The following is a 115,343-nucleotide window of genomic DNA, read 5'->3' as shown; positions in this document are numbered from 1 at the left end:
CGGGGAAATACCATATTGACTCGCCAGAGCGTGCATCCAGCTAAGTGCCTGTGCTGTTTGCGGTGTATTGAAGGTCACCGCTGTCCCTTTGTTATTATCGAGCGTAGCGCCATTGGTCGCCGCTATCGCCTGCAAAACCCAATAACCAATTGGCGTAGAGGGAAGTTCGATTCCCCACTGGCTAACCGTATCGCCCTGCTTTACTACCAGCTTGCGGCCAAATTCTTCGACCTGCTGCCAGGTTTGCGGGGGTGTATCCGGGTTCAGACCGGCTCGTTTAAAGGCGTCTTTGTTCCAGTACAACACCACCGTGGAACGCTGGAAAGGGATACTCCAGACCTTGCCGTCGATATGACGGATAAATGCCGGATAGAACCCGTTAATCCATTTTTTGCCTTCGGCATCATTCGCCAGATCAGACACCGGGATTATCGCACCGGCATCTTTCAACGAATAGACCTCAATATCGCCTATCACTGCCAACTGTGGCGGATTGCCTCCACGAAAAGCCGTCAGGGCTTTAGTGACAGTGGTCGCATAATCTCCGGTGTAGACCGGTTTAATCACGATATCCGGATGAGTCTTTTCGAAATCTGACACCAGCCCGTCAACCGTGGCGGTGATTTTTCCACCGACAGCTATCGGATAATACATTTGCAGGGTGACCGGTTCAGCCGCGCAGGCACAACTTGCAGCCAGCAGTGCCGCCATCAGCGACAGACGTAATGGAGCCATAGTTTCCTCAGAATGTCAGAGAATGAACAAAGTTTAATTAAGTTAAGAAAACGCATGCAGAGCCACGCCCTGATCGGTGGTCGTCACAGGTCCTGCAATCCTCAGGCCGGTAAGACGATCGAACCGATATTCTGCCTGCGCCTGCCAGTCCAGCCCTGCCAGCGTGCCTGGCGTGAAATGACGAAGTCCGTTCATTTTCACGGTCAGAATCGCCTGACTGCCCTCTGGCCGACACTGGATTCGCGTATCAGCGCCCATGAACTCATGGCTGATAATGGTCACCTTCAACCGACCCTCGGCGGGTGCCGTCAGTGTCAGTGCCTCGGCCCGAAGACCCAGGGTGACAGATTCAGCCTCTGCTGACCCGGGTGGAAAACAGCGCTGCGGGTGTACCAGCGACAAAGGAAACAGATTCATCGGCGGAGCTCCGATAAATCCGGCAACAAACTCAGACGCCGGTTGCAGGTAAAGATCTGCGGGTGTTCCCAGTTGTTCGATACACCCCTGATTCATCAGCAGGATACGGTCAGCCATACTCATGGCTTCGGTCTGGTCATGGGTGACGTACAACATGGTCAGACCGAGTTTTTGTTGTAACTGACGGATTTCACGGCGCATCGTCTGGCGTAAACGAGCGTCCAGGTTCGACAATGGCTCATCCATCAGGCAAAGTTTTGGGCGGGCAATAATGGCCCTGCCAAGGGCTACCCGCTGTTGCTGGCCCCCGGAGAGCTCACCGGGCTGGCGGTCCAGATAATTCCCTAATTCCAGTAATTCAACCACTTCGTTCAGCCGTTGCTGAAAGCTCTGTCTATCTTCACGGCGCGCCCGCAGCCCGAAAAGCAGGTTCTCGCGTATGCTCAGATGCGGGAACAGTGCGTACGACTGAAATACCATGGCGAGTTTGCGCTGTGAGGGAGGTAAGTGACCGACTTCCTGCTGTTGCAGATAAATCTGTCCGTGGTCAGACGTTTCCAGTCCCGCGAGAGTGCGGAGCAAAGTCGTTTTGCCACAGCCCGACGGGCCGAGGATTGCCAGAAATTCGCCTTCTGCCACCTGGAAGCTCATATCATTGAGGATGACTCTGTCTCCCCGGGTGGTCTGTAGCTGATGTAATACCAGATAAGTCATAAAAATATCCGACGAAAAAGATACGCAGCCAGGCTACGCGCATCTGATGTCAGACAGGTGAACATAAGATGTCAGTTTTATGACGGATAAAACGGGGATAGTTTACAGGATGATACCTGCTCCGCCGGTGACCGGCGGTTGCAGAATTTCAGAGGAATAACATACATCAGGGGGTAACATGTCACCGGTGGATCACCGGTGTGACTCAGTACTCAGATTAATGACCTGCCCAACATTGCTTCCAGGGTGCGTAAGGGAGAATACTGTGGGCTGACCATATCTTTCGCGGGTAACAAAAAGGTTTGTTCCAGCATAAACTGTCCTGACATTGCCGCATGAGGTGTCTGGTCAGAAAAGCAGATCCAACTGCTGCCGGGCGGAAACTGCACTTCAATCTGAGCGCCTGACTTCTGGTAGTCCTGATCTGCCTTCATCGCATCATGCAGGCCCAGCATAATATGATCATACCGGGTCCGGTAACTCTTAGTAATGCCCAGTTTTTGCTGAACCCAACAGCTTAGTGCGTGATAGCGTCCAACCTGTGGCAGGAATTGTTTAGCCAGCGACGGGAACGGCTCACCGACACGCCAGACACGGGATTCACCGTGAGGGTTAATGTTGGTAAAGATTCGTAATATCCGCTCCCCCTGAATAGGGCGTGAAGGGAAAGCATCGACATGCAGACGGCTGTCATCTTTTCGCCATGAACTGCCTTTTTTCCAGACCGCGACAGGATGAACCCGCAGGGTGTTTATCGGGGTATGCAGAACCGGAACATAGGCGGGCAGCAAACCGGAGATCAGTCGGTTGCAGGCCTGATAATGGCGTTGCAATAACGTACGGACCACTTTCTCATCGGCTTTATTCGCCACACCGAACAGCTGCTCACTTTGGGCACGGTAGCTGATATTTTTACGACCAGGTTCAACCGTTTCTTCCTTTAATAGCAACCGTTCTTCGTCAGTCAGCGGAAAACCTAGCTGAGGCAGGCTAAGTACCGCCCCTTGTTCCAGCGCTGTCAGCGCCTGGCGGCTAAAGTTTTCGCCCCCTGCCCAGTCATTCAGAGGCAACGTAAGGATAACATCGTCATAACGCAGCTGATTTTTCAGCATTGTTGACTCCTTGTTTAATAATCTTATGAAGCAAAGAGTAATAGAGTTTAATTGATAATGGAAAGCCAAAAATGCGAGTTAATCGCATTTGGGTAAAATACAGACAACCGGGCTATCGCGAGTGGCCGCAGTCAGAGGTGGGCAATACCGCACAGGAAGATTCGATAAAGGGCCGCCTGAATGACGGCCGGGTGAGGATCAGGCGCGTAATTCTTCGTAGCTGACCATCACATGCTCACGGTAGGCCGGCCGTTCGGTGAGTCGCTGATAGTAGCCGGCCAGTGCCGGAAGTTCCGGACGCTGAAAATCCAGGTCAAAATAACGATACAGTGTATGGCCGAACTGAATATCCGCCAGAGTCAGATGTTGCCCCGCCAGATAGGGCTGGTGACTCAACTGTTGCTCTGCAATCTTCAGAAAATGCACCAGTTTCTGCACACCGGCAGTCAATGCCTGGATATTGCGTTGTTCTGCCGGGGTACGCACCAGGACCCAAAAAACAGGGGCGGTAAAATTCAGGGCAATATTAATCTTTGACCACTCCGCCCACTGGTCGACAACGCAACGCTGACGAGCCTGAGTCGGCCAGAAGTTTTCATCGCCATAGAGAGCGGCCAGATAACGCAGAATTGCCCCGCTTTCCCACAGTGGCTCTCCGCCATTCACCTTAATCACTGGCACTGTGCCGTTAGGGTTCATGGCAAGAAATTCCGGAGTATCATTACCCCCAAAACGGTGTCCGATATCGTAACGTTTGTAGTGCTGACCCAATTCTGCCACAGCCCACATTACGGCCTGTACATTGGACGAGGTTTTACGTCCCCAGATTTCTATCATTACAGCCTCCGGTTAACCAGAAATTCGGATAGTTACTGCGGTTGTCTGGCCGCGGCTGATCGTTTCTTGCCTGCGGTTCGGGTCGCCAACCAGCACACCAGTGACCCCAGGCAAACCATCGCCGTCCCCTGCCAGAAAGAGAGTGTCAACGCAGAATGCAACATTACTGAGGCCAGTAGTGAGGAAAGTACCGGGATAAAATAAGACACGGTGGCCAGCAGACTGGCATTGCCGTGCAAAATTCCAATATTCCATGCTCCGTAACCCAACCCCATGGCTAACGCTGCCAGCACCAGACTGACGGTGGATGGCACAGAAAAACTCATCCCGACATCCGCAGTGAACAGGTATTTCACCCACAGAGTCAGGGCCGTCAGAATAAAGAAAAAGGTAATTCCGTTGTTACCGCCAGCCAGCTTTTGCGTCACCACACAATATACCGCCCAGATGATCGCCCCGGCGAACGCGAGTCCATAACTTAACGGGTTAACACTGATATTCTCTGTGATTTGTTGCCAGGACGGCGGCTTATCCCCCGACAGCACCAGCAAAATACCCGCCAGTGAGACCACTATACCCGGGACCATCATCCAGTGAACCCGCTGCCGGTTGACAATGATACCTAACACCACGGTCATGGCCGGCCACAGATAGTTCACCATCCCCACTTCAATAGCCTGTTGCGCATTCTGAGAATACCCCAGAGATAACGATAAACAGACCTCATAGCTGACAAACAATGCCGGGCCAATCATCAGATAAGCACGAGAAAATGATTTCAGCTTCGGAAAACCCGCCGTGAACAGCAGTACCAGAGCACTACAGGTATAAATCAGGGCAGCTCCTGCCACGGCACCAAAACCTTCACTGACATGTTTGATTAAACCAACGTTGGCACTCCATAACAGGATAGCAACTAAGCCAGTCAGCGTCGCTTTAGCGGAATTCATTAAATATTCTCATCATTCAAACGCTACCACTACCAGCAAAGACCAGCGGTCGCCGACCTGCAGGACTAAGAGGTCGCGGAGGCTCTGTTAATTTCTCAGATGCACAAGAGTATCCGCCCCCTGCATCACTGTCACGCTTTTCATAATAGTTTTATTAGCGCTGCATCGACGGTGGTGGGGCCGCCAGGATGGTTGCCGGGAGGTGCAGATTCGAACAACGATCTCACAGAAACTGAAAGCATTGCGCTCCCTGGCCGAAACCTTTATTGTGCCTGCGCCGGTGGGCAGAACGGTGCTGCCGGTAAGTCCGGCCTAATCAACCGTAGCCCTGTTTACTGAGAACTTATGAGCTTACTTTTACATTTCATCGACCTGTTTGGCACCTTCGTGTTTGCACTAAGTGGCGCGACGGTCGGCGTCAGAAACCGCTTTGATCTGTTCGGTGTTTTCGCTCTGTCATTTGTCACCGCCATCGGCGGTGGATGTATTCGCGATCTCTGCCTGGGGGCAACCCCACCTGCCGGACTGGTTAACATTGAGTATTTTGGCTGTGTGATCCTGGCCATCACCCTGCTCTCTTATTTTCAGAAGCTGGTGTTTTCCTTTGAAAAACCGGCCATGTTTTTTGATGCTCTCGGGCTAGGTTTCTTTGCCGCCTTTGGGGCCAATAAAGCCTGGTTATACACCCAAAATGTTGAATTCTCCATACTGATGGGCTGCATCAGCGCCGTGGGCGGCGGTTGTCTGCGTGATGTACTGGTCGGTAAAACTCCGGTAATTTTTACCAAAGAAATTTATGCCAGTGCTGCCCTGATTGGCGCCGGTATTGAACTGCTGGGTTCCGCCGGCATTATCCCTGAGCAATACAGTATCTGGCTGTCTATTGTGGTCTGTACCCTGATCAGGCTGCTGTCACTGAAGTACAACATCACACTGAAGACTATCGCGAATAAATATTTTTAAGCGTGGCGTCGGGCTTTAACCATTAGTGCCGGAGCCGGTGAATCAGACTGGTCGTCTGAAGTTGAAATTGTTAGTTTACCGCCACAATTTTATCCCGTTGGGATGTTTGATATTTCAGAGGTGGTTTACATGAATATTGTTGAGATTGCCAAACAACGCTTCACTAGCAAGGCCTATGACTCAGAGAAAAAACTGACGCCAGAACAGCACCAGCAATTGCTGGATTTATTACGTTACAGCCCGTCATCACTGAATCTGCAACCCTGGCATTTTTTTTGCTGTCACCAGCGATGAAGGTAAAGCTCAGATTTTACCCGGCATCCGAGAGTTCAATGCAGCTAAGGTGCAGAACGCCGCAATGGTGGTCGTGTTTGCGACGATTAACCAGTTAGATGATCAGCACCTTGCTGCCGTACACGCACAGGAAACCAAAGATGGCCGGTTTAAAGACCAGGCCAGTGCTGACGCTCAGGATAAGGGGCGTCGTCAGTATATTGAGGCCTTTACCGGTGATGATGAGAGTAAGCGTCACTGGCTGGAGCATCAGGCTTATATTTCGCTGGGTTTTCTGCTGCTGGGGGCTGCCGCTATGGGCCTGCATGCGACCCCGATCGAAGGTTTTGATCCTGAAAAAATGGATGAAGTGCTGGGCCTGAAAGAGAAAGGCTTGCATAGTCTGGTGGTCGCTTCAGTCGGTTTTAACAGCGAAGAAAAAGACTTCAATGCACAACTGCCGAAATCCCGTTTCAGCGAACAGGATGTGATTACAAATCTGTAATCAGGTATCCCCTGCCGGACGGCAGGGGAAGCCGGCACTCTGGTACCGTTGCCCTCCCTTCATGTTAACAGATTGTATTTTTCTCTCCCAATCACGACATAATCCACCTCCTTCCCCCTTGTGACGGAGATATTCTGTCAGCCTGATAAGTTTTTTTTATCCCGCCCCTTTCTTCCCGGTGAAAAAAGCGCTTTCATATGTTGGTGATCCGTAACGCTATCGCACTGCCTCCGCAGAAACGCTACGGGACGCTGCTTCCGGCAGTATCACCTCAATCCGTCCACAGGCATCAAAGCAAAATGAAGAATAAAAGGCAGAAAGGATAGATGAACAACCGTCAGGAGCTGATCCGCAAGCTGCATGAAATCGCGGGAGACAAGCAGGTTTTAGTGAGCGAAGATGACAAAGCATTTTACACCAAAGGATTCCGTATCGGTCAGGGGGAAGCCCTGGCTGTCGCACTCCCCCAGACCCTGTTACAGCTCTGGCAGCTTCTGGAAGCCTGCGTCGCAGAAGATGTGATTATTCTGATGCAGGCCTCGAATACCGGGGTTACCGGGGGCTCAACCCCGGACGGTAATGACTATGATCGCGATATTGTGATCATTAGTACCCGGTTACTAAAAGGGGTTCAGATTATTGACAACCATCAGCAGGTGATCGCCTTCCCTGGCACCACTCTGACTGAACTGGAAGATGCTCTGAAACCACTGCACCGTGAACCCCACTCCGTGATTGGTTCCTCCTGTATCGGCGCATCAGTGATTGGCGGCTTGTGCAATAACTCCGGCGGGTCACTGATACGTCGTGGCCCTGCCTTTACCGAAAAGTCACTGTTTGCCCGCATTACTGAAGACGGCAAACTGGAACTGGTCAATCATCTGGGGATTCACCTCGGGGATACTCCCGAAAGAATGATTAATGCCCTGGAAACCCGCGATTATACAACCGGTGATGCCGATGACTGGCAGGGTAAAATCTGGGCGGATGACTACGCCGAACAGTTGCGCGATACCGAATCAGCCTCTCCTGCACGGTTTAATGGCGACGTCCGCTATTTACACGACAGTGCCGGGTGTGCCGGTAAACTGGTGGTATTTGCGGCACGGTTACCGACCTTTGAAGCCAGTGAAGCTACCAAAACCTTCTACATCGGCAGTAATGACGAAACCGAACTGGTAGAACTGCGTAAATTTCTGCTGGAAAAGATGGAAGAGCTCCCCCTGCAGGCCGAATATATCCATGCAGGAGCTTTTGACCTGACGTTGCGTTATGCCAAACATATGTTCCTGGCGATACGTAAACTTGGCCCGCAGGCTATTCCCGGCCTGATGGCCAATAAAGCTCGCTGGGATGTGCGGGTTAAACACGCCCGGGTGCTGCCGCATAATTTCGTCGATAAGCTGATTCAGGGCTTCAATCAGATTACCCCGTCGTTTGTTGCCCCACGGATTATGGCCTATCGCCAGCGCTTCGTTCATCATCTGATGATCAAAGTGGAAGAGCGCCAGTCTGCACAACTGACTGCCCTGTTGGAAGAGTTTTTCAGCCATCGCCCCGGTGAATATTTTCTGTGTGATGAGCGGGAAGCCACAGATGCGTTTCTGGTACGTTTTGCCGTCGGTGGCTGCACTATCTCTTATTGTGACTATCTTGGGTACAACACCAATGAGCGGCTGATCGCTTTTGATGTTGCCTTACGCCGAAATGACACGCGCTGGCGTATTGACCTGCCTCCGCACCTGGCAGCCCAGGTGCAGGCCGATTCCTGCTGTGGTCACTTCTTCTGCTTTGTCAATCATCAGGACTATGTCCTGAAAGCAGGTGTTGACGCGAAGAAATTTAAACAGGATGTGATGGATTATCTTGAACAACGGGGTGCCCGCTATCCGGCTGAACACAATGTCGGGCACCTTTACCACGCATCCTGTGAGCATGCTCAGCACTGGCGTGAACTTGATCCTACCAATACCTGCAACCCTGGCATTGGAAAGACCAGCCGCAAAAAATTCTGGGCGGAATAAGGGCTGTCAGGGCGTACCCGTGGATTTTTACTGCACAGGACGCCCGCAACTGAGTTGTATCGCCTCTTCGGTATGCGCAGCCCAGTAGTTGTGCAGTTGTTGCAACCGGACAACCGACGGGGTTTGTTCCTGTTCAGGGCAGGCCGCAGCGCGGATTAGCGGATCAAGCTGTTCCATCGCCCGCAGAATTGACCGGTGATGATGTAATGGCTGAGGTGCATTGACTTGCGGTGCCTCTGCCAGTTGTTCTACCTGTGGGGTCATCCGGCTGAAAAATTGCTGACACCAGAGGGACAGCTGTTGGCAATCGTACCCCGGAGACTGCAGCACACACAGTATACCCGGAGTATTGATAAACTGCTGATAGTGGCAGGAAACCACGTAACCCACCGAAAGCTCTTCGCGCAGCCAGTGATAGAACGCAGGCTGGTAGAGGGCAGCTAACGCTTTGGCAGCCACAATATCACCTTCTGTCCCGCCGGGTAATGGCATAAAGAACAGCAGGCCATTATCGCCGTGGCTCTCTGGCTGGTGCAGGCTGCGACCGGCGCAGACTGTGCCGGGCGGTGTCTGCATCGGTGCCGGTACAGGGAGACGTTGCTGTAAAATTTCACTGAGCCTCGAAAACAGCGCCAAATCGCTGCACCGGATAGCACCTGACCAGTCAGGGCATTCTGCTGTAGAGGCCAGCATTGACGGAAATTCCGCCAGCAAGCGGCGAATCAGGATTTGCTGTGGGTCACTGGATTCTATAACAAGGTCTGTCGGCCAAAGCTTCGCCAGCCAGAGACATACTATTTCCGCATCTTTCGCTTTCGCCACCGACACCGTCAACCAGTTCACACCATGCAGGGATATAATTGCGGCCTCTCCTCCGCAATGGCGTGCGAGGCTGAACACTGGCTGTAAAATTTGTGCTAAGCGCGCGGCCTGTGCCGCGCTCAGGACCGTGCCCTGCACCGGACGCATCACTATCTCTACCTGAGCCCCCGTAGCCCTGAAATGTCGCCATCCCTGTGGTATCGCGGCGGAATGGCCTGTCGCTGTTTCAGGTGGCGCAAGCATCTGCGGATAAAAGACAAAACCGTTGTCCGGTAAAACGCCGCAATCACCGGACAGGGTCTGGGTTTCTGTCACACAAGGAAAACCACAGGCACTGTGCACAGCACTGTTCAATCGATCGCAGGTCTGTAATTCATTCGGTGGCTGCGCTAATAATGCCAGTGCCAGCGGGTAGACAGGCTTATCTGACACAGCCTGTCCGCTGACTATTCTGCGGATTTGCTCCATCGGGCTCAGTAAGCAGAACTGACGTTTAGCCAGTTGCTGATAGTGAGCAACCCGTTCAGGGGATAATTCCGTCACTTGCTGCAGCCAGAGCTGCCATGCCGCCGTCAGCCATCCCGCCGGCAGAGGCGTCGATGCCGGACGTATCAGATGCACCATCAGCCAAAGAGTTCCTGTGGCGCTACTGATAACTTCCAGGGTCATTTCCCGACAAACCCCCTGCTCAGTCCAGTGGTGACGAAGTGAGCCGGGGGCTGCATCTTCAAATAGTGCCTGTAGCAGCGGAACCGCTGCCAGCAGTTCTCCCCCGGGGTCGGCAACCACCATCTCCAGACAATGATGGACATCCCCGGGCAGTTGCAGCAACTGCCCGGGATATAGGGCCCGCGAAGCCACAGGGAAATCTGCAGCAGCGACATCCCCGGGCAGAGATGGCTGAGAGGGCATCGTCAGTTCGGGCAGAGATTGCAGGATCTGTTGCAGTTCTGGCAGCGTGAGAGGGGCTCGTATCGTCAGCGTCAGCTTATCTGCCCGATAATGCTGTCGGAAAAAATCATCCAATGCCTGCAACAACGCCGGTAAATCACCGGACAGTGTACGGTGATTTCCGACCACAAAACGGTGGTAAACCGTCGGTGAGCTGACACGTGAGTGGAAAAAAGCCCCCATCAGGGTACGGGCTTGCTGGCTCAGTAACTGGTACTCAGCCTCGATAACGCGGGTCTCACGTTCGGCCGTATCCGCAGCGAATACCGGTGCATTAACCATATCCAGTAACCGGGCCAGCCCCCCCTGTAAATCCTCGACCCGACAATCGAAATAGAAGAGAGTCTGACTCAGACCAGTGGTGGCATTGACTCTGCCCTGACGGGCAGAAATCCATGGCATCAGCCGCCCATCTCCCTGAAATCCCTGACCACTTTGAAATAGCAGGTGTTCCAGTAAATGAGCGAGCCCGGGCCAGCGTTCCGGTTCATGAAAGCTGCCCGCCGGGGTACTGAGGCACGCCGAAGCCGCCGACAGGTCCGGCGCGGCAATCAGACGGACCGTCAGTCCCTGACTGAGAACCCGGGTAATGCCATGCTCCGTCATCGGTTAACCCTGCGAAGTAAAAATTACTTTGGAGTTTTTCTGATTACGGAAACGCAACTGCGAGACCTTAACTTCACTGCAATCCGCTTCGCGGCGCGCCTGCAGGATTTTGTCATGATGGGCAGATTTGCTGCATACCGGGTCGGCGTTATCGGCGTTACCGGTCAGCATAAATGCCTGGCAACGACATCCGCCAAAATCCTTCTCTTTCTCATCACAGGAGCGGCAGGGTTCCGGCATCCAGTCATAACCACGATAGCGGTTAAAACCAAAGGAGTGATACCAGATATGCTGCAGGCTATTTTCCAGTACCGAAGGAAACTCAATCGGCAACTGCCGGGCGCTGTGGCAAGGTAACGCCATACCGTCCGGGGTCACGTTCATAAAGATAGCCCCCCAACCGCCCATACAACCTTTGGGTCGTTCTTCGTAGTAGTCAGGCGTCACGAAAAGCAGATTGGTCAGATTACCCTCTGCCTGCATTTTTTCACGGTAACGCTGAACCACGGCTTCGGCTCTGGCTATCTGTTCACGGGTGGGCAACAGCCCTTCACGGTTAAGTTGCGCCCAGCCATAGAACTGACAGGTCGCCAGCTCAACATCATCGGCTTCCAGCTGGATACACAGCTCGATAATCCGGTCCATTTGATCAATATTGTGACGGTGTAACACAAAATTGAGCACCATCGGATAGCCATGCGCCTTGATTGCCTTTGCCATTTCCAGCTTCTGATGGAAGGCCTTCTCTGAACCGGCCAGCGCGGCATTCAGGGTCTCATCACTGGCCTGGAAGCTTATCTGAATATGGTCCAGTCCGGCCTCGGCAAAGGTATCCAGTTTTTCGCGGGTCAGACCGATACCCGAGGTGATCAGGTTGGTATAGAAGCCCAGCTCCCGGGCGCCGGCAATCAGTTCCGCCAGATCTTTACGCACCAGAGGTTCGCCGCCGGAGAAGCCCAACTGAACACTGCCCATCTCCCGGGCCTGGCGGAACACTGTCAGCCACTGTTCGGTGGTCAGTTCTTCTTTCTGTCTGGCGAAATCCAGCGGGTTAGAACAATACGGACATTGTAACGGACAACGATAAGTCAGTTCTGCCAGCAGCCACAGAGGGGCCTTGATGTCAGATTTACTCAGACTCATACATCATTATCCATTTCTGTTTTACTGCCGCCTGCAGGAAATCAGTGACATCGTCGTCCACCCCGCCGGCTTCGGGAAAACGCTGATTTAGTTCAGTAATTATCTGAGAAACCGTTCGCTGACCGTCCACCAGTTCAAGGATCATTGCCGCAGTTTCGTTCAGTTTCGCCATGCCTTCCGGATAGAGAATGACATGACAGTCCTGCGCGGCTTCCCACTGTAGCCGGTATCCGCGCCGAAATTTTACCACCGGAGAAGATTGAGTACTCATCATTACACCAGACGGGTTGTGTGCCAGACCTGCTGATCTGTCACAGTGTGATACGGAGGTCTGTCCAGAGTATAGGCCATAGTCATGGCATCCAGCATGGTCCAGAGAATATCCAGTTTGAACTGCAATATTTCCAGCATCCGGTTTTGCTTCGCCGCAGTATCAAAATAATCCAGTGCCAGTTCCAGCCCATGTTCTACATCGCGGCGCGCCTGACTCAGACGACTACGGAAGTAGAAATATCCCTGTTCCTGGATCCACGGATAGTGTTGTGGCCAGCTGTCGAGCCTCGACTGGTGAATTTGTGGGGCAAATAACTCGGTCAAAGAGCTACAGGCGGCCTCTTCCCAGCAGGCGCGACGCGCAAAATTGACATAGGCATCCACCGCGAACCGGACGCCCGGTAATACGTGCTTATCAGACAACAGGTCTTCGCGGGATAATCCCACGGCTTCTCCCAGTTGCAGCCAGGCTTCGATGCCGCCTTCATGTTCACCATCTCCGTCATGGTCAAGAATACGTTGCACCCATTTACGCCGGGTCGCCGGATCCGGGCAGTTAGCCATGATAGCTGCGTCTTTTAACGGGATATTGGTCTGATAGTAAAAACGGTTTGCGACCCAGCCACGGATCTGTTGCGGCGTGGCTTCGCCGTTATGCATCGCGATATGATAAGGATGATGAATGTGATAATACGCTCCTTTGTCGCGCAACGCTTGTTCAAACTGCTCACGACTCAGGGTTGATGTAATGATCATCGGTTAATCCTGCAGCTGGATAGCCATTCCGTCAAAGCTCACCTCAATTCCCTGTTGTTGCAGGAACTGACGCTGAACTGAGTCCTCGTCGAGGATCGGATTGGTGTTGTTGATATGAATAAGAATTTTTCGACTGGCCGGTAACGTAGCCAGCAGGCTCATTAGCCCCTGCTCTTCAGACAATGCCAGATGTCCCATGGCACGGCCGGTATTTTTACCCACGCCGGTGCTGAGCAGCTCATCATCCTGCCACACCGTTCCGTCAATCAGCAGACAATCTGCCTTTTTCAGCCAGGGTAAGATCACTTCATCTGGCTCACCCAGCCCCGGGGCATAAAACAAGGTTTTGCCATTGGCACTGTTTTCGACGAACAAAGCCACATTGTGGCCGGGCAGTGGTTTATCACGATACGGGGAATACGGCGGCGCATTGCTGAGAATAGGCACGGCAGTAAACTGCAGGTTTTGGCATACCGTCGTACGAAAGGGTTGCAGCGGACTGACCGGATGGTGCTGTAAACCACCATTCCAGTGCTTCAGCATCGGGAACACCGGAAAACCCGTGGTTAAATCCTGATGAACTTCGTCCGTACACCATACCCGGTGTGGGCACCCCTCACGCAGGCTGAGTAAACCGGTGGTATGGTCTATCTGACTGTCGGTCAGAATAATATCGCCAATTGCGGTACCGCGCAGAACATCATGTTTAATCAGTTCCGGGGTAAGAAAGATCTGTCGTGAAATATCAGGGGACGCGTTACATAACACCCAGTCTTCACCATTATCACTGATAATTATTGAAGACTGGGTGCGGGCATGGGCGTTCAGGGAACCGTCACGCAGCCCTTTGCAATTGGTGCAATTACAGTTCCACTGCGGGAAACCACCGCCGGCAGCAGAGCCAAGCACTTTGATAAACATAGATTACTCTTTGACTTAACGATAACGGCCGCCAGTTGGCGGCCATCGGGGAACCGAAAAAAATTAACGGTTAGAAATGTACAGAGTCACTTCCATGCCCAGACGCATATCGATAAATTCAGGTTTTTTCCACATAATGTTGACCTCAATGTTGCAAATGAAAAGATGTAAAAACCGCTGAAATGGCTATCTTCGGCAGCATAAGCCGCCAGTGATTTGCTCTTCAGGCAGACAAATGTTGCGCCAATGTCAAACCAAGGTCAATGAAAAGATGGGCGGTTTTACAGATTACTGCATAAAATGATTAAGAATTCGTAACCAGTTGCCGTGACACACTTTTCGGATCACCCTTTCGCTAACCCCTTCATCATAAAGACTTTGTTCTATCAGGGGAATTCCGGTGACATCTTTCAGCGTTGCCGGCACCGCCGTACCATCGAAGTCGGAACCCAGCCCGACATGGTCTTCTCCGGCAGTGTCAATCAGATAGCACAGATGCCGTGTAATCTCGGTCAAAGGCGTGTTTTCATCTCTTCTGCCATCGGATCGCAGAAAAGCATTACCGAAATTTACCCCAACCAACCCTCCACTTCCTGCGATAACCTTCAGCTGTTCATCGGTCAGATTTCGGGGCTGTGGACAAAGGGCATGGGCATTTGAATGGGTGGCGACCAGCGGCTGCTGACTGTAACGGGCTGTATCATAAAATGCCCGCTGATTCATATGTGAGACATCAGTTAACATTTTCAGGGATTGCAACTGGCGAATGAAACGGATGCCCTCGGGGCTCAGCCCCGGCCCACTGTCCGGAGATCCAGGAAAACTGCCGGTAATCCCCTCACCAAACGCATTGGGAGTATTCCAGAACGGGCCGCAACTCCTTACCCCCGCCTGATGAAAAGCCTGCAATAACTCACCGTCAGTATCCAGAGCATCGGCTCCTTCGATATGAGCAACCATCCCCAGCACATCCTGATGCAGACACTGTTGTAGTTCGACCGCAGTGCGGCAAATCTTCGCCCTGCCCGCGGAAAATCTTTCCAGTCTTTCAAGGATAGCCAGTTGTTGCCACATCACCTGCACTTTATCCTGTAATGCGGGTAACCGGTGAGGGAAGTGTTGAGCCACATAGCTTTCGGGGGGAACAAAGATGGCAAATAAGGCAACTCCTAACCGGCCGCGTTTTATGCGCGGAAAATCCAGATGCCCTTCCTCATTGTGACCAAAAAAAAACGCTTCCGGCTGGTCAGGATGTTTCAGCCATAACTGCATCAGCAGATCATTGTGACCATCGATATACATAGATATTCGCTATTATTTTGCTGCTGACCATGACGAAGCCGACATCGGCCTCGTCAGACGGTGGTTATTTACTGCGGTTAGCCAGAAACTGACTTATCACGGCCAGGTCCTGTTCTCCGAAACCATCATCCACTGCCTGTTGCCACAGCTCAGTGATGTTTTTCAGAGCCGGTAATTGCTGAGCATTACCCGCTTCAACCGCCAGTCTGGCATCTTTAAGTGCCCAGATCAGCTGCATCTGTGGGGTAAAATCACCGCTGCTTATCATCTGTAGTTTCACTTTGGCATAGCCAGGGGCCAGCGGCCCGCCTTCCAGGGCCTGCCAGAGATCATCCGGCGTAAAACCGAATGACTCAGCCAGTAATTCACTCTCGGCCAGACTTTGCATTAAACCAATCAGCCAGCTGTTAACCACCAGTTTCATTTTAGCCCCGGCCCCGGTGTCACCTAACCACAGCGTACCTTTACTGATAGCCGCAAATACCGTTTCTGCGGCCGCGGCACGGCTGCGATCGCCACTGGCAAAGATAGTAATCTGGGCATTTTCCGCCGGCGCCTTAGTACCGGAGACCGGCGCGTCGAGCAGTAACACATCCGGACGGTGCTCAGCCAGGTACTCCTGAATTTGCCGGGTCGCTTCTACCCCAAGGGTCCCCATCTGGCAGAGGATGGCCTCAGCAGGCAGTGCAGCAGCAGCCTGCTTAACCACAGCTAATGTGGTTTCACCATCAGAAAGCATCGTGATCACTACTTCACTGTCACTGACGGCTTCGCTGACTGTTTCCGCCTGAATTAATCCACTGGCGAGCAAATCGTCCCCTTTGCCCGGGCTACGGTTCCATCCGTGAACAGTGAAACCTTTTTTAAGCAGGTTTGCGGCAAATGCGTGCCCCATGGCGCCCAGTCCAAGTACGGATACTTTCGGTTGTTGACTCATTTGACCTCCGTTAATGGATAATATTTCCCGATACTGTCCGGAAATGTTTATTACATGTTACCTACGGGTAATTTGTCCGGCAAATGCATATAATTAGTGTGTCTTAATATAACCATTTTTTTATTATTAATAAGGATCTTCCGCCCGACAGGATAATTATTAACCTTCGTTAATTCAGTATGATACAAAAATACGCTCGCTCAGCCGGGGTCTTTTTATCAGGTAAAAACAATTACACTTTAACAAGCGTAAAAAAAAGAGGTAGCATTCCCCCTCTTCAGGGGGAGTTTTTTTCCTGCTACGCAACACCTTTTTGCGAGCCTTTCATTAATGAAAATTATTAAATTACCACAGCTTAAAGCCACGCTGATGCTACCGGTCTTATTACCGGCCGGGGTTTTTGCGGCGACCACGACATCCACCACTATCACTCAGCCGAAACAGGCACAATCGCCAACCATGATTGTTACGGCCGCACCTTCCACCAGCGGGCTGTCTGAACTGGATACTCCGGCGGCGGTCAGTGTCGCCTATGGTGACGAAATGCGTCAGGCCGCACCGCAGGTCAATTTATCAGAAGGACTGGCCGGTATTCCGGGACTGCAAATTCTTAACCGGCAAAATTACGCCCAGGACCTGCAACTGTCGGTGCGTGGCTTCGGCGCCCGTTCGACCTTCGGTGTCCGTGGACTGCGGATTTATGTTGACGGTATTCCTGCGACTATGCCGGACGGTCAGGGACAGACGTCTAATATCGACATCTCTACCATTGACCACGTCGATGTACTGCGCGGGCCATTCTCTGCTCTGTATGGCAACAGCTCCGGAGGGGTGATCAATGTCGTCACTCAGCAAGGGAAAAAGCCAGACACGGTCTCCGTTGGTAGCTGGTATGGCAGTTATGGCAGCTGGCGCAACAGCATGAAAGCCAGCGGTTCGGTCGGCGATGGCACTCATGCGGGAGATGTCGATTATACAGCCTCGGTATCGCGTTTTACCACCCACGGCTACCGCAACCACAGCAGTGCAGAGAAAAACCTGGCCAATGCCCGGCTGGGAGTGCGGATTGACGATGACAGCACCCTGACCCTGCTATTTAACACCGTGCATATCGATGCTTATGACCCTGGTGGTCTGACTTCTGATATGTGGAAGGCTAATCCGAAACAGGTTGCCCCTTATGTGAATCTGTACAATGCGCGAAAATCGGTCGATCAGACCCAGGCAGGACTGCATTATGTACGTTCGTTTGGCGATAATGATGACCTGAGTGTCATGACTTATGCCGGTATTCGTAGCACCGTACAGTATCAGTCTATTCCCGCAGCAAAACAGGCTACGTCTACCGACCATTCTGGCGGAGTGATTGACCTGACCCGCCATTATCAGGGCATTGATGTCCGCTGGACGCACCGCGATAGCTTGTTCAGCATCCCGCTAAGTATTACCGGCGGGCTGGATTATGAAACCATGACGGAGCTGCGCAAAGGTTATAACAACTACACCGGGACCTCGACCGACATCCAGGATTACGGCGAAAAAGGCTCTCTGCGGCGTAACGAAAATAACAAGATGTGGAATCTGGACCCGTATCTGCAAACGGCGTGGCAGCTTTCGGATCAGTGGTCGCTGGATGCCGGATTGCGTTACAGCAGCGTCAGTTTCTCCTCCCATGATCACTATCTGTCGAACGGTGATGACAGCGGCGGTACCCGATATCACCAATGGCTGCCGGCAGCGTCACTAAAATATGCCATTGATGATAGCTGGAATACCTATCTGTCTGCCGGTAAAGGTTTCGAGACGCCGACTATCACTGAGTTATCCTACCGTCCGAATGGTCAAAAAGGGCTGAATCTGGGGCTGAAACCCTCCACCAACAAAACTATCGAATGGGGTACCAAAAAACGCATTGGCTACGGTTTACTGACCGCTGCGGTATTCCAGACCGACACCAAAAATGAAATTGTTTCTGCCGGAACAACCGATGGTCGCGCTACCTATACCAATGCAGGGAAAACCCGACGCCGTGGTCTGGAACTGGGCTTCGAGCAACAGTTTGCCGAAAACTGGCAGTTAAAAATGGCCTGGACACTGCTGGATGCCCGTTATCTTAGCAACAGTTGTACCAAAGCTGACTGTACCGGTATGCGGATTCCGGGAATTGCCAAAAATATGGCCTATGCGGGGCTGGAATATGCGCCGGAAGCGGGCTGGTATGCTGGCGCAGATATCCGCTATATGAGCCATATTGAAGCCAATGACCAGAACACGGTCAATGCTCCGGCATATACCATCACCTCACTGAATACCGGCTATAAATGGCTGGTACAGAACTGGACGGTGGATGTTTCCGGGACTGTCGATAATCTGTTTAACAAGAAATATGTCGGTTCAGTGATCGTCGATGAGAGTAACGGTCGGTATTACGAACCAGCCCCCGGCCGTAACTATGGGGTCGGGCTGAACGTAAGTTACGCCTTCCGTTAATTCCCTATCCCCCGGACAGGCTGAACTGTCCGGGGGTTGCCCTAAAGCCAGCGCACCACCAGTCGTGACATCGCAGGACCCATAATCAGTACCACAATAAAACGACCGGTTTGCATCGACATGACAAAAGGCTGATCGACATGGGTTGAGGAAGCGATTATCGCCACCGAATCGGCACCGCCGGGACTGGTCGCCAGGTACGCAGTCAGCGGGTCAATCCCGGCATAATGCACCAGCAGCCACGCAAAACCACAACATATTGCCAGCAATGTACTGACTGACAATAAAATCCCAGGTAACGCATGTAGTGCATAACGCAGGATATCCGCGGTAAAACGCAGGCCAATGCTCCAGCCAATAACGGCATAGGCCAGTGCCAGAAACCATAATGGCAGCTCTATCTTCAAACCCCAGAAATTCTGTAGCAGGCAGCCAGCAATCAGGCTAATCAACATGGGTCCCGCAGGAATACGAACCACTCTGGCCAGCAGAGTACAGGCCAGGATCACCGCTATCGTCATCAGAAATGCCGGATAATTAATGGCCGGAAACAGCACCAGTGGCGGAATTTTCTGCCCCGCCCCGATGCTGAAATAGTGACTGACCAGAGTTGCCAGCAGTGCCACCATCAACACCCGCAGGTATTGCATAAACGCGACCAGCCGGGTATCCGCACCAAAATCCCCCGCCATTAACGTCATCACTGTTGCCGCCCCGGGTGACGACCCCCACAAAGCAGTACTCCCCGGCAACACATTCAGCTTTGCCAGTAGCCAGCCCAATAGTGTACTGGCGGCAATAACACTCACCACACTCAGGATAAACAATGGCCAGTTATGTTGCATTTCAGTAAACACACTGGCCGGCATGGCCCGGGCAATCATGGTTCCCACCACAGCCTGAGCGAGTTGCTGCGCAGTTTTTGGCAGCCGAACCGGATGGCGGGTTGCCGAGAAAACAATCGCTGCAAACATCGGTCCCAGTAGCAGTGCGGCGGGTAAATGGAAATACTCAAGAAAGGCGAAGGCCACTCCCGAACAAACCATTAAAAACAGCCAACGAACTCCCCCCGGCGGCCCGGGTTGTGTTTGCTGCATGCCGGTCACGCCAGCAACTGCAGCAGTTGAGCTGTGGTTGCCGATTCCCCGAGTCGTGGGAAAATCCGGGTCAGGCTGTTGTGATGCGCTTCAGCATTCAGATCCAGCATGGCGTCTGTCACCAGGCAGACATTATAACCCAGCTCATAAGCCTGACGGGCGGTAGACTCCACCCCAATACTGGTGGCAATGCCACAGATAACGACCTGTGTCACCCCGGCAGCACGAAGTTGTTCATCCAGAGTTGTATGGGCAAAAGCCCCCCAACTGCGTTTAGTCACCCGCCAGTCGTCAGGCTGTGGCACCACTTCAGCAATCAGATCACTCCAGTCAGAAGGCAGTTCGGCGTTGTGTTTTGGCAACTCATTCCGTCCAGGTGCGCCTCCCTGTACATTCACCAGGACCACCGGTTTCTGACGTTTACGGAAAGCACTGATCAGTTCTCCCGCCCGGTGTATCACCTGCTGTGGGGAGTCCATTAGGGGTAATGCAACAATGCCTTTCTGTAAATCGATCACAATCAGCGCTACATTTTCATCCAGCAGAGTGACGGACATTGATATCTCCTTAGTTAACCAACGGATTCTTAGTCACCGCAAACAGGCGGTAATATTATCATTCACTGTTTTTGATGCGCCACACCCTGTCGGCCATGCGGCGGTGGGCTCAGTTTACTCAACCTCAGGTTCGGACGGACGTGGATAATGTATCAGGCTGTGAAAGCAGCAGAGTTCCGTGCCGGGGTTGATATAGCTGTGGGGCTGGTCACCGGCAAACTGGTAAGCCTGACCGGGCGACAACCGTTGCTGAGTATTTTCACAGATCAACAATAATGTACCAGAAATTATTATCACCTGTTCAGTCACTCCAGCGACATGGGGCGAAGAGTGACTGGATGCTCCTCCCGGCAGTGTCACCGCCAGCAGATCAAACGCCAGTTTCGGATCATAGGGCAACAATGGCCGGGCCTGCATCTGTTGAGTCTCCGGGGTCGTCCGGGACGTGGCAGGCACTGCCGTCCCCGGAATAAACCACGAGAAGGGTAATTTCAACCCGCTGGCAATTTTCCACAGCGTCGCCACCGTCGGGCTGGACTCGCAGCGCTCTATCTGACCGAGCATGGCTTTACTCACTCCGGTTTGCACGGCACACTGCGCCAGACTCAGTTGCCGCTGTTGACGAATCTCTTTCAATGCTGTCGCCAGAAATGCTTCGACAGTTTTCATACACGCTCCCTGATAAGATGCTGCCGGTGTCACTTGTGCGTTATAACGCACGATGCTATGTTGTGCGCCATTTGTTACATTGGAGTTTAGCGGATGTCATTTCGTTCCGACATACGGCAGATCACACTGCCCATGGTCATTTCCGGCATGGTAGCCGTTCTGGTCGGATATACCAGTTCTGCCGCCATTATCTTCCAGGCGGCCAGTGCGGCAGGAGCAGACACGCAACTTACCGGTAGCTGGCTGGGAATGTTGGGATTTGGTATGGGTATTACCTCATTCTGGCTTTCCGTGCGTTACCGCATGCCGGTACTGACCGCCTGGTCTACGCCGGGTGCCGCGATGCTGGCCACCAGTCTGTCCGGAGCCACTATTTCCGAAACCATAGGCATTTTTGTTTTCACTAACCTGCTGATTGTCATCTGTGGTATCACCGGGTTGTTTGCCCGACTGATGCGTTACATTCCGGTTTCCATCGCCTCCGCTATGCTGGCCGGAATTCTGTTGCATTTCGGTTTGCAGGCCTTCAGCGGCCTGAGCCAGGATCTGCCACTCTGCCTGACGATGTGCGTCTGTTATCTGCTGGCCAGACGTCTGCAGCCACGTTATGCAGTATTTTACACTCTGCTGGCGGGTTTACTGATAGTGGCCTGGCAGGGAAACAGCCAACTGTCTGAAGTTCACTGGGCCTGGTCACCTCCGGTGTTTATCACGCCGTCATTCAACCTTTCGCTGTTACTCGGTGTCGGGATCCCCTATTTTCTGGTCAGTATGGCCTCGCAAAATGCCCCGGGGATTGCCACCCTCAAAGCTCACGGCTACGACGTCCCGGTGTCAAAGGTGACCACCGCAACCGGCGGTGTTGCCCTGTTATTGTCACCGTTCGGTGGGTTTTCGGTGTGTATCGCAGCCATTACTGCCGCGATTTGTATGGGGGAAGATGTTCACCCACAACCGGAAAAACGTTGGATGGCCGCGGCAATTGCCGGTATTTTTTATCTGATTACCGGCGTGTTCGGTGCAGCCATTGCCCTGTTATTCAGTGCCCTGCCGCCGGTATTTATTCATACTATTGCCGGTCTGGCATTGCTGACCACTCTTTCGGTCAGCCTGCAACGCAGCCTTGAGCACCCTGGCGAACGTGATACCGCTATCGTCACTTTCCTGATCACCGCGTCCGGACTGACTCTGTTTGGAATTGGTTCAGCATTCTGGGGGATGGTTGGCGGTATTTTTTGCCATTTGCTGCTCAGCCAACGCAAAACCTAACCTCTTTTATCCCCTGCCGACAGGCCACGGCAGGCAGGGTTGCTGAACGTCAGACTATGATTTTCGTTGACCCGAAAAGGAATATTTACCCGGGTAACCTGAGTAAATCAGTATTCCTGCCTGCGACAACCTGGTATTATCGCTGACCAGTTTCAGTCCGGCAGTCGTGGCACAGTGCCCAAAAGTCGTACCCTACAGGTTTCTGTTTAAACATGAACAATTCAGAGCACCGTTCACACGGCATACTTAACATCTCCCGCCAGGAAATCGCCCTGATTATCGTCACGATGGTCTGGGGCGGGACTTTTCTTACCGTACATCTTGCGGTGGAATATGCACCACCGTTCTTTTTTGTCGGATTTCGCTTTGTCATCGCAGGTCTGTTTAGTGCGCTGGCTTTTCGCCGTTATCTGCCAGGACTAACTTTGCGGGAGTTTGTTGCTGGTGTCGCGATAGGTACCGCCATATGCCTGGGGTATGGTTTACAGACCTGGGGTTTACAGACTATCCCGGGAAGTTTGTCCGGGTTTATCACCGCACTCTATGTACCTATGGTTCCGCTGCTGCAATGGCTGATACTTAAACGTGCCCCGCATCTGATGAGCTGGCTCGGGGTATTACTGGCCTTTAGCGGCCTGGTATTGTTATCCGGTGCCGGAACTGGTACAGCCAGCCTGAGCCGGGGGGAAATTGCGACCTTATTTAGTGCACTGGCCATCGCCAGCGAGATTATTCTGATCAGTAAATTTGCCGGTCAGGTAGATATTCGACGCGTGACAGTCGTACAGTTGTTTGCTGCGGGGCTTCTCTCGTTCGCTTCGATGCCACTGACCGGCGAACAGTTACCCGCCTTCTCCTGGTACTGGTTTATCTGTGGTGTCTCGCTTGCTGCGGCCAGTGCTGTTATTCAGCTCACCATGAACTGGGCTCAAAAGTCAGTATCCCCCACCAAAGCCACAATTATTTATGCCGGTGAGCCGGTCTGGGCGGGTGTATTTGGCCGGATAGCCGGCGATGTACTGCCGGGACTGGCAATCACCGGAGCCGCACTGATAGTCACCGGGGTTATTGTCAGTGAAATTCGCCCAAGGCTACCCCGTCGTAAGCGTCCTGCTGATTCGCCGATGTAACCCGGCCGGACGGATCGCAGAGAAACTCTTTCCGTCTCTACGGCAGTTTTTCCACCGCGGTCTGTAGCAGTAAAACGCTGACTGTCCCTCTGTAACAGCTCGCTACCGGCCACTATCCACGGGTTAGCCACCGGTTTTGCCGGTTAATTTGTCGTTATCTGAGGCCTGCTTGTGAGTAGTATCTCTTCCCGGTCGCCGGTCTTTCTGCCGGCTTTCGGTTTGAGGCTTTCAGATGATACAAACATTTCTCACCGGGCATACTGTGGCAGGGTTACGGGCTCTGGGAGTGCGTGGGCTGCCGGTGACTGATTACAGTGAGCAGATCCATGCCCTGCTGTGCCTGCGCGGTATGAGCGACATTGCCGATTGTTTTGCTGTTCCTCTGCGTATTCATCCTCAGCATGATCTTCAGTGGTATAGCCCACTCCGGGGCGAGATAACCGTCTGGACTGAGGCAGACGTGCAGCAGAAACAACAGGCCTTACTGGTGCTGGAACAGGCATTTACTGCGATTGAACAGTTGTCCGAACATTGCCAGGCGAGTCATACTCCCGCCGGCGCCTTTTTTTCCCGGCTACTGGACAAGATGACCAGTTTTCCCGGGGAGGAGGCAATTTACCTGATCAACAATGTACCGGTGATTACTTTCTGGAGCTACCGACTTACCGATTGCCATCTTTCCGGTCGTCAGCTTACTGAAAGGTCGTTGGCTGCATTATCGTCACAGCTGCCTCCCGCGGATAATCCTGAGTCTGCTCAGCAGCCATCATCTCTGTTTATGCCGGTACCCGATAACCAGCTGCGATTACCCTCTGATGCACAGACGATAAAATCGCCACAGACATTACTCTGGCTGGCGACGGCCCTGATTGTCGGAGCCTTACTGGTCATTACCGCCGGCTATTTTTTCGGGGATTATCTTTATACATCGCAGCAGCTCCCCACCAAGGTCAGCGCCACACCTGTAGAGAAAATAAAGGTGACAACGTCACGTAAAATACTGCCTGATATCCGGTTACCTCTACAGCTATCGACCCTGCAACCGCCAGCGTCCCCCCCACCGTCGGCAGTGAAGTCGCCCCCGGCGGAACATCGTCTGCAACTGTCTGCCAGCTCGGTAAAAATGGGGGATGTCAGAGTGATGGATGGTGACTGGCGAGCGATTATCCCGGGCCCGGAGGGAAATTCGCAGCTACTGCTGTTCCGCTTTAAGCAAGGACGAGGCGAAGTACGGTTTGATCTTCCAAAGCAAGGACATTGCAAAGCCGACAGCCGCAGCGGATTTTTACCTTCAGGAACACTGGCCCTCCGCAGCCGCTACACAGCGTCCTGTCAGGATGGCAGCCGCATCCGTGTGCCACCCGTTAACTGCACCCTGAGCGCCACAGGTACTCAATGTTCAACGACTGCCGATGCCGTTCCTCCCGGGCAGACAGTCATACTCTCAGCCGCAGGAGGCCGGTGATGCATCCCACCCTGAAAAACCAACGCTATTCACTGCTGGCTAACAGCGGCATCCAGTTTCTCGACTGGACTATTGCAAAGACAACAGACAACCCGCTGCGTTACTTTGTGCGCAGTAAAGCCAGCGGGCCACTGGTACACGCCGTGCCTGATAAGTTGCCGGGATCGTTTCGACTGCCTTCTGCCGGTGAAGGTGATGATGAAATTGTCAGGCCTGAATATCAGTATCCGCTGTATGACAGTCTTGAAGTTTATGCCGGCCACTGGTTACCCGTGCCCTTCCTGCGGCTTTCACCGGAAGAACTGTGCGACAGCGGTCCTGATAACTGGGCGAGGGTCTTCATCTCTCCATGCACTTCTGACGATAGCCCCCGGACACTGACACTGGCTTTCGATACCACCACCGGTGGCACTCAGACCCGGCATTTACAGCCAGATCACAGTGATTGTGATGATGGTCAACGCTTTATACCGGGTTGGCAGACAATACAAATTGCCTCTTTTCTGGAGCATCGCTGGCTCAATGACTGGATTTCTTTGGCCTTCAGTCGTCAGGCGACAGACGACAGAGCCACTTCTGCTCGTTTCACTTATCAGGCTCACTACCTGAATTTGTTGGAAGTGATTGCCAGTACGTTACCCTGTCACGAAATTACCCTGTTACCAGCTGATGAAACTATTCAACCTGTCAGCGTCAGTCTGTTTCTCGATCTGGGTAATAGCCACAGTTGTGGCATTATCAGTGAACAACATCAAACGGATGATAACCCCCTGCTGCACAGTCGCGAGTTAATGCTCCGTGATTTATCGATGCCAGGCAAAGAAGGCAGTTTACTGTTCAGCAGCAATGTCGCCTTTGCCCCTTGTCCTCTGGATATACGTGACTGTTCGGTGGCCAGTGGCCGTTCCTCTGCGTTTCTCTGGCCATCGCTGGTCAGAACCGGTGATGAGGCTGAGCGGCTGACACGGGAACTTAACCGCAGTGAAGGAATGCAGGGTGTCAGCAGCCCACGTCGTTACCTGTGGGATGACACTACACCAGCAAGGCGCTGGTATTATCCCGCCAGCGGTGATGACGAACCTGCTCCGGCGGTCGTCTCTGCTTTTACCCTACTGATTAATGACCAGGCCGAAACCCTGTGCGAACTGGCCCGGGAACAGCAATTTCCGGTTTTACATGCCAGTTATCCGCGCAGCAGTCTCCTGATGTTTATGATTTGCGAGCTGATATGCCAGGCCTTTTGCCAGATGAACAGCCATCACCATCGCCAGTTGATGCCTGAATATTCGGCTCCGCGGCAACTTCATTCTGTGGTGATGACTCTTCCGGCGGCCATGAGTGCCGCGGAAAAACAGAAAGTACTAACGCTGACTCGCCAGGCACTGGCATTAATCAGGCAGTCGATGACCTACAGTACCGATGCCTCAGGCCGGCGTACCGTTACTGATTACTGGCGGCAACTGCCCCGGGTTCGTGCCGATGTTGATGAAGCCAGCTGCGGTCAGCTGACCTGGCTTTATCAGCAGCTATACGGGACGCCAGTCACCGGCGACCCTTGCACCCACCTACTGAACCGCTGGCAACGGCCAGAAGGCAGACTTCCACCCAACGGGCTACGGATTGCACTGATTGATATCGGCGGTGGCACGACGGATGTGTCGGTCACCGATTATCTGCCGGTGGCCACGGCAACACCGGTTCCTGTGGCATTGCGACCCGGGCTGCTGTACCGGGCCGGTTATCCGCTGGCAGGAGAGGATTTACTGTATGACATGATTAAAAGTTTCCTGCTGCCGGCCTTAGAGCACCATCTGACACGCCAGGGATTTGAGCGGAGTTGGGCCATTATCCGCCAGTTATTCACTCCGGGTGCCAGTTGTGAGGGAGACACTCCATGGCGACAGCAGTTTGCCCGGCAGTTTTTCCGGCCGTTAGCCATCAGCATTCTGGCATTTTCACAGCAGTCAGCTTCCGACAGTGATGATCAGGACGTCCCGCAGAGAACCGCCCTCGACTGGTTACCCGCAATTCCTGAATATCAGGTCATTGACTACTTTTCGGTAAGGGTAGCGGAAATTTCAGGCTCTGACGCTGAATGTCAGCTACTGGCGATGCCTTTGTCTGTCACTCATCAGGATATCGATGCCTTTTTCAGCTCAAATAACTTCAGAGCGGGGAAATTACTGCAGAAGATTTGTGACAACGTCACTGACCTGCACCCGGATGTGCTGCTAATCAGTGGTAAAAGTGCAGCGCTTCCTGCCATCCACCGTTTATTGACCCGTCATTCGCCCTTGCCGGACAGCCATATCATTACCCTGGGAGGCATGACGGCCAGCGAAAGTATGCCATTTTGTCGTGATGGCGAACTGGCCGACGGAAAATGCAGCGCAGTCACAGGTGCATTGATTCACCAGCTAACCCGCAGCCAGCGGTTTTATCCGCGCTACCTTGTGGCCGGACAGTTACGACCGGCAAACATTATCTGTGAGCTGGGGCTGATAAACGCTGATTTATCGTTACCTGCCTCGCAGGTTGTGTTGCAGCTCCCCCCCATCATTACTGCGGGGGCCAGCTTCATTTTCAGCGTATTTTTACAACTCAGGCTGTCACTGGGCTATCGCACCAGCCAGGATGACCAGTTACCTGCCAGTCCATTGTTTACCCTGCTTATTGAACCGCAACAACAGGTTGAGCATGGATGCGATGACGGAGTGACCGTGAATTTGTGCTGGCAGGCCGATAACGACGGCCAGTTCAGCAGGCTGCCGGTCGTGACGCAAGTCACCGACAGCCAACAGAACAAATTACCCATTAGTCTTGTCGGGATCAGACTGAACACTCTGGCTACTCACGGTCAGCAATTTCCGGCGTACTGGACTGATGACGGGCGTATTACCGTGACTGAGTCCCTGGATCAGAACCGGTCTCCCTCACCGCCAGCCATTGCTGCCATTCCGCCGAAGGTTGAGGTTCTCCGTCAAAACTGAGGTAGAGTTGTCCCGGCAGCTCCTCTGCCGCCTGAACTAATACCGGCAAAATTCGCCTGATCATAGCCTGAGGAAAGGCCGGCAGATGATTCAGCTCCAGTACCGCTGGCAGCGTCATCCCGCCGGTCAGCCAGTCCCACAGGGCATCGAGATTATACCCAAAGCTGTCAGGTCCACTGGTTTGTTCCAGCAGTTGCTGGTAGAACCGGGACTCCTGATGAATTTTCCGGAAATCAAAAACCACAGTCAGCATCTCAGGGGATCCTTTTGAAAGTCCGGTAATGATCGGTGGTCAGAAACACCAGCCCGTCTGAAGAGTAAAGCAAACGATCTGCATTACGGTGTCCGCACTGATAGTTTACATCAGCCTCAAACCAGCGTCGTCCGCTGGCATCAGGCAGTCGGCCTTCACGGTTAGAGAAGTGATCGCCACCAATCGCCTTGCCCGGCAGCACGTCGCACAAATTGGCACGGGACGGATTCCACCCCTCTCTGCGAGCCTCTCCTTTGGTCAGATAAAAGTCCGGAAGACGGTGATGCTGGTGTATCCATGCGGCAACCTGATCTGCAGAGGTCAGCTCAGTAATATCTGCAGTGGATTGATTCGTTCCGGAAGAACGTGGGGGGGCAGAGGAAGAATATCCGGTAGAATGTCCGTTGGAGTAGTGAGAACCAGTGAGTGAAGGTTTAATTCCAAGCCAGCTGGCAATCAGGGCGATGATTAACGCGCCCCAAAGTTTTTTCGACATAATAAATTCCTTAGATAAGCGAATTTACTATACCTGTTTTTTGGCTTTCTGACAGTGTGGATCAGAGACCGTCATACTATTCCCTGCGGGCCAACAAAGAAATACCCGTTTACGGCGCGGTGGTGATGGCGAAAAGCATCACAACAAGCTGTCTGTCCGGTGGCCATAAGATAAGTTATGGCCATCAGACAATTCGGTTATCAGTGCAGGGTCGGCTGTACCGGATCACCGGATGAACGACGCCAAGTCCCCGGAGCCATACCAAATTCACGCTTAAAACTGCGGTTAAACGACTGCTGTGAGTCAAAACCCATCGCGATAGCCACACTCAGGATAGGTTCATCCGTGGTTGTCAGTCGGGCCGCAGATTTTTCCAGTTTTTTCTTGCGGATGTACTCACCCAGCGCATATCCGGTATGTTCTTTGAACATACGTTGTAAATGCCATTTAGAATACCCTGCCCGCTCAGCCACCAGATCAAGGTTCAGGCGACTCTCAATATGATTATCAATCCAGCTGATTAAATCATGGAAAAAGGCATTGTTCATTGGTCTCTCCATCCGGACTAAAAGAAATAGTATCTGTTGCAGTTGCATTAAATGTTGCGCCAATTTCCGATTAAATGCAAACATTATTGATACATTAAATGCCTTACCCGTTGTAGGGAATTACACTGACGACAAAATGAACCAGAGAATCCAGGGGAAAAAGAAGAATTCAGAATGGGTTTGCGCTGGTGCCGAAGCACCAGCATCGGGCTTTTATACTATGCGTGCCCTGTCTGTTCGGAAGAAATCTCTCCACAGGTCGTATCGGTATCATCGGTGGATGAGGTTTGCTGAGCGGCTCTGTCGGTAATATCGGCCAGCGCATCAGCCACTGAACGGGTCGCAAGCACGTTCAGGGAAGCCTGTTCGGCCTCTTCGGCCAGTGATTTGAAGTACCAGCACACATTCGCGCTGACAATACAGCAAGGTTTTTTTACGTCCGGACGAGAGTTAAGTAATTTTTTCTCTTCGGTGACGGCCAGGTAAATATCACGTAATGAGATACCCGCCGCCGGGCGACCAAGGTGAATCGATCCGGTACGACCGAGAGTCGTTGCAATAATACCGTCACGGGTCAGTGGTACCATCAGTTTACGGATTAAACTGGGATTAGATTCCAGGCCCTGAGCAAGAATTGCACTGGTAGAGCGTTTACCCAGTTGCTCTGCCATAGCAACACTGAGAACCATCTGTAGTGCTGTAGGAAAGCGATAATCTAACATTTACGTTCCTCTGAGAGGTAAAATCCGGTAACAAACAACATCTGACCCCGATATCCTAACAAAAAATCCCCGGAGTGAGAAGCCAGCCGCACCCCCGACCGCAAGTAAGGTTAACTCCTCTCATCTTTCTTACTACCCACCTCCGCCACTCAGTGAATCAATAGTGTTGCCGGATAAATTTTACCCTGATGAGTCCGGGTTCCGTCCCAGCATGGCGGCCCCCATCAATCCGCCCTGCTGATGCCAGGTGGCTGGCACAATCAACGGCGCATTGCAGTGACGGAGTATTTTTGCCCTGACCTCACCGTCCAGCAACGCTATCAGCTTCGCATCCGAAGCCAACCCACCACCGGCCACAACTTTACCTGGCCCCAGGGTATTCACCACCACAGAAAGCACATCACTGACCAGTTGGCTCCATAACCAGATGACCTGCTGTGCCGCGGGATCTCCACTGTGCCACGCATCGATTATCGAACGGCTGTCTTTGGTTTCTGAAAAACAGTGTTGCCAGATTCGCTCCAGGCCGCGGGCTGCCCCAAGTGTGTCCAGACAACCTTGCTGTCCGCAGCCACAATTTAATCTTGGCAGATGGATCTGCCGGCCCTGCCAGATGAATTCAGTCCGTGTAACAGGTCCGTGTCCCCATTCTCCGGTCAGGCCTCCGGTGCCGCGGATAATTTGTTGCTTAAATATCAGTCCGCCACCGACGCCGCTTCCCAGAATAATCCCCAAAACTAAAGAAGTTCCCTGCCCGCTGCCGAGGCAGGCTTCTGCCAACGTGAAACAGTCGGCATCATTGGCAATCACTACCCGCCGCTTAAGCAGCGCGGATAATTCCGCCGTGACCCGATGGCCATTAAATGCAGGAATATTTCCGGCAAGAATCCGGTCGGTATCATTATCGACCACTCCGGCGGCGGAGATAGCAACCGGTGAATCCTCCTCCAGTAAGGGAGCCGCCACGCTCAATAGTTGTTGTAACGCCCGGCCAAAGGCATCCCAGTCGCTGACCGGCATGGGCAGACTGCCGGTGTGATGCAGGTGATCATCAGCCGTCATCACCGCACTTTTAATAAAAGAACCGCCAATATCAAAGCACATTACTGCTGTATTCATTGTCCAACCCCACTGACTGCCCTGTTTCATTACCGTAACAGTATAAAATCTTTTTAATCGCGGGAACATGCTGATTTGACAAAGGATTGACCCGCCAGACAGGCAATTCACGGCATTAGCCACAGCCGCTGCCAGAAATTATATTGCACCGTTGCCAGGACTGGCTTTTTGTCACCGGAATATAGTATGTTGTAACTAGTTTGTCTGCCAGGAGCATTGTATGCGCTATACTCTGGTCTCTGAAATGCGTGAATGCATTGACCGAATGGAATGGCTTCTCGGCCAGTTATCACAACAATTGCAGCAATTGCCGTTACTGTCGGCCAGAGTCTTCGCCCTGCCTCCGGTGATGAAGGGGGATGAGCAACAGGCTGTGGAACGGATATCTGTCCGGCAGATTACGGGAGAAGCCGCCCTGAAACTCTCCCTCGAACATTTCAGCCGGCTGTTTATGCAGCAGCAGTCAGAAACTGTCAGTACCCGTTCGGCGGTACGGCTACCAGGAATGCTATGTCTGAAAGCGGATGCCGGCAGTTTCCAGAAGGCTGAAGAGTGGGTTCAGGAAATTAACCAGCTTAAAAAATTGCTGGAAAAACTGATTACCCGGGACTCCGGACTTTCTTCTGAAGCACGGTTTCCGTTTGTTCATCAGCATTTCCCCGGTCTGATTACCCTTAATGCCTACCGTTCAGTGACCCTGTTACCGGCACCCGCGTCGGTCCATTTTGGCTGGGCCAACAAACACATTATTAAGAATGTGAGTCGTGACGACATCTGTCGCCAGCTTGAGAAAAGCCTGAGTGCCGGGCGGGCCCGTGCCCCCTGGACCCGCGAGCAATGGGCTGAGAAAGTCACCGAGGAACTGGAGATGATTACCGCCCTGCCGGCAGATGCTGTATTAAAGATTAAACGTCCGGTCAAGGTTCAGCCCGTCGCCCGGATATGGGATACGCAGCAAAAAAAACAGCGCCAGCTCCCCTGCCCGACGCCGTTAATTTTTTTCAGTCCGGATAACCAAATTCCGGTCACCGGCGAACTGTCTGATTATGATCAACAGAATATCAATTACCGTTACAAACCTGAGGCCAGACCCATGAGTCTGATTATCCCCCGGTTATGGCTATGGCAGGCCTTATGAGAAACCTAAACCTGCGGGTAAACTGAATTACTGTTTCATACTGCCAACCATATCCTCTGGCCTTACCCATTGGTCGAACTGGTCGGCGGTCAGATAGCCCAGTTTTAATGCAGCATCTTTCAGCGTTAATCCCTGTTTATGGGCGGTTTTGGCAATTTCGGCGGCTTTATCGTAACCGATATGGGTATTCAGTGCCGTCACCAGCATCAACGACTCATTGAGTAGCTGGCTGATCCGTTGACGATTGGGTTCAATCCCCGCAGCACAATGGTGGTTAAAGCTGTCCATACCATCAGACAGCAGCCTTACCGATTGCAGGAAGTTATCGATAATCATTGGCCGGTAGACATTCAGCTCGAAATTACCGGAAGCCCCGCCGATATTCACTGCAACGTCATTGCCAATCACCTGACAACAGACCATGGTCAGGGCTTCACATTGAGTCGGGTTAACTTTGCCTGGCATGATTGAACTGCCTGGCTCATTTTCAGGAATCGACAGTTCACCAATTCCACAACGAGGACCAGAAGCCAGCCAGCGGACGTCATTGGCAATTTTCATCAGTGATGCGGAAAGGCCTTTCAGTGAACCATGAGCATGAACCAGTGCATCACATCCAGACAGGGCTTCAAATTTATTCGGTGCCGTGACAAAAGGTTGTCCGGTGTAATCTGCCAGTTCGGCAGCAACCCGTACTGCATATTCCGGATGAGTATTCAGGCCGGTACCCACCGCCGTTCCCCCCAACGCCAACTCGGCCAGGTGAGGAATGCTCTGCTCCAGATGGCGAAGGTTATGCTGCAACATGGCGACCCAGCCAGAAATTTCCTGGCCCAGTGTCAGCGGCGTTGCATCCTGTAAATGAGTACGACCAATTTTAACAATATCGTTAAACGCCCGGGATTTTTCGCTCAGTACACTGCTGAGTGAATAAAGTTGTGGAATAAGGTGTTCACGCAGAGCAATCACGGCGGCGACATGCATAGCGGTCGGGAAAACATCGTTGGAACTCTGGCTCTTGTTAACATCATCATTAGGATGTACCAGACGCTGCATGCCGCGCTCTCCGCCAAGAATTTCACTCGCACGGTTCGCCAGTACTTCATTCATATTCATATTGGTCTGAGTACCTGAGCCGGTTTGCCAGATGGCCAGAGGAAATTCGGTGGCATGTTTTCCGTCCAGCACTTCGTCTGCGGCCTGGATAATGGCCTGGCTACGCTGTTCAGGTAACAACCCCAGTTGCTGATTTACCACTGCAGCCGCTCGTTTGGTAATGGCCAATGCGTCTATCAGTGCCACCGGCATTTTTTCTGTCGAAATTCGAAAATGCTCCAGCGAGCGTTGGGTCTGAGCCCCCCACAGTTTATCGGCCGGAACTTCAATCGGCCCCATAGAATCCTTTTCGATACGATGAACTGCCATTTCACTTTCTCCTGACGATTGTCGTGATAAACAGACCGGTACCTGTCACCTGCATAGGTCAGCGACCGGCGTTTTGAAATGATACAATATTTTAACATTATGCTCCGCCCCTAACTGGAATGCATTCTCATTTAGCATCATTTACCGTTTTTAATTCTGCCTGACCCTACGAGCTACCCTTTCTGTCACCCTGCACAGTTTTTTCTGCGTAAATAATGGCAAATACCTGCCATCTTCTGTTCGGTTTATTGACAAAACAGTGTTATCTTTTGGGTGTTTAACGTTTTTTCCGTGAATACTGAACCGTCTGTAGCAACGGCAGGCGGCACAGACGATAATGACCGGCAAATGTTACCTCTGCCTTCGCCGGTACTTGCGGCCCGAACACTGCCGGCGGTTACTGATAAGAGATACAAGGACAACTCAAAGATGAAAAAAGCCAATGTTGCCCTGGGTGTAGTTATTGCACTGGGTGTAGTCTGGACCGGCGCGTCATGGTTCACCGGTAAACAAGTCGAATCGAATATTGATCAAATGATTGATCAGGCAAATCAGATGATTGCCAAAAATTATCCCGGCAGCCACCTGCAACTCAGTAAACAAAATTACCAGCGCCATATCTTCAGTTCAGACTTACAACTGGTGTTACAGGGTTCTTCAGACGCCACTGCTGACAGCCTGTTGCCCCCGGGTAAATCTGTCATCCTGAATGAAACTATCGATCATGGTCCGTTTCCGCTGTCACAACTGAAACGATTTAATCTGCTGCCAGCCGCGGCTTCTGTACACTCTGAACTGGTGAATAATGATACGTTGAAAGGTCTGTTTGATCTTTCCGGTGGGCAGTCACCTGTCACCGCAGATACCCGACTGGGTTACAGTAAGTCCACCGATACCCGGCTGAATATTCTGCCGCTGCATTATGCGGACGATACCGGCAAAGTGACCAGCCAGCCGTCGGTGATTGATATCGCGGCTGATGGTGAACAGAACCACATCACTTTTAATGCGGTGATTGGTAATCTGCTGCTGAATTTTACCAATGACCAGAAACTTCCTGTTGAAATGGCCCTGAACGGGCTGAATTTCTCCGGTGATACTCACCTGACCGCCGAAGGATTACGTCTGGGTAGTCAGAAGATGACGCTGACCTCACTGGATACCAAAGTCAATGCCCAACCTGCCGTCTCACTGAAAGGGGCGACTATCGATACTACATTTGATGACAAACAAGGTAAAACCGACGGCAAGCTCAGCTATAACGTGGATGATCTGCAACTGAAACAGCAATCCCTGGGCAGCGCGGCGTTATCTGTCACATTAAGCAATTTTGATACCCTGTCAGTAAAACAGTTTTATGACAATTACAACCAGGTGGTAAAACAGAACCTCGCTGAGGTAGCCTCAGGTAGCCAACAGGACCCGCAGCAGATGCAACAGTCTGTTAATGCAGCCATATTGCAGAACCTGCCACTGTTACTTAAAGGCGCTCCGGTGATATCTGTCGATTCACTCACCCTGAAGAACAGCAAAGGCGAAAGCAGTTTTTCTCTGAAAGCTGATTTTAATGATCCGTCAACCGTGACCACGGCGCCGCAGTCTTTGGGTCAGGTGGCTGACAGTTATATGAAAGATTTGAACGCGACTCTGTCAATCAATATGCCGATGGCGCAGCAACTGGTATCGGTAATCGCTCAGACTCAGGGTTACAGTGCAGAGGATGCGCAAAAATCTGCTGAGCAGCAGATTAAAGGTCTGGCGGCGATGGGTCAGATGTTTCGTCTGACTAAAGTTAACGATCAGGATATCGTCAGTGAAGTGCATTACGCACAGGGTGATGTATCGGTAAACGGCGATAAAATCCCACTCGACCAGTTTATCCAACAATATATCCCGCTATTGCAAGGTGAAGGAACTCAGTAATCGCCTGTCACCGCCATGCCAGGGGCGCTGCTTTGCAGCGCCCTTTTAATCTGGATGACTGCAAAAAAAAACGAACCCCTGAAGGTTCGCTTATTCCGGCAACTGCGTCCTGCGGTTTCTGGCAATACAGTGTGAAAGTTTATTGTTAATCTTCAGTATTGCGGTTTAGCTCTGAAACCAGACAACGGACGCAGATACCCGGGGAATGCTAATGTTAACGACAATCCAGGCAAAATTACAAACTGTCGGTTAAACGATCAACCACAATCCGCCCATGCTGGTCGCGCTGAGTGACCCGGTAATTTGCTGAGTATGAACGACGACAATTCAGTTTATCAGAAAGATCTACAGTACCTTTATGCTGACCATCTCTTCCGACAATAATCCACTGATTTACTTCTTCCTGACCACGATTTTTATGCTGTACGCGGTGAGCATGCTTAAGCTGGTCACCTTCTTCAATTTTTAGATAATCTGTTAACATTTTGCTGACTCCCGTTTGACTTCGTACATCATATTGCGAAACATTTATCCATTCAATCGAATTTGTTAATCGTAAAAACCCTAGCGTTATAAAGGTTATAAAAAATAAAAAATCAGTTTAATCATCCACCTGGCCATTTTTAAGGTTCTAATGACGGGTAAAATACTGGTGTTTTACCCCAGGATATTTTTATACTGTTACGCACTTTTTTTAGAATTAATGAGTGCGCGATGATCAATACCACTTTCCCCCTTACTGACCTCCACCGGCACCTCGACGGTAATATCCGTGCACAGACCATTCTTGAGCTGGGCAGAGAATTTAATATTGCCCTGCCGGCCAGTGATCTTTCTTCTCTGCTGCCGCATGTACAGGTCATGACAACTGAGCCAGACCTGGTCAGCTTTTTGCAGAAACTGGACTGGGGGGTTAAAGTTCTGGGGTCGCTGGACGCCTGCCGGCGTGTTGCACTGGAAAATGTTGCCGATCTTGCGGCGGCGGGTATTCACTATGCTGAATTACGATTCTCCCCGGGTTATATGGCCATGACACATCAGTTACCCGTCGCCGGGGTTGTAGAAGCCGTGATTGAAGGTGTTCGCCAGGGATGCGGGAAGTACGACGTGAAAGTGAATCTGATTGGTATTATGAGCCGGACTTTTGGTGAGTCTGCCTGCCTGCAGGAACTGGACGCATTACTGGAACACCGTGATAACATCACTGCGGTCGATCTGGCCGGTGATGAACTGGGTTTCCCTGGCAGCCAGTTCCTGAGTCATTTCAATAAAGCCCGGGATGCCGGTTTTCGGGTAACCGTCCATGCCGGCGAAGCGGCTGGTCCGGAAAGTATCTGGCAGGCTATTCGTGAACTGGGTGCAGAACGTATTGGACATGGTGTTAAAGCTATCGAAGATCCGGCGCTAATGGATTATATGGCGGAATACGGTATTGGGATTGAATCCTGCCTGACTTCAAATATTCAGACCAGTACCGTGTCATCGTTACAGGCTCATCCACTGAAACGATTTCTTCAACATGGCGTGATGGCCAGTCTTAATACCGATGACCCCGCGGTTCAGGGCATAGAGTTACCTTATGAATACCTGGTTGCCGCCCCTGCCGCCGGGCTGACTGCCGATGAAATTCATCAGGCACAGGAAAACGGTTTGTACATGGCGTTTCTCAGCCAGGCCGAAAAACAGGCCTTACGCCAGAAAGTCAGCGGTTAACCGGAATGACCGGCCGCAGTTACAGTTGAGAGTTCTGACTGACTGGCCGGTTTTCAGCCATCCTGACCATTTTCCGTCCATCAAATTTAATTCTGAGTGCTAAACCCCGCGACAAAAAAACCGGCATGGTTGTTATGCAGGGTCTAATCCCTGATAATACGACCTTTCAACCCCCATGGCATGACAATGACTGACTATCTATTACTCTTTGTTGGCACAGTATTAGTAAATAACTTTGTGCTGGTAAAGTTTCTAGGCCTCTGCCCTTTCATGGGTGTTTCCAAAAAGCTGGAAACCGCTATCGGGATGGGTCTGGCAACCACATTTGTAATCACACTGGCTTCCATCTGTGCGTGGCTGGTGAATCATCTTATCCTGGTGCCGCTGGATCTTGTCTATCTGAGAACCATGGCGTATATCCTGGTGATCGCCGTGACGGTTCAGTTTACCGAGATGGTCGTACGCAAAACCAGCCCGTCGCTGTATCGGTTGCTCGGTATCTTCCTGCCACTGATTACCACTAACTGCGCGGTGCTGGGTGTGCCACTACTCAGTGTTAACCTGAAACAGACCTTTCTGCAGGCTGCACTGTTTGGATTCAGCGCCTCGCTCGGGTTCTCTCTGGTCATGGTACTGTTTGCCGGTATCCGCGAACGTCTGGTGTTGGCGAATGTCCCGGCCCCGTTTAAAGGTTCATCCATTGCATTGGTGACTGCAGGCCTGATGGCGCTGGCATTTATGGGCTTTACGGGGCTGGTGAAATTCTGATGACCGCTATCTGGATTGCTATTGTTTCACTAAGTATTCTCGGCCTGGTGTTTGGCGCTCTGCTGGGCTACGCTTCACGCCGTTTTAAAGTTGAAGAAGACCCGATTGTTGAACAAATAGATGAATTACTGCCACAAAGCCAGTGTGGGCAATGTGGTTACCCGGGCTGCCGTCCTTATGCTGATGCGGTGGGTAATCATGGTGAAATGATCAATAAATGTGCACCAGGCGGTGAGCAGACCATGCTGAAACTGGCAGCACTGCTGAATGTGGAACCGCAGCCTATTGACGGCGATGAAGAAGCTAAAGCCCCTGAACGCAAGGTTGCCTGGATAGACGAAGCGAACTGTATTGGCTGTACCAAGTGTATTCAGGCCTGTCCGGTAGATGCAATTGTCGGTTCCACCCGGGCGATGCACACTGTGCTGACGGATTTGTGCACAGGCTGTGATTTATGTGTCGCCCCCTGCCCGACGGACTGCATAGAAATGCGCCCCGTGGCAACCACCACCGCTAACTGGAAATGGGATTTAAACACCATTCCTGTCCGTGTTATTCCGGTAGAACATCATGCTTAATCTGTTTTCTCGTTTTCGTAGCGAAAAGATTTGGGACTTCAAAGGGGGCATTCACCCGCCGGAGATGAAAACCCAGTCTAACGGTACCCCGCTGGCAGAACTGCCATTACCGGCACAGTTTATTATTCCGTTAAAGCAACACTTAGGCCAGGAAGGCGAAGTCCTGGTTCAGCCGGGCGATAAAGTGCTGCGTGGTCAGCCGTTGACGTTTGGCCGGGGTCGGATGTTACCGGTCCATGCTCCGACCTCCGGAACAGTGACGGCTATTGCTCCACATATTACCGCTCACCCCTCCGGGCTTTCTGAAGCCTGTATTTTTATTCGCCCTGATGGTGAAGATCGATGGATTGAACGTCAGCCAGTAGCAGACTATCAGCAGCATGACCGTCGTGACATTATCCGACTGATCCACGACGCGGGAGTCGCCGGACTGGGTGGTGCCGGGTTCCCGACAGCCACCAAACTGAATGGCGGATTACAGGGGATTAAGACCCTGATTATTAATGCTGCTGAATGCGAACCCTACATTACCGCCGATGACCGGCTGATGCAGGATTATGCCGACGAAATTCTCACCGGATGCCGGATACTCGGCTGGTTGCTTCGTGCAGACCAGGTATTGATTGGTATCGAGGATAACAAACCGGAAGCTATCCGCAGCCTGAAACAGTCGCTGGGAAAAGACACTGACCTGATAGTCCGCGTGATCCCCACCAAGTACCCTTCCGGAGGTGCTAAACAGCTGACCCGGATTCTTACCGGTCTGGAAGTCCCACACGGTGGGCGATCTGCAGATATTGGTGTATTGATGCAGAACGTAGGTACGGCGTTTGCCGTAAAACGGGCGGTCATTGACGGAGAACCCCTGACTGAGCGAGTCGTCACCCTGACCGGTGAAGCCATGGCCCGTCCCCGTAACGTGTGGGGACGCATCGGTACCCCGGTCAGTCATCTGCTTCAACAAGGTGGATTTTCAGCCACTGAGCAGCAACTGGTGATTATGGGAGGGCCACTGATGGGCTTTACCCTGCCATCTCTTGATGTTCCGATGGTGAAAATCACTAACTGTCTACTGGCACCTTCCGCCTCAGAAATGGGCAATAACGAATCAGAGCAGTCCTGTATCCGGTGCAGTGCCTGTGCCGATGCTTGCCCAGCTGGGTTATTGCCACAACAACTGTACTGGTATTGCCAGGGGGGCGATCATGATAAAGCCCGCGCTTATCACCTGAATGACTGCATTGAATGCGGTGCCTGTGCCTATGTCTGCCCCAGTAACATTCCGCTGGTACAGTATTACCGTCAGGAAAAGGCGGAGTTGCAGCAAATTGATCTTGAAGCACAGCGTACCGCTGAAGCTAAAGCTCGTTTTGAAGCCCGCCAGCAGCGTCTGGAACGCGAAAAACAGGCGCGTGAAGCTAAACATGCAGCAGCTAAACGTCGGGTCTCTGCCAGTGAATCGAATGAAATTAGTGCAGCCATAGCCCGGGTAAAAGCCAAATCTGCTGATGCGGGTGAGGCAGTCGAAGTCAAAGCAGGTGCAGTCCCCGACAACAGTGCGGTTATTGCCCAGCGGGAAGCCAGAAAAGCTCAGGCCAGAGCACGCCAGGCGGAGAAAGCCGCTCAGACCGACCCGGTGAGTGAACCGGTACCGGCTGCCGTTGATAGCGAACAGGATCCGCGTAAAGCGGCGGTGGCAGCGGCCATTGCCCGGGCTAAAGCCAAAAAAGCCGCTCAGACCGACCCGGTGAGTGAACCGGTACCGGCTACCGTTGATAACGAACAGGATCCGCGTAAAGCGGCGGTGGCAGCGGCCATTGCCCGGGCTAAAGCCAAAAAAGCCGCTCAGACCGACCCGGTGAGTGAACCCGTTGAAAAACAAGCTCCGGTTATCAGTGAATCAGAGGTCGACCCACGTAAAGCCGCTATCGCTGCGGCTATTGCCCGGGCCAAAGCCAAAAAAGCAGGCCAGAATGTCAGCACAATAGTCACTCCGGCAACTCATTCAGAAAAACGACACCCCGCGACGCCTGTGTTGCAGAATACGACATCTGAGGAATAAATGGCTTTTCGTATATCAAGTTCTCCTTATACCCATAACCGGCGCAGTACCAACCGGATTATGACCCTGGTATTATTGGCAGCCATTCCTGGTCTGGCAGCACAATGGTATTTCTTTGGTTACGGTAACCTGATTCAGGTTGCCCTTGCCGCTCTGACCGCCTGGATAGCGGAAGGCTTAGTATTACGTCTGCGACGCCAACCGGTGTTACCGGTGCTGGCAGATAATTCCGCCCTACTGACCGCCCTGCTGCTTGGCGTCAGCCTGCCCCCGCTGGCTCCCTGGTGGCTTATTGTACTGGGTACCGCGTTTTCCATTATTATCGCCAAACAACTGTATGGCGGGCTGGGCCAGAACCCCTTTAACCCAGCCATGGTGGGTTATGTCGTATTACTGATTTCGTTTCCTGTTCAGATGACCAGCTGGTTGCCACCCGAGGCCTTGCAATCCGTAAAGCCGGGTTTAGGCGATAGTCTGAGCATGATATTTACGGCCCATACCAGTGGCGGCCTGTCGATGCAGGCCCTGCAAATTGGTGTGGATGGAATCAGCCAGGCAACTCCTTTGGATGGATTTAAAACCGGTCTGCGCGCCGGCCATAGTGCGGCACAGTTACTGGAACAGCCTATTTTTCATGGCATTATCGCCGGGCAAGGCTGGCAGTGGATCAATGTCGGCTTCCTGGCGGGTGGTCTGTTTATGCTGGCGACCCGCACTATCCGCTGGCAGATCCCGGTGAGTTATCTGGTTGCGCTGGCGTTCTGCGCCTGTCTTGGCTGGTGGTTGTCCCCAGGTAGCCTCGCACCTCCGATGATGCATCTGTTCTCCGGGGGTACCATGCTTGGCGCGTTCTTCATCGCTACCGACCCTATTTCGGCCTCTACCACCGATAAAGGCCGACTAATCTATGGGGCATTAATTGGAATGCTGACCTGGCTTATCCGGAGTTTCGGTGGTTATCCGGATGGTGTCGCCTTCGCAGTATTGCTGGCAAATATTTGTGTCCCGTTAATTGATTACTACACTCAACCGCGGGTGTATGGCCATCGTAAGGAATAACCGATGCTCGATGCTATCCGAAAAAACGGAGTCACTCTGGCCGTCTTTGCCGCAGTCACCACCGGGATGACCGCTGTGATTAATATGGCGACCAAACCCACGGTTGAACATCAGATGGCGCTGGAACAAAAAGCACTCTTCGACCAGGTCCTTCCGCCGTCGATGTATAATAATAAGCTGCAACAGGAATGTTATGTGGTGCGGGACAAGGCCCTGGGGAATATGGACCCCCACCACCTGTATCTGGCCCGTAAAGATGGAAAACCGGTCGCTGTCGCTCTGGAAACCACCGCGCCGGACGGCTATTCCGGTGCGATTCAAATGCTGGTTGGCGCTGATTTCCACGGCAAAGTGCTCGGTGTACGGGTTGTCGAACAGCACGAAACGCCGGGGCTGGGCGATAAAATTGAATTGCGCATCTCGGACTGGATCACCCATTTTTCCGGGGTGGTGTTACATGGCGCTGATGACAAACACTTTGCGGTTAAAAAAGACGGTGGCGATTTCGACCAGTTTACCGGTGCGACTATAACCCCCCGTGCGGTAGTGAATGCCACAAAACGCACGACCCTGTATATCGAAACACTGCCATCGCAGCTGTCATCGCTGCCTGATTGTGGAGAAACTCAATGAGTGAAGCTAAAAAACTATTGATTGGCGGCTTGTGGAAAAATAACTCCGCACTGGTCCAGTTACTGGGATTATGCCCGCTATTAGCCGTTACGTCGACTGCGACCAATGCGCTGGGGTTGGGGCTGGCAACCACCCTGGTACTGACCATTACTAACAGTGCTATTTCGTTATCCCGACGCTGGATGCCTACGGAAATCCGAATTCCGATTTATGTGATGATCATTGCCTCAGTGGTCAGCTGCGTTCAGATGTTGATTAGTGCCTATGCTCACAGCCTGTATCAGTCACTCGGGATCTTTATCCCGTTGATTGTGACTAACTGTATTGTGGTGGGCCGTGCAGAAGCCGTTGCCTCCAAATCTAATCTGGCGCTCTCTGCACTGGATGGCTTCTCTATCGGGATGGGGGCGACCTGTGCCATGGTAACGCTGGGATCTATCCGCGAAATTATCGGTAATGGCACCATTTTTAACGGTGCCGATCAGTTGCTTGGCCCCTGGGCCAAAGTATTACGGATTCAGGTGTTCCACTTTGATTCTCCAATGTTACTGGCCATGTTGCCACCGGGTGCCTTTATCGGCCTCGGTATGCTGCTGGCTCTGAAATATCTTATTGATCAACGCACCCGACAACACGCGGAACACAAGGCCGCTGCCGCAGCCAATGCTGCCTCTGCCTTGCCACAGAGTGCTTCGGCCGCTTCTGCGCCTCTGCCAGCCGGAAAAGTGTCGTGAATAAAGAGAAACGTTATCAGATTCTAAGCCGGTTACGGGCGAATAACCCGCACCCGACCACTGAACTCAACTTTTCTTCTCCGTTTGAACTACTGATAGCCGTTCTGTTGTCAGCTCAGGCAACAGATGTCAGTGTCAACAAAGCGACCGTGGGTCTGTTTTCGAAAGCACCGACACCAGAAAAAATGCTCGAGCTTGGTGAAGAGGGTGTTCGTGAATGTATAAAAACCATCGGCCTGTTTAACAGCAAGGCTGCGAATGTCATCAGGACCTGCCAGATCCTTGTCAGCAAGCATTTAAGTCAGGTTCCGGAAAATCGTGAAGCTTTAGAAGCGTTGCCTGGTGTTGGCAGAAAAACGGCTAATGTGGTCCTGAATACTGCTTTTGGCTGGCCAACCATTGCAGTGGATACTCATATTTTTCGGGTATCAAACCGGACTGGTTTCGCCCCCGGCAAAAATGTTGACCTGGTTGAGCAAAAATTACTCAAGGTTGTTCCTGCAGAATTCAAAGTTGACTGTCACCACTGGTTAATTTTACACGGACGTTACACCTGCATTGCCCGCAAGCCCCGCTGCGGTTCCTGTCTGATAGAAGATTTGTGCGAATACCGCGAAAAAACTGATTAATCCCACCAAAAAACTCATTTTATTTCTGCCTTTTAGCACAGATGCACAATCCGGCGCATCTGTGTTTATTTCAAAGTTAAATCATAGAGTTGCACAGCCACTTAATTTTAGTCGTAAACTATCAGGGATTTTTATGGCTATTTTTTCAGCGGCGGGTTGACCTTATATGCTACGAACAAACATTCCTTATATCCTGCCAACTATCGGTTTAATAACCTTTAAAACCAGATAAACAACAGACACATAGTATCAACGACTAAATTAATTGCATTGCATAGCAATTTAATTCAAATACCCTGTGATTGCATTCACTGCCAACATTCATTATTCTTTAAAACAGGCAGTGAGATTTTTTCGATATATAATCATACACATCACATCATTAACAAATTTAAAATCTGCATAATGCATCCCGCCACCTATTTTATGGTGTCAATGTTATTTTGTTTTTGTTGTCTGCTTTTGTCGTCCCGCAGCCTGAAAAAAATGACGATCATGCGCAACCAGACGCATGGCACACACTTAATTCCTGCCGTAAAACAGGGTAAAAAGCACAGAGGTACAAGTGTCTACTGCAAACAATCCGGAAAACCAGCCCAGCCTGAATGCCTTCAGGCAGCCGAAAGCCTTCTATCTGATCTTCACCATCGAACTCTGGGAGCGTTTCGGTTATTACGGTTTACAGGCTATTATGGCCGTCTACCTGGTCAGACAACTGGGTATGTCAGAAGCTGAGTCTGTCACCCTGTTCTCTTCATTTAGCGCCCTGGTCTATGGTCTTGTCTCCATTGGTGGCTGGCTCGGCGATAAAGTTCTGGGGACTAAGCGGGTGATTACCCTCGGTACCATTGTTCTGGCGCTGGGCTATGCGATGATTGCTTACTCAGGTCACCATGTCAGCATAGTCTATATTGGCATGGCAACCATTGCCGTCGGCAGCGGTCTGTTTAAAGCCAACCCTTCCTCGCTGTTATCAACCTGCTACAAGAAAGATGATCCGCGTCTGGATGGTGCTTTCACCATGTTCTATATGTCGATTAACATCGGCTCACTATTCTCTATGATGCTCACTCCCTGGCTTGCCAGCAAATACGGATGGAGTGTTGCTTTTTCACTGTCGGTCGTCGGGCTGGTCTTTACCCTTATCAATTTCCTGAGTTTGCAATCCGTGGTTAAGCAACAGGGATCTGCGGCTGACTTCCGTCCTTTGCATTTAGGTAAACTGCTGGCCACCCTGGTCGGTATTGTGGTACTGGTCGCTGTTGCCACCTGGTTACTGCACCATCAGCACATTGCCCGTATCGCGTTAGGGGTAATCGCTATTGCGATTGTGCTGCTGTTCGCCAAAGAAACCTTCGCGTTGCAGGGTGCAGCACGCCGCAAAATGATCGTTGCCTTTATCCTGATGCTTGAAGCCGTGGTGTTTTTTGTTCTGTATATGCAGATGCCAACCTCGCTGAATTTCTTTGCTATCCGTAACGTTGGCCATCAAATTTTTGGCATTACTTTTGAACCTGAGCAATTCCAGGCCCTGAATCCTTTCTGGATTATGGTTGCCAGCCCGTTACTGGCCATGCTGTATAACAAAATGGGTGACCGGCTGCCCATGCCATTTAAATTTTCTATCGGTATGCTGCTGTGTTCAGCAGCGTTTTTGGTGCTGCCACTGGGTGCAATGTATGCTAACCAGCAAGGTATTGTTTCCATCAACTGGCTGATTTTAAGCTATGCGTTGCAAAGTGTCGGTGAGCTGATGATCTCCGGGCTGGGTCTGGCGATGGTAGCCCAACTGGTACCGCAGCGACTGATGGGCTTTATCATGGGCTCCTGGTTTCTGACCACCGCAGGTGCCGCAGTGATTGCCGGGAAAATTGCCGCGCTAATGGCAGTCCCGGATAATGTGACTGACCCACTGATGTCGTTGAATGTCTATGGGCATGTATTTAAACAAATTGGGATCAGCACGCTGGTGATTGCCGTTATTATGCTGCTTTCAGCGCCACTACTGAACAAAATGACCCGCGATTAATTCGCAGACATGATAAAAATCCCCGCCAGTTCATTGACGGGGATTTTTTTGTGCGGTGACCGACAGGATTCATGGCCGGAGATAGTCAGCCACGGTCCTGGCCAACCAGTCCATAAACACCCTGACCCTGCGCGGCACATTGCGCCTGTCAGGATAAAGCAAAGAGACCGGCATCGGCCTTGCCGGCAACCCAGGCAAAATCTCCTGTAATTGACCGCTCAGTATCAGTGGCCTGACGCCACTGGAGGGCACCTGAATAATCCCTAACCCTGCCAGGCAGGCGGTACGGTAAGTCTCCGTACTGTTGACTGTGACAGCACCTCCTACCGGATAATAGTGACTCTGTTTACCATCAAAATATTCGAATCCCTGTGAGGGCTGACCAAGATGCTGACTATAATGCACCATCGCGTGCTGAGACAGATCTTCTGAATGTTCCGGGACTCCAAAACGCGCCAGATAATCAGGGCTTGCACAGTTAATCATCTGATGCACCCCAAGCGGCCTCACTATCATCCCGGAGTCTTTAAGTTCTCCGGCTCTGATTACGCAGTCGAATCCTTCACCGACAATATCAACCTGGCGATCACTGCTGCTGAGTTCGATCTCTACCCCGGGGTATTGCTGCAGGAACTCTGGCAGTCTCGGCAGGATAAACCCGGTCGCCATCGCCACTGACATATCGACCCGCAGTTTGCCGCTGAGTGTTGCCGGCTCCATTTGAAACAGACTGTCCATATCATCCAGCATCGACAATAGCTCAATACAGCGTTCGTAACAGACCAGTCCGTCGTAGGTCAGTTGAACCTGACGCGTGGTTCGATGCAACAAACGAGTGCCCATCTGGTTTTCAAGAGCCTGTAACTGCCGTGAGACACTGGCTTTAGGCAACCCCAGGCTTTCGGCAGCCCGGGTGAAACTCCCCATCTCTGCGACCCGGACAAATACCTGCATTGCCTGAATTTTATCCACGCCCTCTCCTGATTGTTGTCATAAACGAAACACTGATATCCGTTATAGCCGGTTTATTGTTTTATTATTAACGAATATCCTCATTGACGTCTTGTTATTTCATCAGTGGAGTTACTATGAGCCAGAAAATTGCATTAATTACCGGTGGAAATCGTGGTCTGGGTAAAAATGGAGCCTTAAAGCTCGCCGCCCGTGGCATAGATATCATTTTTACCTGGCGCAGCCATCCTGAAGAAGCTCAGGCAGTGGTGAAAGAAATTGAAGCTTTGGGTGCCCGTGCAGCCGCATTACAGCTCGATATCGGGGACAGTTCGCAGTTTGAAGCTTTTACTCAGCAGGTCGCAACATTACTGAAACAGCGGTGGCACCGTGATAACTTTGATTATTTAGTGAACAATGCCGGCCATGGGCATTACAAACTGTTCAGTGAGACAACAGAACAGGAGTTCGATGCACTGGTGAACGTACACTTTAAAGGTCCCTATTTTCTGACCCAGCGATTACTGCCACTGATTAGCGATGGCGGGCGGATTCTGAATATCTCCAGCGGGCTTACCCGGATGACCTATCCGGGGTCTTCCACTTATGCGGCCATGAAAGGCGCAATGGAGGTACTGACCCGCTATCAGGCCAAAGAACTGGGTGAACGCCGTATTCGGGTTAATATTTTGGCACCGGGCGCCATAGAGACTGATTTCGGTGGCGGACGGGTTCGCGATACCCGTGAAATTAACGATACTATTGCCTCACTAACGGCACTGGGCCGCGTTGGCTTACCGGATGATATCGGCGATGCCATCAGTGCCATTCTGAGTGATGAAACCGGTTGGATCACCGCACAACGTATCGAAGTATCAGGTGGGCAAGCGTTGTAAGGGTCTGGTTCAGCTGAGCAGAATGTCCCGGAGCTGTTTTAAACAGCGGCAGCATTGTCCGGAAATCGAAGAGTCATTTTTGCCGGATAACCTCCTCAGGGCTGGCTATCCGGCGATTGAAAAGAGTTAACTGAGGCGTTCTGCGACAAAATGATGTTCCGGATGAGCGATCTGATCCTGCGCCGCTACCAGTTGCAACTCATATTCCCCCATCTGATGTGTTTTGAGCATCACTTCATAAACTGCCGCAGTCACATGTTCAAGAGCATCCTGCAATGATTTTCCGTACAGCAGATCCACCAGCAATAACCCACAGGTTAAATCACCGACACCTACCGGCTGTCGGACGCCAAAATCGACCAGCGGACGGCTGATATGCCAGGCTTCTTCGGCAGTCACCAGCAACATTTCAAACTGATCGCTGCGTCTGCCCGCACGTGAAAGATGTTTCACCAGAACAATCCGCGGGCCACTGGCTATCAGTTGACGACTGGCATCGACACACTCATCAATATTACTAAGCTGACGCTCACTGAGCATTTCCAGTTCCAGCAGATTAGGCGCAATGATATCGCTGGCAGGCAGTGCCGACTTGCAATGGAATTCCGCTACTCCCGGCGCCACAATACAGCCCTTCTCCGGATGTCCCATCACTGGGTCGCAAAAATACCAGGCCTGTGGGTTGGCTTCTTTTACCTGTCGAACGATCTCAAGGATTTTTTCTCCCTGTTCCGCAGACCCCAGATAGCCACTCAGCACCGCATCACAGGTTTTTAGCCGATCAATTTCTGCAATCCCTTTAACGATATCGGTCAGGTGTTCTGCCGGCATTACAGTACCGGTCCAGTGTCCGTACTGGGTATGGTTAGAAAACTGGACGGTATTAAGTGGCCAGACATTGGCCCCCATTCGCCGCATCGGAAATTCAGCGGCGGCATTACCTGCATGTCCGTAAACGACATGAGATTGTATTGCGAGAATATTTTTCATTATTGAACGACATCTTTGCTGTTATCTGAACCAAAAAAAAGGCCGGAGACCGGCCTTTTCATCTGTTGTTTATTGCCAGTTAATCAGGCAGTAATGCTTTTTACCACGACGCAACACGGTATAACGACCAAACAGCTTATCCGCATCACTGAACTGATATTCGGCATTCGATTGTTTTTCGCCGTTAATCGCCACCGCATTCGAAGAGATTAAAGTGCGTGCCTGACCACGGGAAGGTACCAGTTCTGCCGCTACCAGGGCTTGTTGCAGATCATCCCCTTGTGAAAGAGTGACTGTCGGCATACCATCCTGCGCCAGTTGAGCGAAGTCTTCCCCGGTCAGCGAACTCAGTGCGCCAGAAAACAGGCTCTCTGTAATACGTCTTGCTGCTGCCAGACCTTCTTCACCATGCACCAGCTGTGTGACCTGTTCAGCCAACACATACTGCGCACGAGGGGCTTTACCACTTTGCTGGTCTTCTTCCTGTAGTGCATTGATTTCATCAATACTCATAAAGGTGAAAAACTTCAGGAACCGATAAACATCAGCGTCTGCCGTATTAATCCAGAACTGATAAAATTTATACGGGCTGGTTTTTTTCGCATCCAGCCAGACAGCTCCACCTTCGGTTTTACCGAATTTGGTACCATCCGACTTGGTAATTAACGGCACAGTCAGGCCGAACACCTGGTTCTGATGCAAACGGCGGGTCAGGTCGATACCTGAGGTAATATTTCCCCATTGGTCAGAGCCACCAATCTGCAGACAAACATCGTGTAATTTGTTCAGACAGGCAAAATCATAACCCTGTAACAGGTTATAAGAGAATTCGGTAAACGAAATCCCCTGATCATCGCGGTTCAGACGTTGTTTGACCGCTTCCTTATTAATCATCTGATTAACAGAGAAATGCTTACCAATATCCCGCAGGAAGGTCAGCACATTCATGCTGCCAAACCAGTCATAGTTGTTCGCTGCTATAGCACTGTTATCACCGCAGTCAAAATCCAGGAACGGGGATACCTGATGCCGAATTTTTTCCACCCATTCACCGACCGTTTCGGAAGTGTTCAGCTTACGCTCACTGGCTTTGAAGCTCGGGTCCCCAATCAACCCTGTAGCCCCACCCACCAGTGCGACCGGTTTATGGCCAGCATCCTGAAAACGTTTCAGGCAAAGTAACGGTACCAGATGGCCCAGATGGAGGCTGTCTGCGGTAGGATCAAAGCCGCAATACAGTGCAACAGGACCTTTGGCCAGTCGCTCTGATAACGCCTCTTCATCCGTTACCTGGGCGATCAGGCCCCTTTCCTGCAATTGTTGTATCAGGTTACTGCTGGTCATTAACGACTCCAAATTGAACAGACTGCACCTTCGCTGGTACACAGCTTTTCGCCAACGGCGAAAAAAATAAGGTGCATAGAATAAAACGCACAAGCCAACTGTTCCAGTAGAGAAACAGGTTATTTCACAAAATCAGGGTGCCAGACGATCAATTTTCCAGCAGTCATCCTGTAACTGGTAGATAAAACGATCATGCAGACGGCGGGCTCCGCCCTGCCAGAATTCCATAGTATGAAATCTGACCCGGTAACCTCCCCAGAAATCCGGTAACGGAACTTCACCGCGCATAAATTTCTGACTAATTTCCAGGAATTTCGCTTCAAGAATGCCACGTGCTGAAATCCGGCTCGATTGTTTCGAGACCCAGGCTCCAATCTGGCTGTCACGGGGACGGCTGTGAAAATACTTAATCACTTCCCCGGGACTGAGTTTTTCGGCCTCTCCCAACACCATCACCTGACGCTCCAGCATATGCCACGGGAAATGCAATGAGATTTTGGGATTATTCGCCAGGTGCTGCGCTTTGCGACTGCCAAGATTAGTATAAAAAATCATACTGTTATCGTCGTACTGCTTGAGCAATACAATTCGCTGATACGGTTGTCCCAGCTCATCGACCGTTGCGACGCACATCGCGGTCGGATCGGGCAACCTGGCTTCACACGCCTGATTCAGCCACTGACCGAACAACGCCATAGGATGTTCCGGTAAATCCTTGCGCCGTAACCCACCCCGGGTATATTCCCGACGCAGATCGGCTATATCTTGTAAAACATCATTCTCATTCGCCATTTTTTCAGACTCATTCACCTGACAAACCATATTACTGATAACCGTCGCCGCCCTGTGATTCAGGTCGTTGCGGCTACGGGCCTGACTACTTACTGGCTGCCAGATTCGCAGGGAATACGGCTCCCAGCGTAGTAAAATCTCGTGCTCCTGTCACAGCGGGTAAGTTACCAGGTAATCCTGACAAGGTCCGGAATGCCAGCCAGGCAAACGCCAGTGCCTCCATATCGTCACTGCTGATACCCACATCGTCAGTTTTACCCACTTCAGTGCCCGGTAACAGAGCCGAAATACGTTGCATTAATTCAACGTTATGATTGCCGCCGCCGCAGACCAGCAAGCGATCACAGTTACCATTCAGTTGAATCTGCTGCACAATGCTGACAGCCGTGAGTTCGAGCAATGTCGCCTGAATATCCTGTGCCGCCAGACCCGGAAAGTGCATCAGCTGTTTTTCTATCCAGGAGAGATTAAAATATTCCCGGCCGGTACTTTTCGGTGTCGGTAAAGCAAACCAGGGATCATCTAACATTTGCTTCAACAATACAGGAATCACCTGCCCGCTTTTCGCCCAGCGCCCATCTCTGTCGAACCGTTGTTGCCGGTTACGCCAAACCCAGGCATCCATCAGGATATTGCCCGGTCCGGTATCAAAACCACGAATTGTTTGCCCGGGAAACAGTAGCGACAGATTCGCAATTCCACCAATATTCAGGACTATCCGTCGTTCCCCGGGATGCATCAGTATGGCGCGGTGAAACGCCGGCACCAGCGGCGCACCCTGGCCTCCCAAAGCCATATCGCGGCGGCGGAAATCACCGACCACAGTGACGCCTGTGCGGGCAGCAATCTGGTTATTATCGCCAAGTTGCATACTGAAGGGTGCATCACTGTCCGGCTCATGCCACACCGTTTGTCCGTGGCAGCCAATTCCGACAATATCGCGGGCCGTCAGTGACTCCCTGCGCATCAAAGTTTCTATCGCCTCACTAAATAAGCGTCCCAGCCGTGAATCAAGGCGACCAAGTTGTGACAATGTCACTGGCTGTCCCTGACACACATCCAGTATTTGCTGTCTAATGTCGAGTGGCATCGGATGACAATAGCTGGCTTGTTGCGCCACGATATGTTCATCTATAGCGGCCAGTACCACATCCACCCCGTCAAGGCTGGTGCCTGACATCACTCCGATATAGCGTCCCGACTTCATGTTGACCTCAATTTTGCGGCTTCGCAGACTGTCAGTAGTCTGACACAGTGGCTAATACTATGACCAGGATAACAATTGATCATCAATTAATTGAATACATTTTATGGCTGATTGAATTATCGTTTACCCCTGCAGTCCCACAATAGCATTTAGGTTATTGCAAAAATCGCCTCGATATGCACAATTTGCTTTATAATAGGATAATAACGTTGTCAAGAGTGCGCACATCGCGCCGATTTTGAAAGGAGTTTCTGATGATTAAACGTTTAACTGCTGTCGCAGCCATCGCGCTGGCTTTGACTGGATGTGTTAATAACAATGACCTGTCGGGCGATACTTACAGCGCCAGCGAAGCCAAGCAAGTCCAGAGCGTTTCTTACGGGACCCTGGTTTCTGTCCGCCCGGTAAAAATCCAGGGCGGTGATGAAAATAGTGCCATTGGTGCTATCGGTGGTGCCGTACTCGGTGGTTTCCTCGGAAATACTGTAGGTGGTGGCGCGGGTCGTAGCCTGGCCACTGCCGGTGGCGCAGTTCTGGGTGGCCTGGCCGGTCAACAGGTTCAGAGTGGCATGAATACCTCGCAGGGTGTTGAGCTGGAAATCCGTAAAGATGATGGCAACACTATCATGGTCGTTCAGAAACAAGCAGCAACCCGTTATTCTGTCGGTATGCGGGTGGCCATCGCCAGCAATGGCAGCCAGGTGACAGTGTCTCCACGCTAATCACCCGTCAGTACCAAAAAACCCGTCCTGAGACGGGTTTTTTCTTTTTTTAGCTCTGCTGTGTCAATTAATTCTTAAAGTGTGCAAGTAAAACCATCCACTAATTCTCTTTTCCTTGCAGTTCGACAATGTTTTTTTCTAACCGGCCGATAAGCTTTATCAGTGTGCTGATCTCTTCTGATGACAAACCGCTGAGGATATCTTCACGACTACGGTCAATAACACCCTCCAGTTCGGAAATCACCGGTGCCGCCGCATCTGTCAGCGTAATCCGTTTCGCACGACGATCATCTGCGCACGGTAACCTGCTGATAAGGCCCTTATGTTCCAGTTGGTCGAGTGTTCTGACCAGAGACGGCTGTTCGATACCTATCGCCTTAGCCAACTGAATCTGAGACTGTTCCGGAGGTAACTGATGAATATTATGCAATGTCACCCACAGCGTCTGGGTCAGGCCAAGGGGCTTCAGTCTGTTATCAATGACTGCCCGCCACATACGCACCAACCTGGCGAGATCGGTGCCTAATGAAGATTCCATATAACCTCCTTATAATTAGCTTGCTAAGCATCATTGTCGATCTTACACTATTTTGCGGTTTCCAGGCAGTAAATACAAATGCCTGATGCAGAAATCATTTTCTTAATTGTTACTGTGGTTATTACTGACAAGGAATGCCGGACATGGATTTAAGTAACCATCCCCCGTTATCATCACTCACCGAGCTGGTGTTCGGCGATTCATTATTCTTCCCCCCAATATTCAAATCCGTATTGCTGGGGTTCTTTCTGTGGCTGGTGATCCACCCGCTGATCCGGGCGCGGATGTACTCAGGTACCTTCTGGCATCCGACCCTGATGGACTTGTCACTGTTTATTCTGTGTGTAGTTGCCTCATTTGGCCTGCTTAGCCTGAGATAATGAATAATGAAAGTAAATCTCCTGAAGTATTTCACCACCCTGTTTGTCTTTGCTATTGCCCTGTTCGCGGGTTGGTGGATGTGGAACTATTACATGCAATCGCCCTGGACCCGGGATGGAAAGATCAGGGCAGAAATCGTCGATATTACCCCGGAAGTCTCAGGCCGGGTCGTCGCGGTTAACATCAGCGATAATCAGTTTGTGCGTAAAGGTGACCTGCTGGTAGCTCTGGACACCATCCCCCTGCAAATTGCACAAGATAATGCTGAGGCGTTACTGGCGAAAGCTCAGGCAGACTTATTAAAGGCACAGCATGAACTACAGCGCAGAGCAAAACTGCCACGTAACGTGATTTCCGCCGAAGATCTGGATATCGCCAGCCAGACGGCGGCGGCGGCAGTCGCCAGCGTAAAAGCGGCTCAGGCAACGCTGAATAAGAGCCGCTGGGATCTGCAACATGCCAATATCTATGCCCCAACGGACGGATGGATCACTAACCTTTCCCTACGGGCAGGGAACTATGCTACCGAAGGTGCCCCTTTATTCGCATTGCTCGACAGCCATTCTTACTACGTAATGGGATATTTTGAAGAGACTAAATTACGCAATATTCATGTGGGAGCGCCAGCCAACATTGTACTTTACAGTAACGGCAAAACCCTGAACGGCAAAGTGCTGAGTATCGGGCGCGCTATCTATGATCAGAATGTGGAAGCAAATGGCCTGGTACCGGAGATTAAACCAACCGTGCCCTGGGTAAGGCTGGCCCAACGAGTGCCGGTCAGAATCCGACTGGATGATGTCCCTGCGTGGATTCCACTGGTCGCGGGTACCACCTGTACCATTGTTATCCGTCAGTGAGGCACACGTGAATCTCAACTGGCTGGAATGGCAGCAATTACCCTGGATAAAAGCAGACAACCTGCAGTGGCGTTATGCATTACGTAACAGTCTGGCTATGTGCTTCGCCCTCAGTTTTGCCTACTTTTTTGAACTGGATCAACCCTACTGGGCGATGACTTCGGCTGCTGTTGTTAGTTTCCCCACCATTGGCGGCGCTATCAGTAAAAGTCTCGGCAGAATCTGTGGCAGTTTGATTGGTGCGACTGCCGCATTGATTATTGCAGGACATACCCTGAATGATCCCTGGTTGTTCGTGTTTACCATCGCCGGCTGGCTGGCTTTCTGTACCTGGATTTCCAGCCACTATCAGAATAACGTCGCCTACGCATTTTGTTTATCCGGCTACACCGCTACTATTATCGCTTTCAGTACCGTCAATGTTACCGATGTCAATCAGGTCTGGGATATTGCCCAGGCTCGCGTTTGCGAAGTTATCACAGGGATTCTGTGCGCCGGGTTGATGATGATGATCCTGCCCAGTACCTCAGATGGCGATAAACTGATGGTGTCATTACGTCAGTTGCATTTTGAATTGCACAAACATGCAACCTCGCTGTTGACCCGGGACAGTGCCGCTAACGCCAGTGCCTCCCATGAAAGAGTTATCTCACAGATTCTGACCATGAATCTGCTGAGAGTTCAGGCATTCTGGAGCCATTACCGATTCCGACGGCAAAATAACGTGCTGAATTACATTCTGCACCAGCAGTTAAAACTCACCAGTGTGTTATCCGGATTACGAAGGATGCTGCTGAACTGGCCAGAGGCTCCTGACACCCTGTATCAGGGTATTGAACAGTTACTTGACGAACTCGTTCGGCCAGACAGCGATAAGTACCGGATGGCAGTAATTCTCCGGCAGATGATGGTATCGGGTGATAACGATTTTCGTCAGCAGGCCTTTTGCGATCGGTTACGTTATTTTTGCTGGCTTTATCTAAATGTCAGCCGCTGGATTCATCTGTTGGAAACAGCAGATGCTGACACCCGTTTCCAGCCACCCCGTGTACCCTCTCTTGCCAGAGAAAATGATAGTACGGAGGCAGGATGGAGTGCCCTGAGAACCTTTACAGCTATTGTCATTGGCGGGACATTCTGGATTAACAGTCACTGGGAAGACGGCGCCGCCGCACTGACACTAACGTCCATCGCCTGCGTCCTCTATTCATCCTCACCTACCCCGGCGGGAACCGTGCTCGGGTTGATCAAAACCCTGCTGGTTCTGGTTTTCTTTAGTCTGGTCCTTAAATTTGGCCTGATGATTCAGATTAGCGCGCTCTGGCAGTTCATGCTGTTTCTGTTCCCTTTACTGATAACCTGTCAGTTATTGAAATTACAACAACCCGCGAATGCCGGTTTCTGGGGTCAGGCGGTGGTATTTCTGGGATCGTTTATTTCGGTTACCAACCCACCGGAATGGGATTACAGCGAATTTCTTAATGATAACCTGGCTAAGGTTTGCGGGGTGCTGTTGGCCTGGCTAGCTTTTCAGGTATTGCGACCCAGTTCAGATGACCGTAAAGCCCGCAGAAATATCCGCGCATTGAGGCATGTTTTTCTCGATCAGTTACGTCTTCGTCCTTCACTGAAAGAAAGCGTATTTGAATCGAGGGTCTATCACCTGGTAAGCCAGTTAAAAAGTAGTAACAATCAGCAGACACGGTTATGGCTGTTGCGCTGGGGGGTGGTACTTCTCAACTGTTCGCATATTATCTGGCAGTTAAGAAGCTGGCGATCTGACTCTACAGGCCTTTCAATGGTCAGGGATCAGTGTTTTCATTCCCTGCATGATGTAATGAGCTTGCATGGAGTGCGGCATAATGCCCTGAACACCACGCTCAGTCAGTTGGATGAGATGACAAACCAATTGCTGAGTGTCGGAGATGCCGATGCCAGGCAACTGGCAGGTATTTTGTGGCGTTTGCAATGCTCTCTGGCACAACTCAGTACTGCCGTCCCCGAATAAGGTTCCGGCCATAATATTCAGAACAGTGAAGGCTGTTGTGGCTCTTCGCTTTCCGGCGCTTTCTGAACCCGTTGCATCCTGAGTCGTCGCTGATGACAAATGCGTATGACATCCCGTTTTTGTCCGTCAGTCAGTGACATCCAGTTAAAGCGTTCTTCACGGCTCCGCAGGCAGCCGAGGCAATACCCCCGGCTGTCTGTACGGCAAATTCCCCGGCAAGGATTCGGAACAGGGAAAAACTCCAGTTGCTCGGCCATAATCCCCTCAATACGCAATGCAGATCTGCCAGTCGGTACAGGGTATTACTCCGGTACTGACCTGGTTTAATGAGTAAACTTTAGCCTTTGGCTGTGCAACTGGCAATCCCCTGACTGATTGCCCGTTTGTGCGTTGAGACCGTTGCTGCATTGTCATCCGTAAGACAGGTCATTACTCTGCATAGCGTGAGTGTTTCGTTACATTCTGACTTTATCCCCTGTAACGCTCAGGTAAATAACCTGACATGGCACTGTACATCCGACTTATTCCGGTCACCTTTTTCAAGGAGAATATCATGACTGACAGCACGCTTTTTACTCCGTTAACCGTCGGCGCCATTACTGTTCCGAACCGTATTTTTATGGCTCCCCTGACCCGCCTGCGCAGTATTGAGCCGGGAGATATTCCCACTGAACTGATGGCGACCTATTACCGTCAGCGTGCCAGTGCCGGACTGATTATCACAGAAGCCACTCAGATTTCTTTCCAGGCAAAAGGCTATGCCGGAGCCCCGGGACTGCATACCCCGCAGCAAATCGCCGGCTGGAAAGCAATAACTTCTGAGGTCCATGCTGCCGGTGGCCATATTGCAGTTCAGCTATGGCATACCGGACGAATTTCTCATCAATCGTTACAGCCGGAAGGGCTGGCGCCGCTGGCACCCTCTTCGCTGCCGTCTCAGACCCGGACCTCCCTGAAAGATGCCGAGGGTAAGGTCTACCGTGAAGAAACCACACTGCCCCGTGAAATGAGCCTCAGCGAAATTCGCCAGGTCATTGCCGATTTCCGTCAGGCCGCAATCAATGCTGCGGAAGCAGGCATGGATTTGGCTGAAATTCATGGAGCCCATGGCTACCTGATCCATCAGTTCCTGTCTTCACAGTCTAACCAACGTACCGACGAGTACGGTGGCAGTCTGGAAAATCGTGCCCGTCTGGTACTGGAAATAGTTGATGCCATGGGCGAAGCCTGGGCGCGGAACCGCATAGCCATCCGGCTCTCGCCGGTAGGTGAGTTCCAGGCGTTGGGAAATGGTGACAATGAAGAGGCTGAAGCGCTATGGCTTATCAGTGAACTGGCAAAACGTAAGATTGCCTACCTGCACTTATCTGAGCCGGACTGGGCTGGTGGAGCGCCTTACAGCGATGAATTCCGCCGTAAAGTACGCGAGGTATTTCCGGGGGTCATTATCGGTGCAGGTGCCTACACCAAACAAAAAGCTGAAGATTTAATTAACCGTCAGTTGATCGATGCTGTTGCTTTTGGGCGTGATTATATTGCTAATCCGGATTTGGTTGAACGTTTACAGAAAAATGCCCCGCTGAACCCACAGCACCCTGAGACATTTTATGGCGGTGCTGCTCAGGGATACACCGATTACCCTTTCCTGAACGATAACTAAGCATACCCACAGCGATTTCCCTGTTACACTAGTGGCCGGTTAACTTTCCGGTCATTGGTGTTTTATTGATGACTGGCCTGAATAAAAGAGGATGATATGCGTCTGCTTCATACCATGCTACGTGTTGGTGACCTGCAACGATCAGTGGATTTTTATACCCGTATTTTCGGCATGCGGCTGTTACGTCAAAGTGAGAATACTGAATACAAATACACTTTAGCCTTTGTGGGTTACGCTGAAGAAACTGAAGGCACAGTGCTCGAACTGACCTATAACTGGGGCGTTGACAGTTATGACCTGGGAAATGCCTACGGACATATCGCCATTGAAGTTGATAATGCCGCAGAAGCCTGCGAACGAATTCGTAAAGACGGGGGGAAAGTTTCCCGCGAAGCCGGTCCGGTCAAAGGTGGCACTACCGTGATTGCGTTTGTAGAAGATCCGGATGGTTACAAAATCGAATTAATTGAGAAAAAACATACCGGTCAGGGAATCGGTAACTAACTGGTGATGTCTGCCTGAATCAGGCAGACTTTTTTCGCTGAAGTTATATTCACCCGATTCTGTCCCAGTAGTGATAGTCAGACTACCCACTGATTTTTTCGTCCAATGAGATACTGATGTCCGAAACTTCTTCGCTTAATGCACTGAATCAACGTTTTCGGGGCTTTTACCCTGTCGTGATTGATGTCGAGACCGCAGGTTTTAATGCCGACACTGATGCACTACTGGAAATTGCTGCGGTTACCCTGAAAATGGATGACGATGGCTGGCTGCAGCCGGACCAGACCCTGCATTTTAATGTTGCGCCGTTCGAAGGTGCTCTGTTACACCCTGAAGCACTGGCATTTACCGGTATCGATCCTAATGATCCTGAGCGTAATGCGGTCAGTGAACACGATGCGTTACATGCTATTTTCAAGATGGTACGCAAAGGCATGAAAGACAGTGACTGTGCCAGAGCGGTTATCGTGGCGCACAATGCCCATTTTGATCAAAGCTTCGTGATGGCAGCCGCGCAGCGCAGCCATCTTAAACGCAACCCTTTCCACCCGTTTGCCACTTTTGATACTGCGGCTCTCAGCGGGCTGGTACTCGGCCAGACAGTTCTCGCCAAAGCCTGTAAAGCGGCCGGAATGACTTTCGACAGTCATCAGGCGCATTCCGCGCTGTATGATACCCAACAAACGGCGACCTTGTTCTGTGAGCTGGTTAACCGCTGGAAAAGACTGGGAGGCTGGCCGTTACCCACCGGTGAGGATGATGATACAGAGGCCTCTGTCGCGTCAGAATGACGCACAAAAAAATGCCCGCGAAATTAGCGGGCACCGGAATCACTGTCGATAACAGTTATTCTGCCGCAGGGTATTTCTCTGCGGTTTCTTTAATCAGCTGCTGCAGTTCGCCACGCTGATACATTTCAATAATAATATCGCAGCCGCCCACCAGTTCTCCGTCTACCCATAACTGTGGGAAAGTTGGCCAGTTTGCATATTTTGGTAATTCGGCACGAATATCCGGATTCTGCAGGATATCGACATAGGCAAAGCGCTGCCCGCAGGCAGAAAGTGCCTGTACCGCCTGAGCGGAGAAACCACAGCTTGGTAATTTAGGGGAACCTTTCATATACAGCAGAATAGGATTTTCAGAAATCTGAGTCTGAATTTTTTCGAGAGTGCTCATAGTACTTCCTTCGGGACAAAACGACATGTTTTGTTATTGTAGCGATATCAACCCGCCAGTGAAAACGACATTTTTCATCTGCTACATAAAAGTTCACTTATATGGCATTTAGCGTTAAACCGGTAACAACTGCAGGATGAAAAATTCAGTCGCCTGAAGTTTCATCAAAAATTTGTGACTTAATTATCTGTTTATGCTCAATTTTACGTCAAAAAACTTCTCGTAACAGATTCCGGAAAAAAGACCTTAACATTTAATAAAATTCTGGATTAGAATGATTTTGGGGCTGACTGAAAGGTCAGATGTTATTTTTTAATTTTGTCCGTCTTTTTCAGGACATTTAACCTGTAACCTGACAACTATGCGTCTACTGATCACGCTTTTTATTCTGGCTGTAGCACAGCTTTTTTTCAATGTCGCAGAGGCATCGCCTCGAACAGCGGTAAATGCCACATTTCACAAAACCACCCGTAAAGCTGTTACCGAAGAGGATGCACGCCGCAAGCGAAGACCCATAAAGACGACCAGTAGTCGACATAAAGCCCGTCAGCCCCTGATTCACCGGGTGAAACATTTCACCAGTCAGCGAAAAATCAAGCAGAGTCGTACAGCGAAAGAATCCAGTCATCTGGCAAAGAATCGCAGACACGAAACTAAAAGGTATGGCCGTCAACGCCCCGCAGCAAAAAAAACGACGCGTCATCCATCCGCTACACTGGCCGCTATACGGATGAGTAAACAGCATCGTTTGCGTTATCAGAAAGCCCGTGCGACCGCGATGGTTAAACTGATGGATCAGCTCGGGAAACCTTACCAGTGGGGAGGAACCTCTCCGCATACCGGGTTTGACTGCAGTGGCCTGGTTTATTATGCCTATAAAGACCTGGTGAATTTCAAAATTCCCCGCACAGCGAACGAAATGTACCATCTTCGCGACGCAGCACCGGTAAAACGTGATGAGCTGGAAAAAGGTGACCTGGTGTTCTTCCGTATCCATCGTCACGGTGCGGCTGACCATGTTGGTGTCTACCTGGGTGATGGTAAATTTATTCAGTCACCGCGCACCGGTAAAGATATCCAGATTACTGCGCTGAGTAATGAATACTGGCAGCGTCACTATATTGGCGCGCGTCGCATGATGACACCGAGCACCGTCCGCTAATTATACTTCCCGGGGACTACAGACTACTGCACTTCAAACACCGATAATCTGGCGGAGTAAGGTGCAGTTTTTTATACAGAGAGCAAGCTGTCATAACCATCGCCCCTTTTCCTCAACGTTGCTTGCAGAATTGAGTCCCCGGTAATCCCTACCGCAGCAAAGTCATAGGCATTTCCCGACAGCAAAAAAAACCGGCACCAGAGTGAGCCGGTGGCCGGTTCTGACAACTTAACCACACAGGCAGGTCGTCGATGGCTGAACCTGTGCGCGACGGTTAATGCAATATGGCCGTAAAACTGAAAGCCATAATCATCAGCAACGCGACAACAGTGGTTGTCAGTGCAAGCTTAAGATCGGTATCCATCAGAACTCCTTTAGGCACATTAAATGTAGGGAGATAGTTATATTCCCACACTGATGCGCAAAAATCTCGTTTTATTGTGGCAGGCTTGCTAGAATTGCCGGTCTTTGTTGCGCAAATTCCTCGACTGCTGGTTTTTCACCGGTTGTCTTCGCCGGACTCTCCTCTGACCTCTGAGTTTCCATTAAGACTGGTCAGTTGATTGCTGAGCTGACGCAAACGATTAACATATTAAAAATCAATATATTAAATTTTTTAAAACCAGGAGTACTCACTGAATGGCAACTATTAAAGACGTGGCAAAGCGCGCCGGGGTTTCGACCACCACCGTGTCCCATGTCATTAATCAGACCCGTTTTGTTGCGGAAAACACACGGAAAGCGGTCTGGGAAGCGATAAACGAGTTGCACTACTCCCCCAGTGCTGTCGCCAGAAGTCTTAAAGTCAATAATACCAAGACGCTGGGCTTACTTTCGACAACACTTGAGGCACCTTACTTTGCCGAAATTATTGAAGCCATTGAAAAAAAATGTTTTGACCACGGCTATACCCTGATTCTGGGTAACGCCCACAACGATCTGCAGAAGCAGCGTGCTTACCTGTCAATGATGGCGCGCAAACGTGTAGACGGGCTTCTGGTCATGTGTGCCGAATATCCGCAGGAGCTGCTGGATATGCTGGAAGAAAACCGCAATATTCCGATGGTGGTGATGGACTGGGGGGTTTCACGCGGAGACTTTACAGACACCGTATTGGATAACGCGTTTCATGGCGGATACCTGGCAGGACGTTATCTGATTGAGCGAGGTCATCGTGATATTGGTTGTATTCCGGGACAGATGGAAAGAAATACCGGAGGTGGCCGGCTGGCTGGTTTTCTAAAAGCTCTGGAAGAAGCAGGTATCTCTCACCGCGAAGAGTGGACGGTCCAGGGCAATTTTGAACCCGAGTCCGGTTACCAGGCGATGCAGAAAATACTTGCGCAACCACAGCTCCCGACAGCGGTCTTCTGCGGCGGGGATATTATGGCCATGGGAGCCATTTGCGCTGCAGATGAACAAGGACTGCGGGTACCCCAGGACATCTCCATTATTGGCTACGATAATGTGCGCAACTCTCGTTATATCACACCGGCACTGACTACCGTTCACCAGCCCAAAAGTGAATTAGGCGAAAAAGCGCTTGAGATGCTTCTCGACCGCATAGTGAACAAACGCGAAGAACCGCAAACCATCGAAATTCATCCGACACTGATCGAACGTCGTTCGGTAGGTGACGGTCCATTCCGAGACTACCGGCGCTAACCACTTCAGTCACTCCCTGAGCCATTCCTGGTTCAGGGTGGCGGTATCACCCAGATATTCCAGAATCCAGCGTAATGCCGGCGAGATACGTTGTTCTGCCCAACTCACACAACAAGGACTTTCCGGGAACGGAGCGGGTAGTTTCAGCTCTTTCACTTCTCCGCTCTCTAATAGCGGTTGGGCCAGGTGCCCGGGGACCATAGCGACACACAACCCTGCCTTTACGCAATCAAGCCCGGTCTGCCAGTCCGGTACGGTCATCCGACGTTGGTTATCCAGAGTCCAGGTCATCCTTCGCGGTAATTCCCTTGAGGTATCCTCCATGACCAGTGATGGCCATGCCCGAAGCTGCTCTTCCCCCGGGTGAGATTCCCTCGCCAGGGGATGTCCGGCACTGACAATACAACGCCAGTTGAGACGTCCCATATCCTGGAAAGCATAGCGCCCGGCAACCGGAACCGCCTGAGTCGCCCCAATCGCCATATCTACGCGCCCCGCGGCTAAGGCATCCCAGACCCCGTTAAACACCTCTTCATGAATATGCAATTCAACATCCGGGAAGTGTCGGTAAAAGTCGATGGTCAGTTGCTGCATTCTGGAACGTTTCACAATACAGTCCATCGCAATACTGAGTTCACCGCGCCAGCCGTTTGCCAGTTGTTGACACTGACGCCGGGTTTCCTGCATTTTTTTGATAATCCCCCGACCTTCGCGAACAAAATGTTCTCCTGCAGCCGTCAGTATCACATCACGGTGCTGTCGCTCAAACAATGAGACTGCCAGCCACTCCTCCTGTTGCCGCACGGTATAACTGATGGCTGAGGGTACCCGATGTAACTCTCTGGCTGCCGCACTAAAGCTACCATTTCTCGCCACGGCATCCACGACTTCGAGCGCATATTCTGACCACATAGCAACCTTTCAATTTTTTTCACAGTTGATTGCAAATAATAACGGTTCACAACCCTCTACGCACCCTTTTAAACTCTGTGCGCAAATTTCCACGGGGAGGAACAATGCGTCATCCGGTAATCTTTTTAGTCTATCTGTCATTACTCAGTATGCTGGGTTTTCTGGCTACAGATATGTATCTGCCTGCCTTTGAGGCCATGAAGCAAGACCTGAATACCGATTCAGGTGTGATTAGTGCCAGCCTTAGCCTGTTCCTGGCAGGGTTTGCCTGCGCTCAGTTATTCTGGGGGCCGCTGTCGGATAAAATTGGCCGGAAACCCGTGCTGGTGACAGGTCTGGCAGTATTTGCAGTGAGCTGTCTGGCGATGTTGTGGGTATCCTCACCTCATGCTCTGTTAGCACTGAGATTTATTCAGGCCACCGGTGTCTGTGCTGCCGCCGTTAGCTGGCAATCCCTGGTATTCGATTACTATCCGGCATCCCGGAGTCAGAAGATTTTCGCCACTATTATGCCCATGGTCGCATTGTCGCCGGCACTTGCTCCGTTGCTTGGATCATGGTTATTGGCACATTTTCACTGGCATTCAATATTTTTGGTATTAACTTTACTGACCTGTGTGTTGATAGTGGCTACCCTGCGCTTACCCACCAGGCCAACGGCAGTTTCCGGAGCAAAGGATGCTGTTACCCCGGGTTTTTTACAGTTACTCTCGGTAAGGCAATACAGCGGCAATGTGCTGATCTATTCAGCCTGCTCTGCCAGTTTCTTTGCCTGGCTAACCGGTTCACCCTTTATCCTTTCCGGATTGGGGCTAACGGCCGGTGATATCGGGCTAAGCTATATCCCACAAACCCTGACGTTCCTTGCAGGTGGCTTTGGTTGCCGTGCTCTGCTTAACCGGTTCAGTGGTCGTCAACTGCTACCCTGGTTATTGGCGCTTTACGCAGTAAGTATCGCTGGTGTCGTTGTCGTGAGTTTCTTTAGTCAACCTCAACTGTTCACCCTGTTACTTCCCTTCTGCGGCATGGCGATGGCTAACGGAGCTATTTATCCTGTGGTAGTTTCGGCGGCGCTTCAGGTTTTTCCCGGCGCAAGCGGAAAGGCTGCAGCCCTGCAGAACGCGTTGCAGCTGGGATTATGCTTCGTGTTCAGTTTACTGGTGTCTTATCATCTGTCACAGCCCTTACTGACGACCGCCACAGCAATGGGTATCACCGTTTTTCTGGCCGCGGCCGGCTTTTGTCTGCAGTATCGTAAACCTCCCTGCCAGTAATTCCTCCCGCCGCTCATACGGCGGGTTAATTCTGCTTTCACAATTAGCGCCCTAATCATCAGTCATTGAACATTCAGATTGCCGGGCATATAATCACTCTGGTGACAATCTTTCTATTATAAGTCACCGCGTATGCTGACTAATTTTGTTTGTGCTTTCTCTGCACAACCGCATTTTTCGATATTTACTAGCACCTCTGTTTTGTCTTTACTTATAAATGCACGTTTTTTGTGAGTTTACTCACGAACCCACGAAAGTTGTCTATTCTTTCTTCAGGTTCAAATAGAACAGGTGATAAGAAGCGTATGAGTTCATCATGTGTAGCAGAAGTTAGCCTTAAGGAAGATCATTGGTACCGTATTGCCAGTGAAATGCTGTCGATGGCCGATATTGCTATCAATGGTGATCGACCTTGGGATATTCAGGTAAAAAATCCTGATTTTTTTAAACGGGTTTTGCAGGAAGGCTCTCTGGGGTTAGGTGAGAGTTATATGGACGGCTGGTGGGAATGTGAACGGCTTGACCAGTTTTTTTATCGGGTGTTGAAACATAAACTTGATAAACAATTGCCGCATCACTTTAAAGATACCCTTCGAATTGCTACAGCCCGTCTTAAGAATCTGCAATCAAAAAAACGCGCCTGGATAGTCGGAAAAGAACATTATGATCTGGGAAATGATCTGTTCAGCCTGATGCTCGATCCATTTATGCAGTATTCCTGTGGTTACTGGAAAGATGCAACCACTCTGGAAGCCGCTCAGGAAGCGAAACTGGATATGATCTGTCGTAAACTGCAACTAGAGCCAGGTATGACCCTGCTGGATATCGGTTGTGGCTGGGGTGGATTATCCGAGTTCGCGGCGCGTCGTTATGGTGTCAGTGTCCATGGTGTGACCATCTCTGCCGAACAGCAAAAAATGGCTCAGGAGCGGTGTAAAGGGCTGGATGTCACCATCCTGCTGCAGGATTACCGTGATCTGAATCTGAGCTTTGACCGGATTGTCTCTGTCGGGATGTTTGAACACGTTGGTCCGAAAAATTACGCGACCTATTTTGATGTGGTTTCCCGCAATCTGAAACCGGACGGTATATTTTTACTACACACCATTGGTTCTAATCATACAGATTTAAATGTTGACCCATGGATTGATAAATATATTTTCCCGAATGGTTGTTTGCCATCTGTCACTCATATCGCGCAAACCAGCGAACCTCATTTTGTGATGGAGGACTGGCATAACATTGGTGTTGATTATGACAGGACACTGATGGCATGGTATGAGCGTTTTCTCGCCAGCTGGCCACAGCTGGAACATAACTATAATGAACGCTTTAAACGTATGTTTACCTACTATCTGAATGCCTGTGCAGGTGCGTTCCGCGCCCGTGACATTCAGCTATGGCAGGTGGTGTTTACCCGTGGGGTAGATGGCGGTTTACGGGTTGCCCGTTAACCGTAACAGGATGGTGTAATACTGCATATGACCCGGAGCTTTTGCCTGCAAAACTCCGGGTTTGTTTATTGAAGAACAATTATCAAACGAACACGTATCATACGAATACTTTTCAAAAGACTGCGATATGGGGATTGAACTCAGACTGATTCTGCACCCTTCGCCATATCCCGCGTTGCCAGTACCCGCTCAACCGTGTCCACGATGGCCTGAGTTTGAGGATCAATTTCGATATTAACGAGTCCACCAATTTTTTTCTCGCCCAGTAATGTCCGTTCGAGGGTTTCAGGAATAAGATATACGCAGAACTTACTCCCGACCACATCACCGACGGTCAGGCTACAACCATCAATTCCGACAAAACCCTTATGTAAAATATATTTAATTAATGAACTGTCCTGCAAACGGAACCATACTTCACGGTTATTTTCCGACTGAATTATTTTTGATATTTCCGCCGTCGTCATAATGTGGCCTGACATCAGGTGTCCACCAATTTCATCAGAAAATCTGGCCGCCCTTTCAATATTGACCCGGCAACCCGGAGTAATATCATTCAGATTGGTGACACGCAGCGTTTCTTTAATCAGATCAAAACTGACCAGATCATCACGAATCGAGGTCACGGTCAGGCAACATCCGTTATGGGCCACGGAGGCACCAATCTCAAGTCCCTCCAGCCATTCAGCGGGAAACCTCAGTGTATGGGTGCGAAACAGTGGTTTTTCTTCAACAGCAACCACTTCTGCCGTCCCCTGCACAATACCTGTAAACATAATTAAACTCCCTCTGCATTTAGCCGCAGATTACCATAACCACTGACGACTGTTTATCGATTAATGTGGCTTGATAATCATCAAAATAGTTTCTTTTACCGGGTTGCTAACTTTTTTACCTCGTTACACTAGGCGCAGATAAGGATTTATCTCCTCCCATGTTCCCTTTCTTAACAGGTGTATTCGTGCAGAAGTATTTTACTGAGGCGCGTCAGCTTCTAGGGCTTGCTATTCCGGTTATTCTGGCTCAGGTTGCTCAGACCGCTATGGGGTTTGTTGACACCATTATGGCTGGTTCCGTCAGTGCCACCGATATGGCCGCTGTCGCTATTGGAACCTCTATCTGGCTACCTGTGATCCTGTTTGGACAGGGGTTATTACTAGCCCTGACTCCGACGGTCGCCCAGCTTAATGGCTCGGGACGCAGGGACAAAATTATCTATCAGGTCCACCAGGCGTTGTGGCTGGGGATTTTTTTGTCGGTTTTTACCATAATCCTGTTGTGGAATGCCGGAATATTCATTCGTTATATGCCGGACATTAATCCAGAACTGGCGGATAAAGCGGAACGCTACCTGCATGCTTTAATGTGGGGGGCTCCGGGCTATCTGCTGTTCCAGACCCTGCGTAATCAGTGTGAGGGTTTGTCAAAAACCAAGCCGGGGATGGTGCTGGGATTTATCGGACTGTTATGTAATATTCCACTTAACTATGTTTTCATCTATGGCCACCTGGGTATGCCGGCACTCGGCGGCGTGGGCTGTGGTGTTGCCACCGCGACGGTTTACTGGGTGATGTTCCTGATTATGCGTTTCTGGGTTAACCGGATGCCGGTCATGCGGGATATTCACCACGTCACCCAGCGCTCTGCCCCTGATTTTCAGATCCTGAAACGTTTGGTGAGTCTGGGTTTACCGGTAGCACTGGCACTGTTTTTTGAAGTCACGCTGTTTGCAGTGGTCGCGTTACTGGTCTCACCACTGGGAATTGTGGATGTCGCGGGCCACCAGATCGCGCTTAATTTCAGCTCAATGATGTTTGTACTGCCAATGTCTATGGGCGTTGCCGCCACCATCCGTGTTGGATACCGTTTAGGTCAAGGGGATGCGGCGGCGGCCAAAGTCGCCGCATGGACCGCTCAAGGGGTCGGATTATCGCTGGCCAGTATTACCGCCATATGCACGGTGATTTTTCGGCATAAAATCGCCCTGTTGTATAACGACAACCCACAGGTTGTTCTGCTGGCGGCACATCTGATGCTACTGGCGGCAATTTACCAGTTTTCTGACAGTGTACAGGTCATTGGCAGTGGTATTTTACGTGGCTATAAAGATACCCGGGCTATCTTTTTTATCACACTGGTTTCCTACTGGATGCTGGGGCTACCTTTTGGCTATACACTGGCGCTCACCAATGTTTTGGTCCCGGCGATGGGACCGGCAGGATTCTGGTGTGGTTTTATTATCGGGCTCAGCGCCGCGGCGATAATGATGACCTGGAGAATCCTCCGGGTTCAGGGAATGCCGCAGGGGGTAATTTTACAAAGAGCCGCCAGATAATCGTCTGATGGCGGGTTTCATCTTCTGCCACTGATTAAATTTAGCGCGCTTAGCACAGTTGCTGCTCAGTTAATCAAAAAAACAATTATTCTCCTTGCCAGTCACTGTTTGTGCCGTTAATATTCGTCCCCGCTGTCAGGCAGTCACTGGCAGCAAAAGCGTTCTTAGCTCAGTTGGTTAGAGCACCACCTTGACATGGTGGGGGTCGGTGGTTCGAGTCCACTAGAACGCACCAGTGCGTCCGTAGCTCAGTTGGTTAGAGCACCACCTTGACATGGTGGGGGTCGGTGGTTCGAGTCCACTCGGACGCACCATTTCATTATGCGTTCTTAGCTCAGTTGGTTAGAGCACCACCTTGACATGGTGGGGGTCGGTGGTTCGAGTCCACTAGAACGCACCATCTAATTATCCCTGTGTCCATTGTTCTTCCTCTTAACAATCTGATGTAAAGTCCCTTTTAACCCAAATATCGGTTACTATAAGCCACTGTGTTTCAGGCTACCGCAAGGTCGCATCTGACTGCTTATGGAAAACTTCAATATGTCGAAACGTCTGACCATCAAGGATATTGCCCGGCTCAGTGGAACGGGTAAATCAACGGTGTCACGGGTGCTTAACCAACAAGGTGACGTACATCCACAGACCCGGGAACGAATTGAAGCCGTAATCAGAGAACACCAGTTTGTGCCATCACGTTCTGCGCGTTCGATGCGGGTTAACGAAAGCCGGGTGATTGGGGTTATCCTCGCCAGGCTGGATTCTGCCGCCGAAAATCAGGCAGTCAGTGCCATGCTACCTCTGTTGTATCAGAGTGGCTATGATGCCATTGTACTGGAGAGCCGTTTCAGTACCGACAAAGTTTCCGAGCATCTGCGGGTGCTACAACAGCGTGAGGTTGACGGTGTTATTCTGTTTAGCTTCACCGGTTTAACCGCTGATATGCTCAGTGGCTGGCAGGATAAAATGGTACTGATGGTCCACCCCTGTGAAGGTTTCTCGTCGGTATGTTATGACGATGTGGGTGCGGTCAACCTGCTTGCCAGCCATCTTTATCAGTTGGGGCATCGCACTATCAGCTACCTCGGGGTCACAGAAGACGATAAAACTACCGGTGGCGATCGCTACCGGGCCTACCTGAGCGCCTGTGAACGGCTGAACCTCTCCCCGCACTTTGCACTCGGTAGCCTGGATTACCACAGCGGTTATACCCTGGCCTCCAGAGTGTGCACGCCGGGAACCAGTGCGGTCATTTGCGCCACCGACACTCTGGCTCTCGGGGTATATAAATATCTGCGGCAAAATCCAGACAACCCTATCCAGGTTGCGGCTATCGGTAATACACCGTTACTGGGTTTTTTGTTTCCGGATGTAGTGATACTGGAATTTGGTTATGCCACTGCCGGCAAGCTAGCCGCAAGACAACTGCTATCCCACCTGACACGGACAGTTCCGAGACAAAACTTTCTGCTGAAAGGTAAACTTACCTCCGATTCCTGAAGTTAAAATGCTTCGAATTTGTGATCAATATTCAGTTCCGGGAACGTTCCCGACACTTTTGGCAACAATTTGAATTATGCTTTTTCATGGCGAGGCCAGTCGGCCTGAAAATGTTTTCGTCAGGGACAACCATTAAGGATTTGCCATGAGCAAAGTGAAGCAGCAGGATATTGATAATCTTATTGAATTCCTGGGTGGCCGTGACAATATTGTCAGCGCCACCCACTGTATAACCCGTCTGAGATTAGTACTGAACGACCCCTCAAAGGCCAGCCCCCCTAATCTCGAATCACTGCCAATGGTCAAAGGCTGTTTTACCAATGCCGGACAGTTCCAGGTGGTGATTGGCCCAGAAGTGGATGATTATTATAAGGCGATGATGTCCACTCTTGGCCTGCAGGGAGCGGATCGTAGTCAGCAACGTGAGGCAGCACGTAAAAATATGTCCTTAGGCGAACGCGCTTTATCGCATATCGCCGATATTTTCTTTCCACTGCTCCCTGCCCTGATAAGCGGAGGTCTGATCCTTGGCTTCCGTAATGTCATTGGCGATATTCCGTTCGGAGACGGTAAAACTCTGGCCCAGTCCTCCCAGGTATGGCAGACCATCTATGACCTGTTATGGCTGCCTGGCGAAGCTATTTTTATGTTTTTACCGGTCGCCGTTTGCTGGTCTACCATGGTGAAAATGGGGGGCACTCCGGTGCTGGGGATTATTCTCGGGATAACCCTGGTGTCTCCTCAGTTGATGAACTCTTATCAGTTAGGACAGCACGCCGCAGAGGTGTGGAACTTTGGCTGGTTTACGGTCGAAAAAGTCGGCTATCAGGCACAGGTTATTCCTTCGATTCTGGCAGGAATGGCCCTGGCTATTCTGGAACGTCAGTTGAAACGCATTGTTCCCGCGTCACTAAACCTGGTGATTGTTCCGGTCACTTCATTACTAATAGCGATTCCGCTGGCACATGGCCTGATTGGCCCCTTCGGTCGTTTGCTGGGAGATGGCGTCGCTCATGCCGTGCAACTGGCAATGACCGGCAGTTTTGCCCCTATCGGCTCTGCACTGTTCGGTTTCCTGTATGCACCGCTGGTCATTACAGGTATCCACCAAACCACCCTCGCGATAGACATGCAGATGATTCAGAGTATGGGTGGTACACCGGTATGGCCTTTAATTGCGTTGTCTAATATCGCCCAGGCCTCTGCTGTACTGGCGATGATCATTATCCGCCGCTCCCCCAAAGAGCGTTCTGTCTCGGTTCCGGCTGCCATTGCCGCTTATCTTGGAGTCACTGAGCCGGCCATGTACGGGGTAAATCTCAAATTCCGCTATCCGATGCTATGCGCAATGATTGGTTCCGCGCTGGCAGCCCTGTTCTGTGGCCTGAATCATGTGCTGGCCAATGGGATTGGAGTCGGTGGGTTACCTGGCATCCTCTCTATTCAGCCTAAATTCTGGAGCGTCTATGCCATCGCGATGGTGATTGCGATCGCGGTACCGCTGATCCTGACCATGGTTATGGCCCGGATTCATTCCCGTAAAGAAATTAAAGCACAGGCGTCTGTTGCTACGCCGGTGACTGACTGATCATTTTGAAATAACAAGGCAGGTTGCAGTCATGGAAAAACCATGGACACAGGACAAAGTCGTTTATCAGATTTACCCAAAGAGCTTCCAGGATACCACCGGCAATGGTATCGGAGACATTCCCGGCATTATCAGCCATCTGGATTATTTGCAGTTTCTTGGGGTTGATATTCTCTGGCTGACACCGGTGTACCCTTCACCTCAGGTCGATAATGGCTACGATGTTGCCGATTATTGTGCGATAGATCCAGGCTACGGAACCATGGACGATTTCGAACGCCTGGTCAGTGAAGCCCGGTTGCGCGGTATGTCAGTGATGATGGATATGGTGTTTAACCATACCTCGACCCGACACCCCTGGTTTATTCAGGCCTGTGACCCTGACAGTCCTTTTCACCCCTACTATATCTGGCAGGATTCCCCGCCGGACCAACCGCCGACTAACTGGTTATCCAAGTTTGGTGGTCCGGCATGGCAATGGCAACCAGAATGCGGTCAGCATTATTTACACCTGTTTAGTCGTGAGCAGGCTGATCTTAACTGGGAACATCCTCCGGTCAGAGAGGCGCTGAAAGAAGTCTGTCGTTTCTGGGCAGCCAAAGGAGTGGATGCCCTGCGGCTGGATGTGGTGAATTTGATTTCCAAGCCACAGCAGTTCATAGATGATCCTGACGGGGATGGACGGAAATATTACACCGACGGTCCCCGGGTACATGAGTTTCTGCGGGAAATGAACCGCGATGTATTCTCACCACTGAACCTGATTACCGTCGGAGAAATGTCTTCTACCACCCTCGAACACTGTCAGCAATATGCATCGCTGGATAACAGTGAACTGTCGATGGCGTTTAACTTTCATCACCTGAAAGTCGATTATCTGAATGGTGAGAAATGGACGCTGGCAAAGCCCGATTTTGTGGCATTGAAAAAGTTGTTTGCGGACTGGCAGCAGGGAATGCACCAGCGGGCAAATGGGGCCTTATTCTGGGGGAATCATGATCAACCCCGGGTTGTTTCACGTTTTGGCAATGACTCCCCGGAATACCGTGAGATTTCTGCCAAAATGCTGGCCCTCGTGCTGTATGGTATGCAAGGCACTCCTTATCTTTATCAGGGGGAAGAAATTGGCATGACCAATGCCGGTTTTACGGATATCCACCAGTACCGGGATGTTGAAAGTCTGAATATGTTCGACCTTCTGCTGAGCGGCGGTAAGTCACAGCAGGAAACACTGGCCATTCTGGCATCCAAATCCCGCGACAACAGCCGGACACCGATGCAATGGGATAACAGCCACCATGCCGGCTTTACCAGGGGGACTCCGTGGATTAGTTGTGTCGCCAACAGCACTGAGATTAACGTTGCGGACGCGCTGGCTGATCCAGAGTCCATTGTTTATACCTATCGTGAACTGATTCGTCTGCGTAAGCGACTGCCGGTACTTCAGTTTGGTAATTATCAGGACCTCAGCCCTGCCTCCCCTGAACTCTGGAGTTATTGCCGTCAGTGGCAAGGTTATCAGTTGCTGGTCGTTGCTAACCTGACTGACCGCATTATTGACTGGCAGCCTCCTGTCACTCCGGATGTTGGTGATTACCGGCTGATTGTCACTAATACTGACAAAACACCTGCATCACCAGAACCCTGTCAGCTCACCCCTTATCAGGCAGCATGGTGGTTATTCACCCCGCAAAAAAAACAATAACAGCCCTCTGACACTGCCGGCAGCCCGTTACACTAAGGTTGTCGGCGGTGCCTTGCCCCGGAGAGAAGTCAGAAACAGGGGGGGCTGTCACCCTGATATTTCCTCCTGACCCCATGCCGGTAATGCCAGAGTAAATCTGACTCTCTGTTGCGCAATATCATTCTTTAACCCTTCAGTCAGCCTTCCCTCCGAATTCTGTTTGGTTTCCGCTCACTTAGTGACTATAATAATCCCGTTGTCCACTTGAACGGTGTCCGCGAATAACGTGATAAGAGTATTAACGGCTGAAGTTTGCGCAACATCCATTTCTGATCTGCCTGTGTGTAATGCTGTCTCTTACGCATTAGCCTCCTTTTATGTCTCTTATTTTCGTATTCGCCCCTGTGAGTTTGTGCTGTCCAGGACCCAATTTCGTGCCGTTGGCGAGCCTCGCCGGCGGTCTCTAGTATTCTCATCCATTACAACTTATAGATAACCCGTCATGAAAAAAACCAAAATTGTCTGTACCATTGGCCCAAAAACTGAATCTGAAGAGATGCTAACCCGCCTGCTTGATGCGGGTATGAATGTGATGCGTCTCAATTTTTCCCACGGTGATTACGCTGAACACGGACAGCGTATTGCTAACCTGCGTGCGGTTGTGGGTAAAACCAAACACAGTGCCGCTATTCTGCTGGACACCAAAGGTCCTGAAATCCGCACCATGAAACTGGAAGGCGGAAATGATGTGTCGTTACAGGCTGGTCAGACTTTCACTTTCACGACCGATCAGACTGTAATTGGTAATAATCAACAGGTTGCGGTCACCTATCCTGGTTTTGCTGCTGATCTGGTGGCGGGAAATACTGTTCTGGTCGACGATGGTTTACTGGGCATGGAAGTGCTCTCCGTTACTGAACAGACTGTGGTGTGTAAGGTACTGAACAATGGTGATCTGGGGGAAAATAAAGGTGTCAACCTGCCCGGCGTTTCCATCCAGTTACCGGCACTGGCCGAAAAAGATAAACGTGACCTTATTTTTGGTTGTGAGCAGGGTGTTGATTTTGTTGCTGCCTCGTTTATTCGTAAGCGTTCCGATGTGCTGGAAATTCGCGAACACCTGAAACAACATGGCGGCGAAAATATCCAGATCATCTCGAAAATCGAAAATCAGGAAGGTCTGAATAACTTCGATGAAATTCTCGAAGCTTCAGATGGCATCATGGTCGCCAGGGGTGACCTTGGGGTAGAAATTCCGGTCGAAGAAGTTATCTTCGCCCAGAAAATGATGATCAAAAAATGTAATAAAGCACGCAAAGTAGTTATCACTGCTACTCAGATGCTGGATTCAATGATTAAGAACCCGCGTCCGACCCGTGCTGAAGCCGGTGACGTGGCCAACGCCATCCTCGATGGCACAGATGCCGTGATGCTATCCGGGGAGAGTGCCAAGGGTAAATATCCTCTGGAAGCCGTCACTATCATGGCTACAATTTGTGACCGGACCGATCGTGTGATGGGCAGTCGCATCGATACCCTGCACGACAGTCACAAGTTACGCATTACCGAAGCAGTCTGCCGTGGTGCCGTGGAAACGGCCGAAAAACTGGAATCATCGCTGATTATCGTCGCCACTCAGGGCGGAAAGTCTGCGAAATCTATCCGGAAATATTTTCCTGCGGCGACAATTCTGGCACTGACGACTAACGAAACCACTGCCCGTCAGTTGTTAGTGACTAAGGGTGTTGAAACCCATCTGGTGAAAGAAATTGCCTCCACTGATGACTTTTACCGTATTGGCAAAGAAATTGCACTGAGTTCAGGATTTGCTCAGGAAGGTGATGTTGTGGTTATGGTCTCCGGTGCGTTGGTACCCAGCGGAACCACAAACACTGCTTCAGTTCACCGAATTTAAACTATTTACTTTAAAAGGCGTCCTGCGGGACGCCTTTTTTATTCCTTTTCATTTCAATTCAGAGCTAAAAAAAATAAAAATCTACTAAAAATGTGGTTTTGAATTAAGGTAAATCCGATTAAAACTCAATGTTTTTACTAAAAAATTTATCATAAATGTTTAATCGCTGTTTCTTTGACCGAATAGGCAAAATTAAGCATGTTCTCATAAAAAATATATTCTCAACTCAAAAAGCTTTGTGTAATACTTATTGGGCTACATGGAGATTAACTCAATCTAGAGGGTAAAATAATGAATCGTACTAAACTGGTACTGGGCGCGGTAATTCTGGGTTCAACTCTGCTGGCTGGTTGTTCTAGCAACGCTAAAATCGACCAACTGTCAAGCGATGTTCAGACTCTGAACACTAAAGTTGACCAGCTGAGCAACGACGTGAACGCAGTGCGTTCTGACGTTCAGGCTGCTAAAGATGACGCAGCTCGCGCTAACCAGCGTCTGGATAACCAGGCTCACGCATACCGTAAGTAAGCGTCCTGGTAATGAAAATGGCGCCCTAAGGGCGCCATTTTTTTGCGAACTAATCTGTATTACCGCTCTCCCTTCCCTGACTCTCTGTCGGACCTCTCTCTTTCACCTATTTCTGCTGACGGCTTAACATCGATTTCGCAGTGCGAATTTTTGCTCCCGGAGGAACCGCGACTCAAGGATATTTCCGCCTGTTTTAAGGGCAATCCCGTTGGCTATCCGTAAGACTTAAAATCACATTTACGCATATATATTATATTTTAAATGAATTTAATGAATATTAATGACTGCGTTATAGTTTGACCCACTAAGTCCTTAGCCACAGGAATACCTGTCAGAAGAAGATACGTGGAGTGAGTATGAGTGTGGAAATCATTGGCATGGTAACAGCCACGCCATCTACAGAAGTAGATCAACCCATAGACGGTGCGGTGAACCCGGAGTATGTCAGTCGGTTCGCTAAAGCCCATGAAGCTGCGGGATTCGACAAAGTTCTGGTCGGCTATTTTTCAAATGGCGCAGAAGGTGCGGTGGTCAGTTCATTTGTGGCGGCGGCCACTGAGAAACTAGGCATTTTACTGGCCTATCGTCCGGGGGTGATTGCCCCTCCATTAGCTGCCCGTCAGCTAGCAACATTGGACCATTTCAGCCGTGGGCGCTTATCTCTGAATGTGATAACCGGAGGTAGCGATACTGACCAGCAACGTGACGGCGACTTTTTGAACCATGACCAGCGTTATCAAAGGACACGCGAGTACCTTGATATCCTAAAACGAATTTGGACCTCGACGGCTCCTGTCGATTATCACGGTGAATTTTACCGTTTTATCGGCGCACTGACGGACGTTAAACCCTTGCAGCAACCACATATCCCGGTCTATTTCAGTGGGGCCTCTGCCGCTGCCATAGAGGTCGCGGCAGATTATGCTGATACCTATATGTTGTGGGGAGAGCCGGTGGCAGATTTCGCTGCGCATACACGGAAGGTGCGCCTGGCGGCCAGAGCCAGAGGACGTGACCCGCATTTCTCTGTCTCTTTCCGGCCGATCGTCGCAGATACCGAGCAACAGGCCTGGACCCGTGCTTATGAAATTCTCGAACGAATACGAGAAACTCGTCAGCGGCTGGGCCTCCCTGTCAGCGACCATGCACCGGCAAATGCCGGTTCGCAACGATTACTGGCCGCTGCACAGCGCGGAGATGTTCTGGACGAGCGCTTGTGGATGGGGATAGCTCAGCTGACTGGTGCTCAGTGGAACTCTACCGCTTTGGTTGGTACGCCAGAACAGGTAGCAAAAGCTCTGGGTAAATATTATCAGCAAGGCGCCTCCGCCTTTTTACTGCGCGGTTTTGACCCTTTGGAAGACACTATCCGTTACGGTAACGGACTGATTCCTGCATTACGTGAACACCTTTCCGACCTTCCCCCTATTTCGGAGCAGCACTAATGAAACTGAATGTTATATTGCGCGGTACACTGCTGGCATTATTCGTGGCGGCAGGTAGCGGCGAGGCCAGTGCTCAGACCATCCTGAATATTGGTGACCAGAATTACTATAACGTGGAAGCCTCCGTGGAAGCGTCGGGTGTACTAAAAGGTGCTCCCTATACCGTATCATGGAAACACTTTCAGTCTGCGGCCCCGCTGGCAGAGGCTCTGGATGCCGGGGCGTTGGATATAGGATTTCTCGGTGATTCCGGGTTTACCTTTCTGGCTGCCAAAAATGCCCCCGTCCGGCTGATTGGCGTTTCGCGGCAAAATCCGGATACCATTGCGCTGCTGGTTGCGAAAAATTCGCCGGTAAAAAGTATCCGTGATCTTAAGGGGAAAAAAGTGGCCTACTGGCCTGGCGCTTGGAGTCAGCAACTTATCCTGCGGGCACTGGCACAGGCAGGGTTACCTGATGACTATGTAAAATTCGTCAAACTGATGCCACTGGATGCCTCCTCAGCCCTGATTAACGGCAGCATAGATGCTTTCCCGGTCTGGGAACCTTACGTCTCTCAGCAAATTGTTTTTTCAGGGGCAAAAACCCTGATAACCGCCCGCGGGTTAATGCCAGGTATCTCTGCAATAGCGGCCAGCAACCAGGCAATCGACAGCCACCGTGTGGAAATCACCGATTTCCTGAAACGGCTGACTCTTGCGCGTCAGTGGGTGGAAACGCATAAAAGTGAATATGCTGCTATTTGGGCTAAAAAAGCCAACCTGGACCCGACCGTTTCACTACACTGGATAAGTAATGCCGCCATGACCGTCGGACCTGTCGATCTTCAGGCTGTCCGTGACTTCCGGGAAACAGCCGATTTTCTGTACCACACCGGCACCCTGCCTGCAGCCTTTGATATACACAAGGTGATTGATCCTTCATTTACAGCAGCATTTAAACAATAGCCAGACGGCGCCGCAATTCTTAATCATTCGATCCAGTTCTGTTATATCGCTACAGCGCAGTCCGGATAAAATGATTATCCGGGCATTTTATACTTGCAATAACGCTGACAAACATATGATAATGATTATCATTATTGTTAAAGGGTTTGTTATGATGATCTCATTTTCCGGTTGGATAACTCAGCACCTTGAAGAATATCATCAGACACTCAGAAATATGTGCCGGGAGTTCCACACCAGTAAAGCCGAATTAAAAGCCACCGACAGCTCTCTTGCGGTACTACGCAGATTTAATGATCTCTGCCTGAGTATGGCAGATAAATGTCAGATGCAAGGCGATGATGCGCGTTATACGTCAATACTGCTTGATCTCCACCAGCAATTAATTCACGAAATGGCCGACGAACAGCGGGAAACATTGTTTCGTCTGCAGGCGTTGCAACTGGCACGGTATTCGTTGAGCAGGTTAAGCCACCTGTTAATGCAGGAAGGTGAATGGGAGCAGGTATGTAGTTTGCAGGAACAATTCTTCTGTTATTCCGAACAACTGCCCTGAGATGTGACAGAGGGACACAAAGGTCCCTCGTAGCTGGCAGTTTATCGCACGATTTCTAACAATGCCTGCAACGGATGACGAACAGCCGCGCCTTCGATCCTCTTTACCTGGCTACGACAGGAATAGCCGGTGGCCAGACAGCGATTCCGTGCGCGTTTCTCCATATGTGGCTGCCAGGAAAGTTGATAAATCCCCAGCGAGTTTTCCAGGTTTTTAGTTTCATGGCCATAGGTCCCGGCCATACCACAACAACCGGCATTCACGGTTTCCAGCGCAGCACCAAAGCGACTAAAAATTGTTTTCCAGCGAGAGGCCGCCATCGGTAATGCGGTATTTTCGGTACAGTGCGGAAACAGATACCAGACATCGTCGTCTGGCTGCTGTTCCGCCCGGTCAGCGGTTACCTGCTCAAGCCATTCATGGGCCAGCAACACGTTAAAATTACCGCGTTTGTCCCCTAACACCTGTTGGTACTCATCGCGATAACACAGCACCAGTGCCGGATCAGTCCCGACCATAGGAATTCCCAGTGCCGCCATCTGATTAAGAAAATCAGCGCTTTTCTGTGCAGTTTTAGCGAAACGCTGCAGGAACCCTTTAACGTGCTGTGCTTTACCATTTGGAGTAAACGGCAGCAGCACCGGCTTAAAGCCTAACCGACTGATCAGACGAATCAGATCATTCATCAGACTAGCTTCGTAGTAACTGGTAAACGGATCCTGTACCACCAGCACATATTCCTGACGCTGCGCGTCAGTCATCTTGCGTAGATCCTCAGGTGTTGTCTGTAACGCTTGATGGCCTGCCAGTTGCTGTTTCAGGGTTGGCGAGGATAATGCCGGTAAATCTACCATCCCGATGTGTTTTTTGCCGAGCGCCTGCATCTGTGGATGGGTCAGGAAGAAATTAAACAAACGCGGGGCTTTCGCCATCAGCGGCGTATAACTCTCTACGGCCGCAACCAGATGATCGCTGACCGGACGCAGATAACGGCTGTGATACAACTGCAGGAACCGGGATCGGAAGGACGGCACATCTATTTTAATCGGGCACTGGGTCGAACAGGCTTTACATCCCAGACAGCCGGACATCGCCTCTTTCACTTCATGGGAGAAATCATAGCTGCCTTTGGCAGCCTGACGGGTATTTTTCAGCTTGCTGATAAAGCCCCGCAGGCTTAGTACATTTTGTGGCAGGGCCTGCTCCAGCTGTTGAGGGTTAATTCCCTGATCTGCCAGCAACCGCAGCCATTCTCGCGTCAGAGTCGCGCGTCCTTTAGGGGAATGGAGACGGTTTCGGGTGATTTTCATCGACGGGCACATCGGACTGTTCACGTCGAAGTTAAAACATAACCCGTTGCCATTACACTCCATCGCCCCGCGCCACTCGTCACGCACTGTTACAGGGATCTGCCGGTCAAAGCTTCCACGGGTTGGACTCTCTATCGGCTTCAGCTGTTCATTGCTGCCCAACGGCGTACAGATCTTGCCGGGATTTAACCTGTTTTGCGGATCAAAGGCCCGTTTAATGCGCCGGACTTCATGAAACAGTTCAGGGCCGAAGAAATCTGCTGTGTAAGCGCCGCGGTAACCTTTACCGTGTTCTCCCCATAACAAACCTCCATAGCTCGCCGTCAGGGCAACCACCTGGTCGGAAATGCGCTTCATCAACACTTCCTGCTGAGGATCACACATATCCAGTGCCGGACGTACATGCAGTACTCCCGCATCTACATGTCCGAACATTCCATAACTCAGTCCATGACCATCCAGTAGTGCCCGGAAATCGGTAATGTAGTCGGCCAGATGCTCCGGGGGCACGGCAGTATCTTCTACAAACGGGATCGGTTTGGCATGCCCTTTGGCATTCCCCAACAGACCCACTGCTTTTTTACGCATCGCATAGATACGCTCCACTTCATCCAGCCGCGTACATAACTGATAGCCAATAATCCCTGCCTGCTTTTCAGCCATCAGTTGGTCAAGACGTTCACACAAGTCGCTGACCTGACGGCTGGCGAGTTCAACATCGTTACCGGCAAACTCTACCAGGTTCAGGCCGAGCATCTCTTCGCCGGGTACGTCAGTAATCAGCTCACTCACTGAATGCCAGACAATATCCTCGCGGGCAAGGTTCAGAACCTTCGAATCTACGGTTTCAACCGACAATGCTTTTGCCTGAACCAGGAAAGGAGCATTGCGCAGTGCAGAGTCGAAGCTGTCATATTTGATATTTACCAACTGACGGACTTTTGGAATCGGGGTGATATCCAGCCGGGCTTCGGTAATAAAGGCCAGCGTCCCTTCCGAGCCACAGAGTATTCTGGTCAGGTCGAAGGTTTGCAGATCATCACTCAGTACATGTCTCAGGTCATAACCGGTCAGAAACCGGTTAAGCTTCGGAAATTTATCAATAATCAGCTGACGGTTATCGCGGCAGGCACTGAGTACTTCGTGGTAGATATGACCTTCACGGGTCTGTTCTGCGGCAATATTTTCCGCCAGGCTCACCGGCATTGCCCGGGTATCAATCAGCTCCCCGCCTTCGAGAACCGCTCTCAGGCCCAGTACATGATCCGAGGTCTTGCCATACACCAGTGATCCCTGCCCGGAAGCATCGGTATTAATCATACCGCCTATGGTGGCACGATTGCTGGTGGATAATTCCGGTGAAAAGAAAAAACCGTAAGGCTTTAGCCACTGGTTCAGTTGATCTTTAACCACCCCTGCCTCAACCTTAACCCAGCCTTCTTCGGTATTAATTTCGAGGATATGATTCATATGTCGGGATAAATCGACGATCACCCCCTGGTTCAGGGATTGACCATTAGTTCCGGTACCTCCCCCACGGGCAGTAAAGGTCAGCCCGGTAAAATCCGCCTGGCCAGCAATCCGGCTAACCAGCGTGACATCAGCCACCGAACGCGGAAAAACAATCGCATCAGGCAGACACTGATAAATACTGTTGTCGACAGACATGCTCAATCGTGCGCCATAATCGGTCGCAATATCACCGGTAAAACCCTGCTTTGTGAGTGTCTCAATAAATGACAGCACCTGCGGGCTCAGCCCCGGTGCCTGGCTTATTTGTGGAATCATGTATTAAAAACCAGGATGTTGTGTTGTTGTAATAGTTTCAGTTATTGGTTTTACCATATTTTCGCCACAGTCGCTTTTGTTACTGTGTGAAAAAGTTTAGTGACTACCTCTGTTGTAATGGAATGAAATACCGCATCATTAGCATGATCCCCGACGTCGGGTGAATTAATTGAGGTAAAAAGTTGTTATGAGAGCACTGCCGCAGGACAGGGACTTACCGCAAAAGTTATTTACACTGTTGTTTTTTATTCTGATGATTGCTGCCAGCTTTTGGGTGGTAGAGCCATTTATTCTGGGCTTTGCGTGGGCAGGCATGGTAGTGATAGCCACCTGGGGATTAATGCTGCGCATCCAGAAATACCTGTGGGGCCGACGGTCTCTGGCGGTTCTGGTCATGACACTGATCATCTTACTGGTCTTTATACTGCCCATTGCACTATTGATAAGCAGCGTTATCGATAACATTGGACCGGTGATTTCCTGGGCAACTTCAGGACATATCGAGATCCCTAAACTGGAGTGGCTGGACAATATTCCGCTGATTGGCGATAAGCTATCTGAATATTATCAAAAAATGATCGCCGGTGGCGGCGGTGCCATGATGGCTAAAATCCAGCCCTATGTGGGACAAACCACCAGTTTCTTTGTTGCTCAGGCGGGTCATTTTGGTCGGGTAGTGGTCCATCTGGCCATGATGCTGTTATTCAGCGCTCTGCTTTACTGGCGCGGTGAACGTGTCGGACAAGGCATTCGTCACTTTGCTTACCGTCTGGCTGGGCGGCGTGGTGATGCCGTGGTCCTGCTCGCCAGCCAGGCTATCCGTGCTGTGGCACTGGGTGTGGTAGTCACCGCTCTTCTGCAGGGCGTGGTCGGGGGGGTTGGTCTTGCCATCTCCGGAATCCCTTATGCCACCATACTTACCGTGGTGATGATCTTCTGTTGTCTGATCCAGATTGGCCCGTTGCTGGTGTTGGTTCCGGCAATTATCTGGCTTTATTGGAGTGGCGATACGACCTGGGGCACAGTGCTGCTGGTCTGGAGCTGTGTCGTCGGCACCATGGACAGTTTCGTCCGGCCAATGCTGATTCGCCTGGGGGCTGATTTACCCATGCTGATTATTCTGTCCGGAGTTATCGGTGGATTAATCTCTTTCGGCATGATTGGCTTATTTATCGGTCCGGTAGTACTGGCGGTATCTTACCGGCTGGTATCGGTTTGGATGCATGAGGCTCCTGAGCCACACGATGATCCCCATACGGTGGTCGAAGAACTGATAGAAGATGCCCGTAAAACTGCCGAAGAAGCACGTAACGCCCGTTCATCGTCTGTTTCTGAATAAGCTGTTGTTTCTGCCCCTGATCTCCTTCAGGGGCTAGTTTAGCCCCGCATTACGCTCCCCTGACCGGTAATGGGATGATTCCTACAGACCATTAATATAAATAACCATATGATTACAATTAACATTTTCACTCCGGCATCCGATTATGCCGGGTGCCTAAATTGCTGTGTGTAGTCTTTGCCCTCCTCCGGATGGGCATTTTTTTTATCTTCCACTACATTTTCTCCCTCCTTCAGTCAATAACCCATAGCTTTTTGCTTCTTTCAGTTGAAATCATCCACTGTTCGGTTATCTTTTGTCACATATCTTCCCGGCATTCTGCCGATGAGAAGCACAAATTTTGAGACTGAAATGAATAAAACTGATGAATTACGCACTGCGCCGGTTGCGCAGTTAATCACTCCTGCGGAACTGACCCACCGCTTTCCGTTACCTCCGGCCATCGCCGATAATATTCTGGCCACCCGCCAACGGATTAGCCGGATCTTACAAGGCAATGACCACCGGTTACTGGTGGTCATTGGTCCTTGTTCCCTGCACCATCCTCAGGCGGCTACCGACTATGCGGAGCGTCTGATGGCCTTGCGCCAGCGTTACAGTGACCAGTTGGAAATAGTGATGCGAGCCTACTTTGAAAAACCGCGTACGGTGACCGGCTGGAAAGGACTGATTAACGATCCTGGCCTCGATGGTAGCTATGATATCAATCAGGGACTGGCTATCGCACGAAAGCTGTTAGTCGATATCAATACCCTTGGCATGCCGACCGCAACCGAGTTCCTTGATATGGTGAACGGCCAGTTTATTGCGGACCTTATCAGTTGGGGCGCAATTGGCGCCCGGACCACAGAAAGCCAGATCCATCGTGAAATGGCCTCGGCACTCTCCTGCCCTGTGGGTTTTAAAAATGGGACTGATGGCAATGTAAGGATTGCTATTGATGCTATCCGCGCTGCCCGCGCCAGCCATATGTTCCTTTCGCCGGATAAACAGGGACAGATGACAATTTACCAGACCAGTGGTAACCCCGACGGACATATTATCCTGCGCGGAGGTAAGCAACCTAACTACACCAGTGAGCATATTGCTGCAACCCGCAAGTCACTGGAAGAATTTCAGTTGCCCCCCCGGATTGTGGTTGATTTCAGTCATGGTAACTGTCTGAAACAACACCGTCGTCAGTTGCTGGTCGCTGAAGATATAGCACAACAGTTACGCAACGGGGAAACCGCCATCGCCGGGGTAATGATTGAAAGCTTTATTGAAGAAGGTCAACAAAGCGTGGTGCAGGGTAAACCGCTGGTCTATGGTCAGTCGATCACCGACCCTTGTATCGGCTGGTCAGATACCGAAGCCGTGTTAGCGCTTCTGGCAGATGCAGTGACTGCCAGCAGATAGTACCCCAATGCCTGGAAGTCAGCTGGAACAGCTGACTTCCAGCGTTTTCCCCCAATCCGGCGGCCGGTTAAATAGTTCCTGCTGCTGCTCCGGTAGCTGATACGGATTTTGCAGTGCCTGATGCAATCCGGCCAGCGCGGTACTCTCTCCCTGTTCTGTTTGCTCTATCACCTGCTGCGCCAGATAATTGCGCAAAATAACGGCCGGATTAGCCTGTAACATCGCTTCACGGCGATGCTGATCGCTTACCTGCTCGTTTTCCAGACGCTGACGGTATTTAGTAAACCAGTGATCAAACGCTGGCCGGTTAATAAACTCATCACGCAGCGGTGAAAGTGACTGATGTTGCTCAGTTTCTGACAGCAGGCGGAAAGTTCGGGTGTAATCACTGTGCTCGGCGGCCATCAGCGCCAGCAACTCACTGAGCAGGTCATTATCCTGTGACTGTTGGCTAAAAAACCCTAGTTTTCCACGCATCAGGGTGCCCCATGTCGACATCAGTACCCCTTCATAGCCTGCCAACGCTTGTTTAAGCTGCTCAATGCTCATCAGTGGGGATAAGGCGTGGGCCAGTCGGTTAAGATTCCATAGCGCGACCATAGGCTGGTTCTCGAAGCTGTAGCGCCCCTGGTAATCGCTATGGTTGCAGATAAACTCCGGATTATAGTCGTCCATAAAACCGTAGGGACCATAATCCAGCGTCAGTCCCAGCAATGACATATTGTCGGTATTCATCACTCCGTGTGCAAAACCAACTGCCTGCCAGTGGGCAATCATCACGGCAGTTCGTTTAACCACATCGGTGAACCATAGCAGGTAACGATCTGTATCATTCACCAGCGACGGCCAGTGATGGCGGATAGCATAGTCAGCCAGCGCAGTAACGTTTTTCGGTTGGTTACGATAGAAAAAATGTTCGAAATGACCAAACCGCAGATGGCTTTCGGCAATCCTGACCAGCATAGCTCCACGTTCGGTCTGTTCCCGATAGACCGGCTCGTCACTGATTGCCAGGCTAAGCGCCCGACTGGTAGGTATTCCTAACCCTTGCATCGCTTCCGAAGCCAGAAACTCTCTGACCGTTGAACGAATCACCGCCCTCCCGTCACCGTTCCGGGAATAAGGCGTCAGTCCGGCCCCTTTTAGGTGCCAGTCATACTTTTGACCGTTAGGCAGCTGTTGTTCGCCCAGTAATAACCCACGCCCGTCACCTAGTTGCCCGGCCCAAACGCCAAACTGATGACCACTGTAAACCTGGGCCAACGGTGACATGCCTTCAGCCAGCCCTGCCCCATAAAACAGTGGATGCCCCTCACCGGCAAACAATTGCGGATCGAGTTGCAGGGCCTGAGCCAGTGGCTGGTTATGATAAAGCAGGCGACCTTGCTGCAGCGGTGTCGGGGTGACTGCACTGTAGAAATCAGGCAGCTCGTTAAACCAGGTATTATTAAACTGCATAGTAACTCCGCAGGTCGTCCGGTGAAAAATCAGCATCCGAAGTGCTGTCGGGCGGTCATTTTACCCTGTCGGTAAACAGTATAACAGTAGCCACACAGAGTCCCGCACTCAGCGCTACTTATACTGGTAAAGTCTTTTACCTGACGATTAAATCCGTCTTGCCTGCCAGAAAACCTTACGCCAGTAAACATTATTCAGTGAAGAACGAATCACTCCCCGGCTGGTCGATGCATGAATAAACAAGTTGTTCCGATCGTAAATACCCACATGCAGCCCGTCCTCTCCCCAGCCGGTTTTGAAAAATACCAAATCACCGGGCTGCAGGTCTTTCTTACTGATTCGGGTGCCGATTTGGCTTTGCTGGCTGGTGGTGCGGGGAAGCTGGATATCAAAGCGGTTACGGAAGGTCAGTAAAACAAAACCAGAACAATCGATACCCCGGCGGCTTAGTCCGCCAAGACGGTAAGGTGTACCGTGCCATTCACTCAACTGCGCATTCAGTTGCGCCCTCACACGGACAGGATCAGACAGCCGGGCATCGGGAGAAGGTGGATGGCTACTACAACCTGCCAGTATTAATACCATTAAAGCAACAGCAATACGTATCATATCCGGGGCTCCGAATAAGCAATCCAGCGAACACAGGCCTCGTATTCCGGCGTAGTCCGGCCAGCCACGGTACCTGCCAGTTAACAGTCTCCCACTGGCATAGCACTTCGGACCAGTTGGAATAGAAAGTGAAACAAACGTCCGGAATTATCCGCGTTATCTGCCGGTAATAGCAATGGTGTGTCACTAATACCGACACACCGCCTTAGCCGGAAAAAAAAAGGCCGCAATAGCGGCCTTTTCACATTGCCTCGTAAAAGAAATTAACCTTTCTTCGGAGCGGCGTTTTCTACACGGCTTTTCAATTTTTGCCCCGGACGGAAAGTCACAACACGACGGGCCGTAATCGGGATATCTTCCCCGGTTTTCGGATTTCTTCCCGGCCGTTGGTTCTTATCACGTAAGTCAAAATTGCCAAAGCCTGACAGTTTAACCTGCTCACCATTCTCTAATGCCCTGCGGACTTCTTCAAAAAACAGCTCAACAAGATCCTTTGCGTCACGCTTGCTCAGACCAAGTTTTTCAAACAGGTACTCTGACATTTCAGCTTTTGTAAGCGCCATAAGTTCAATCCCTCAAGGTTGCCTGGAATCGCTCTTTTAATGCCGCAACACAGTTAGCAACAGTCGCGGCGATTTCGTCTTCTTCGAGTGTCCGGCTGGTATCCTGCAAAATCAGGCTGATTGCAAGGCTCTTATAACCCTCGCTCACACCCTTACCGCGGTACACGTCAAACAAGTTTACGCCAACTATCTGATTTACGCCAACTTTCCTGCACTCTGCAATTATATCGGCTGCAGGCACGTTTTCGGCCACCACAACAGCGATATCACGACGGTTTGCCGGGAAGCGCGAAATATCCTTCGCGACAGGCAGGACGCGGTCTGCGAGGCGATCCCACTCCAGTTCAAACACCACTGTCCGGCCATTCAGAGAGAGCTTACGCTCCAGCTCAGGATGTACGACCCCGATAAAACCAATGTATTGATCCTGCAAATAAATAGCAGCACTTTGCCCGGGGTGCAGTGCCGGATGTGCTTCCGCCCGGAATTCAGTTTGTGCCAGTTTACCGGTCAGTTCCAGAACTGACTCCAGATCACCTTTCAGATCGAAGAAATCAACGGTCGCCCGCTCCTGATCCCAGTGTTCTTCATTTCGTGGTCCGGTGATGACACCCGCCAGCATTGTCTGCTGATGAATACCAAGATCTGCACTATTGTCAGGCACAAAGCGCAGTCCGCTTTCAAACAACCGGACACGGTTTTGCTGACGGTTTTGGTTGTACACGACCGCACCCAGCAGCCCCGTCAGCAATGACAGACGCATCGCTGACATTTCGCTGGAAATCGGGTTAGGCAGGATAAGCGCTTCCTGTCCCGGATGAACCAGGCCCTGCAGTTTCGGATCGACAAAACTATAAGTAATAGCTTCCTGATAACCTTTGTCTACCAGCATCGCTTTAGCACGTTTCAGTGGCAAACTGGCTTCACGGTGAGCTGGCATCACCAGATCCGCTTTGACAGGAACATCAGGAATATTGTTGTAACCATAAACACGGGCGACTTCTTCAACCAGGTCTTCTTCGATTTCCATATCAAAACGCCAGGCGGGTGCCACTGCGGTCCACTGATCCTGTCCGACGGTGACATCACAACCCAGACGTTGCAGGATATCGGTGACCTGGTTATCAGCAATATGATGACCAATGAGACGGTCCAGTTTATCACGACGCAGGGTGATGGTTGCCGGCACCGGTAACGCATCCTGATGAGTACGGTCAATCACCGGACCCGCCTCACCACCACAGATGTCCAACAGTAAACGGGTCGCTCTTTCAATCGCAGTATGCTGCAGTGTCGGATCGACACCACGCTCATAACGGTGGGAAGCATCCGTGTGAAGTCCCTGACGACGGGCACGACCCGTGATAGCCAGCGGGTTAAACCAGGCACTTTCCAGCAGCACATTTTGTGTCTGCTCATTAACCCCTGAGTCTGCCCCACCAAAAATTCCCGCCATCGCCAGGGCTTTTTGATGGTCTGCAATCACCAGAGTGTCATTGCTCAGTGTGGCTTCACTACCATCCAGCAGGGTCAGTTTTTCACCTTCTGTCGCCTGACGTACCACGATACCACCGTGCAAACGGTCAAGATCGAAGGCATGCATTGGCTGACCAAGTTCCAGCAAGACATAGTTGGTGATGTCGACGACCGCATCGATGGAACGGATACCACAGCGACGTAATTTTTCGGTCATCCATAACGGCGTGGCCGCTGCAACGTTAATCCCGGTAATTACCCGCCCCAGATAACGCGGACAGGCATCTGTCGCCTGAATATCAATCGGGAAGCTACGGTCAGTTGTCGCAACCACCGGTTCAATCACCGGCTGGGTCAACGGCAAACTATTCAGCACCGCCACATCGCGGGCAATCCCGATGATGCCTAAACAGTCGGCACGGTTCGGAGTCACACTGATTTCAATGGTGCTGTCATCCAGTTTCAGGTACTCACGGAAATTGGTCCCCGGAGTGGCATCCGCTGGCAGTTCCATAATACCGTCAGATTCAACATTGATTCCCAGTTCAGAATAAGAACACAACATCCCTTCTGAAGGCTCACCCCGTAGTTTTGCCGCTTTGATTTTGAAATCGCCCGGCAGTACCGCACCGACCGTCGCTACAGCGACTTTCAGTCCCTGGCGGCAGTTTGGTGCACCACAGACGATATCCAACAGACGATCGCTGCCAACATTAATCTTAGTAACACGTAATTTATCCGCATTAGGATGCTGGCCACATTCGACCACTTCCCCCACCACTACACCGTGGAAATCCCCGGCCACCGGTGCCACACCATCGACTTCCAGACCTGCCATGGTAATCTGACCAGAGAGTTGCTCACTGCTCAGGGCCGGATTTACCCATTCACGTAACCAAAGTTCACTGAATTTCATTGGATAACCTGCCCTTATTTAAACTGTTTGAGAAAACGCAGATCGTTTTCGAAGAATGCACGTAAATCGGAAACGCCATAACGCAGCATGGTCAGACGTTCCATACCCATACCGAAAGCAAATCCGGAATAAACTTCAGGATCGATACCTACGTTGCGTAATACGTTCGGGTGAACCATCCCGCAGCCTAACACTTCCAGCCACTTGCCGTTTTTACCCATAACATCCACTTCCGCCGAAGGCTCAGTAAACGGGAAATAAGAAGGACGAAAACGGATTTGCAAATCTTCTTCGAAGAAGTTGTTCAGGAAATCGTGCAGCGTGCCTTTCAGATTGGTAAAGCTGATGTTTTTATCAACCAACAGACCTTCCATCTGGTGGAACATCGGGGTATGCGTCTGATCGTAATCGTTACGATAAACACGGCCAGGCACGATAATACGAATTGGCGGTGCGCTTTTTTCCATAGTGCGGATTTGCATACCGGAAGTCTGGGTACGCAGCAAACGCTGTGCGTCAAACCAGAACGTATCATGGTCAGCCCGGGCCGGGTGATGAGCCGGAATGTTCAACGCATCGAAGTTGTAATAGGCATCTTCGATTTCAGGGCCGGTGACCGTGGTAAAGCCGAGTTCTCCGAAAAAGCTTTCGATACGATCAATGGTGCGGGTGACCGGATGCAGTCCGCCATTCTCAATTCGACGGCCAGGCAGAGAAACATCAATCGTCTCTGCAGACAGCCGCGCATTCAGCGCTGCGGATTCCAGGGTCTGTTTACGGCTGTTTAACAGTTCCTGAACCTGCTGTTTGGCTTCATTGATCACGGCACCGGCCGCTGGACGGTCTTCAGCAGGTAACTCACGGAGTGTCGTCATCTGCAGAGTCAGATGGCCTTTTTTCCCCAGGTATTCGACGCGTACGGCATCCAGGGTGGCGATATCCGTCGCCTCGTCTATAGCGGCCCGGGCACGGGCAACTAAATCTGCGAGTTGGGACATGTTTTCCTCTTCTTCTCAGTTAGTCTGGTGTTCTGTTCTTGTATGGACCGGAGCCCGGATAGTGGTCGCCAGAAACAACAAAGCCTCCACCAGGGAGGCTTTCAGCGCGATTTTTCGTTTCTTTTCAGCTGCGCAAAAGCCCCCGGGAATCAGGTGCTAAAGTAAAAAAAGAAACGGAAAATAGCAGGGTTCATTCTTGCATTACCTCTGTGTTATCTGAATTACTCACCGGAACGTTATAATAACAGATTGAAGTCAAATAGTTAGCATTTATCAGAGATAATAAAAAAGGGAGCAAGCTCCCTTTTTTATCTGACTTACGCCAGAACTGATTTCGCTTTTTCAACTAAAGCAGCGAAAGCCACTTTGTCGAATACTGCGATGTCAGCCAGAATCTTACGGTCGATTTCAATTGAGGCTTTTTTCAGGCCATTGATGAAACGGCTGTAAGACAGACCATTCTGACGGGCTGCAGCGTTGATACGTGCAATCCACAGCTGGCGGAACTGACGCTTACGTTGACGACGGTCGCGGTATGCGTACTGACCAGCTTTGATAACGGCCTGGAAGGCAACACGATAAACACGTGAACGTGCACCGTAGTAACCTTTAGCTTGTTTTAAGATTTTTTTGTGACGTGCGCGGGCAATGACACCACGTTTTACACGAGCCATAATAGCTCTCCTGTTTTATATTCTGTGAAAAAAAAAGTTAACTTATGCGTACGGCAGGCAGGCAACAACCAGACCCAGATCGCCTTTAGAAACCATGCCTTTCGGGCGCAGGTGACGTTTACGCTTAGTAGACTTTTTAGTCAGAATATGACGCAGGTTAGCGCGTTTACGCTTGAAGCCGCCTGAAGCGGTCTTCTTGAAGCGTTTAGCCGCTCCACGTACAGTTTTAATCTTTGGCATTTTATAAAATATCCACTTCGCATTGTTAATAAAATGAATCAGCAGGCGCAACCTTCCGCCCGGACGTTACCGTCCGGACAGAAGGATGACTTGAAAGCCTACTGCTTCTTCTTAGGTGCGAGCACCATGATCATCTGGCGGCCTTCAATCCTTGTTGGAAAGGATTCTACAACTGCCAGTTCAGCCAGATCTTCTTTCACGCGGTTAAGCACTTCCATACCGATCTGTTGGTGCGCCATCTCACGTCCACGGAAACGCAGAGTGATTTTGGCTTTATCGCCCTCTTCGAGAAAACGAACCAGGTTGCGTAGTTTGACCTGATAGTCGCCTTCATCTGTACCAGGACGGAATTTGATTTCCTTAACCTGGACAATTTTTTGCTTCTTCTTCTGTTCCTTAGAAGATTTGCTTTTTTCATAGAGGAATTTGCCGTAATCCATAATTCGGCAAACCGGCGGCTCGGCGTTAGGGCTGATTTCAACTAAATCCACGCCTGCTTCTTCAGATTTTTCTAAAGCTTCACGCAGACTGACAATGCCTAACTGCTCACCGTCAACACCCGTCAGACGTACCTCAGTGGCACGGATTTCGCCGTTAATACGATTCGGACGCGTTGGTTGTACTCGTTTTCCGCCTTTAATACCTTACTCCTCCAATTGATGAAGATGTCTGCTGCGTATTTCTTGCTGCAGCTTATCTATAAATACATCGACGTCCATAGAACCTAAGTCAACGCCACGGCGGGTACGCACAGCAACTTTGCCAGCTTCCACTTCTTTTTCACCGCAGACCAACATATAGGGGACACGACGTAATGTGTGTTCGCGAATTTTAAAGCCTATCTTCTCGTTTCTCAAGTCTGCTTTTACACGAATGCCCGCTTTTTGTAATTTTTGGGTTAATTCGTTGACGTAATCTGCCTGACTGTCGGTGATATTCATCAATACCACCTGTAATGGTGCCAGCCAGCTTGGGAAGAAGCCCGCATATTCTTCGGTCAGAATACCAATAAAGCGTTCCATTGAACCCAGAATCGCGCGGTGAATCATTACCGGGGTCTGGCGATCGTTGTTTTCGCCCACATAAGTGGCATCGAGACGTGACGGCAGAGAAAAATCGAGCTGTACTGTACCACATTGCCACGCACGATCCAGACAATCATATAAAGTAAATTCAATTTTCGGGCCATAAAATGCCCCTTCGCCTGGCTGATATTCAAATTCGATGTTATTTAAATTCAGTGCTTCAGCCAGATTTTGTTCTGCGCGATCCCACAGTTCTTCGCTACCAATGCGTTTTTCCGGACGGGTTGATAATTTAACCACGATTTTTTCGAAGCCAAAAGTCCCATACATATCATAAATCATACGGATACAGCTGTTCACTTCATCCAGAATCTGCTCTTCCGTACAGAAAATATGCGCATCATCCTGAGTAAAGCCACGCACACGCATCAGTCCATGCAAGGCACCTGAGGGTTCATTACGGTGACAGCTACCAAATTCAGCCATTCGCAGTGGCAGATCACGGTAAGATTTAAGACCCTGATTAAAGATCTGCACATGCCCCGGACAGTTCATCGGCTTGATGCAGTATTCACGGTTTTCTGAAGATGTCGTGAACATTGCCTCTTTGTAGTTTTCCCAGTGACCTGTTTTTTCCCACAGAACACGGTCCATCATAAACGGACCTTTAACTTCCTGATACTGGTACTCTTTCAGTTTGGTACGGACAAACACTTCCAGCTCACGGAATATGGTCCAGCCATCATTATGCCAGAACACCATACCTGGTGCTTCTTCCTGCATATGGTAAAGATCAAGCTGTTTCCCAATTTTACGGTGGTCGCGTTTTGCCGCTTCTTCCAGACGTTTCAGATAGGCTGCCAGCTGCTTTTTATCTGCCCAGGCAGTGCCGTAGATACGCTGCAGCATTTTATTGTCGCTGTCACCGCGCCAGTAAGCACCCGCAGTTTTCTGTAGTTTAAAATGGTGACAGAAACGCATATTCGGCACGTGCGGCCCACGGCACATGTCGATATATTCTTCATGATGATACAGGCCCGGCCGGTCATCATGGCTGATGTTTTCATCCAGTATGGCGATTTTATAGTCTTCACCGCGCGATTCAAATGTATCACGCGCCTCCTGCCAGCTGACTTTCTTTTTGATCACATCGTAATTGGTTTCTGCCAGCTGATGCATCCGCTTTTCCAGCAGTTCCAGATCTTCCTGGGTCAGGGTATGATCCATATCGACGTCATAATAGAAACCGTGGTCAATCACCGGACCGATAGCCATTTTGGTATCCGGCCAAAGTTGCTTTATGGCATGACCTAACAGGTGCGCGCAGGAGTGGCGAATAATTTCAATACCCGCTTCATCTTTGGCGGTAATAATGGCAACACTGGCATCGTCGGTAATCGGGTCGACGGCATCCACCAGTTCACCATTCACCCGCCCCGCGATACAGGCTTTCGCCAGACCGGGACCAATATCCTGCGCAATATCCATGACACTGACCGCATGGTCATAAGAACGCTGACTTCCATCAGGAAGAGTAATCACTGGCATTTCATATCCTTAATTGCAGTGGTAACCCACACGAAAGGCTACATACAAAGATTGATTTCAATTTAAATTCAACTACTTAACACTTGCCACTGTGAAGATTCTGAAGTTTAGGCACACCATGATGTGCACAAAACTCAATCCATGCTTACCTCACACAGAAGCAACGGAGCTAATGTTACATGTTAATGGCAGGTACGAAAAGGGAGAGATTCGCTTTGGAATCATTTCTGAAGGCTGGAATAACTCGTTGGAAGTCAAAAACTCAGCTCCAACATATCCCCTATGCCACATTGACAAGTTTTAACCCGTAATTACTGCCACCGCTCCCTTGCCACCGGCATCCCTGCAGGATACCCGCCTTCCTGAAGGATATGATTTTGGCCTGTTGGGGGACTAATCTCTACGATTATTTATAATAACGGGATTGTTATCATTGAGATATACCTTTAAGAGTTCAAAAAAATTCAGTTATTTTATCCCATGCCCACCGTGATTTTTAAAAGAAGGTAAATTCAATAAAAACCTCTAATCCTGTAGATATAAAAATACCTATGAATATTTCACGGAACAATAGATGATTGAGGGTATTTTGAAAACCACCAAATTATACTATCCGGCACGGAATTAAAAGACTGATAGATTTCAGATTAGAAAAGACTAAAAAATCAGACAAAAACTCTACCGTTACTCATTTGAGTAACAAACTGTCGAATGACTAACGACATTTTTAACAGGTAATCTTCGGTCCTGTTGACCGGGAAATCAAAAATCACACAATTCTCTATTCCTAAAGAGACAAAAAAATCGTCTGATTCTTTGAATATTTCCACCTTAACAGCAAAAAATTCGTGCTGTCCATCCATCATTTTAGCCGCAGTAATGATGTTAAAGTGAAGATGTCGATCGGCGCCAACCGGTAAACCGTAGAGGTTTACTGCCTCGTAATTATCATATCTGAAATCGCTAATGAAGGTCGAGTCAGTGACAGATCCGGAGGGAGATTTTAAAAAGTTTTCATACGAAACAAAAATTTTGTTCCCGAGTGCAACGAGTTCTAAAATGTGATTATTTCTTTCAGAATGACTTTTTCGTTTCTCCTGCAATATTGACGCGATAATTCTATATAAATTAGCCATCGCGATGCCCATTTATCAGTGAGTTTTATCCATCATAACTGTCCTAAAGGTCAATTGATAGTTAATTATGATAAATATCCTCACCTGTTCGATAAAACATACCCTCGAAAAAAAATTATTTTTTGTATGCCCTTAGAGTTACTGGATTTTTCAAAAATCTGAAGCCGATATTTAAAAAATATCTCGCCTGCCAGTTTACTCCTATTTATATGTCCCATTTCATTCTTTGAAATGAAAAGCCTCGCAAATACAGCGAGGTCTTTTCTGCGGTTGACGACCGGTCAACGCTTAACCAAAAGTTCAGGAACCTTTTCACTGATGTGTTCATCAGCTCGTTCTGAAGTATCCATTACCCGGTAGTGAGCCATCGCACCCTTTTCATTCTGTAGTGGCGCTGGATGAATACCCTCTGCAAATCCACCGAATGAAACTACCAGCAATAACCAGGAAAATGCCATTCTGTTTCGCACAGTTTCTCCATTCTCTTCAGTGACAGGAATGGCTATGGTAAAGGGCATAACGTAATGAAATGTCTGATATATCTAAAGTTGGTACGGAGTGTGTTTCTACTGCCTGGTATTGTACTGAATAAGCGAATAAGTACTGCCAAAAGTGAAAACCAACACTCTGGCTTACCGTATTGATTCACACTACTGCCGCAGGCTGGTATCTGGTTAACAGTCCGAGGGACAGGAAGCACTCAGTTCCCCCCACAGATCAGCTGTGTAAAATGACAATGAAAAAGAACGAGGAGAGATGAAAATACAAAATCTGACCCGCGGTAATAACCGCAGGCCTGTGTCAGACATGACTAAATATCATCGTCGAAACCGGTAAATCCGGGCAGATGAGCGTAGAGATCGCGGCAAACACCAATAATATGCTGTTTCATTAATTCAACCGCTTTTTCTGAATCCCTGTGTTTACAAGCGTCCAGAATGGCACGGTGCTCGTTATCTGCATTTGCCAAACCTTCAGCCACAGCCAGTTGCAGACGCATATAACGCTCAATTTTATCATGAATAGAACGTAACATATCCATCATAAAAGGCCGGTTGGCTGCTGCGTAAAACGCCGCATGAATATCCCAGTTCAGCTCAGCCCAACGGCTGGCGTCCTGTTCCGCAATAAAGCGATCACAGGCTTCACTGATTCGGGTGATATGACCATCGTTCATTTGTGATACTGCCAGCTGCATCAGTTTGGATTCCAATAATACCCTGACTTCAAACATCTGCGCCAGTTCGGGTTCAGTAATGGTTGCCACTACTGCACCGCGGTTACGATAAAAAATCACCAGCCCTTCCGCTTCCAGCAGTTTTAACGCCTCACGAACCGGAATTTTGCTGACATTAAATAATCCGGCAATGACATCCTGGCGGATAGGTTCATTTTCACTCATCTCTCCGGAGATGATAGCTTCCCGTAAATATTTAGCAATAATGACTGACGCGGAAGGCGTTGAACCAATATCAGGAATATCTGCTTTCAATTTCAACTCTGTTTGCCTCTGAATCTGACGTAAAATATTGTCCGAAAACCAGATGTTAATCAATCCGGTCAGACTTCCCTGTATCGAGCCTGATGACCGGGGGCGCAGTAAAACTATCGCTACCGGTTATCTGCAACAGCCTCCCTGCCCGTCAGCGCTGATTACCAGACAGTGTGGCAGCCAACGTAAAACTTTAAGGCTGCTGCAAACGATAACAAGCGATTGATCGCTTGCTATCGTATACGTTATCCAGACTAGTAGATGGCCACTCAAATAACAACCATTGTATGAACAAAAGGTTAACACAACCCGCGATCACTAGGTTAGCCGAAGTGATTAGTAGCATAACCCAAGGCGTGATTCAGAATGATTACAGTTTAACAACACCCTTTTCTGCAGGTTACAAAGTTTCCGTTCTGAAACAATTACTCTATGAAATTAATAAAAACCTGCATAGCAATCGTTGTAGCCGGTGCTACTCTTTGATCCGTTTCTGCAGGAGAGTTTTTAAATGAAAAAGTACGTAATTACACTGGCCCTGGCAGGGTCATTAGTCATGTCACAGGCTGTTATGGCTGCAGGTTGTCTTAAAGGTGCAGTTGTCGGTGGAGTTGCTGGCCACATGGCACATCATCATGCCGTACTTGGTGCGGTTTCAGGTTGTGTAATCGGCCATCATATGGCGAAAAAAGCGGCTGCCGAGAAAGCAGCTCAGCAAAAACAACAGCAGCAACAGGCTAATGGATAGTTTTCACCCCTCTCCGGTCTGATAGATACCGACCAGACTGTTCAGTCACGGAGGCAGGAAATGATTCCTGCCTCCGTATTCCGTCGCTTCAGTCTAACCATGCCTGCGTAAACCTGGCATCAGTTCTCTGCCATGTTCACTGCTGCGGAACAGCTATCTGCGGGTTCAGCCATATAACCGCATAAAAGCCCCCATAACACGGGCCTGACGAAACTGAATTCGCTGGCGCAAGGGGGGCCTGTTACCTGATAACCTCACACTGTTTAGCAGCGCGTTGGTCAGGTCGTTATTACATACTGTAACTCAGCATAACGGTAGTTTTGGTATCGGTGTGATCCGGGGCACTGGCTGGCGGAGCATTATTCCAGGTGACATCATAAGCCACTTTCAGCGAGAAATCAGTGTTGATTGCCACCTGGATTCCGGTCTCGGAGTTCAGCGTAGTATCATCACCTAAAGTACTCAGCGCAGAGACACCCTGGATAAATTTGGTGGTATCCGTCAGTTGGTACTGATAACTCAAAGCCCCATAAGCCAGGGCTTTGGTCGAATGCCCTCCCCCCTGGTACTCGTCATAGCGTACGCCAGGACCGAATTCAACACGCAGTGAATGCACTGGGCCGTTAAGAATCTGGCGACCATAACCGGTAGCCAGTGTGTCACGGCTTCTGTAACCGTTAAAACGGTCGCTTAACCAACTCGCCTGACCAAACAGGTAATCACTGCTGTTCAGGTTATAACGTGTACGTCCACCGATAGTATAGGTCTCGGAAGAACGTTCATCATTAGAAGAGGTGTTAGAAGCATTACCCCACAGACTGTATGCCATATCGGACCTATACCAGGTCATATTGGTCTGTGCAGTCAGTGATGAACTGGTAGTGTTTCCGGTCTGAGCCAGGTAACCTGCTGCCGCGGTACCGACAAACGGTTTCTTCGCAGTTGAAGGATCATCCATGGACGTAAAAACGGAGTTATCTGCAAAAGCCTGATGCCCCAAAACTCCGGCAGTCAGCAGTAACGCTGTAGAAATTTTATTGAAAACTTTCATTAATAATAACCTGTACCGACGACGTTGTTAAAAGCTAAACCCGAATACTTCAAAACAGCATTAAATGCTTAAGCCTGAATTTCGTAAAAAACCATTAGTTGACATGGATTGTCAAAAAAAAGTGCCAGGCCTTAGCGTTATTCAGATCAATCCGAACAACGCTGCGTATCATATGACCCGAAAAAAAAAATGGGAAGAAAAATTACATTAAACAGCCATCGGAATGTTTCTTAATATTTCATCGGTAAAGTCTTTGTTAATTTAGGGTGTAATGCTTACTTTTTCGTCGGCATTAATGAGTCTGAGTCATATCCGGCCGATAACTGCAGTGCAATAAAATTTCACCTTCCCAACAGGTATCGCAAGTCAGGATTTTACGTCTGGCGTTCACGCCTTCACACGGGTTACAATTCGGACACACAGCGAAAAGTGAGGACAACACCATGTGGTCAGCCATTACTCGACTGTTAGAGGAACAACAACCGGATTTTTCTGGAATATCCTACTACCACCAGTGTCACGGTGGGGAAGTTAACCAGTCATGGCAGTTGGTGTCTGGTGATAAACACTACTTCGTGAAATCCAATCACCAGGCAATGTTAACCAGCTTTATCGAAGAAGCTGACCAACTGGAACTGTTGCAACGAACGGGTTGTGTCAGGGTACCCAAAGTGTATGGTACCGGTACGTCCCGCCATCAAAGTTTTCTGATCCTTGAATATTTGCCCCCCGCGCCCTTATCGACCAACTCAGCCGTGCAGTTGGGGCAGCAACTTTCACAACTACATCAGTGGAATGACCAGCCCAAATTTGGTCTGGATTTTGACAACTCCGTGACGTTGTCACCTCAGCCAAATAACTGGCAGCACCGTTGGTCATCCTTCTTTTCTGAACAACGTATTGGCTGGCAGCTGCAGATAGCGGCAGAGAAAGGCCTTCATTTTGGTGATACAGATAAAATTGTTGCCTGTATTGAACGCTGCCTGGAAAACCACTTCCCCGAGCCTTCACTACTCCACGGGGATTTGTGGCCGGGACACTGTGCCGAAGCCCACGGCAGCCCGTGGCTGTTTAATCCAGCCTGTTACTGGGGAGACAGAGAGTGTGATTTAGCGTTATGGCAACCCGATAATTTGCTGACCGCAGAGCTGATTGACAGTTATCAGGCAGAAACACCCTTACCTGCCGGCTATCAACAGCGACAGCCGGCCTATCGCCTTTACTACCTGTTGAACCGGGCCAGTGCTTTTGGTGGCCCCTGGAAGGAAGCCGCGCAACAGACTATCAATGTCCTGTTGCGCAGTTACGGATAATACTCAGACGTAAAGCAGCCCTGTAATGCGCAGAATAAAATAGCCGATCACAATAATAATGACCGGCAGCACATATAGCGGGAAATATTGGCGGAAAATTGAGTGGTTATGGGCCTGGAACCGTTCAGTTAATTGCTGGCGGGTCAGGCCTCCCGTCTCTTTGGCCTGTTCAATAATTAACTGGTCTTCGATATTCTCTTTCAGAAAACGCGACTGCCGCCACATCCTGGCCCCGGATGCCTGCAATGCCAGACCAATAAAGATCACCGCATAAATTATCCAGAACATCACATTCGCTTGGGTATGGAACTCTGGGGTCGGGGAATTATTCCAGAACATATCCAGGAAATGAGTATTAAATTTAATCATATCAATCATGACATGCAGGAAATCGGATAACACGGCATCGATACCTGGCTGTTTGTCACTGTGGATAAACAGAAAATTAAGCACTGATACCACGGTGGATATCACAGCCGGAATAAAGAGTACCCAGCCAGCAATTTTTTTGGCTATCGCTATCCGGCCAGTCTGTTGGTAGTTCATGCTCTCTCCTGAAGCGGGTTTCGTGGTACAAGTCTACCTGTGCCTTGACTATTTTTCCTGTTTTATCCTGTTACAATAACTGTCTCAATTAAATTTTCCTCAATCCGGACACCTTTTACACTGTGTCACGGCCTCACGCGCTGACTTAATCTTATGGAGGATATATGGCTTATCAACGCCCGGTGAAAGCAGCAATATTTGATATGGACGGACTGCTGATTGATACCGAGCCGTTCTGGCAGCAAGCGGAGTTAGACGTTTTTTCTGGTGCCGGGGTGGATGTCAGCCTGCGCGACAGTTTTCCCGAAACCACCGGGCTACGTATTGACCAGGTTGTCAGCATGTGGTTCGAAGCCTGTCAGGTGACACACATTTCAGAGCAACGGGTCGCAGAGCAAATTTTTGTCCGGGTGGCGGAGCTAATCCAACAGCATCAGCCACTGATGCCCGGAGTGCGTGAGGCTCTGACACTTTGTCAGTCGCTGGGACTGAAAATTGGACTTGCATCCGCTTCCCCCTTAGCCCTGATTGAAATGGTGTTGGATTTATTTTCACTCCGTCATTTTTTCAGTGTTGTGGTCTCTGCTGAAAAGTTACCCTACAGTAAGCCTCATCCTCAGGTTTACCTGAATGCCGCCAGTGAACTGAACGTTAATCCCCTGCATTGTGTCGCACTGGAGGACTCACTGAATGGCATGGTCGCTGCCAAAGCCGCCAGAATGCGGGTTCTGGTAGTTCCGGCCGCTACTGAAGCCACATTGCCGGTCTGGAGTCTGGCAAATGCACGTCTTAACTCCTTACATGATTTGACTCCTGAGTTACTCGGTGTCCCGACGCATCCATAACCTTTTGCGGGAAGAACACACTTCCCGCCCCGCTATTCCCCCTGCTGTTCTGCGATAATAATTGTTACAGCGTCACATATACTTTCACTGTATAAATACCTATACTGTATGCATTGACAGTTTACAGGTTGTTGCAGGTATCTCATGACGGCCGAAGGCCACATTCTTTTCGCGTTTGCCAGCGCGGTAATCGCCAAACGTAGCGAGCTGACGCCGGTGATCGCCGCGGCTGACTGGTGGCATCTGATTCCGGCGACATTGCTGACCTGTCTGCTGCCGGATATCGACCATCCCGGCTCTTTGCTAGGGCAGCGGCTACGCTGGATCTCGAAACCGATAGCCAGAGCGTTCGGACATCGCGGATTTACCCATAGCCTGATAGCTATTGTTGGCGGAATCTGGTTACTGCGGATTAAATTCCCCGGGGTGTTGTGGCTCCCGGCAGATGTCATGCAAGGTATGGTTTTGGGTTACCTCAGCCATATTGTGGCCGATATGCTGACACCAGCTGGCGTCCCCCTGCTCTGGCCTTGTCGCTGGCGCTTCTGCCTGCCACTCCTGCGCTCTCAAAAAAATAATCAGCTGGAGCGGATATTCTGTATTTCACTGGTCATGTGCGCAGTATGCTTACCTGGCCAACTGACCAAACAGTTTATCAGCACGGCTGGCCGGCAACTCTATACTACTGCGGAGTCATGGCAAAAGCAGATCGGTCTGTCATTACAGTAATCAGCAGATTACCAGGCCCGTTTTAATGGTATTGACCGTTATGCAGTACAGCACGGGTATCCGCCATTGTGGCAAAGAGCGATATTCGATGGTCAGGAATGACAGGGCGTGACAGGCCGTAAAGAAAGCGTTAAGTAGTGTAATGGGAGGAAAATTCAGCCCCACGACACTTGAGTTTTTAAATGGCAACGCTATAACTTCACCATGCTTTAGTTGGAGATGAAACATGAAAAAAGTTATCGCACCTTTGCTGGCGTTAAGCCTGGTTCTGCCAGGTGTTGCCATGGCACATCCGGGCTTCGGTGGCGGCGGACCAGGCTGGGGTCATGGCGGCCCGGGTTGGGGTGGTCGCGGTAGTTTCCTTCCTGACCTCGCGACCGGGGTTCTGATTGGCGGCCTGACCTATTACCTGCTGAACGGTCAGTACTATCAGCGTCAGGGGAACCAATATGTAGTCGTTAATCCCCCACCACAGAGTGCCCCACAAAGTACTCAGGTACTGGATTATGGCGGAAAACGCTACTACGTGCAGGCAGGACATTACTATCAGCGTGATATTAATGGTGAGTACATTGAAGTCCCGCGCCCTGCCGGACTTTAATATGAATAAGGCCAGCAATGCTGGCCTTTTACTTACGCGCATTTGTTACAGATAATCAGCTCTGAGGGGCCTGTGGATCCGTATCATATTCGGCACAGCTCTGGAAACCGTAATTCATTACGTGTCCGGTATCATTGAAGCTGACGAAATAGGTCAGCGGCTTGCCGTTGTTCTCACCAATAATGTAGGTATCGCAGGTACCACGGGCATGGATCATAGTGATCGATGACGCCGGACGGCCGCCTATCTGACGAACTTGTTCACGGGTCATGCCTTTTTTGACATTTTTTACGACAGGCTGGGTGACGTAACTTTCTGCCTGATGGTAGGTAGTACAGCCAGAAAGCACCGCCAGAGCCAGACCGGCAGCCAGAAATCCGGTGATTTTATGCATTATTTACCTCACTGTAATTGTAATACACAAGAAATATCCTCTGTGATATTCAGTGGATAAATTTAAGTGTAGTCGCTAATGATGAAAAAACAAATGGTTAGAATGGACGGATGATTTATAAACCGATATCCTCACATCCGTTAAAGCCCAACCAGCAGCGTTGCGGCACAACAAAAAGAATAAATATATTAATTTTCAAACTTATAAATTTCGCCCGTGACTATTAGTTAGTTTACTTTCAGAGGAAAAATGTCCAAAGCTCCCCCCCATCGTATCGCATTTGCTATAACCCTCGGCCTGATGGCCGGTCTGGGCCCGTTGTGTATTGATTTGTATCTTCCGGCGTTACCGCAACTCTCGGGATCATTGCATATCACTACCGCTGTCGCTCAGTTGAGTCTCACCGCCGGACTGCTCGGCCTCGGGCTGGGACAGTTACTGTTCGGCCCCATGAGTGATAAATATGGCCGTACCGGCCCGCTGGCCCTGTCACTGCTGGTGCTGTTTCTGGCTTCCGTAGGTTGCTCACTGGCACAAAATATTGACCAGTTACTGGTGGCAAGGCTATTCCAGGGACTGGGGGGAGCTGGCGGAGCTGTGTTATCGCGCGCGATTGCCCGGGATATGTATCAGGGCCATGAACTCACCCGTTTCTTTGCACTGCTGATGCTGGTGAATGGTGTTGCCCCAATCGCGGCACCGGTGATTGGTGGCTCGTTGATGAGCATTATGAACTGGCGTGGCATCTTCCTGGTACTGGCGGGTATTTCGGTACTGCTGTTCATTCTTTCCCGGTTACGGATTCACGAATCTCTGAGCCACGAGCGCCGCAGTCAGGGGTCCATACTCTCTGCCTGGGCTGCACTCGGACAGGTCATTACCCATCGGTCATTTATGGGTTTCTGTCTGACCCAGGGCTTTATGATGGCGGGAATGTTTGCCTATATCGGGTCGTCGCCCTTTGTTTTGCAACAGCTCTACGACATGACTCCTCAGACCTTTAGCCTGTGTTTTGCACTTAATGGTCTTGGACTGATTATTGCATCACAGACCAGTGCCCGGCTTAGCCGTCATTTCGGCGAGTATTCTGTTCTGAAAGGAGGTCTGACCCTGGCCTTTGTGGCCTCTCTGTGCCTGTTTATTGCCGGACTTAGTCATGCGCCTTTACCGGTGGTGCTGCTGGCGCTGTTCTTTAGTATTGCCAGTAATGCGGTTATCTCCACCACCGCGTCCTCGCTGGCCATGCAAAGCCAGGGAAAGCGAGCCGGCAGCGCCTCCGCCGTGATTGGGGTAACCATGTTTACTTTAGGCTCGCTGAGCGTCCCGGTCACCGGAATCGGCGGCACATCGGTGTTTAGTATGACAGCAACGATATTTGGCTGCTTTGTGATGGCAATACTGATGTTTATCTTTGTCGCCAGACGACCTGTTCCGCAGACAAAATAATCGTCCTTGCTGCGCTGAGCGATCTGGCGGAGTAAACTTATCTGACAAATTGATATTGTGACACGGCGGTCTGACAGACCGCTTTTGAGCTGAGGAAACTTGTATGGCATTACAACAGGAAATTATCCGGGCACTGGGTGTCAAGCCGGTGATTGATGTTCAACAGGAAATCCGCACCAGTGTGGATTTCCTGAAAGCCTACCTGAAAACCTATCCCGGACTAAAAAGTCTGGTGTTAGGGATAAGCGGCGGACAGGACTCAACGCTCACTGGTAAACTTTGCCAGACCGCAATTTCAGAATTGCGCGCAGAGACAGGTAACAACGACTACTGTTTTATCGCCGTACGCCTGCCCTACGGTGCGCAGGCAGATGAACAGGATTGTCAGGATGCTCTGGCATTTATTCAGCCCGACCGGACTCTGACAGTGAATATTCGTCAGGCAGTCCTGGCCAGCGAAGCGGCGCTGAAAGACGCCGGTATTATGTTGTCTGATTTTGTTCGCGGCAATGATAAAGCCCGCGAACGAATGAAAACACAATACAGCATCGCCGGAATGACCGCAGGAGTGGTGGTGGGTACCGACCACGCAGCTGAGGCAGTCACCGGGTTCTTTACCAAATACGGAGATGGCGGCACCGATATCAATCCAATTTTCCGACTGAATAAAGGTCAGGGTAAACAATTGCTCAAAGCCCTTGGCTGCCCGGAGCATCTGTATCTGAAACATCCTACCGCAGACCTGGAAGACGGGCGTCCGGGTTTACAGGATGAAGTTGCACTGGGTGTCACTTATCAGCAGATTGATGATTATCTGGAAGGCAAAAATATCGATCCAGCGGCCGCGAGAACCATTGAAGGCTGGTATCTGAAGACTGAACATAAGCGTCAGCCTCCGATTACGGTGTTTGATGATTTCTGGAAAAAAGCCTGACAGCTCTATCCGCTGCCCAGAGAGACGGGCAGGCAAAACCGCCGGTGCGGCTGACGGGCATTAGCAGTCGTCAGCCGCGACGGCGGTCTCAATACATTTAACGCCAGGTCATAATTCAGTCGGCGTTACGAGGCTGATGATGCCCGCCCTTTGCTGGTTTTTCTGTCAGATGCTTCTCAAAATTCGCGTTGTACTGCTTTTTCTGATCGGCAGTCAGTACGTTATACAGTTTGTTTTCCATTTCCAGTCTCTGTAACGCACGGTCTTTGGCATTGGCGGTCATCTGAGCCGCTTCTGCTTCGGCTTTGCTGCGGTCAAAGCTGTCTGAAGCAATAATCGCATGAGCTGCACGGCGCTGCTCAACGGTCGGACGCTGCATCTGATCGCGGCTGGCTTTCAGAATCTCGTGAATCTGTTGTTTCTGAGCTTCAGTCAGCTTCAGACCTTTAAACATCATTGGCCCATGGCCTCTTTCGTTATGCGGATGCTTATGTTGTTCTGCGGCTGCCGGTGGTGGCGTTAAATTGTCGGCTTCAGCATGGACAACCGAGGCGGCTCCAAAAGCCAGAGATGAAGCCAGAATCAGTGAAGTGAGTTTACGCATAGATTTTATCCTTACTGTTTTTCATTATCTGACGACACTGTCGCCGTTGAGATAAAGTCTACCCGCAACAACGTCAATTACTCAGTAACTGCGTAAATCACTGAAAACGAAAAAGCTAAAATCAAAGCGATCATGGAGAAATCATGAATGAAGTGACACTGAGGTGAAAAGAGCCGTTACCTGTCGTCAGATAATGAACTGATTGTGGAGACAGCGACGTTCCGGCCTGAAAGCAGGAACGCCGAAGATGACGGTGACTACTGTTCGACCAGCATCAGTCCTGCCCGCAAGCCATGAGCCACCCGCGGATTCGGGAAAAGTACCCTTTCTCCCGCGGGGTTTTCCACCCGGTATTGCTGCTCACTGTCTTCCGCCAGCAACGTTCCGGCAGGAAACTCAGTGAAGTTCAGAGTACTGTCGGCCATATGCAACCGGAACTCATCACTTAACCGGGTAATTTGTTGCGCAACGCGGAAGTGTTTTGCCGGTACTACCGGTGCGTCTGGCAGTATCGTATCACCACAGATCAGTGCCAGCAGCGCCTGCTGTGTCTGTGTGAAGTCAGATAAGGTATTACGACCAAAAGGGAGTGCCTTACCGAGTTCCAGGGTGCAACTTTCCATCTGCAGTGCATTACAGCTGAAATGGGTAAATGTACCGCCCGGTGAGCGGTGAAAAACCAGCGCTTCAGCTCCTGCCCGATTCAGCCAGTCCAGAAACGGTTCGCCCCACGGGTGAGGGCTCACCGGCAACAACCCGAATTTTTGAAACAGCGAACCACGAATGGCAGTATGTAAATCGAGATGCCAGCGGCGACTACTTTCTGTCTCTGTCGCGCCAGCCATAAACCCTTGTACGGCCTGCTCTAATTCACTGGCACGCCGCGATTCGTAACAGGGAGCTATCGTCTTCCAGCCACTGGAAAAAAGCCGGTTAAGATCATAGTGGGTAAAGCGGGTACCGGCCCGCAGTGCAGCAGGATTACCATAAATTACCAGCAGTCTGCTGGTCAGGGGGCGTTTTCCGGCCAGTAACTGGCTGACAATCGGGTTAAGTATTTCTACCGGGGCAGTTTCGTTACCATGTATCCCTGCCGATACCACCAGTGAGTTAGCTGCAACAGCGCCGGACGGTGTCAGTTCCAGAATGCCCTCGCCGGTTTCACGCCAGCTGAGAAACTCATTTTTACCCTCTGACAAATCCGAAGATTCCCCGGATAACACATGTTGCAGATAATCATTCATCATTTGACTGTTTCCATTCCTGTAGACTTAGCGCTGAAACTCATAGACACTGCCAAGGTTTAACAGTTTCGTTAAATCATCCAGTGCATGGTTATTTTCGCTCAGTAGCTGAGGATCCGCCAGATCTTCCACGGTCAACCGGTCGCGATAATATTTTTCGGCCCACTGGTTAAGTTGCGCAAACAGTTGATCGTTCATCAGTACCGCAGGATTAACGGCCTGTAACTCCTGCGGAGTGAGTGCCACCCTTAAGCGCAGGCAGGCAGGGCCTCCCCCGTTACGCATACTTTCACGCAGATCAAACACCTGCAGGTCTGCTACCGGATTATCTTCAGCCAGCACCTGTTGCAGATAGCGCCACACTTCATGATGTTGTTCTGCTTCCTGTGGCAGAATCAACGTCATAGAGCCATCGCTGCGGCTCAGTAGCTGACTGTTAAACAGGTAGGTATTCACGGCATCGCTGACAGATACCCGCTGTTCCGGGACGACCACTGGGATAAAATCCGGTAACCGCTCACGAATTTTTGCAAACAACTGCTGCTGGTCCACAAAAGCCAGTTCGTGACAAAACAGGACCTGGCGGTGACTGACCGCTATCACATCATTGTGAAACACTCCCTGGTCTATCACTGCCGGGGTCTGTTGTACAAACAGTGTTCTGTCAGGATCCAGTTGATGCAACCGGGCGACCGCCTCACTGGCCTGTAATGTCTGCCTGGCCGGATAACGTACCGGCCCCTGTCCGGGGAAACGTTCATCCCGGCCATACACAAATAACTCCAGCGGTGAAGATCCATCTGCGGCACACAACCGGTTATGATTCGCGGCACCTTCATCACCAAAACAGGCAATCTGTGGCAACGCTTCATGAACTGTAAAATGCTGAGGGTCTGTGAATATCGACCGCAGCAGCCGGGTCGTTCCGGTAGCTTCACTCATCCGGTGCAACTTGTTGTTCAGGTTGGCGACCGTGAAATGTACCTTTGCATCCGCCGTATCGGTGGAAGGGCTGACAGTGGAGGAATTTGCCACCCACATTGACGACGCCGAACAGGCGGCAGACAGTAAATCCGGCGCCTGCTGCAATGCTTTGTGTAATACCTGCTGATCATTGCCGGAAAAACCCAGTTGCCGCAATAATCCGACATTCGGCCGGGACAGTGGCGGGATCACTCCCTGGACAAAGCCCTGGTCTGCCAGCGCTTTCATTTTTGCCAGGCCCTGCTTTACCGCTTTAAGCGGGTTCGAGGGCTGAAACTGATTACGTGCCGAAGCCTCATTTCCAAATGAGAGTCCGGCGTAATGGTGGGTCAGGCCGACCAGACCATCAAAATTCGCTTCTGCTTTCTGAATATCCATGCTGATACAGCTCTCTGTTAATCTGAGGTAGAAAAATCCAGGCCGGGAGAAAGTTGCTCTGGCATGACCAGTTGATCACTTTCCATCGAAGCCATAGGCCAGGCACAATAGTCGGCGGCATACCAGGCGCCCGGCCGGTGGTTGCCGGAGGCACCCACCCCCCCAAACGGTGCGTTACTGGCCGCCCCGGTCAGGGGTTTATTCCAGTTAACGATTCCTGCATGAGCTTCATTCAATAGTTGATCGAATTTCTGACGATCACGAGAGATCAACCCGCAAGACAGGCCGTAACGGGTCTGATTGGCTATGGTGATCGCCTGGTCGAAATCGTCATAACGAATCACGTTCAGCAATGGACCAAACACTTCCTCGTCAGGCTGAGGTGGCAGATTTGTAATATCGATAATACCGGGAGTAAGCAGCGCAGATGCCTTGTCCGGCCAGCGCATTTCCAGTAGCACTTTCGCCCCCTCCGCGGTTAATTTGTTCCAGTGCTGCCAGATAAGCTCAGCAGCATGGGGAGAGATCACTCCTCCCATAAACGGCGCCGGACTTGCATCCCACGGCGCAGGGACAATTTTCCCCGCGACTTCGGCCAGCCGTTGCAGGAACGTGTCACCGGCTTCACCACGCCTGACCAGTAAACGGCGGGCACAGGTACAGCGCTGCCCCGCACTAATAAAGGCTGACTGGATAGTCAGATTTACGGCCGCATCCGTTTTTTCTGGCTCGTCCACAATTAAGGCATTGTTTCCACCCATTTCCAGCGCCAGCATCACTTCCGGACGACCGGCAAACTGGCGATGAATGTGGTAACCCGTCGCCGCGCTACCGGTAAACAACACTCCGGCCAGTGACGGGTCAGCCAGCAACGCCTGGCCCGTCTCCTTCCCCCCCTGTAACAGGTTAATGACCCCGGCCGGCAGACCGGCTTTTAACCACAGTTCTGTGGTCAACTCAGCGGTCGCCGGAGTCAGTTCGCTGGGTTTAAATACCACGGTATTACCGGCCAGCAACGCAGGCACAATATGCCCGTTAGGCAAGTGCCCGGGAAAGTTATAGGGTCCGAAGACCGCCATAACACCATGTGGCCGGTGGCGCAGGCTGTTACTCCCCTGTTGTGAAGTGCCGGTGCGTTGATGCCATGACTGTTCAGAAATAGCGATTTTATTGATCATAGAAGTCACTTCAGTGAGTGATTCCCACAGTGGCTTACCCGTTTCACGACTGATCACTTCAGCCAGCGCTGTCTTGTTTTCTGTCAGTTGCCGGCCAAACTCCATCACCAGTGCCAGACGGTCGGAAAAACTGCGGCGTGACCAGTTACGGAAGGCCCGCGTAGCCGCCTGACTGGCGGCAGTGACATCCTGCTGGGTTGCAGTGCTGCCTTGCCAGACAGGCTGCCCGCTGACCGGATCATACTTAGTCAGGAGCGGTCCCAGCCCTTCCTGCCACTGGCCATTAATCATTAGAGTCATTGCTGTTTTCCTTTGCACTGAGACTGACAATACGCAGCGTTTCTCCGGCGTCTGTCTTTAAATATTCGGCCTGAGCCGCAGTGAGTGATACGGATTCTGCCCTCGGGTCAGCGGGTATTAGCATTGCCCTGAAATTGTGATAATCCTGATTCGCGACCAGGCACAGCGGTCCGTCAGCATTGGATTTTTCGAGGGTAACGGCTGTCAGCCGGCTTTCACGGATTGAACGAATCTCATTCAGGTCGCATTCAAGTGTCGGACCGCCATCGAAGATATCGACATAATTGCGGTAACGAAAACCTTCCGCTTCCAGCATCGAACGGGCTGGAGCGGTATGAGGATGTACCTGTCCGATAACTTCGCGGGCTTCTGGTGTCAGGTAGTGAACGTACAGCGGATGTTTAGGCATTAACTCGGCAATAAACGCCTTATGTCCCGTTCCGCTGAGGAAATCGGCCCGGCTAAATTCCATAGAAAAAAAATGACGCCCGACACTGTCCCAGAACGGAGAGCGTTCCTGTTCATCACTGACTCCGCGCATTTCCGCCACCACCCTCGGTGAGAAACAGTGTGGGAAATTCGCCATAAACAATAGTCGCGATTTCGACAGTAACTGACCGTTTTTATTTTCCCTGTGGGCAGGATCGAGGAACAACGTGCATAATTCGCTGGCACCCGTATGATCGTTACTCAGTGACAGTGTCGCCAGGTGGTTATATACCTCCAGCTGGCGGGAAGCATGCACCTGCGAGCCAACCCGATAATTGTACCAGGGTTCTTCCAGACCGACCGCAACCTCAATGGCGCAGATACCGGCGATTTCACGGCTTTCGGGCTGTTCCAGCACAAAGACATAACCCTGGTGAGCAGGTGGACACTCGCCACCCCAGGTTTTTAATGAACGCTCGATCCGCTCAGACAAGGTTCGTTCATCCTGCGGTAAAGATGTCAGACCGCCACCGGTTTTCCCGGCAAGCGCCATCAGTCCCGACAGGTCATCGTGGTTCACCGGACGAATCACCGACATCATCCGGCCTCCTGAATAAATGCCCGCAGAGCACGCTCTAATCTGTTCAGACCTTCATCAATATCGGCAAATGGAATATTTAATGCCGGCGCAAACCGTAACACACTGGCTCCGGCAATCAGGATCATCACGCCTTCACGGGCCGCGGCCTGGCTTATCGCTTTGGCTTTCCCCTGAAAAGCCTCCGCTAACTGGCAACCTAGTAACAACCCATCTCCACGAATATGGGAAAAAACGTCCAACTCATCAGTAATTTTCTGCAAACGTTGGCGGAAATAATCATGACGCTGGCTGACACCCTCCAGCATTTCTGGCGTGTTAATCAACGACAGAGCCCTGTCTGCCACCGCTCCGGCCAGCGGATTGCCTCCATAGGTGGTTCCGTGAGTACCCACAGTCATCACTTTCGCACAATGTTCCGCCGCCAGCATGGCGCCGATGGGAAAGCCACCGCCCAGTGCTTTGGCTGTAGTCATGACATCCGGAACGACCCCATATTTCATATAAGCATACAGGGCTCCGGTGCGTCCGACGCCGGTCTGAACCTCATCGAAAATCAGTAATGCGCCGTTCTTATCACATAATTCCCGCAGGCCCTGCAGGAAGCTTTGACTGGCCGGAATCACCCCGCCTTCACCCTGAATGGGTTCAACGATCACTGCACAGGTGTCATCATTAATCGCCGCAGCAGCAGAATTGAGATCATTAAATACGGCGTGGCTGATTTGTGGTGGCAGTGGCGCAAAATCAGCGGAATATGAGGGTTGCCCTCCTGCCGTTACCGTAAACAGCGTACGGCCATGAAAAGCATTATTAAAAGCCACAATCCCGCGTTTTCCCGGATTGCCCTGGTCATGGGCATATTTCCGGGCCAGTTTTAACGCGGCTTCGTTAGCTTCTGCCCCCGAATTACAGAAAAAAACCCGGTCAGCGAAAGTGGCATCAATCAGCTGTTTTGCCAACCGTAACACAGGCTCGTTGGTATATCCGTTACCGGTATGCCAGACTTTAGCAGCCTGTTCCGTGAGTGCCTGCTGCAACTGTGGATGACAATGACCTAGTGCATTCACTGCAATGCCGCCCGCAAAATCAACGTACTCTTTTTCCTGCTGATCCCATAACCGTGACCCTGCGGCTCTGACCGGAATAAAATCTGCCGGTGCATAGACCGGCAGGATCCACTGGTCGAAGTTCTGGCGGGTAATCGGTGCTTGCATAACAACCTCGGTTTTTTGTGTGTTGTGTTGTGATGTGAATATTATTTTTAAAATCTATGCACAGCAGTGCTGGCAGCCACTGTAGATTGCAGTCTACGTGCCAGCCAAGCGAAAAATTGCATAAAAAAAAGCATGACAAAATAAATCAATAACTTACCACATTAAGCCATTCACTAATTTTGCATAATTAATGCATAAACCTCAGGAAGGTGCTGGTGTGGGGTAACATAAAAAAGAACAATTATGCAGAAACTGAAATATATTTTATTTTTGTGATAATAAGCCATGCTGACCCAGTCTCAGACAGAAAACAGCACCATAAAGGTGCTCTGCGCCTTTAAAAGGTGCAATGCATGCACCACGACAGGGCGGTTAACACGGTATTGGTAAGTAAATCTAGGGAGCCATCAGATTAAACTGAGGGGTATCAGAAACTTCAGGCAGAATGAATGGCTGATCTATCTTCAGGGTAATCCAGTTTGAGGTCGCCTGATGCTGGCTGTTTTCTATAGTCACCGCCAGATGATATTCGTTGGATGCCTGTGGATCATTATTCCACTGCGGCAGAATTATACTCCAACCTTGTAAATCGGTAGGATCTGCCGGAGCAGTCAGACTCAGTTCACGAGTGTCCCCCTGCCAGTGAACACTGCGGATATCTTTCGACGGGCTAACCTGTAATTTTAGCATCAGCGTTTCGCCGCCGGTCAGTTGCCATGGCGGCGTTGCCAGGAAAACACTGAGCTGAGTTTTAGTGCGTTTGGCCAGCACAGGAGTACTGCTGCGGGTCACCGCATCATAACGGCTGCCACGTAATGAGTGAGCCGACGCAACCTCATCCGGCGACAGTTGTTTGGCCAGTGACTCGCCAAAGTGATAGTTGACATTGAGGCCAAACAGATCCTGGCTTTCACCCCCGGTACCGGTTTTATGGCTGGCAGAGAATGTGACCAGAGGGATCGGGGTGTAGGAAACCCCCAACGAGAGCGCCGAAGGATTGTGATAGTAATTGCCGGAGTTGAACGCATCAATATTATCACCCAGATATTGTTCCCAGCTCACCGTGACTCCCAGCTGACGATAAAAGGGCAGATACCCCTGACTGGTGATGTCATAGCCACGGGCCATCCGTGTCATGCTCGTGCTGTCGTTGTTCCTCCACCCCGATACCGGCAGATAATAGTTGGCAGAAAAACGCAAATAATCGCCCCAGGCTTCGGTACCAAAGGAAGCACGGTCCAGATGCTGTTCAAAAAGATGGTCCAGAAAAGAGTTATAGCCAAACATCCAGTCGCCGGCATTCCAGCGTTGTCCCAGGCCAAAGCTGCCGGTGGTACCGGGAGCACTGCGACTGAGCCCCACCTGGCTGAATAACAGATAGCGCTTATTATCCTCCAGCGGGCTCAGTAACCGCGCTGAAGTACCGTCAAAGTTACCATCCATATCCACATCCAGATTGACGTTGGCTCTGCCATAAGGTGACAGCAGGCTCTGACTCTCCTGATTAAGTTTATCGGATAACCGGTCACGAAAATGGTTGAACGCCCATAAACCAGCGCTATGCCCCAGGCTGGTGTCAGTATCGGTATCATTTTGTTCAGCAATAGATTTCGCCATTTCTGCCAACTGCTGAGAGAAATTACTCTGGCTGGCGGAACTGCCAAGATCAGGTAGATCGCTGTCTGAAGCGACAGACTCCCCTTCATCAGTAAACGGAGTTTGCGAAATGGTGTCACCGATTTCTGCCTGCGCTGCAGGCAGCCACCAGCAAACAGAAATCATCAATGCGGAACACCAGTAATGGCGGGATCGGTTTAAGGGCATAAGATCAGTTTAACCGTTTCAGTACAATTTCTAAGACGTCAGGAACCTGTAGTTAAAGGAAACAAGGGACACAGTATAGCACATCCGAAACTCAATCTCAGACGGGCTAACATTAGCAGAAGCATTCACTAAATGTATCTCAGAAAATGGGATAAATTACAGCTGATTTCAGTACATTACCCCGCAGATGATTGCTGTAATTGTCTGACCTGACTTGCCAGTGTCAGCAGCTTCTCATCCTGTTCACCCAGGGCGGTCAGGCTGTTAACCAGTTCAAACAGATACTGAGCATTTGACCCCAGAGGTCCCTGAGCTGTAGCAATTAACGGAGCAACGACTGTCGGACACTCATCGGCTTCAAATAACGGATGTAAAGTATTCATGGTAAAGACCAGTGCAATGATCTGTTGCCCGTTATCCAGAGTCACTGGTTGCCAGCGAGGACAATAACACCCGGTGAGCATCTCTCTTTTCCAGAGCAACTCAAGCTCTTCGGCCTTGTTTGCGTCGCACAGCCGAAAGACCAGACCACGGGTTTTGCCTCCGGCCTGTAATGCCAACATTCTGCCTGGCCGACACTCAGTGCCACGCCCCGCCACCAGACGAATGCAAAATGTCCGGTGCCAGCCTTCCAGCATTGCTGGCTGAACATCGCTATAATCGAGCACCGGGTTCCACATCAGTGAGCCATAGCCAAACACCCAGACCGGCAAGCCGGCAGGCAATAATGCCAGAAATTCTGTCAGGCTGGCCTTACGTTGTTCCGGAGTTAACAACAGCTCATGATCGATTCGGCCAAACGATGACTGGCAGTCCGCATTAATTAAAAAATCCCGTGTCAGCACACCGCCCTCCTCAACCTCAAAGCAATACTGATGGTGAACACTGCTATCATTACAGCAAACGGATAATTATGTGAAGAGTCTCACAATACCAAAAACTGGTAATCTTACACTGCGCCTCGCGGTGAACTGCGCAAACAGATGCCAGATAACCCTCATAAAAACAATGAACTGTAACGCTAAAAATAGCAAACAGGTTAAAACAATAGAAATCATGATTTCAGCGTTAAAATTACAGGGTAAATAGCGATAATGTCATAACAATGTCAGGATAAACACAAGAAACGAAACATAAAAGTCACAATAAAACATAACGATAGATTGTTAAATTGTTAATTAGAGGCATCACAATCTTTCGGTAAATGAAAGTAAATAAATGTATCAAAAATAGAATTTAATGATACAGTGTCAACCGTAATGTGTATCTCTATCCTGAG

At 50.6% G+C, this 115,343-nt stretch carries 110 protein-coding genes and 3 tRNA genes (1 of these 113 running past the window's edge); 54 read left to right on the top strand and 59 right to left on the bottom strand.

Annotated elements, in window-relative coordinates; genetic code table 11:
• From HA49_RS03670 to yddG, 5 genes are all read right to left on the bottom strand, one after another.
• A protein-coding gene (locus HA49_RS03670; protein WP_038020588.1) for an ABC transporter substrate-binding protein crosses the window boundary here: on the bottom strand, positions 1-735 show its 5' portion. Its footprint begins 534 nt before the window's first position; only the first 735 of its 1,269 coding nucleotides appear in the window; its start codon is at positions 733-735; its stop codon lies beyond the left edge, outside the window.
• A gap of 42 nt (positions 736-777) precedes the next feature.
• Complete coding sequence (locus HA49_RS03665; protein ID WP_046791659.1) at positions 778-1,866, bottom strand: ABC transporter ATP-binding protein; 1,089 nt, start codon at positions 1,864-1,866, stop codon at positions 778-780.
• Between the two features lie 212 nt (positions 1,867-2,078).
• Positions 2,079-2,978, bottom strand: a complete 900-nt coding sequence (kdoO, locus tag HA49_RS03660; RefSeq protein WP_046791658.1) for a Kdo hydroxylase KdoO — start codon at positions 2,976-2,978, stop codon at positions 2,079-2,081.
• Positions 2,979-3,176: 198 nt separating this feature from the next.
• Positions 3,177-3,815: a glutathione S-transferase family protein gene (locus tag HA49_RS03655; RefSeq protein ID WP_038020587.1), complete on the bottom strand. Its 639-nt coding sequence runs from the start codon at positions 3,813-3,815 to the stop codon at positions 3,177-3,179.
• Positions 3,816-3,847: 32 nt separating this feature from the next.
• Positions 3,848-4,765, bottom strand: a complete 918-nt coding sequence (yddG, locus tag HA49_RS03650; RefSeq protein ID WP_038020586.1) for an aromatic amino acid DMT transporter YddG — start codon at positions 4,763-4,765, stop codon at positions 3,848-3,850.
• 345 nt (positions 4,766-5,110) lie between these two features.
• Between yddG and HA49_RS03645 the strand changes: the two genes are divergently transcribed.
• The 4 genes from HA49_RS03645 (at position 5,111) to dld (ending at position 8,530) form a co-directional block, all read left to right on the top strand.
• Positions 5,111-5,728 (top strand): trimeric intracellular cation channel family protein, encoded by a 618-nt coding sequence (locus HA49_RS03645; RefSeq protein ID WP_038020585.1) that lies wholly within the window; start codon positions 5,111-5,113, stop codon positions 5,726-5,728.
• A 129-nt stretch (positions 5,729-5,857) separates the two neighbouring features.
• On the top strand, positions 5,858-6,022 hold the full coding sequence (locus HA49_RS21730) for a nitroreductase family protein (protein ID WP_245610147.1): 165 nt from the start codon (positions 5,858-5,860) through the stop codon (positions 6,020-6,022).
• 49 nt (positions 6,023-6,071) lie between these two features.
• Positions 6,072-6,506 carry a nitroreductase family protein gene (locus HA49_RS03640; RefSeq protein WP_425427703.1) on the top strand — a complete coding sequence of 145 codons (435 nt, stop codon included), beginning with the start codon at positions 6,072-6,074 and terminating at the stop codon, positions 6,504-6,506.
• 326 nt (positions 6,507-6,832) lie between these two features.
• Complete coding sequence (dld, locus tag HA49_RS03635; RefSeq protein ID WP_038020584.1) at positions 6,833-8,530, top strand: D-lactate dehydrogenase; 1,698 nt, start codon at positions 6,833-6,835, stop codon at positions 8,528-8,530.
• Positions 8,531-8,557: 27 nt separating this feature from the next.
• Here dld and pqqF read toward each other — a convergent pair whose 3' ends face one another.
• The 8 genes from pqqF to HA49_RS03600 all read right to left on the bottom strand — a co-directional run bounded on the left by pqqF (position 8,558) and on the right by HA49_RS03600 (position 16,241).
• On the bottom strand, positions 8,558-10,909 hold the full coding sequence (gene pqqF, locus HA49_RS03630; RefSeq protein WP_038020583.1) for a pyrroloquinoline quinone biosynthesis protein PqqF: 2,352 nt from the start codon (positions 10,907-10,909) through the stop codon (positions 8,558-8,560).
• Between the two features lie 3 nt (positions 10,910-10,912).
• Positions 10,913-12,052, bottom strand: a complete 1,140-nt coding sequence (gene pqqE / locus HA49_RS03625; protein WP_038020582.1) for a pyrroloquinoline quinone biosynthesis protein PqqE — start codon at positions 12,050-12,052, stop codon at positions 10,913-10,915.
• Complete coding sequence (gene pqqD, locus HA49_RS03620) at positions 12,039-12,323, bottom strand: pyrroloquinoline quinone biosynthesis peptide chaperone PqqD (protein ID WP_425427702.1); 285 nt, start codon at positions 12,321-12,323, stop codon at positions 12,039-12,041. The genes pqqE and pqqD overlap by 14 nt, the downstream gene beginning before the upstream one ends.
• Before the next feature lie 2 nt (positions 12,324-12,325).
• Positions 12,326-13,081: a pyrroloquinoline-quinone synthase PqqC gene (gene pqqC / locus HA49_RS03615; protein WP_038020580.1), complete on the bottom strand. Its 756-nt coding sequence runs from the start codon at positions 13,079-13,081 to the stop codon at positions 12,326-12,328.
• A gap of 3 nt (positions 13,082-13,084) precedes the next feature.
• Positions 13,085-14,002 (bottom strand): pyrroloquinoline quinone biosynthesis protein PqqB, encoded by a 918-nt coding sequence (gene pqqB / locus HA49_RS03610; protein WP_038020579.1) that lies wholly within the window; start codon positions 14,000-14,002, stop codon positions 13,085-13,087.
• A 63-nt stretch (positions 14,003-14,065) separates the two neighbouring features.
• Entirely contained in the window at positions 14,066-14,137 is a 72-nt protein-coding gene (gene pqqA, locus HA49_RS20770) for a pyrroloquinoline quinone precursor peptide PqqA (protein ID WP_072055929.1), read from the bottom strand.
• A gap of 153 nt (positions 14,138-14,290) precedes the next feature.
• A complete protein-coding gene (locus tag HA49_RS03605; protein WP_038020578.1) occupies positions 14,291-15,304 on the bottom strand; it encodes a dipeptidase in 1,014 nt (337 codons plus the stop codon).
• A gap of 64 nt (positions 15,305-15,368) precedes the next feature.
• Positions 15,369-16,241 carry an NAD(P)-dependent oxidoreductase gene (locus HA49_RS03600; protein WP_038020577.1) on the bottom strand — a complete coding sequence of 291 codons (873 nt, stop codon included), beginning with the start codon at positions 16,239-16,241 and terminating at the stop codon, positions 15,369-15,371.
• Positions 16,242-16,571: 330 nt separating this feature from the next.
• Here HA49_RS03600 and pqqU point away from each other — a divergent pair, with 330 nt between their 5' ends.
• Positions 16,572-18,731, top strand: a complete 2,160-nt coding sequence (gene pqqU, locus HA49_RS03595) for a TonB-dependent receptor PqqU (protein WP_084706357.1) — start codon at positions 16,572-16,574, stop codon at positions 18,729-18,731.
• A gap of 41 nt (positions 18,732-18,772) precedes the next feature.
• Here the strand turns inward: pqqU and HA49_RS03590 are convergent, their stop codons facing one another.
• The 3 genes from HA49_RS03590 to HA49_RS03580 form a co-directional block, all read right to left on the bottom strand.
• Entirely contained in the window at positions 18,773-19,828 is a 1,056-nt protein-coding gene (locus HA49_RS03590) for an AbrB family transcriptional regulator (protein ID WP_046791657.1), read from the bottom strand.
• A 5-nt stretch (positions 19,829-19,833) separates the two neighbouring features.
• The gene (locus tag HA49_RS03585; protein ID WP_038020576.1) at positions 19,834-20,385 is read right to left on the bottom strand and encodes an isochorismatase family protein; all 552 of its coding nucleotides are present in this window, start codon (positions 20,383-20,385) and stop codon (positions 19,834-19,836) included.
• A 114-nt stretch (positions 20,386-20,499) separates the two neighbouring features.
• Positions 20,500-21,054, bottom strand: coding sequence for a helix-turn-helix domain-containing protein (locus tag HA49_RS03580; RefSeq protein ID WP_038020575.1), 555 nt, complete (start codon positions 21,052-21,054; stop codon positions 20,500-20,502).
• 93 nt (positions 21,055-21,147) lie between these two features.
• Here HA49_RS03580 and HA49_RS03575 point away from each other — a divergent pair, with 93 nt between their 5' ends.
• The 4 genes from HA49_RS03575 (at position 21,148) to HA49_RS03560 (ending at position 27,908) form a co-directional block, all read left to right on the top strand.
• Positions 21,148-22,323 carry a benzoate/H(+) symporter BenE family transporter gene (locus HA49_RS03575; RefSeq protein WP_038020574.1) on the top strand — a complete coding sequence of 392 codons (1,176 nt, stop codon included), beginning with the start codon at positions 21,148-21,150 and terminating at the stop codon, positions 22,321-22,323.
• A 212-nt stretch (positions 22,324-22,535) separates the two neighbouring features.
• Entirely contained in the window at positions 22,536-23,453 is a 918-nt protein-coding gene (locus tag HA49_RS03570; protein ID WP_038020573.1) for a DMT family transporter, read from the top strand.
• Between the two features lie 232 nt (positions 23,454-23,685).
• Entirely contained in the window at positions 23,686-24,918 is a 1,233-nt protein-coding gene (locus HA49_RS03565) for an SrfA family protein (protein ID WP_038020572.1), read from the top strand.
• Positions 24,918-27,908 carry a virulence factor SrfB gene (locus tag HA49_RS03560; RefSeq protein WP_038020571.1) on the top strand — a complete coding sequence of 997 codons (2,991 nt, stop codon included), beginning with the start codon at positions 24,918-24,920 and terminating at the stop codon, positions 27,906-27,908. The genes HA49_RS03565 and HA49_RS03560 overlap by 1 nt, the downstream gene beginning before the upstream one ends.
• On the opposite strand, the gene HA49_RS20765 is transcribed toward HA49_RS03560, so the two are convergent.
• The 5 genes from HA49_RS20765 to HA49_RS03535 form a co-directional block, all read right to left on the bottom strand.
• Positions 27,814-28,161 carry a barstar family protein gene (locus HA49_RS20765; protein WP_072055910.1) on the bottom strand — a complete coding sequence of 116 codons (348 nt, stop codon included), beginning with the start codon at positions 28,159-28,161 and terminating at the stop codon, positions 27,814-27,816. The genes HA49_RS03560 and HA49_RS20765 overlap by 95 nt on opposite strands.
• Before the next feature lies 1 nt (position 28,162).
• On the bottom strand, positions 28,163-28,657 hold the full coding sequence (locus tag HA49_RS03550; RefSeq protein WP_038020569.1) for a ribonuclease domain-containing protein: 495 nt from the start codon (positions 28,655-28,657) through the stop codon (positions 28,163-28,165).
• 200 nt (positions 28,658-28,857) lie between these two features.
• Positions 28,858-29,205, bottom strand: coding sequence for a helix-turn-helix domain-containing protein (locus HA49_RS03545; RefSeq protein WP_038020568.1), 348 nt, complete (start codon positions 29,203-29,205; stop codon positions 28,858-28,860).
• Between the two features lie 218 nt (positions 29,206-29,423).
• A complete protein-coding gene (locus tag HA49_RS03540) occupies positions 29,424-29,927 on the bottom strand; it encodes an RrF2 family transcriptional regulator (protein ID WP_084706355.1) in 504 nt (167 codons plus the stop codon).
• A gap of 180 nt (positions 29,928-30,107) precedes the next feature.
• Positions 30,108-31,046 carry an ROK family protein gene (locus HA49_RS03535; RefSeq protein ID WP_038020883.1) on the bottom strand — a complete coding sequence of 313 codons (939 nt, stop codon included), beginning with the start codon at positions 31,044-31,046 and terminating at the stop codon, positions 30,108-30,110.
• Between the two features lie 220 nt (positions 31,047-31,266).
• Between HA49_RS03535 and tus the strand changes: the two genes are divergently transcribed.
• Positions 31,267-32,184, top strand: a complete 918-nt coding sequence (gene tus / locus HA49_RS03530) for a DNA replication terminus site-binding protein (RefSeq protein ID WP_038020567.1) — start codon at positions 31,267-31,269, stop codon at positions 32,182-32,184.
• A 27-nt stretch (positions 32,185-32,211) separates the two neighbouring features.
• Here the strand turns inward: tus and fumC are convergent, their stop codons facing one another.
• On the bottom strand, positions 32,212-33,609 hold the full coding sequence (gene fumC, locus HA49_RS03525; protein ID WP_038020566.1) for a class II fumarate hydratase: 1,398 nt from the start codon (positions 33,607-33,609) through the stop codon (positions 32,212-32,214).
• 429 nt (positions 33,610-34,038) lie between these two features.
• Between fumC and HA49_RS03520 the strand changes: the two genes are divergently transcribed.
• Positions 34,039-35,532, top strand: coding sequence for a YdgA family protein (locus HA49_RS03520; RefSeq protein WP_038020882.1), 1,494 nt, complete (start codon positions 34,039-34,041; stop codon positions 35,530-35,532).
• Between the two features lie 235 nt (positions 35,533-35,767).
• Here the strand turns inward: HA49_RS03520 and HA49_RS03515 are convergent, their stop codons facing one another.
• The gene (locus tag HA49_RS03515; RefSeq protein WP_038020565.1) at positions 35,768-36,016 is read right to left on the bottom strand and encodes a hypothetical protein; all 249 of its coding nucleotides are present in this window, start codon (positions 36,014-36,016) and stop codon (positions 35,768-35,770) included.
• A gap of 230 nt (positions 36,017-36,246) precedes the next feature.
• Between HA49_RS03515 and add the strand changes: the two genes are divergently transcribed.
• The 9 genes from add to dtpA all read left to right on the top strand — a co-directional run bounded on the left by add (position 36,247) and on the right by dtpA (position 45,737).
• Positions 36,247-37,245 carry an adenosine deaminase gene (add, locus tag HA49_RS03510; protein ID WP_038020564.1) on the top strand — a complete coding sequence of 333 codons (999 nt, stop codon included), beginning with the start codon at positions 36,247-36,249 and terminating at the stop codon, positions 37,243-37,245.
• 186 nt (positions 37,246-37,431) lie between these two features.
• The gene (gene rsxA, locus HA49_RS03505) at positions 37,432-38,013 is read left to right on the top strand and encodes an electron transport complex subunit RsxA (RefSeq protein ID WP_038020563.1); all 582 of its coding nucleotides are present in this window, start codon (positions 37,432-37,434) and stop codon (positions 38,011-38,013) included.
• Complete coding sequence (gene rsxB / locus HA49_RS03500) at positions 38,013-38,591, top strand: electron transport complex subunit RsxB (RefSeq protein ID WP_038020562.1); 579 nt, start codon at positions 38,013-38,015, stop codon at positions 38,589-38,591. Before rsxA ends, rsxB begins: the two co-directional genes overlap by 1 nt.
• Positions 38,584-40,653 carry an electron transport complex subunit RsxC gene (gene rsxC, locus HA49_RS03495; RefSeq protein ID WP_046791656.1) on the top strand — a complete coding sequence of 690 codons (2,070 nt, stop codon included), beginning with the start codon at positions 38,584-38,586 and terminating at the stop codon, positions 40,651-40,653. The genes rsxB and rsxC overlap by 8 nt, the downstream gene beginning before the upstream one ends.
• Positions 40,654-41,712, top strand: coding sequence for an electron transport complex subunit RsxD (gene rsxD / locus HA49_RS03490; RefSeq protein ID WP_038020561.1), 1,059 nt, complete (start codon positions 40,654-40,656; stop codon positions 41,710-41,712).
• A 3-nt stretch (positions 41,713-41,715) separates the two neighbouring features.
• Positions 41,716-42,345, top strand: coding sequence for an electron transport complex subunit RsxG (rsxG, locus tag HA49_RS03485; protein ID WP_038020560.1), 630 nt, complete (start codon positions 41,716-41,718; stop codon positions 42,343-42,345).
• Complete coding sequence (locus HA49_RS03480; RefSeq protein ID WP_038020559.1) at positions 42,342-43,079, top strand: electron transport complex subunit E; 738 nt, start codon at positions 42,342-42,344, stop codon at positions 43,077-43,079. The genes rsxG and HA49_RS03480 overlap by 4 nt, the downstream gene beginning before the upstream one ends.
• A complete protein-coding gene (gene nth, locus HA49_RS03475; RefSeq protein WP_038020558.1) occupies positions 43,076-43,708 on the top strand; it encodes an endonuclease III in 633 nt (210 codons plus the stop codon). Before HA49_RS03480 ends, nth begins: the two co-directional genes overlap by 4 nt.
• 565 nt (positions 43,709-44,273) lie before the next feature.
• Entirely contained in the window at positions 44,274-45,737 is a 1,464-nt protein-coding gene (gene dtpA, locus HA49_RS03470) for a dipeptide/tripeptide permease DtpA (protein ID WP_038020557.1), read from the top strand.
• Positions 45,738-45,806: 69 nt separating this feature from the next.
• Here the strand turns inward: dtpA and HA49_RS03465 are convergent, their stop codons facing one another.
• Positions 45,807-46,709, bottom strand: a complete 903-nt coding sequence (locus HA49_RS03465) for a LysR family transcriptional regulator (RefSeq protein WP_038020556.1) — start codon at positions 46,707-46,709, stop codon at positions 45,807-45,809.
• A 116-nt stretch (positions 46,710-46,825) separates the two neighbouring features.
• Here HA49_RS03465 and HA49_RS03460 point away from each other — a divergent pair, with 116 nt between their 5' ends.
• Positions 46,826-47,584: an SDR family NAD(P)-dependent oxidoreductase gene (locus HA49_RS03460; protein WP_038020555.1), complete on the top strand. Its 759-nt coding sequence runs from the start codon at positions 46,826-46,828 to the stop codon at positions 47,582-47,584.
• 126 nt (positions 47,585-47,710) lie between these two features.
• Here HA49_RS03460 and pdxY read toward each other — a convergent pair whose 3' ends face one another.
• The 4 genes from pdxY to anmK all read right to left on the bottom strand — a co-directional run bounded on the left by pdxY (position 47,711) and on the right by anmK (position 51,917).
• A complete protein-coding gene (gene pdxY, locus HA49_RS03455) occupies positions 47,711-48,574 on the bottom strand; it encodes a pyridoxal kinase PdxY (protein WP_038020554.1) in 864 nt (287 codons plus the stop codon).
• Positions 48,575-48,643: 69 nt separating this feature from the next.
• Positions 48,644-49,918 (bottom strand): tyrosine--tRNA ligase, encoded by a 1,275-nt coding sequence (gene tyrS / locus HA49_RS03450; protein WP_038020553.1) that lies wholly within the window; start codon positions 49,916-49,918, stop codon positions 48,644-48,646.
• Between the two features lie 132 nt (positions 49,919-50,050).
• Positions 50,051-50,710 carry a pyridoxamine 5'-phosphate oxidase gene (gene pdxH / locus HA49_RS03445; protein WP_038020880.1) on the bottom strand — a complete coding sequence of 220 codons (660 nt, stop codon included), beginning with the start codon at positions 50,708-50,710 and terminating at the stop codon, positions 50,051-50,053.
• An 85-nt stretch (positions 50,711-50,795) separates the two neighbouring features.
• Entirely contained in the window at positions 50,796-51,917 is a 1,122-nt protein-coding gene (gene anmK, locus HA49_RS03440; protein WP_038020552.1) for an anhydro-N-acetylmuramic acid kinase, read from the bottom strand.
• 254 nt (positions 51,918-52,171) lie between these two features.
• Here anmK and HA49_RS03435 point away from each other — a divergent pair, with 254 nt between their 5' ends.
• Positions 52,172-52,639, top strand: a complete 468-nt coding sequence (locus HA49_RS03435; protein ID WP_038020551.1) for an outer membrane lipoprotein — start codon at positions 52,172-52,174, stop codon at positions 52,637-52,639.
• Between the two features lie 100 nt (positions 52,640-52,739).
• Here the strand turns inward: HA49_RS03435 and slyA are convergent, their stop codons facing one another.
• The gene (slyA, locus tag HA49_RS03430; protein WP_038020550.1) at positions 52,740-53,177 is read right to left on the bottom strand and encodes a transcriptional regulator SlyA; all 438 of its coding nucleotides are present in this window, start codon (positions 53,175-53,177) and stop codon (positions 52,740-52,742) included.
• 143 nt (positions 53,178-53,320) lie between these two features.
• Here slyA and HA49_RS03425 point away from each other — a divergent pair, with 143 nt between their 5' ends.
• The 3 genes from HA49_RS03425 to HA49_RS03415 are packed head-to-tail and all read left to right on the top strand — an operon-like array spanning position 53,321 to position 56,426.
• Complete coding sequence (locus HA49_RS03425) at positions 53,321-53,557, top strand: DUF1656 domain-containing protein (protein WP_038020549.1); 237 nt, start codon at positions 53,321-53,323, stop codon at positions 53,555-53,557.
• 6 nt (positions 53,558-53,563) lie between these two features.
• Positions 53,564-54,418, top strand: coding sequence for an efflux RND transporter periplasmic adaptor subunit (locus HA49_RS03420; RefSeq protein ID WP_038020548.1), 855 nt, complete (start codon positions 53,564-53,566; stop codon positions 54,416-54,418).
• A 7-nt stretch (positions 54,419-54,425) separates the two neighbouring features.
• Complete coding sequence (locus tag HA49_RS03415; protein WP_038020547.1) at positions 54,426-56,426, top strand: FUSC family protein; 2,001 nt, start codon at positions 54,426-54,428, stop codon at positions 56,424-56,426.
• A gap of 17 nt (positions 56,427-56,443) precedes the next feature.
• Here HA49_RS03415 and HA49_RS03410 read toward each other — a convergent pair whose 3' ends face one another.
• The gene (locus HA49_RS03410; RefSeq protein WP_038020879.1) at positions 56,444-56,683 is read right to left on the bottom strand and encodes a DUF1289 domain-containing protein; all 240 of its coding nucleotides are present in this window, start codon (positions 56,681-56,683) and stop codon (positions 56,444-56,446) included.
• A 296-nt stretch (positions 56,684-56,979) separates the two neighbouring features.
• On the opposite strand from HA49_RS03410, the gene nemA reads away from it, so the two are divergent.
• The 3 genes from nemA (at position 56,980) to rnt (ending at position 59,381) form a co-directional block, all read left to right on the top strand.
• On the top strand, positions 56,980-58,086 hold the full coding sequence (gene nemA / locus HA49_RS03405; protein WP_038020878.1) for an alkene reductase: 1,107 nt from the start codon (positions 56,980-56,982) through the stop codon (positions 58,084-58,086).
• 96 nt (positions 58,087-58,182) lie between these two features.
• A complete protein-coding gene (gene gloA / locus HA49_RS03400) occupies positions 58,183-58,590 on the top strand; it encodes a lactoylglutathione lyase (protein WP_038020546.1) in 408 nt (135 codons plus the stop codon).
• A gap of 116 nt (positions 58,591-58,706) precedes the next feature.
• Complete coding sequence (gene rnt / locus HA49_RS03395; protein ID WP_038020545.1) at positions 58,707-59,381, top strand: ribonuclease T; 675 nt, start codon at positions 58,707-58,709, stop codon at positions 59,379-59,381.
• 55 nt (positions 59,382-59,436) lie between these two features.
• Here the strand turns inward: rnt and HA49_RS03390 are convergent, their stop codons facing one another.
• Positions 59,437-59,769: a Grx4 family monothiol glutaredoxin gene (locus HA49_RS03390; RefSeq protein WP_025901934.1), complete on the bottom strand. Its 333-nt coding sequence runs from the start codon at positions 59,767-59,769 to the stop codon at positions 59,437-59,439.
• A gap of 361 nt (positions 59,770-60,130) precedes the next feature.
• Between HA49_RS03390 and HA49_RS03385 the strand changes: the two genes are divergently transcribed.
• Positions 60,131-60,931 (top strand): C40 family peptidase, encoded by an 801-nt coding sequence (locus HA49_RS03385; protein WP_038020544.1) that lies wholly within the window; start codon positions 60,131-60,133, stop codon positions 60,929-60,931.
• Positions 60,932-61,205: 274 nt separating this feature from the next.
• On the opposite strand, the gene cydH is transcribed toward HA49_RS03385, so the two are convergent.
• Positions 61,206-61,295 carry a cytochrome bd-I oxidase subunit CydH gene (gene cydH, locus HA49_RS21380; protein ID WP_156994535.1) on the bottom strand — a complete coding sequence of 30 codons (90 nt, stop codon included), beginning with the start codon at positions 61,293-61,295 and terminating at the stop codon, positions 61,206-61,208.
• Positions 61,296-61,570: 275 nt separating this feature from the next.
• On the opposite strand from cydH, the gene purR reads away from it, so the two are divergent.
• Positions 61,571-62,596, top strand: coding sequence for an HTH-type transcriptional repressor PurR (gene purR, locus HA49_RS03380; protein ID WP_038020543.1), 1,026 nt, complete (start codon positions 61,571-61,573; stop codon positions 62,594-62,596).
• A 9-nt stretch (positions 62,597-62,605) separates the two neighbouring features.
• Here purR and punR read toward each other — a convergent pair whose 3' ends face one another.
• Positions 62,606-63,508, bottom strand: a complete 903-nt coding sequence (gene punR / locus HA49_RS03375) for a DNA-binding transcriptional activator PunR (protein ID WP_038020542.1) — start codon at positions 63,506-63,508, stop codon at positions 62,606-62,608.
• A gap of 104 nt (positions 63,509-63,612) precedes the next feature.
• Between punR and punC the strand changes: the two genes are divergently transcribed.
• Positions 63,613-64,782 carry a purine nucleoside transporter PunC gene (gene punC, locus HA49_RS03370; protein WP_038020541.1) on the top strand — a complete coding sequence of 390 codons (1,170 nt, stop codon included), beginning with the start codon at positions 63,613-63,615 and terminating at the stop codon, positions 64,780-64,782.
• 305 nt (positions 64,783-65,087) lie between these two features.
• A complete protein-coding gene (gene cfa / locus HA49_RS03365; RefSeq protein ID WP_038020540.1) occupies positions 65,088-66,236 on the top strand; it encodes a cyclopropane fatty acyl phospholipid synthase in 1,149 nt (382 codons plus the stop codon).
• Positions 66,237-66,376: 140 nt separating this feature from the next.
• Here the strand turns inward: cfa and HA49_RS03360 are convergent, their stop codons facing one another.
• Positions 66,377-67,012, bottom strand: coding sequence for a riboflavin synthase (locus tag HA49_RS03360; RefSeq protein WP_038020539.1), 636 nt, complete (start codon positions 67,010-67,012; stop codon positions 66,377-66,379).
• A 185-nt stretch (positions 67,013-67,197) separates the two neighbouring features.
• On the opposite strand from HA49_RS03360, the gene HA49_RS03355 reads away from it, so the two are divergent.
• The 12 genes from HA49_RS03355 (at position 67,198) to HA49_RS03300 (ending at position 78,731) form a co-directional block, all read left to right on the top strand.
• Positions 67,198-68,571 (top strand): MATE family efflux transporter, encoded by a 1,374-nt coding sequence (locus HA49_RS03355; protein WP_038020538.1) that lies wholly within the window; start codon positions 67,198-67,200, stop codon positions 68,569-68,571.
• 158 nt (positions 68,572-68,729) lie between these two features.
• Positions 68,730-68,806 (top strand) — tRNA-Val (locus HA49_RS03350).
• A gap of 2 nt (positions 68,807-68,808) precedes the next feature.
• Positions 68,809-68,885, top strand: a tRNA-Val gene (locus HA49_RS03345).
• Positions 68,886-68,894: 9 nt separating this feature from the next.
• Positions 68,895-68,971 (top strand) — tRNA-Val (locus HA49_RS03340).
• 140 nt (positions 68,972-69,111) lie between these two features.
• Positions 69,112-70,068, top strand: coding sequence for a trehalose operon repressor TreR (gene treR / locus HA49_RS03335; protein ID WP_038020877.1), 957 nt, complete (start codon positions 69,112-69,114; stop codon positions 70,066-70,068).
• Between the two features lie 145 nt (positions 70,069-70,213).
• Complete coding sequence (treB, locus tag HA49_RS03330; protein WP_038020537.1) at positions 70,214-71,656, top strand: PTS trehalose transporter subunit IIBC; 1,443 nt, start codon at positions 70,214-70,216, stop codon at positions 71,654-71,656.
• 31 nt (positions 71,657-71,687) lie between these two features.
• A complete protein-coding gene (locus HA49_RS03325) occupies positions 71,688-73,361 on the top strand; it encodes an alpha,alpha-phosphotrehalase (protein ID WP_038020536.1) in 1,674 nt (557 codons plus the stop codon).
• Between the two features lie 481 nt (positions 73,362-73,842).
• On the top strand, positions 73,843-75,255 hold the full coding sequence (pykF, locus tag HA49_RS03320) for a pyruvate kinase PykF (RefSeq protein ID WP_038020535.1): 1,413 nt from the start codon (positions 73,843-73,845) through the stop codon (positions 75,253-75,255).
• A 291-nt stretch (positions 75,256-75,546) separates the two neighbouring features.
• Entirely contained in the window at positions 75,547-75,783 is a 237-nt protein-coding gene (locus tag HA49_RS03315; RefSeq protein ID WP_025901922.1) for a major outer membrane lipoprotein, read from the top strand.
• 356 nt (positions 75,784-76,139) lie between these two features.
• Positions 76,140-77,228 (top strand): LLM class flavin-dependent oxidoreductase, encoded by a 1,089-nt coding sequence (locus tag HA49_RS03310; protein WP_038020534.1) that lies wholly within the window; start codon positions 76,140-76,142, stop codon positions 77,226-77,228.
• Positions 77,228-78,175: an ABC transporter substrate-binding protein gene (locus HA49_RS03305; protein ID WP_038020533.1), complete on the top strand. Its 948-nt coding sequence runs from the start codon at positions 77,228-77,230 to the stop codon at positions 78,173-78,175. Before HA49_RS03310 ends, HA49_RS03305 begins: the two co-directional genes overlap by 1 nt.
• 151 nt (positions 78,176-78,326) lie before the next feature.
• Positions 78,327-78,731 (top strand): hypothetical protein, encoded by a 405-nt coding sequence (locus HA49_RS03300; protein WP_038020876.1) that lies wholly within the window; start codon positions 78,327-78,329, stop codon positions 78,729-78,731.
• A gap of 41 nt (positions 78,732-78,772) precedes the next feature.
• Here the strand turns inward: HA49_RS03300 and ydiJ are convergent, their stop codons facing one another.
• Positions 78,773-81,829, bottom strand: a complete 3,057-nt coding sequence (gene ydiJ / locus HA49_RS03295) for a D-2-hydroxyglutarate dehydrogenase YdiJ (protein ID WP_038020532.1) — start codon at positions 81,827-81,829, stop codon at positions 78,773-78,775.
• A 187-nt stretch (positions 81,830-82,016) separates the two neighbouring features.
• Between ydiJ and ydiK the strand changes: the two genes are divergently transcribed.
• Both ydiK and HA49_RS03285 read left to right on the top strand, forming a co-directional pair.
• Positions 82,017-83,168 (top strand): AI-2E family transporter YdiK, encoded by a 1,152-nt coding sequence (ydiK, locus tag HA49_RS03290; protein WP_046791655.1) that lies wholly within the window; start codon positions 82,017-82,019, stop codon positions 83,166-83,168.
• Between the two features lie 351 nt (positions 83,169-83,519).
• Positions 83,520-84,566, top strand: coding sequence for a 3-deoxy-7-phosphoheptulonate synthase (locus tag HA49_RS03285; protein ID WP_038020874.1), 1,047 nt, complete (start codon positions 83,520-83,522; stop codon positions 84,564-84,566).
• Positions 84,567-84,584: 18 nt separating this feature from the next.
• Here HA49_RS03285 and HA49_RS03280 read toward each other — a convergent pair whose 3' ends face one another.
• From HA49_RS03280 to HA49_RS03230, 13 genes are all read right to left on the bottom strand, one after another.
• Complete coding sequence (locus HA49_RS03280) at positions 84,585-86,024, bottom strand: protein adenylyltransferase SelO (RefSeq protein WP_038020531.1); 1,440 nt, start codon at positions 86,022-86,024, stop codon at positions 84,585-84,587.
• A gap of 147 nt (positions 86,025-86,171) precedes the next feature.
• A complete protein-coding gene (locus HA49_RS03275) occupies positions 86,172-86,633 on the bottom strand; it encodes a C40 family peptidase (protein ID WP_038020530.1) in 462 nt (153 codons plus the stop codon).
• Between the two features lie 263 nt (positions 86,634-86,896).
• Entirely contained in the window at positions 86,897-87,196 is a 300-nt protein-coding gene (ihfA, locus tag HA49_RS03270) for an integration host factor subunit alpha (protein ID WP_038020529.1), read from the bottom strand.
• A gap of 4 nt (positions 87,197-87,200) precedes the next feature.
• Positions 87,201-89,588, bottom strand: coding sequence for a phenylalanine--tRNA ligase subunit beta (gene pheT / locus HA49_RS03265; protein ID WP_038020528.1), 2,388 nt, complete (start codon positions 89,586-89,588; stop codon positions 87,201-87,203).
• A 14-nt stretch (positions 89,589-89,602) separates the two neighbouring features.
• Entirely contained in the window at positions 89,603-90,586 is a 984-nt protein-coding gene (gene pheS / locus HA49_RS03260) for a phenylalanine--tRNA ligase subunit alpha (RefSeq protein WP_038020527.1), read from the bottom strand.
• A 149-nt stretch (positions 90,587-90,735) separates the two neighbouring features.
• Positions 90,736-90,780 carry a pheST operon leader peptide PheM gene (pheM, locus tag HA49_RS21375; RefSeq protein ID WP_156994596.1) on the bottom strand — a complete coding sequence of 15 codons (45 nt, stop codon included), beginning with the start codon at positions 90,778-90,780 and terminating at the stop codon, positions 90,736-90,738.
• A 123-nt stretch (positions 90,781-90,903) separates the two neighbouring features.
• Positions 90,904-91,260, bottom strand: coding sequence for a 50S ribosomal protein L20 (gene rplT / locus HA49_RS03255; RefSeq protein ID WP_038020526.1), 357 nt, complete (start codon positions 91,258-91,260; stop codon positions 90,904-90,906).
• 42 nt (positions 91,261-91,302) lie between these two features.
• Positions 91,303-91,500 carry a 50S ribosomal protein L35 gene (rpmI, locus tag HA49_RS03250; RefSeq protein WP_011146889.1) on the bottom strand — a complete coding sequence of 66 codons (198 nt, stop codon included), beginning with the start codon at positions 91,498-91,500 and terminating at the stop codon, positions 91,303-91,305.
• Positions 91,501-91,598: 98 nt separating this feature from the next.
• Positions 91,599-92,141, bottom strand: a complete 543-nt coding sequence (infC, locus tag HA49_RS03245) for a translation initiation factor IF-3 (RefSeq protein WP_072055909.1) — start codon at positions 92,139-92,141, stop codon at positions 91,599-91,601.
• A gap of 3 nt (positions 92,142-92,144) precedes the next feature.
• Positions 92,145-94,073: a threonine--tRNA ligase gene (thrS, locus tag HA49_RS03240; RefSeq protein ID WP_038020524.1), complete on the bottom strand. Its 1,929-nt coding sequence runs from the start codon at positions 94,071-94,073 to the stop codon at positions 92,145-92,147.
• Between the two features lie 665 nt (positions 94,074-94,738).
• Positions 94,739-95,209, bottom strand: coding sequence for a hypothetical protein (locus HA49_RS03235; protein WP_156994533.1), 471 nt, complete (start codon positions 95,207-95,209; stop codon positions 94,739-94,741).
• Between the two features lie 281 nt (positions 95,210-95,490).
• Entirely contained in the window at positions 95,491-95,679 is a 189-nt protein-coding gene (locus HA49_RS21370) for a hypothetical protein (RefSeq protein ID WP_156994531.1), read from the bottom strand.
• A gap of 341 nt (positions 95,680-96,020) precedes the next feature.
• Positions 96,021-96,707: a GntR family transcriptional regulator gene (locus tag HA49_RS03230; protein WP_038020873.1), complete on the bottom strand. Its 687-nt coding sequence runs from the start codon at positions 96,705-96,707 to the stop codon at positions 96,021-96,023.
• 46 nt (positions 96,708-96,753) lie between these two features.
• On the opposite strand from HA49_RS03230, the gene HA49_RS21365 reads away from it, so the two are divergent.
• Entirely contained in the window at positions 96,754-96,927 is a 174-nt protein-coding gene (locus HA49_RS21365) for a hypothetical protein (RefSeq protein WP_156994529.1), read from the top strand.
• Positions 96,928-97,212: 285 nt separating this feature from the next.
• On the top strand, positions 97,213-97,449 hold the full coding sequence (locus HA49_RS03225) for a hypothetical protein (RefSeq protein ID WP_038020522.1): 237 nt from the start codon (positions 97,213-97,215) through the stop codon (positions 97,447-97,449).
• A gap of 289 nt (positions 97,450-97,738) precedes the next feature.
• Here HA49_RS03225 and HA49_RS03220 read toward each other — a convergent pair whose 3' ends face one another.
• A complete protein-coding gene (locus HA49_RS03220; RefSeq protein WP_038020521.1) occupies positions 97,739-98,500 on the bottom strand; it encodes a DUF481 domain-containing protein in 762 nt (253 codons plus the stop codon).
• Between the two features lie 443 nt (positions 98,501-98,943).
• Here HA49_RS03220 and HA49_RS03215 point away from each other — a divergent pair, with 443 nt between their 5' ends.
• Positions 98,944-99,813, top strand: coding sequence for a fructosamine kinase family protein (locus HA49_RS03215; RefSeq protein WP_038020520.1), 870 nt, complete (start codon positions 98,944-98,946; stop codon positions 99,811-99,813).
• A gap of 3 nt (positions 99,814-99,816) precedes the next feature.
• Here HA49_RS03215 and HA49_RS03210 read toward each other — a convergent pair whose 3' ends face one another.
• Positions 99,817-100,359: a YniB family protein gene (locus HA49_RS03210; RefSeq protein ID WP_038020519.1), complete on the bottom strand. Its 543-nt coding sequence runs from the start codon at positions 100,357-100,359 to the stop codon at positions 99,817-99,819.
• Positions 100,360-100,523: 164 nt separating this feature from the next.
• Here HA49_RS03210 and hxpB point away from each other — a divergent pair, with 164 nt between their 5' ends.
• The 3 genes from hxpB (at position 100,524) to HA49_RS03195 (ending at position 102,534) form a co-directional block, all read left to right on the top strand.
• Positions 100,524-101,204, top strand: coding sequence for a hexitol phosphatase HxpB (hxpB, locus tag HA49_RS03205; RefSeq protein ID WP_038020518.1), 681 nt, complete (start codon positions 100,524-100,526; stop codon positions 101,202-101,204).
• 144 nt (positions 101,205-101,348) lie between these two features.
• Complete coding sequence (locus HA49_RS03200) at positions 101,349-101,933, top strand: metal-dependent hydrolase (RefSeq protein ID WP_038020517.1); 585 nt, start codon at positions 101,349-101,351, stop codon at positions 101,931-101,933.
• A 226-nt stretch (positions 101,934-102,159) separates the two neighbouring features.
• Positions 102,160-102,534, top strand: a complete 375-nt coding sequence (locus tag HA49_RS03195) for a DUF6515 family protein (RefSeq protein WP_038020516.1) — start codon at positions 102,160-102,162, stop codon at positions 102,532-102,534.
• A gap of 55 nt (positions 102,535-102,589) precedes the next feature.
• On the opposite strand, the gene osmE is transcribed toward HA49_RS03195, so the two are convergent.
• The gene (osmE, locus tag HA49_RS03190) at positions 102,590-102,928 is read right to left on the bottom strand and encodes an osmotically-inducible lipoprotein OsmE (RefSeq protein ID WP_038020515.1); all 339 of its coding nucleotides are present in this window, start codon (positions 102,926-102,928) and stop codon (positions 102,590-102,592) included.
• 249 nt (positions 102,929-103,177) lie between these two features.
• Between osmE and HA49_RS03185 the strand changes: the two genes are divergently transcribed.
• Positions 103,178-104,374: a multidrug effflux MFS transporter gene (locus tag HA49_RS03185; RefSeq protein ID WP_038020514.1), complete on the top strand. Its 1,197-nt coding sequence runs from the start codon at positions 103,178-103,180 to the stop codon at positions 104,372-104,374.
• Positions 104,375-104,477: 103 nt separating this feature from the next.
• Positions 104,478-105,308 (top strand): ammonia-dependent NAD(+) synthetase, encoded by an 831-nt coding sequence (nadE, locus tag HA49_RS03180; RefSeq protein WP_038020513.1) that lies wholly within the window; start codon positions 104,478-104,480, stop codon positions 105,306-105,308.
• A 115-nt stretch (positions 105,309-105,423) separates the two neighbouring features.
• On the opposite strand, the gene spy is transcribed toward nadE, so the two are convergent.
• The 8 genes from spy to HA49_RS03140 form a co-directional block, all read right to left on the bottom strand.
• Positions 105,424-105,912 (bottom strand): ATP-independent periplasmic protein-refolding chaperone Spy, encoded by a 489-nt coding sequence (gene spy / locus HA49_RS03175; protein ID WP_038020512.1) that lies wholly within the window; start codon positions 105,910-105,912, stop codon positions 105,424-105,426.
• Between the two features lie 257 nt (positions 105,913-106,169).
• Positions 106,170-107,156, bottom strand: coding sequence for a succinylglutamate desuccinylase (gene astE / locus HA49_RS03170; RefSeq protein WP_038020871.1), 987 nt, complete (start codon positions 107,154-107,156; stop codon positions 106,170-106,172).
• A gap of 27 nt (positions 107,157-107,183) precedes the next feature.
• A complete protein-coding gene (astB, locus tag HA49_RS03165) occupies positions 107,184-108,512 on the bottom strand; it encodes an N-succinylarginine dihydrolase (RefSeq protein WP_038020870.1) in 1,329 nt (442 codons plus the stop codon).
• A 23-nt stretch (positions 108,513-108,535) separates the two neighbouring features.
• Positions 108,536-109,996 (bottom strand): succinylglutamate-semialdehyde dehydrogenase, encoded by a 1,461-nt coding sequence (astD, locus tag HA49_RS03160; protein WP_046791654.1) that lies wholly within the window; start codon positions 109,994-109,996, stop codon positions 108,536-108,538.
• A complete protein-coding gene (gene astA / locus HA49_RS03155; protein WP_038020869.1) occupies positions 109,980-111,023 on the bottom strand; it encodes an arginine N-succinyltransferase in 1,044 nt (347 codons plus the stop codon). The genes astD and astA overlap by 17 nt, the downstream gene beginning before the upstream one ends.
• Positions 111,023-112,240 carry an aspartate aminotransferase family protein gene (locus HA49_RS03150; RefSeq protein WP_038020511.1) on the bottom strand — a complete coding sequence of 406 codons (1,218 nt, stop codon included), beginning with the start codon at positions 112,238-112,240 and terminating at the stop codon, positions 111,023-111,025. The genes astA and HA49_RS03150 overlap by 1 nt, the downstream gene beginning before the upstream one ends.
• Before the next feature lie 396 nt (positions 112,241-112,636).
• Entirely contained in the window at positions 112,637-114,022 is a 1,386-nt protein-coding gene (locus tag HA49_RS03145) for a YchO/YchP family invasin (RefSeq protein ID WP_046791653.1), read from the bottom strand.
• Between the two features lie 218 nt (positions 114,023-114,240).
• Positions 114,241-114,909 (bottom strand): gamma-glutamylcyclotransferase, encoded by a 669-nt coding sequence (locus tag HA49_RS03140; RefSeq protein ID WP_038020510.1) that lies wholly within the window; start codon positions 114,907-114,909, stop codon positions 114,241-114,243.
• Positions 114,910-115,343: the final 434 nt, after the last annotated feature.

Origin of the sequence: Tatumella morbirosei, from assembly GCF_000757425.2 — a bacterium.
Lineage (GTDB): Bacteria > Pseudomonadota > Gammaproteobacteria > Enterobacterales > Enterobacteriaceae > Tatumella > Tatumella morbirosei.
This window is presented reverse-complemented; position numbering and strand designations above follow the sequence as displayed.

What these genes read in the sequence shown, in the direction of transcription:
- pqqB (WP_038020579.1), bottom strand. Translation starts at nt 14,002, where the DNA reads ATGTTTATCAAAGTGCTTGGCTCTGCTGCCGGCGGTGGTTTCCCGCAG.
- HA49_RS03535 (WP_038020883.1), bottom strand. Translation starts at nt 31,046, where the DNA reads ATGAATACAGCAGTAATGTGCTTTGATATTGGCGGTTCTTTTATTAAA.
- tyrS (WP_038020553.1), bottom strand. Translation starts at nt 49,918, where the DNA reads ATGACCAGCAGTAACCTGATACAACAATTGCAGGAAAGGGGCCTGATC.
- HA49_RS03560 (WP_038020571.1), top strand. Translation starts at nt 24,918, where the DNA reads ATGCATCCCACCCTGAAAAACCAACGCTATTCACTGCTGGCTAACAGC.
- rsxD (WP_038020561.1), top strand. Translation starts at nt 40,654, where the DNA reads ATGGCTTTTCGTATATCAAGTTCTCCTTATACCCATAACCGGCGCAGT.
- nemA (WP_038020878.1), top strand. Translation starts at nt 56,980, where the DNA reads ATGACTGACAGCACGCTTTTTACTCCGTTAACCGTCGGCGCCATTACT.
- HA49_RS03665 (WP_046791659.1), bottom strand. Translation starts at nt 1,866, where the DNA reads ATGACTTATCTGGTATTACATCAGCTACAGACCACCCGGGGAGACAGA.
- HA49_RS03645 (WP_038020585.1), top strand. Translation starts at nt 5,111, where the DNA reads ATGAGCTTACTTTTACATTTCATCGACCTGTTTGGCACCTTCGTGTTT.
- HA49_RS03200 (WP_038020517.1), top strand. Translation starts at nt 101,349, where the DNA reads ATGACGGCCGAAGGCCACATTCTTTTCGCGTTTGCCAGCGCGGTAATC.
- HA49_RS03305 (WP_038020533.1), top strand. Translation starts at nt 77,228, where the DNA reads ATGAAACTGAATGTTATATTGCGCGGTACACTGCTGGCATTATTCGTG.
- rplT (WP_038020526.1), bottom strand. Translation starts at nt 91,260, where the DNA reads ATGGCTCGTGTAAAACGTGGTGTCATTGCCCGCGCACGTCACAAAAAA.
- pheT (WP_038020528.1), bottom strand. Translation starts at nt 89,588, where the DNA reads ATGAAATTCAGTGAACTTTGGTTACGTGAATGGGTAAATCCGGCCCTG.
- HA49_RS03360 (WP_038020539.1), bottom strand. Translation starts at nt 67,012, where the DNA reads ATGTTTACAGGTATTGTGCAGGGGACGGCAGAAGTGGTTGCTGTTGAA.
- rsxB (WP_038020562.1), top strand. Translation starts at nt 38,013, where the DNA reads ATGACCGCTATCTGGATTGCTATTGTTTCACTAAGTATTCTCGGCCTG.
- pqqU (WP_084706357.1), top strand. Translation starts at nt 16,572, where the DNA reads ATGAAAATTATTAAATTACCACAGCTTAAAGCCACGCTGATGCTACCG.
- ihfA (WP_038020529.1), bottom strand. Translation starts at nt 87,196, where the DNA reads ATGGCGCTTACAAAAGCTGAAATGTCAGAGTACCTGTTTGAAAAACTT.
- HA49_RS03410 (WP_038020879.1), bottom strand. Translation starts at nt 56,683, where the DNA reads ATGGCCGAGCAACTGGAGTTTTTCCCTGTTCCGAATCCTTGCCGGGGA.
- HA49_RS03515 (WP_038020565.1), bottom strand. Translation starts at nt 36,016, where the DNA reads ATGTTAACAGATTATCTAAAAATTGAAGAAGGTGACCAGCTTAAGCAT.
- HA49_RS20765 (WP_072055910.1), bottom strand. Translation starts at nt 28,161, where the DNA reads ATGCTGACTGTGGTTTTTGATTTCCGGAAAATTCATCAGGAGTCCCGG.
- HA49_RS03545 (WP_038020568.1), bottom strand. Translation starts at nt 29,205, where the DNA reads ATGAACAATGCCTTTTTCCATGATTTAATCAGCTGGATTGATAATCAT.
- tus (WP_038020567.1), top strand. Translation starts at nt 31,267, where the DNA reads ATGCGCTATACTCTGGTCTCTGAAATGCGTGAATGCATTGACCGAATG.
- HA49_RS03605 (WP_038020578.1), bottom strand. Translation starts at nt 15,304, where the DNA reads ATGTATATCGATGGTCACAATGATCTGCTGATGCAGTTATGGCTGAAA.
- rsxC (WP_046791656.1), top strand. Translation starts at nt 38,584, where the DNA reads ATGCTTAATCTGTTTTCTCGTTTTCGTAGCGAAAAGATTTGGGACTTC.
- HA49_RS03425 (WP_038020549.1), top strand. Translation starts at nt 53,321, where the DNA reads ATGGATTTAAGTAACCATCCCCCGTTATCATCACTCACCGAGCTGGTG.
- HA49_RS03480 (WP_038020559.1), top strand. Translation starts at nt 42,342, where the DNA reads ATGAGTGAAGCTAAAAAACTATTGATTGGCGGCTTGTGGAAAAATAAC.
- HA49_RS03575 (WP_038020574.1), top strand. Translation starts at nt 21,148, where the DNA reads ATGTCATTTCGTTCCGACATACGGCAGATCACACTGCCCATGGTCATT.
- astE (WP_038020871.1), bottom strand. Translation starts at nt 107,156, where the DNA reads ATGAATGATTATCTGCAACATGTGTTATCCGGGGAATCTTCGGATTTG.
- rsxA (WP_038020563.1), top strand. Translation starts at nt 37,432, where the DNA reads ATGACTGACTATCTATTACTCTTTGTTGGCACAGTATTAGTAAATAAC.
- pqqE (WP_038020582.1), bottom strand. Translation starts at nt 12,052, where the DNA reads ATGAGTCTGAGTAAATCTGACATCAAGGCCCCTCTGTGGCTGCTGGCA.
- slyA (WP_038020550.1), bottom strand. Translation starts at nt 53,177, where the DNA reads ATGGAATCTTCATTAGGCACCGATCTCGCCAGGTTGGTGCGTATGTGG.
- thrS (WP_038020524.1), bottom strand. Translation starts at nt 94,073, where the DNA reads ATGCCAGTGATTACTCTTCCTGATGGAAGTCAGCGTTCTTATGACCAT.
- HA49_RS03225 (WP_038020522.1), top strand. Translation starts at nt 97,213, where the DNA reads ATGAAAAAGTACGTAATTACACTGGCCCTGGCAGGGTCATTAGTCATG.
- HA49_RS03150 (WP_038020511.1), bottom strand. Translation starts at nt 112,240, where the DNA reads ATGCAAGCACCGATTACCCGCCAGAACTTCGACCAGTGGATCCTGCCG.
- HA49_RS03215 (WP_038020520.1), top strand. Translation starts at nt 98,944, where the DNA reads ATGTGGTCAGCCATTACTCGACTGTTAGAGGAACAACAACCGGATTTT.
- HA49_RS21730 (WP_245610147.1), top strand. Translation starts at nt 5,858, where the DNA reads ATGAATATTGTTGAGATTGCCAAACAACGCTTCACTAGCAAGGCCTAT.
- pykF (WP_038020535.1), top strand. Translation starts at nt 73,843, where the DNA reads ATGAAAAAAACCAAAATTGTCTGTACCATTGGCCCAAAAACTGAATCT.
- ydiK (WP_046791655.1), top strand. Translation starts at nt 82,017, where the DNA reads ATGAGAGCACTGCCGCAGGACAGGGACTTACCGCAAAAGTTATTTACA.
- gloA (WP_038020546.1), top strand. Translation starts at nt 58,183, where the DNA reads ATGCGTCTGCTTCATACCATGCTACGTGTTGGTGACCTGCAACGATCA.
- rsxG (WP_038020560.1), top strand. Translation starts at nt 41,716, where the DNA reads ATGCTCGATGCTATCCGAAAAAACGGAGTCACTCTGGCCGTCTTTGCC.
- dld (WP_038020584.1), top strand. Translation starts at nt 6,833, where the DNA reads ATGAACAACCGTCAGGAGCTGATCCGCAAGCTGCATGAAATCGCGGGA.
- add (WP_038020564.1), top strand. Translation starts at nt 36,247, where the DNA reads ATGATCAATACCACTTTCCCCCTTACTGACCTCCACCGGCACCTCGAC.
- HA49_RS03235 (WP_156994533.1), bottom strand. Translation starts at nt 95,209, where the DNA reads ATGGCTAATTTATATAGAATTATCGCGTCAATATTGCAGGAGAAACGA.
- pdxH (WP_038020880.1), bottom strand. Translation starts at nt 50,710, where the DNA reads ATGGCGAATGAGAATGATGTTTTACAAGATATAGCCGATCTGCGTCGG.
- HA49_RS03325 (WP_038020536.1), top strand. Translation starts at nt 71,688, where the DNA reads ATGGAAAAACCATGGACACAGGACAAAGTCGTTTATCAGATTTACCCA.
- cfa (WP_038020540.1), top strand. Translation starts at nt 65,088, where the DNA reads ATGAGTTCATCATGTGTAGCAGAAGTTAGCCTTAAGGAAGATCATTGG.
- pqqD (WP_425427702.1), bottom strand. Translation starts at nt 12,323, where the DNA reads ATGAGTACTCAATCTTCTCCGGTGGTAAAATTTCGGCGCGGATACCGG.
- HA49_RS03145 (WP_046791653.1), bottom strand. Translation starts at nt 114,022, where the DNA reads ATGATTTCTGTTTGCTGGTGGCTGCCTGCAGCGCAGGCAGAAATCGGT.
- HA49_RS03275 (WP_038020530.1), bottom strand. Translation starts at nt 86,633, where the DNA reads ATGATACGTATTGCTGTTGCTTTAATGGTATTAATACTGGCAGGTTGT.
- HA49_RS03520 (WP_038020882.1), top strand. Translation starts at nt 34,039, where the DNA reads ATGAAAAAAGCCAATGTTGCCCTGGGTGTAGTTATTGCACTGGGTGTA.
- HA49_RS21365 (WP_156994529.1), top strand. Translation starts at nt 96,754, where the DNA reads ATGTTAATCAATCCGGTCAGACTTCCCTGTATCGAGCCTGATGACCGG.
- cydH (WP_156994535.1), bottom strand. Translation starts at nt 61,295, where the DNA reads ATGGATACCGATCTTAAGCTTGCACTGACAACCACTGTTGTCGCGTTG.
- astD (WP_046791654.1), bottom strand. Translation starts at nt 109,996, where the DNA reads ATGACTCTAATGATTAATGGCCAGTGGCAGGAAGGGCTGGGACCGCTC.
- punC (WP_038020541.1), top strand. Translation starts at nt 63,613, where the DNA reads ATGCGTCATCCGGTAATCTTTTTAGTCTATCTGTCATTACTCAGTATG.
- HA49_RS03315 (WP_025901922.1), top strand. Translation starts at nt 75,547, where the DNA reads ATGAATCGTACTAAACTGGTACTGGGCGCGGTAATTCTGGGTTCAACT.
- HA49_RS03310 (WP_038020534.1), top strand. Translation starts at nt 76,140, where the DNA reads ATGAGTGTGGAAATCATTGGCATGGTAACAGCCACGCCATCTACAGAA.
- HA49_RS03220 (WP_038020521.1), bottom strand. Translation starts at nt 98,500, where the DNA reads ATGAAAGTTTTCAATAAAATTTCTACAGCGTTACTGCTGACTGCCGGA.
- pheS (WP_038020527.1), bottom strand. Translation starts at nt 90,586, where the DNA reads ATGTCCCAACTCGCAGATTTAGTTGCCCGTGCCCGGGCCGCTATAGAC.
- pqqC (WP_038020580.1), bottom strand. Translation starts at nt 13,081, where the DNA reads ATGATCATTACATCAACCCTGAGTCGTGAGCAGTTTGAACAAGCGTTG.
- nadE (WP_038020513.1), top strand. Translation starts at nt 104,478, where the DNA reads ATGGCATTACAACAGGAAATTATCCGGGCACTGGGTGTCAAGCCGGTG.
- HA49_RS03185 (WP_038020514.1), top strand. Translation starts at nt 103,178, where the DNA reads ATGTCCAAAGCTCCCCCCCATCGTATCGCATTTGCTATAACCCTCGGC.
- HA49_RS03565 (WP_038020572.1), top strand. Translation starts at nt 23,686, where the DNA reads ATGATACAAACATTTCTCACCGGGCATACTGTGGCAGGGTTACGGGCT.
- purR (WP_038020543.1), top strand. Translation starts at nt 61,571, where the DNA reads ATGGCAACTATTAAAGACGTGGCAAAGCGCGCCGGGGTTTCGACCACC.
- HA49_RS03385 (WP_038020544.1), top strand. Translation starts at nt 60,131, where the DNA reads ATGCGTCTACTGATCACGCTTTTTATTCTGGCTGTAGCACAGCTTTTT.
- hxpB (WP_038020518.1), top strand. Translation starts at nt 100,524, where the DNA reads ATGGCTTATCAACGCCCGGTGAAAGCAGCAATATTTGATATGGACGGA.
- pdxY (WP_038020554.1), bottom strand. Translation starts at nt 48,574, where the DNA reads ATGAAAAATATTCTCGCAATACAATCTCATGTCGTTTACGGACATGCA.
- yddG (WP_038020586.1), bottom strand. Translation starts at nt 4,765, where the DNA reads ATGAATTCCGCTAAAGCGACGCTGACTGGCTTAGTTGCTATCCTGTTA.
- spy (WP_038020512.1), bottom strand. Translation starts at nt 105,912, where the DNA reads ATGCGTAAACTCACTTCACTGATTCTGGCTTCATCTCTGGCTTTTGGA.
- astA (WP_038020869.1), bottom strand. Translation starts at nt 111,023, where the DNA reads ATGTCGGTGATTCGTCCGGTGAACCACGATGACCTGTCGGGACTGATG.
- pqqF (WP_038020583.1), bottom strand. Translation starts at nt 10,909, where the DNA reads ATGACGGAGCATGGCATTACCCGGGTTCTCAGTCAGGGACTGACGGTC.
- punR (WP_038020542.1), bottom strand. Translation starts at nt 63,508, where the DNA reads ATGTGGTCAGAATATGCGCTCGAAGTCGTGGATGCCGTGGCGAGAAAT.
- HA49_RS03590 (WP_046791657.1), bottom strand. Translation starts at nt 19,828, where the DNA reads ATGCAGCAAACACAACCCGGGCCGCCGGGGGGAGTTCGTTGGCTGTTT.
- rpmI (WP_011146889.1), bottom strand. Translation starts at nt 91,500, where the DNA reads ATGCCAAAGATTAAAACTGTACGTGGAGCGGCTAAACGCTTCAAGAAG.
- HA49_RS03460 (WP_038020555.1), top strand. Translation starts at nt 46,826, where the DNA reads ATGAGCCAGAAAATTGCATTAATTACCGGTGGAAATCGTGGTCTGGGT.
- treB (WP_038020537.1), top strand. Translation starts at nt 70,214, where the DNA reads ATGAGCAAAGTGAAGCAGCAGGATATTGATAATCTTATTGAATTCCTG.
- HA49_RS03540 (WP_084706355.1), bottom strand. Translation starts at nt 29,927, where the DNA reads ATGTTAGATTATCGCTTTCCTACAGCACTACAGATGGTTCTCAGTGTT.
- fumC (WP_038020566.1), bottom strand. Translation starts at nt 33,609, where the DNA reads ATGGCAGTTCATCGTATCGAAAAGGATTCTATGGGGCCGATTGAAGTT.
- rnt (WP_038020545.1), top strand. Translation starts at nt 58,707, where the DNA reads ATGTCCGAAACTTCTTCGCTTAATGCACTGAATCAACGTTTTCGGGGC.
- HA49_RS03435 (WP_038020551.1), top strand. Translation starts at nt 52,172, where the DNA reads ATGATTAAACGTTTAACTGCTGTCGCAGCCATCGCGCTGGCTTTGACT.
- HA49_RS03655 (WP_038020587.1), bottom strand. Translation starts at nt 3,815, where the DNA reads ATGATAGAAATCTGGGGACGTAAAACCTCGTCCAATGTACAGGCCGTA.
- treR (WP_038020877.1), top strand. Translation starts at nt 69,112, where the DNA reads ATGTCGAAACGTCTGACCATCAAGGATATTGCCCGGCTCAGTGGAACG.
- HA49_RS03420 (WP_038020548.1), top strand. Translation starts at nt 53,564, where the DNA reads ATGAAAGTAAATCTCCTGAAGTATTTCACCACCCTGTTTGTCTTTGCT.
- HA49_RS03580 (WP_038020575.1), bottom strand. Translation starts at nt 21,054, where the DNA reads ATGAAAACTGTCGAAGCATTTCTGGCGACAGCATTGAAAGAGATTCGT.
- HA49_RS03300 (WP_038020876.1), top strand. Translation starts at nt 78,327, where the DNA reads ATGATGATCTCATTTTCCGGTTGGATAACTCAGCACCTTGAAGAATAT.
- HA49_RS03585 (WP_038020576.1), bottom strand. Translation starts at nt 20,385, where the DNA reads ATGTCCGTCACTCTGCTGGATGAAAATGTAGCGCTGATTGTGATCGAT.
- HA49_RS03280 (WP_038020531.1), bottom strand. Translation starts at nt 86,024, where the DNA reads ATGCAGTTTAATAATACCTGGTTTAACGAGCTGCCTGATTTCTACAGT.
- HA49_RS03390 (WP_025901934.1), bottom strand. Translation starts at nt 59,769, where the DNA reads ATGAGCACTCTCGAAAAAATTCAGACTCAGATTTCTGAAAATCCTATT.
- HA49_RS03285 (WP_038020874.1), top strand. Translation starts at nt 83,520, where the DNA reads ATGAATAAAACTGATGAATTACGCACTGCGCCGGTTGCGCAGTTAATC.
- anmK (WP_038020552.1), bottom strand. Translation starts at nt 51,917, where the DNA reads ATGAAGTCGGGACGCTATATCGGAGTGATGTCAGGCACCAGCCTTGAC.
- ydiJ (WP_038020532.1), bottom strand. Translation starts at nt 81,829, where the DNA reads ATGATTCCACAAATAAGCCAGGCACCGGGGCTGAGCCCGCAGGTGCTG.
- HA49_RS03600 (WP_038020577.1), bottom strand. Translation starts at nt 16,241, where the DNA reads ATGAGTCAACAACCGAAAGTATCCGTACTTGGACTGGGCGCCATGGGG.
- kdoO (WP_046791658.1), bottom strand. Translation starts at nt 2,978, where the DNA reads ATGCTGAAAAATCAGCTGCGTTATGACGATGTTATCCTTACGTTGCCT.
- HA49_RS03550 (WP_038020569.1), bottom strand. Translation starts at nt 28,657, where the DNA reads ATGTCGAAAAAACTTTGGGGCGCGTTAATCATCGCCCTGATTGCCAGC.
- HA49_RS03570 (WP_038020573.1), top strand. Translation starts at nt 22,536, where the DNA reads ATGAACAATTCAGAGCACCGTTCACACGGCATACTTAACATCTCCCGC.
- HA49_RS03195 (WP_038020516.1), top strand. Translation starts at nt 102,160, where the DNA reads ATGAAAAAAGTTATCGCACCTTTGCTGGCGTTAAGCCTGGTTCTGCCA.
- HA49_RS03210 (WP_038020519.1), bottom strand. Translation starts at nt 100,359, where the DNA reads ATGAACTACCAACAGACTGGCCGGATAGCGATAGCCAAAAAAATTGCT.
- osmE (WP_038020515.1), bottom strand. Translation starts at nt 102,928, where the DNA reads ATGCATAAAATCACCGGATTTCTGGCTGCCGGTCTGGCTCTGGCGGTG.